Source organism: Pseudomonas sp. PB120 (genome assembly GCF_009761815.1).
Taxonomy (GTDB): domain Bacteria; phylum Pseudomonadota; class Gammaproteobacteria; order Pseudomonadales; family Pseudomonadaceae; genus Aquipseudomonas.
Genome location: NZ_RWIN01000051.1, coordinates 115344 through 228590 on the forward strand (window position 1 = coordinate 115344; position 113247 = coordinate 228590).

107 protein-coding genes, 1 tRNA gene and 1 pseudogene (1 of these 109 cut by a window edge) are annotated in these 113247 nt (G+C 57.8%); 51 read left to right on the plus strand and 58 right to left on the minus strand.

Annotated features, from left to right (window positions below):
* Window positions 1-301, minus strand: the 5' portion of a protein-coding gene (locus tag EJA72_RS11085) for an acyl-CoA dehydrogenase family protein (protein ID WP_157711498.1). The gene continues 812 nt to the left of window position 1, outside the view; 301 of the gene's 1113 nt are visible here — the first part of the coding sequence; the start codon lies at window positions 299-301; its stop codon lies off the left edge, out of view.
* Window positions 302-547: 246 nt separating this feature from the next.
* On the opposite strand from EJA72_RS11085, the gene EJA72_RS11090 reads away from it, so the two are divergent.
* Window positions 548-1360, plus strand: coding sequence for a FadR/GntR family transcriptional regulator (locus tag EJA72_RS11090; protein WP_157711499.1), 813 nt, complete (start codon window positions 548-550; stop codon window positions 1358-1360).
* Window positions 1361-1399: 39 nt separating this feature from the next.
* Here the strand turns inward: EJA72_RS11090 and EJA72_RS11095 are convergent, their stop codons facing one another.
* Window positions 1400-2179, minus strand: a complete 780-nt coding sequence (locus EJA72_RS11095) for a DUF2889 domain-containing protein (RefSeq protein WP_157711500.1) — start codon at window positions 2177-2179, stop codon at window positions 1400-1402.
* An 18-nt stretch (window positions 2180-2197) separates the two neighbouring features.
* Window positions 2198-2923: a 2-phosphosulfolactate phosphatase gene (locus EJA72_RS11100; protein WP_157711501.1), complete on the minus strand. Its 726-nt coding sequence runs from the start codon at window positions 2921-2923 to the stop codon at window positions 2198-2200.
* A 259-nt stretch (window positions 2924-3182) separates the two neighbouring features.
* Here EJA72_RS11100 and EJA72_RS11105 point away from each other — a divergent pair, with 259 nt between their 5' ends.
* Genes EJA72_RS11105 through EJA72_RS11120 form a run of 4 tightly spaced genes read left to right on the plus strand, consistent with a single transcriptional unit; the run spans window position 3183 to window position 8923 of the window.
* A complete protein-coding gene (locus tag EJA72_RS11105) occupies window positions 3183-4391 on the plus strand; it encodes an acetyl-CoA C-acetyltransferase (protein ID WP_178129273.1) in 1209 nt (402 codons plus the stop codon).
* A 39-nt stretch (window positions 4392-4430) separates the two neighbouring features.
* Complete coding sequence (locus EJA72_RS11110) at window positions 4431-6581, plus strand: 3-hydroxyacyl-CoA dehydrogenase NAD-binding domain-containing protein (RefSeq protein ID WP_157711503.1); 2151 nt, start codon at window positions 4431-4433, stop codon at window positions 6579-6581.
* Between the two features lie 35 nt (window positions 6582-6616).
* Window positions 6617-7729, plus strand: coding sequence for an acyl-CoA dehydrogenase family protein (locus tag EJA72_RS11115; RefSeq protein WP_157711504.1), 1113 nt, complete (start codon window positions 6617-6619; stop codon window positions 7727-7729).
* Between the two features lie 21 nt (window positions 7730-7750).
* Entirely contained in the window at window positions 7751-8923 is a 1173-nt protein-coding gene (locus EJA72_RS11120; RefSeq protein WP_157711505.1) for an acyl-CoA dehydrogenase family protein, read from the plus strand.
* A 573-nt stretch (window positions 8924-9496) separates the two neighbouring features.
* On the opposite strand, the gene EJA72_RS11125 is transcribed toward EJA72_RS11120, so the two are convergent.
* From EJA72_RS11125 to EJA72_RS11165, 9 genes are read right to left on the minus strand one after another with little or no spacing between them, the layout of a single operon-like run.
* Window positions 9497-10402, minus strand: a complete 906-nt coding sequence (locus tag EJA72_RS11125; protein WP_157711506.1) for an acyl-CoA thioesterase domain-containing protein — start codon at window positions 10400-10402, stop codon at window positions 9497-9499.
* The gene (locus EJA72_RS11130) at window positions 10392-11159 is read right to left on the minus strand and encodes an enoyl-CoA hydratase/isomerase family protein (RefSeq protein WP_157711507.1); all 768 of its coding nucleotides are present in this window, start codon (window positions 11157-11159) and stop codon (window positions 10392-10394) included. Before EJA72_RS11130 ends, EJA72_RS11125 begins: the two co-directional genes overlap by 11 nt.
* Window positions 11160-11184: 25 nt before the next feature.
* Window positions 11185-12333: an acetyl-CoA C-acetyltransferase gene (locus EJA72_RS11135; protein WP_178129275.1), complete on the minus strand. Its 1149-nt coding sequence runs from the start codon at window positions 12331-12333 to the stop codon at window positions 11185-11187.
* Window positions 12334-12362: 29 nt separating this feature from the next.
* A complete protein-coding gene (locus tag EJA72_RS11140) occupies window positions 12363-13535 on the minus strand; it encodes an acyl-CoA dehydrogenase family protein (RefSeq protein WP_157711508.1) in 1173 nt (390 codons plus the stop codon).
* A 54-nt stretch (window positions 13536-13589) separates the two neighbouring features.
* A complete protein-coding gene (gene fadB, locus EJA72_RS11145) occupies window positions 13590-15722 on the minus strand; it encodes a fatty acid oxidation complex subunit alpha FadB (protein WP_157711509.1) in 2133 nt (710 codons plus the stop codon).
* Between the two features lie 43 nt (window positions 15723-15765).
* Window positions 15766-16758, minus strand: coding sequence for an NAD(P)H-dependent flavin oxidoreductase (locus tag EJA72_RS11150; RefSeq protein WP_368738159.1), 993 nt, complete (start codon window positions 16756-16758; stop codon window positions 15766-15768).
* A complete protein-coding gene (locus EJA72_RS11155) occupies window positions 16755-17912 on the minus strand; it encodes an acyl-CoA dehydrogenase family protein (RefSeq protein ID WP_157711511.1) in 1158 nt (385 codons plus the stop codon). Before EJA72_RS11155 ends, EJA72_RS11150 begins: the two co-directional genes overlap by 4 nt.
* An 11-nt stretch (window positions 17913-17923) precedes the next feature.
* Window positions 17924-20080, minus strand: coding sequence for a 3-hydroxyacyl-CoA dehydrogenase NAD-binding domain-containing protein (locus EJA72_RS11160; protein WP_178129277.1), 2157 nt, complete (start codon window positions 20078-20080; stop codon window positions 17924-17926).
* Between the two features lie 17 nt (window positions 20081-20097).
* Complete coding sequence (locus EJA72_RS11165; RefSeq protein WP_178129279.1) at window positions 20098-21306, minus strand: acetyl-CoA C-acetyltransferase; 1209 nt, start codon at window positions 21304-21306, stop codon at window positions 20098-20100.
* Window positions 21307-21475: 169 nt separating this feature from the next.
* On the opposite strand from EJA72_RS11165, the gene EJA72_RS11170 reads away from it, so the two are divergent.
* The 3 genes from EJA72_RS11170 to EJA72_RS11180 are packed head-to-tail and all read left to right on the plus strand — an operon-like array spanning window position 21476 to window position 24624.
* Entirely contained in the window at window positions 21476-22558 is a 1083-nt protein-coding gene (locus tag EJA72_RS11170; RefSeq protein WP_157711513.1) for a phosphotransferase family protein, read from the plus strand.
* 23 nt (window positions 22559-22581) lie between these two features.
* A complete protein-coding gene (locus EJA72_RS11175; RefSeq protein WP_157711514.1) occupies window positions 22582-23868 on the plus strand; it encodes an acyl-CoA dehydrogenase family protein in 1287 nt (428 codons plus the stop codon).
* Between the two features lie 6 nt (window positions 23869-23874).
* A complete protein-coding gene (locus tag EJA72_RS11180; protein WP_157711515.1) occupies window positions 23875-24624 on the plus strand; it encodes an SDR family NAD(P)-dependent oxidoreductase in 750 nt (249 codons plus the stop codon).
* Between the two features lie 953 nt (window positions 24625-25577).
* Here the strand turns inward: EJA72_RS11180 and EJA72_RS11185 are convergent.
* The 9 genes and pseudogenes from EJA72_RS11185 to EJA72_RS11225 all read right to left on the minus strand — a co-directional run bounded on the left by EJA72_RS11185 (window position 25578) and on the right by EJA72_RS11225 (window position 32604).
* Window positions 25578-26270, minus strand: a complete 693-nt coding sequence (locus tag EJA72_RS11185) for a hypothetical protein (protein WP_157711516.1) — start codon at window positions 26268-26270, stop codon at window positions 25578-25580.
* A gap of 4 nt (window positions 26271-26274) precedes the next feature.
* On the minus strand, window positions 26275-27378 hold the full coding sequence (locus tag EJA72_RS11190; protein ID WP_157711517.1) for a hypothetical protein: 1104 nt from the start codon (window positions 27376-27378) through the stop codon (window positions 26275-26277).
* Window positions 27375-28361 carry a hypothetical protein gene (locus EJA72_RS11195; protein WP_218574362.1) on the minus strand — a complete coding sequence of 329 codons (987 nt, stop codon included), beginning with the start codon at window positions 28359-28361 and terminating at the stop codon, window positions 27375-27377. The genes EJA72_RS11190 and EJA72_RS11195 overlap by 4 nt, the downstream gene beginning before the upstream one ends.
* Window positions 28362-28605: 244 nt before the next feature.
* A pseudogene (locus EJA72_RS29235) lies at window positions 28606-28692 on the minus strand (response regulator); the annotation flags it as partial.
* Window positions 28693-28874: 182 nt separating this feature from the next.
* Complete coding sequence (locus EJA72_RS11205; protein WP_157711518.1) at window positions 28875-30203, minus strand: deoxyguanosinetriphosphate triphosphohydrolase; 1329 nt, start codon at window positions 30201-30203, stop codon at window positions 28875-28877.
* A gap of 69 nt (window positions 30204-30272) precedes the next feature.
* Window positions 30273-31436, minus strand: a complete 1164-nt coding sequence (locus EJA72_RS11210) for an EAL domain-containing protein (protein ID WP_178129281.1) — start codon at window positions 31434-31436, stop codon at window positions 30273-30275.
* Between the two features lie 123 nt (window positions 31437-31559).
* On the minus strand, window positions 31560-31901 hold the full coding sequence (locus EJA72_RS11215) for a hypothetical protein (RefSeq protein ID WP_157711519.1): 342 nt from the start codon (window positions 31899-31901) through the stop codon (window positions 31560-31562).
* On the minus strand, window positions 31898-32287 hold the full coding sequence (locus EJA72_RS11220; protein WP_157711520.1) for a phage holin family protein: 390 nt from the start codon (window positions 32285-32287) through the stop codon (window positions 31898-31900). Before EJA72_RS11220 ends, EJA72_RS11215 begins: the two co-directional genes overlap by 4 nt.
* Before the next feature lie 2 nt (window positions 32288-32289).
* On the minus strand, window positions 32290-32604 hold the full coding sequence (locus EJA72_RS11225; RefSeq protein ID WP_008030332.1) for a YqjD family protein: 315 nt from the start codon (window positions 32602-32604) through the stop codon (window positions 32290-32292).
* A gap of 304 nt (window positions 32605-32908) precedes the next feature.
* On the opposite strand from EJA72_RS11225, the gene EJA72_RS11230 reads away from it, so the two are divergent.
* The 4 genes from EJA72_RS11230 to EJA72_RS11245 all read left to right on the plus strand — a co-directional run bounded on the left by EJA72_RS11230 (window position 32909) and on the right by EJA72_RS11245 (window position 35864).
* Window positions 32909-34117, plus strand: a complete 1209-nt coding sequence (locus tag EJA72_RS11230) for an ammonium transporter (RefSeq protein WP_157711521.1) — start codon at window positions 32909-32911, stop codon at window positions 34115-34117.
* Between the two features lie 77 nt (window positions 34118-34194).
* Window positions 34195-34431: a glutaredoxin family protein gene (locus EJA72_RS11235; protein WP_157711522.1), complete on the plus strand. Its 237-nt coding sequence runs from the start codon at window positions 34195-34197 to the stop codon at window positions 34429-34431.
* Between the two features lie 150 nt (window positions 34432-34581).
* Window positions 34582-34902: a transcriptional regulator gene (locus tag EJA72_RS11240; protein ID WP_178129283.1), complete on the plus strand. Its 321-nt coding sequence runs from the start codon at window positions 34582-34584 to the stop codon at window positions 34900-34902.
* Between the two features lie 71 nt (window positions 34903-34973).
* The gene (locus tag EJA72_RS11245; protein WP_157711523.1) at window positions 34974-35864 is read left to right on the plus strand and encodes a pseudouridine synthase; all 891 of its coding nucleotides are present in this window, start codon (window positions 34974-34976) and stop codon (window positions 35862-35864) included.
* 76 nt (window positions 35865-35940) lie between these two features.
* On the opposite strand, the gene EJA72_RS11250 is transcribed toward EJA72_RS11245, so the two are convergent.
* Window positions 35941-36162: a YgdI/YgdR family lipoprotein gene (locus EJA72_RS11250; RefSeq protein WP_157711524.1), complete on the minus strand. Its 222-nt coding sequence runs from the start codon at window positions 36160-36162 to the stop codon at window positions 35941-35943.
* Between the two features lie 77 nt (window positions 36163-36239).
* Window positions 36240-36842: a molybdenum cofactor guanylyltransferase MobA gene (mobA, locus tag EJA72_RS11255; RefSeq protein ID WP_157711525.1), complete on the minus strand. Its 603-nt coding sequence runs from the start codon at window positions 36840-36842 to the stop codon at window positions 36240-36242.
* Window positions 36843-36923: 81 nt separating this feature from the next.
* Between mobA and moaB the strand changes: the two genes are divergently transcribed.
* Window positions 36924-37463, plus strand: a complete 540-nt coding sequence (gene moaB / locus EJA72_RS11260; protein WP_157711526.1) for a molybdenum cofactor biosynthesis protein B — start codon at window positions 36924-36926, stop codon at window positions 37461-37463.
* The gene (glp, locus tag EJA72_RS11265; protein WP_178129285.1) at window positions 37447-38673 is read left to right on the plus strand and encodes a gephyrin-like molybdotransferase Glp; all 1227 of its coding nucleotides are present in this window, start codon (window positions 37447-37449) and stop codon (window positions 38671-38673) included. The genes moaB and glp overlap by 17 nt, the downstream gene beginning before the upstream one ends.
* Before the next feature lie 64 nt (window positions 38674-38737).
* Here glp and EJA72_RS11270 read toward each other — a convergent pair whose 3' ends face one another.
* Window positions 38738-39046 carry a hypothetical protein gene (locus tag EJA72_RS11270; RefSeq protein ID WP_157711527.1) on the minus strand — a complete coding sequence of 103 codons (309 nt, stop codon included), beginning with the start codon at window positions 39044-39046 and terminating at the stop codon, window positions 38738-38740.
* A 228-nt stretch (window positions 39047-39274) separates the two neighbouring features.
* On the opposite strand from EJA72_RS11270, the gene yegS reads away from it, so the two are divergent.
* Window positions 39275-40192 (plus strand): lipid kinase YegS, encoded by a 918-nt coding sequence (gene yegS / locus EJA72_RS11275; RefSeq protein ID WP_157711528.1) that lies wholly within the window; start codon window positions 39275-39277, stop codon window positions 40190-40192.
* On the opposite strand, the gene EJA72_RS11280 is transcribed toward yegS, so the two are convergent.
* The 3 genes from EJA72_RS11280 to EJA72_RS11290 all read right to left on the minus strand — a co-directional run bounded on the left by EJA72_RS11280 (window position 40176) and on the right by EJA72_RS11290 (window position 42689).
* Window positions 40176-40832, minus strand: a complete 657-nt coding sequence (locus EJA72_RS11280) for a response regulator transcription factor (protein WP_157711529.1) — start codon at window positions 40830-40832, stop codon at window positions 40176-40178. The genes yegS and EJA72_RS11280 overlap by 17 nt on opposite strands.
* Window positions 40829-41722 carry a sensor histidine kinase gene (locus EJA72_RS11285; protein ID WP_157711658.1) on the minus strand — a complete coding sequence of 298 codons (894 nt, stop codon included), beginning with the start codon at window positions 41720-41722 and terminating at the stop codon, window positions 40829-40831. Before EJA72_RS11285 ends, EJA72_RS11280 begins: the two co-directional genes overlap by 4 nt.
* Before the next feature lie 496 nt (window positions 41723-42218).
* Window positions 42219-42689, minus strand: coding sequence for a hypothetical protein (locus tag EJA72_RS11290; protein WP_157711530.1), 471 nt, complete (start codon window positions 42687-42689; stop codon window positions 42219-42221).
* A 462-nt stretch (window positions 42690-43151) separates the two neighbouring features.
* On the opposite strand from EJA72_RS11290, the gene EJA72_RS11295 reads away from it, so the two are divergent.
* The gene (locus EJA72_RS11295) at window positions 43152-44087 is read left to right on the plus strand and encodes a chemotaxis protein CheV (RefSeq protein WP_157711531.1); all 936 of its coding nucleotides are present in this window, start codon (window positions 43152-43154) and stop codon (window positions 44085-44087) included.
* Between the two features lie 123 nt (window positions 44088-44210).
* Window positions 44211-45017 (plus strand): MOSC domain-containing protein, encoded by an 807-nt coding sequence (locus tag EJA72_RS11300; RefSeq protein ID WP_157711532.1) that lies wholly within the window; start codon window positions 44211-44213, stop codon window positions 45015-45017.
* Between the two features lie 67 nt (window positions 45018-45084).
* Here the strand turns inward: EJA72_RS11300 and EJA72_RS11305 are convergent, their stop codons facing one another.
* From EJA72_RS11305 to EJA72_RS11340, 8 genes are all read right to left on the minus strand, one after another.
* Window positions 45085-45369 (minus strand): pyrimidine/purine nucleoside phosphorylase, encoded by a 285-nt coding sequence (locus EJA72_RS11305; RefSeq protein WP_010461229.1) that lies wholly within the window; start codon window positions 45367-45369, stop codon window positions 45085-45087.
* Between the two features lie 61 nt (window positions 45370-45430).
* Complete coding sequence (locus EJA72_RS11310) at window positions 45431-45982, minus strand: exonuclease domain-containing protein (RefSeq protein ID WP_157711533.1); 552 nt, start codon at window positions 45980-45982, stop codon at window positions 45431-45433.
* 71 nt (window positions 45983-46053) lie between these two features.
* Entirely contained in the window at window positions 46054-48015 is a 1962-nt protein-coding gene (locus EJA72_RS11315) for an acetyl/propionyl/methylcrotonyl-CoA carboxylase subunit alpha (protein ID WP_157711534.1), read from the minus strand.
* 96 nt (window positions 48016-48111) lie between these two features.
* The gene (locus EJA72_RS11320) at window positions 48112-48909 is read right to left on the minus strand and encodes an enoyl-CoA hydratase/isomerase family protein (protein ID WP_157711535.1); all 798 of its coding nucleotides are present in this window, start codon (window positions 48907-48909) and stop codon (window positions 48112-48114) included.
* Window positions 48906-50063 (minus strand): citronellyl-CoA dehydrogenase, encoded by a 1158-nt coding sequence (gene atuD / locus EJA72_RS11325; protein ID WP_157711536.1) that lies wholly within the window; start codon window positions 50061-50063, stop codon window positions 48906-48908. Before atuD ends, EJA72_RS11320 begins: the two co-directional genes overlap by 4 nt.
* A 23-nt stretch (window positions 50064-50086) precedes the next feature.
* Complete coding sequence (gene atuC, locus EJA72_RS11330; protein WP_157711537.1) at window positions 50087-51703, minus strand: geranyl-CoA carboxylase subunit beta; 1617 nt, start codon at window positions 51701-51703, stop codon at window positions 50087-50089.
* A 3-nt stretch (window positions 51704-51706) separates the two neighbouring features.
* On the minus strand, window positions 51707-52582 hold the full coding sequence (locus EJA72_RS11335; RefSeq protein WP_178129287.1) for an SDR family oxidoreductase: 876 nt from the start codon (window positions 52580-52582) through the stop codon (window positions 51707-51709).
* A 12-nt stretch (window positions 52583-52594) separates the two neighbouring features.
* The gene (locus EJA72_RS11340) at window positions 52595-54385 is read right to left on the minus strand and encodes an acyclic terpene utilization AtuA family protein (RefSeq protein WP_178129313.1); all 1791 of its coding nucleotides are present in this window, start codon (window positions 54383-54385) and stop codon (window positions 52595-52597) included.
* Window positions 54386-54575: 190 nt separating this feature from the next.
* Here EJA72_RS11340 and EJA72_RS11345 point away from each other — a divergent pair, with 190 nt between their 5' ends.
* From EJA72_RS11345 to EJA72_RS11355, 3 genes are all read left to right on the plus strand, one after another.
* The gene (locus tag EJA72_RS11345; RefSeq protein WP_372240700.1) at window positions 54576-55199 is read left to right on the plus strand and encodes a TetR/AcrR family transcriptional regulator; all 624 of its coding nucleotides are present in this window, start codon (window positions 54576-54578) and stop codon (window positions 55197-55199) included.
* Window positions 55200-55292: 93 nt separating this feature from the next.
* Window positions 55293-56087 carry an ABC transporter substrate-binding protein gene (locus tag EJA72_RS11350; RefSeq protein ID WP_157711539.1) on the plus strand — a complete coding sequence of 265 codons (795 nt, stop codon included), beginning with the start codon at window positions 55293-55295 and terminating at the stop codon, window positions 56085-56087.
* Between the two features lie 100 nt (window positions 56088-56187).
* Window positions 56188-57192: a GNAT family N-acetyltransferase gene (locus EJA72_RS11355; protein WP_157711540.1), complete on the plus strand. Its 1005-nt coding sequence runs from the start codon at window positions 56188-56190 to the stop codon at window positions 57190-57192.
* 63 nt (window positions 57193-57255) lie between these two features.
* Here EJA72_RS11355 and EJA72_RS11360 read toward each other — a convergent pair whose 3' ends face one another.
* Complete coding sequence (locus EJA72_RS11360; RefSeq protein ID WP_081744012.1) at window positions 57256-57423, minus strand: DUF2897 family protein; 168 nt, start codon at window positions 57421-57423, stop codon at window positions 57256-57258.
* A 126-nt stretch (window positions 57424-57549) separates the two neighbouring features.
* Window positions 57550-58914, minus strand: a complete 1365-nt coding sequence (eat, locus tag EJA72_RS11365; protein ID WP_157711541.1) for an ethanolamine permease — start codon at window positions 58912-58914, stop codon at window positions 57550-57552.
* 541 nt (window positions 58915-59455) lie between these two features.
* Between eat and kdpF the strand changes: the two genes are divergently transcribed.
* From kdpF to EJA72_RS11395, 6 genes are all read left to right on the plus strand, one after another.
* Entirely contained in the window at window positions 59456-59545 is a 90-nt protein-coding gene (gene kdpF / locus EJA72_RS11370) for a K(+)-transporting ATPase subunit F (RefSeq protein WP_007899818.1), read from the plus strand.
* An 8-nt stretch (window positions 59546-59553) separates the two neighbouring features.
* Window positions 59554-61248, plus strand: a complete 1695-nt coding sequence (gene kdpA, locus EJA72_RS11375; RefSeq protein WP_157711542.1) for a potassium-transporting ATPase subunit KdpA — start codon at window positions 59554-59556, stop codon at window positions 61246-61248.
* Window positions 61249-61258: 10 nt separating this feature from the next.
* On the plus strand, window positions 61259-63316 hold the full coding sequence (kdpB, locus tag EJA72_RS11380; RefSeq protein ID WP_157711543.1) for a potassium-transporting ATPase subunit KdpB: 2058 nt from the start codon (window positions 61259-61261) through the stop codon (window positions 63314-63316).
* Between the two features lie 142 nt (window positions 63317-63458).
* Window positions 63459-64004, plus strand: a complete 546-nt coding sequence (gene kdpC / locus EJA72_RS11385) for a potassium-transporting ATPase subunit KdpC (RefSeq protein ID WP_157711544.1) — start codon at window positions 63459-63461, stop codon at window positions 64002-64004.
* Between the two features lie 130 nt (window positions 64005-64134).
* A complete protein-coding gene (locus EJA72_RS11390) occupies window positions 64135-66780 on the plus strand; it encodes a sensor histidine kinase KdpD (RefSeq protein ID WP_157711545.1) in 2646 nt (881 codons plus the stop codon).
* Between the two features lie 69 nt (window positions 66781-66849).
* Window positions 66850-67548, plus strand: a complete 699-nt coding sequence (locus EJA72_RS11395; RefSeq protein WP_157711661.1) for a response regulator — start codon at window positions 66850-66852, stop codon at window positions 67546-67548.
* Window positions 67549-67690: 142 nt separating this feature from the next.
* On the opposite strand, the gene EJA72_RS11400 is transcribed toward EJA72_RS11395, so the two are convergent.
* Window positions 67691-68731 (minus strand): patatin-like phospholipase family protein, encoded by a 1041-nt coding sequence (locus EJA72_RS11400; RefSeq protein WP_157711546.1) that lies wholly within the window; start codon window positions 68729-68731, stop codon window positions 67691-67693.
* A 221-nt stretch (window positions 68732-68952) separates the two neighbouring features.
* Here EJA72_RS11400 and EJA72_RS11405 point away from each other — a divergent pair, with 221 nt between their 5' ends.
* The 3 genes from EJA72_RS11405 to EJA72_RS11415 all read left to right on the plus strand — a co-directional run bounded on the left by EJA72_RS11405 (window position 68953) and on the right by EJA72_RS11415 (window position 71073).
* On the plus strand, window positions 68953-69231 hold the full coding sequence (locus EJA72_RS11405; RefSeq protein WP_157711547.1) for a hypothetical protein: 279 nt from the start codon (window positions 68953-68955) through the stop codon (window positions 69229-69231).
* A 45-nt stretch (window positions 69232-69276) separates the two neighbouring features.
* Window positions 69277-70044, plus strand: coding sequence for a CHAD domain-containing protein (locus EJA72_RS11410; RefSeq protein WP_157711548.1), 768 nt, complete (start codon window positions 69277-69279; stop codon window positions 70042-70044).
* Window positions 70045-70275: 231 nt separating this feature from the next.
* Window positions 70276-71073, plus strand: coding sequence for an acyl-CoA thioesterase II (locus EJA72_RS11415; RefSeq protein ID WP_157711549.1), 798 nt, complete (start codon window positions 70276-70278; stop codon window positions 71071-71073).
* A gap of 1 nt (window position 71074) precedes the next feature.
* Here EJA72_RS11415 and EJA72_RS11420 read toward each other — a convergent pair whose 3' ends face one another.
* Together EJA72_RS11420 and EJA72_RS11425 are read right to left on the minus strand one after the other, a co-directional pair.
* Window positions 71075-71440, minus strand: coding sequence for a terminase (locus EJA72_RS11420; RefSeq protein ID WP_157711550.1), 366 nt, complete (start codon window positions 71438-71440; stop codon window positions 71075-71077).
* 215 nt (window positions 71441-71655) lie between these two features.
* Window positions 71656-73137 (minus strand): methyl-accepting chemotaxis protein, encoded by a 1482-nt coding sequence (locus tag EJA72_RS11425; RefSeq protein WP_157711551.1) that lies wholly within the window; start codon window positions 73135-73137, stop codon window positions 71656-71658.
* Between the two features lie 177 nt (window positions 73138-73314).
* Here EJA72_RS11425 and EJA72_RS11430 point away from each other — a divergent pair, with 177 nt between their 5' ends.
* From EJA72_RS11430 to EJA72_RS11460, 7 genes are all read left to right on the plus strand, one after another.
* Window positions 73315-73845 carry a hypothetical protein gene (locus EJA72_RS11430; RefSeq protein ID WP_157711552.1) on the plus strand — a complete coding sequence of 177 codons (531 nt, stop codon included), beginning with the start codon at window positions 73315-73317 and terminating at the stop codon, window positions 73843-73845.
* 82 nt (window positions 73846-73927) lie between these two features.
* Window positions 73928-74119: a PLDc N-terminal domain-containing protein gene (locus EJA72_RS11435; RefSeq protein ID WP_008148797.1), complete on the plus strand. Its 192-nt coding sequence runs from the start codon at window positions 73928-73930 to the stop codon at window positions 74117-74119.
* A gap of 124 nt (window positions 74120-74243) precedes the next feature.
* Window positions 74244-74477, plus strand: coding sequence for a hypothetical protein (locus EJA72_RS11440; RefSeq protein WP_157711553.1), 234 nt, complete (start codon window positions 74244-74246; stop codon window positions 74475-74477).
* A 213-nt stretch (window positions 74478-74690) separates the two neighbouring features.
* Window positions 74691-75032, plus strand: a complete 342-nt coding sequence (locus tag EJA72_RS11445) for a ribonuclease E inhibitor RraB (protein WP_059404670.1) — start codon at window positions 74691-74693, stop codon at window positions 75030-75032.
* A 499-nt stretch (window positions 75033-75531) separates the two neighbouring features.
* A complete protein-coding gene (locus EJA72_RS11450; RefSeq protein ID WP_157711554.1) occupies window positions 75532-76941 on the plus strand; it encodes a circularly permuted type 2 ATP-grasp protein in 1410 nt (469 codons plus the stop codon).
* 12 nt (window positions 76942-76953) lie between these two features.
* Window positions 76954-77904: an alpha-E domain-containing protein gene (locus tag EJA72_RS11455; protein ID WP_047531601.1), complete on the plus strand. Its 951-nt coding sequence runs from the start codon at window positions 76954-76956 to the stop codon at window positions 77902-77904.
* On the plus strand, window positions 77901-78716 hold the full coding sequence (locus EJA72_RS11460; protein ID WP_157711555.1) for a transglutaminase family protein: 816 nt from the start codon (window positions 77901-77903) through the stop codon (window positions 78714-78716). The genes EJA72_RS11455 and EJA72_RS11460 overlap by 4 nt, the downstream gene beginning before the upstream one ends.
* 128 nt (window positions 78717-78844) lie before the next feature.
* On the opposite strand, the gene EJA72_RS11465 is transcribed toward EJA72_RS11460, so the two are convergent.
* Window positions 78845-79666, minus strand: a complete 822-nt coding sequence (locus EJA72_RS11465; RefSeq protein WP_157711662.1) for a cytochrome c — start codon at window positions 79664-79666, stop codon at window positions 78845-78847.
* A gap of 596 nt (window positions 79667-80262) precedes the next feature.
* Between EJA72_RS11465 and EJA72_RS11470 the strand changes: the two genes are divergently transcribed.
* From EJA72_RS11470 to EJA72_RS11480, 3 genes are all read left to right on the plus strand, one after another.
* Window positions 80263-81468, plus strand: a complete 1206-nt coding sequence (locus EJA72_RS11470; RefSeq protein ID WP_157711556.1) for an acetyl-CoA C-acetyltransferase — start codon at window positions 80263-80265, stop codon at window positions 81466-81468.
* Window positions 81469-81492: 24 nt separating this feature from the next.
* A complete protein-coding gene (locus tag EJA72_RS11475) occupies window positions 81493-83637 on the plus strand; it encodes a 3-hydroxyacyl-CoA dehydrogenase NAD-binding domain-containing protein (RefSeq protein WP_157711557.1) in 2145 nt (714 codons plus the stop codon).
* Between the two features lie 96 nt (window positions 83638-83733).
* Window positions 83734-84462, plus strand: a complete 729-nt coding sequence (locus EJA72_RS11480; protein ID WP_157711558.1) for an amidotransferase — start codon at window positions 83734-83736, stop codon at window positions 84460-84462.
* A gap of 118 nt (window positions 84463-84580) precedes the next feature.
* On the opposite strand, the gene EJA72_RS11485 is transcribed toward EJA72_RS11480, so the two are convergent.
* The 3 genes from EJA72_RS11485 to EJA72_RS11495 form a co-directional block, all read right to left on the minus strand.
* The gene (locus tag EJA72_RS11485; RefSeq protein ID WP_157711559.1) at window positions 84581-85552 is read right to left on the minus strand and encodes a magnesium and cobalt transport protein CorA; all 972 of its coding nucleotides are present in this window, start codon (window positions 85550-85552) and stop codon (window positions 84581-84583) included.
* 290 nt (window positions 85553-85842) lie between these two features.
* Window positions 85843-86565 (minus strand): 1-acyl-sn-glycerol-3-phosphate acyltransferase, encoded by a 723-nt coding sequence (locus EJA72_RS11490; RefSeq protein WP_157711560.1) that lies wholly within the window; start codon window positions 86563-86565, stop codon window positions 85843-85845.
* Between the two features lie 213 nt (window positions 86566-86778).
* Window positions 86779-87468: a crotonase/enoyl-CoA hydratase family protein gene (locus tag EJA72_RS11495; protein WP_157711561.1), complete on the minus strand. Its 690-nt coding sequence runs from the start codon at window positions 87466-87468 to the stop codon at window positions 86779-86781.
* Window positions 87469-87776: 308 nt separating this feature from the next.
* On the opposite strand from EJA72_RS11495, the gene EJA72_RS11500 reads away from it, so the two are divergent.
* From EJA72_RS11500 to EJA72_RS11510, 3 genes are all read left to right on the plus strand, one after another.
* A tRNA-Ser gene (locus EJA72_RS11500) sits at window positions 87777-87866 on the plus strand.
* A gap of 922 nt (window positions 87867-88788) precedes the next feature.
* Window positions 88789-89043, plus strand: a complete 255-nt coding sequence (locus EJA72_RS11505) for a hypothetical protein (RefSeq protein ID WP_122854656.1) — start codon at window positions 88789-88791, stop codon at window positions 89041-89043.
* 2 nt (window positions 89044-89045) lie between these two features.
* Window positions 89046-89363 carry a hypothetical protein gene (locus EJA72_RS11510; RefSeq protein ID WP_157711562.1) on the plus strand — a complete coding sequence of 106 codons (318 nt, stop codon included), beginning with the start codon at window positions 89046-89048 and terminating at the stop codon, window positions 89361-89363.
* A 54-nt stretch (window positions 89364-89417) separates the two neighbouring features.
* Here the strand turns inward: EJA72_RS11510 and EJA72_RS11515 are convergent, their stop codons facing one another.
* From EJA72_RS11515 to EJA72_RS11540, 7 genes are all read right to left on the minus strand, one after another.
* Window positions 89418-89633, minus strand: a complete 216-nt coding sequence (locus EJA72_RS11515; RefSeq protein WP_157711563.1) for a hypothetical protein — start codon at window positions 89631-89633, stop codon at window positions 89418-89420.
* Window positions 89634-89892: 259 nt separating this feature from the next.
* Entirely contained in the window at window positions 89893-90900 is a 1008-nt protein-coding gene (locus EJA72_RS11520) for a recombinase family protein (RefSeq protein ID WP_306109991.1), read from the minus strand.
* Window positions 90851-91066, minus strand: coding sequence for a hypothetical protein (locus EJA72_RS28955; RefSeq protein ID WP_178129315.1), 216 nt, complete (start codon window positions 91064-91066; stop codon window positions 90851-90853). The genes EJA72_RS11520 and EJA72_RS28955 overlap by 50 nt, the downstream gene beginning before the upstream one ends.
* 114 nt (window positions 91067-91180) lie before the next feature.
* Window positions 91181-92353 carry a response regulator gene (locus EJA72_RS11525; protein ID WP_157711564.1) on the minus strand — a complete coding sequence of 391 codons (1173 nt, stop codon included), beginning with the start codon at window positions 92351-92353 and terminating at the stop codon, window positions 91181-91183.
* A complete protein-coding gene (locus EJA72_RS11530; RefSeq protein ID WP_157711565.1) occupies window positions 92346-92795 on the minus strand; it encodes a PleD family two-component system response regulator in 450 nt (149 codons plus the stop codon). Before EJA72_RS11530 ends, EJA72_RS11525 begins: the two co-directional genes overlap by 8 nt.
* Entirely contained in the window at window positions 92770-96090 is a 3321-nt protein-coding gene (locus EJA72_RS11535; protein WP_157711566.1) for a hypothetical protein, read from the minus strand. Before EJA72_RS11535 ends, EJA72_RS11530 begins: the two co-directional genes overlap by 26 nt.
* Before the next feature lie 188 nt (window positions 96091-96278).
* Window positions 96279-96524 (minus strand): helix-turn-helix domain-containing protein, encoded by a 246-nt coding sequence (locus EJA72_RS11540; protein ID WP_157711567.1) that lies wholly within the window; start codon window positions 96522-96524, stop codon window positions 96279-96281.
* A gap of 124 nt (window positions 96525-96648) precedes the next feature.
* On the opposite strand from EJA72_RS11540, the gene EJA72_RS11545 reads away from it, so the two are divergent.
* Window positions 96649-96957 (plus strand): hypothetical protein, encoded by a 309-nt coding sequence (locus EJA72_RS11545; protein WP_157711568.1) that lies wholly within the window; start codon window positions 96649-96651, stop codon window positions 96955-96957.
* Between the two features lie 90 nt (window positions 96958-97047).
* Here EJA72_RS11545 and EJA72_RS11555 read toward each other — a convergent pair whose 3' ends face one another.
* A complete protein-coding gene (locus EJA72_RS11555; protein ID WP_157711569.1) occupies window positions 97048-98496 on the minus strand; it encodes a DEAD/DEAH box helicase in 1449 nt (482 codons plus the stop codon).
* Window positions 98497-98911: 415 nt separating this feature from the next.
* A complete protein-coding gene (locus EJA72_RS11560; RefSeq protein ID WP_157711570.1) occupies window positions 98912-100372 on the minus strand; it encodes a site-specific integrase in 1461 nt (486 codons plus the stop codon).
* 453 nt (window positions 100373-100825) lie between these two features.
* Between EJA72_RS11560 and EJA72_RS11565 the strand changes: the two genes are divergently transcribed.
* The 6 genes from EJA72_RS11565 (at window position 100826) to EJA72_RS11590 (ending at window position 103328) form a co-directional block, all read left to right on the plus strand.
* The gene (locus tag EJA72_RS11565) at window positions 100826-101008 is read left to right on the plus strand and encodes a hypothetical protein (protein WP_178129289.1); all 183 of its coding nucleotides are present in this window, start codon (window positions 100826-100828) and stop codon (window positions 101006-101008) included.
* Between the two features lie 237 nt (window positions 101009-101245).
* Window positions 101246-101434: a hypothetical protein gene (locus EJA72_RS11570; protein WP_157711572.1), complete on the plus strand. Its 189-nt coding sequence runs from the start codon at window positions 101246-101248 to the stop codon at window positions 101432-101434.
* A 311-nt stretch (window positions 101435-101745) separates the two neighbouring features.
* Window positions 101746-102117 carry a bacteriocin gene (locus EJA72_RS11575; RefSeq protein ID WP_157711573.1) on the plus strand — a complete coding sequence of 124 codons (372 nt, stop codon included), beginning with the start codon at window positions 101746-101748 and terminating at the stop codon, window positions 102115-102117.
* A 112-nt stretch (window positions 102118-102229) separates the two neighbouring features.
* Entirely contained in the window at window positions 102230-102697 is a 468-nt protein-coding gene (locus tag EJA72_RS11580) for a glycine zipper domain-containing protein (RefSeq protein WP_157711574.1), read from the plus strand.
* A 129-nt stretch (window positions 102698-102826) separates the two neighbouring features.
* A complete protein-coding gene (locus EJA72_RS11585; RefSeq protein ID WP_157711575.1) occupies window positions 102827-103009 on the plus strand; it encodes a hypothetical protein in 183 nt (60 codons plus the stop codon).
* A 106-nt stretch (window positions 103010-103115) separates the two neighbouring features.
* Window positions 103116-103328: a hypothetical protein gene (locus EJA72_RS11590; RefSeq protein WP_157711576.1), complete on the plus strand. Its 213-nt coding sequence runs from the start codon at window positions 103116-103118 to the stop codon at window positions 103326-103328.
* Between the two features lie 55 nt (window positions 103329-103383).
* Here the strand turns inward: EJA72_RS11590 and EJA72_RS11595 are convergent, their stop codons facing one another.
* Together EJA72_RS11595 and EJA72_RS29690 are read right to left on the minus strand one after the other, a co-directional pair.
* Entirely contained in the window at window positions 103384-103686 is a 303-nt protein-coding gene (locus EJA72_RS11595; protein ID WP_178129291.1) for a hypothetical protein, read from the minus strand.
* A complete protein-coding gene (locus EJA72_RS29690; RefSeq protein WP_157711577.1) occupies window positions 103683-108464 on the minus strand; it encodes an RHS repeat-associated core domain-containing protein in 4782 nt (1593 codons plus the stop codon). The genes EJA72_RS11595 and EJA72_RS29690 overlap by 4 nt, the downstream gene beginning before the upstream one ends.
* Before the next feature lie 236 nt (window positions 108465-108700).
* Here EJA72_RS29690 and EJA72_RS11605 point away from each other — a divergent pair, with 236 nt between their 5' ends.
* The gene (locus EJA72_RS11605; protein WP_157711578.1) at window positions 108701-109396 is read left to right on the plus strand and encodes an HAD-IA family hydrolase; all 696 of its coding nucleotides are present in this window, start codon (window positions 108701-108703) and stop codon (window positions 109394-109396) included.
* Between the two features lie 146 nt (window positions 109397-109542).
* Here the strand turns inward: EJA72_RS11605 and EJA72_RS11610 are convergent, their stop codons facing one another.
* A complete protein-coding gene (locus EJA72_RS11610) occupies window positions 109543-110289 on the minus strand; it encodes a 3-oxoacyl-ACP reductase family protein (RefSeq protein WP_157711579.1) in 747 nt (248 codons plus the stop codon).
* A gap of 124 nt (window positions 110290-110413) precedes the next feature.
* On the opposite strand from EJA72_RS11610, the gene EJA72_RS11615 reads away from it, so the two are divergent.
* Window positions 110414-111337 carry a LysR family transcriptional regulator gene (locus EJA72_RS11615; protein ID WP_157711580.1) on the plus strand — a complete coding sequence of 308 codons (924 nt, stop codon included), beginning with the start codon at window positions 110414-110416 and terminating at the stop codon, window positions 111335-111337.
* A gap of 116 nt (window positions 111338-111453) precedes the next feature.
* Here EJA72_RS11615 and EJA72_RS11620 read toward each other — a convergent pair whose 3' ends face one another.
* Window positions 111454-112182 carry an aspartate/glutamate racemase family protein gene (locus EJA72_RS11620; protein WP_157711581.1) on the minus strand — a complete coding sequence of 243 codons (729 nt, stop codon included), beginning with the start codon at window positions 112180-112182 and terminating at the stop codon, window positions 111454-111456.
* Window positions 112183-112488: 306 nt separating this feature from the next.
* On the minus strand, window positions 112489-113223 hold the full coding sequence (locus tag EJA72_RS11625; protein WP_157711582.1) for a phosphoadenylyl-sulfate reductase: 735 nt from the start codon (window positions 113221-113223) through the stop codon (window positions 112489-112491).
* Window positions 113224-113247: the final 24 nt, after the last annotated feature.

Sequence of the window (113247 nt, forward strand, 5' to 3'; positions counted from 1 at the left end):
TGAGCTTCAGCAGTTCTGCAGCCAGGAAAACTGTGCTCTGGAACGGAATCGGCGCCAGTGTCCGACCGAGCTCCTCAGCCAGGACACACAGTTCCAGCATGCCCAGGCCCAGCCCGCCCTGATCCTCATCAATGGCGACTGCCGGCCAGCCTAGTTCGGCAACCTGTCTCCAGAGATCCGAATTGAACGGCTGATGCGCTTGAAGCAACTGTCGCACCGTATGGAAGTCGCTGACTTCGCTCAGGAGGCGACGGGACTGGTCCCGAAGCATCCGCTGCTCATCTGAGAAATCAAAATTCATGGAAGCCCCTGCAGCGTTATTGTTTTCTAAACGTATTAATCATATACATAATAAAATCAGATTGTCCAGTGACGCGCGTGGACCTGTGCGGAACACAGAAAAGATCTTGAAACGCCCCATTATTACGCGTTGCGTACTCGCGAAGAAGCGTTATGATTTTCATGTGTTATATTTAGATCATGTTTATCATATGGCTGATTAAGCTGTTATGAAAACGACGATTCCACAGACTAAGGATTGAAGGTGATGAGCGATTTGAAAGAATTTTCGTTTTCGAACGGGAGGGTTGCGGGCGAGCGTCGGCAAGTACTCCATATTCCCAAGGCACCGCAGATCGTTGCTGGTCGAATCAAGAAGCAGATTGTGCGCGGCGAACTGAAGGAGGGGGATCTGCTTCAAGCCGAAGGCAAGCTGATGGAAGAATATGGCGTGTCACGTCCGACCATTCGCGAAGCTTTTCGTATCCTCGAGGCGGAGCATCTGATCACTGTTGCCCGAGGGGCTAAGGGTGGTGCCGTCATACATGCGCCGGATCCGGTGTTGATCGCCAATTACGCGTTGATGGTATTGCAGTTCGAAGGCACCACCGTGGCTGAGGTTTATCAGGCGCGGATGGCGTTCGAGCCCTCGGCGGTTCGTTTCGTGGTCGAGAACTCTGCAGAGCGCGCACCGGCAGTATTGCGCGAGGCGATAGAGCGCGAGCGTGCTTTTATCGAGGATCCGGCAGGCTTTGCCACTGAGGTGGCGCATTTTCACAAGGTGCTCGTGGAGCTATCCGGCAATAAGCCGCTGATCCATCTGTGGGGGGCCATGCACGAAGTGATTACCCGGCATCAAACAGCGGCCGTGGCGTTGCAGCGACGCAGCATTCCCGTAGAGACTTCTATCATGGCGGCAGTCGCTGGATTGAAGTCTCAAGAGAAGCTCATTGGTTTCATTGAGGCGCGCGACATCGATGGTGCTGAAGCTCACTGGCGCAAGCATATGGTGCGCGCGAACAAAGTCTGGGTGACTGGGTTTGAACATATGCGCATTACCGATCTGTTCCAGGTCGGTTGAGTCTCAAGAGCCACCGGATGGTGGCTCAAGATGTCTTCCCTAAGGAATCTCTCGCACATTAATTAGCATTTCCGCGGCGTTGGCCGCGTAGTCCCGGGTTGTTCCACGGCTGCGCAGGGCTTGGTGGCTGCGTTCGGGCTGAAAGCTGTAGCAAAGTGCAGGTTGGCCAAATTCAGCGGCGTTGTGGAAAAGGTCGTGATCGATCGTTCGTCCGCCAGCCACAAGGATAGCGCGTCGCAACAGAGTGGCTTGTTCGGCAGCCTCTTCGTCGAGTGACTCTGTCCACTGGCGAAAACCACGCTCCAGCGTCTGGCCAGTGAAGGGTGCGGGGCCGGTAATACTTCCGTTATCCACCTGCCAACACATCACCTCTTCGCCATCGCGTAATACGCGTGCGCGGGTCGGACCCATGGTCGGGTGAATCCCGTTCCAGGCATAGACCTCGCGATCCTCAACGGTTATCTCATAGCGACGTTCGCAATCTCCGCGCTTGATATGCGCCAGAGTCAATCCCGTTAAATCGTGAACATGTGTGCACTGTTGCCGCATGTCGATCAGCGCGCCGATATCCGAAGCGCGGTTGATCAGAGGACTGCCGACGAGTGCCTGCAAAGGGGCTTGAGCTCCGGAACAGGTCACCCAAGGGGGGCGCGGCGCCGCCATGCGGACTGCCGTTATGCACACGCCATCGTGCTCTATGGTCACGCCGAAGTGATGGAAGTCATCCTCCAGCCAGCCAACTACCTGCCCTGGGGTCACCTGGCGCAGAACTATCAGGCGGCGCAGACAACCACCCCTGCGCGGGAAAGTATCGCTCATTGTCAGTTACTCGATGGGTCACAAGCAGGTGAGGTGGTTGCCCTGGAGGTGGGGCACGATATCAAGCAGGCCAAGCCGGGCTGAATACTCGACTTCATCGAACATGTCTTCCTTGCACAGTCGAACACCTAATTGGCTTTGCATCAGGCAGTCGTGCGGCGAGTCGTAGTATTGGCCGTACACCGAGCGTGCGATGTGACAGGTGTCCGATAGGGTCCAGGTGCCGGGGCAGGTGATTTCCAGTTGCTCGACCAGGTATCCGGCCAAATACAGGTCTTCCAGATTCACTCGACCAGCCGATCCCGAGCAGACCAGCACAATCGACCGATCCTGGTGTTTCTGGAGTTGGCGGATTATGGCGGGTGCATTCAACAGGGCGGCGGCATATACATGCTTGGCGGTATCCGCCTTGCGCAGCGCGACGGTGCCGTTTGTCGTGGAAAATACAACATTGCGACCTGCCAAAGCCTCTTGCGACAAGGCAAGCGGAGAGTAGGTGACGAAGCCTGGAATTTTCTGCAGATGGTTCTCCCCGGCCAGTATGTAACTATCGGGTTCCAGGCCGTTTACTGTGTCACAGGCCATTTGCCGGTTGGCTGCCGGATATACGGCTCTGGCGCCATGGTGCAGGGCGGCGACAATAGTCGTAGTGGCGAACAATACGTCGATGACTACGGCAACCTTGTCGTATAGGAAGTCCGGATCGAGGTCCTCCTTGCGCAGAACCACATTGATTTTTGGCATTAAATGACGCTCCGGCATGCGGGAATCGAAAAATCAGCTTTTTGTCTAGAAACAGCTTAATCATACGTATCATTGCGTGCAAGACTGAATCGTCCGGTTTCGCGGCCGCGTTGGCAGTTCTGTCACGATCAAAAATGAAGGCTTTGCCAGCAAGCCTGTTGTTTATCGTCTTAAACATACATATCATTATGCTCTATGTTGTCGAGATAACAGGCGCTGGCTTGCTCGATGTTGGATGGTCAGGAAGGGGAGACAGACAGTGGCTCAAGCCTATATTTTCGATCATGTTCGCACGCCTCGTGGCCGCGGACGCCCCAATGGCGGTTTGCACGCAGTCAGCTCAACTGAGCTGGCGGCACAGGTGCTGCGTGCCTTGCGTGACCGCAATCAACTCGACAGCGCCGAAGTTGGTGAAGTCGCATTGGGCGTGGTCACGCCATTTGGCGAGCAGGGTTCCAACCTGACGCGTCCTGCGATTTTGATGGCCGGTTACGCTGAAAGCGTGCCGGGTCTGCAACTGGACCGGGCATGCTCTTCGGGGCTCGACGCGGTCAACATGATGGCTGCTCAAGTGATGGCAGGGCAGCTCGACCTGGCGATCGGCGGCGGTGTGGAGTCCATGTCGCGCGTGCCGATGGGCTCCCAAGGCAGTGCCTGGGCTCGGGATCCTGCCATTGCCTATGCCACCGCATTTGCACCTCAGGGAATCGGCGCCGATCTGATCGCCACGCGCAGTGGTTTTAGCCGTGACGATGTTGATGCCTATGCACTGGCCAGCCAGCAGCGTGCGGGGCGTGCCTGGGATGAAGGTCGCTTCAAAAACTCCGTGGTACCTGTCGTCGACGCTCTTGGTTTTCCCTTGCTTGAGCGTGATGAGCACATGCGTCCGCAAACCCGTCCAGAAGACCTGGCCAGCCTGCAACCAGCGTTCGCGCAGATGGGGACCTTGGGTGGCTATGACGCGATTGCCTTGCAAAAGTACCCGGATGTTTTCGAGATTGAGCATGTGCATACCGCCGGTAACTCTTCGGGCATCGTCGACGGTGCAGCCGGGGTACTTGTTGGTTCACTCGAGGCGGGAAAACGCCTGGGGCTAAAACCCCGCGCGCGTATCCGTAGTTTCGCGACCATCGGTACAGACCCGACCATCATGCTCACCGGCCCGGCTCCTGCATCGCTGCGCGCTTTGCAGCGAGCAGGCATGAATGTCTCTGATATCGATCTGTTTGAACTCAACGAAGCGTTCGCATCCGTAGTGTTGGAATACATGCGTGTATTGGACATCGGCCATGAGCGGATCAATGTCAATGGCGGCGCCATCGCCCTAGGTCACCCTCTGGGTGCGACAGGCGCGATGCTGCTCGGCACAGTCCTCGATGAACTTGAGCGCACGGGTGGCAGTACGGCACTGGTCAGTCTGTGCGTCGGCATCGGCATGGGCGCGGCAACCATCATCGAACGCGTCTGAATTCGATCCTCACCCCATTCTGCAAGGACGGGTCATTGCATGTTTGAAACCATTGATTTTGCGTTGGGTAAAGATGGCGTTGCCGTCGTTACCATCGACATTCCGGGACAACCGGCCAACACCATCACCGAGCGGTTTCGAGATGAGCTGGCAGAGATTGTCGAGCGAGTTTCCGCCGATGCCGATATTCGCGGTGTGGTCATTACCTCGGCGAAGAAGGATTTCGTCGCCGGCGGCGATCTGAAGGAAATCGTTCGCACGCTGTCTCGCGAACTGAGCGTGGGCGATGCCCGTGATATGGCCACTCAGATGAGTCCATTGTTGCGGCGCCTTGAGAGCAGCGGCAAACCCTATGTGGCCGCGATCAATGGCTCCGCATTGGGCGGCGGTCTGGAGATCGCTCTGGCCTGCCATCACCGTCTGGTTCTGGACAATCCACGCATTCTGCTGGGCCTGCCGGAAGCTACGCTGGGCCTTATGCCCGGTGCCGGTGGCACTCAGCGCCTGCCTCGTTTGATCGGGATTGCCAGCGCATTGCCGTTGATGATGAAAGGCACCTTGCTGGCGCCTGAAGCTGCGTTGGCTAAAGGTATTGTCGATGGGGTGCTCAGCGTCGAGCAATTGCTGCCAGCCGCTCGCGCCTGGGTTCTTGAGCACGCAGATGCCCAGCAACCCTGGGATAAAAAAGGTTATCAAGTTCCCGGCGGCGCGGGTTTTGCTGATGTTGAACTGGGTAACCTGTTTAACCTCACTGCCACTCAGATCGCTCGCGATACCGGGCGCAATCTACCGGCACCGATTGCCTTGCTCCGGGCGGTAGCCCACGGCACCTGCGTGCCAATCGACGCCGGACTGCACATTGAATCCTGCGAGTTCGCCAAGCTGGTGCTTGATCCAACCGCCTGCAATATGGTCCGCACGATGTTTGTGAACAAGGGCGAGCTGGAAAAGCTGTCCCGTCGACCTAAATCCATCGAGCCGGCGTCGATCGCCAAAGTCGGCGTGGTCGGAGCTGGCCTGATGGGTGGCGGTATTGCCCATAGTGCCGCAGTGGCCGGGTTGCAAGTGGTGTTGCTGGATGCAACGGCGGAACAGGCCCTGGCCGGCCGCCAGCGACTGGCCGACGAGTTTGCCAAGCGAGTGGCGAAGGGACGTATGGCTCAGGAAGTTGCTGATGCGATCATGGCCCGTATTCAGGCTACCAGCGATTATGCCGAGTTTGCCGAGTGTGACCTGGTCATTGAGGCGGTGTTCGAAGACTTGCAGGTCAAGACTGGAGTATTCGCCCAGGCGCAGGCGTTCATGAAGCCGGGTGCGATACTCGCTTCAAACACCTCGACCTTGCCGATTACCGACATGGCCCGGGACTTGAACACCCCTGATGGATTTATCGGTCTGCATTTCTTTTCCCCAGTGGATCGCATGCCGTTGGTGGAAGTCGTGGTCGGTCAGCAAACCAGCGATACCACTCTGGCGCATGCCCTCGATTTCATTCGCCTGTTGCGCAAGACGCCGATCGTGGTCAAGGACTCGCGAGGCTTTTTCACCTCGAGGGTGATCGCGGCGTATCTTCAAGAGTCGCTTGCGATGCTGGGCAGCGGCGTCAAACCGGCACTGATCGACAATGCTGCGCGCCTGGCCGGTTTCGCCATGGGGCCATTGGCGCTGCTGGACGACATCGGCATGGAGAACGGCTACAAATCATCACTGGCTGAGCGTGCCGCGCTGGGTGATGCCTGGAATGAACCCGCAGGCTTCAAGGTCCAGGAGATGTTCTGTGCAACCCTGAATCGGATCGGCCGTCGTTGTGGCAAGGGATTTTACGATTATCCAGAGGGCAAGCGCGCTTTGTGGTCGGGGCTGGGCGAAGTCTACCCTGCCTTGTCCGTGCAACCCGATGTCGAAGAGATCAAGAAGCGCATGCTCTACATCCAGGCGCTGGAAGCGGCGAGGTGCATGGAGGAGGGCGTGATCGGCAACGCCGCCGAAGGCGATGTTGGCTCGATTCTGGGAATTGGCTTTCCGACCTGGACTGGCGGTGTGTTCAGCTTGATCGATACCGTCGGCGGTACAGCCTTTGTCACTGCCTGCGATGAGCTGGCGGATCACTTCGGAGAGCGATTCCGGCCTTCGTCCTGGTTACGTCAGCGTGCCGAGCGTGGTGAGCGTTTCCATGTCCGCGAACAATAAGCTTTGGCCTTGTAAAGGTCTGGAGATCGATCGCCATGAACTTTGATTTTTCTGCTGATCAGGAACAGTTGCGCGATCAGGCCAAGCGCTTATTCGCTGACGGCCTGGTTCGTGCCCGGGCACTGCTGGAAAACCCGGAGACACATGATAAGTCCCTGTGGGTCCAGGTTCAGGAGTTGGGGTGGCCGGCTGCCGCTATCGCAGAGGCCGATGGTGGTCTGGGGCTTTCGGCATTGGAACTGTGTGTTCTGGCTGAAGAGGTCGGACGCACGCTGGCGCCGATTCCCTTCAGTTCTTCGGTATTGCATGCCAGCACGGCATTGCAACAACTGACGGATTGCCAGGTCGCATCCACGCTGCTGGGCGAGCTGGCGGCGGGTGAAAAAACAGCCAGCGTCGCGTTCACCGAGCGCGGCCAGGTGGCATGGACCGAACGGCCCGAAGCGCGAGTCAGTGCAGGAAAGCTGAGTGGTCGCAAGGCCATGGTCGCCGATGCGCCAGTGGCAGATGTGTTCATCGTTTCGGCGTGTGCCGATGACGATGGCCAGGATTGGAGCTGGTGGCTCGTCGACGCGCAGGCTCCGGGAGTAAGCCTGGAATCGGTCGAAGCAATCGACCGGATCCGTCGTCATGCCGACCTTCACTTCGACGATGTCAGTTGCCTGCGATTGGGCTCTGCCGGGCAGGGCAGTGTGCTCGCTGAACGAGCTCTGGACGCTGCTGCTGTACTCAGTGCTTTCGAGCAACTGGGGAGCGCCGAAGCAGCGTTGGAGTCGACCCTGGAGTATGTCAAAACACGGCAAGCATTCAACCGTGTGGTGGGTGGCTATCAGGCAGTCAAACACTCGCTGGCTGACCTATATGTGAAGAACCAGTTGGCGCGGAGCCATTGCTACTACGGTGCATGGGCCCTGACCCAGGCACCTGCGCAATTACCTCGTGCCGCCGCGGGGGCGCGTCTGGCCGCCACTGAAGCCTTGTGCCAGGCCGCTGAAACTGCGGTCGAGTTGCACGGTGGCATCGGTTTCACTTGGGAAAGCGATATTCAACTTTTCTACCGTCGTGCGCGGCTGATGGCAACCCAACTGGGTGGCCGTGCCTTTTGGGCTCGCCGTCTCAAGGCAGCCCTGCTGCGCGAAACGGCTTGATCGGATACAGGAGCGGCATCGATGGATTTTCAAGATACGCCTCAAGAAGCAACCTATCGCACGCAAGTGCGCGCCTGGCTGAGCGCTAATGCGCGCGCTTACGAAGTCCGGCCTGAGGACGGTATGGAGCATGAGCGCTTCATGACGCTGGCCCGTGGCTGGCAACGACTCAAGGCGGATGCCGGCTATGTCGGCATCATGTGGCCAAAGGACGTGGGCGGGCAGGGTGGAAGCCCGATCGAACACGTGATTTTTCACCAGGAAGAAGAGCATTACAGCCTTCCGGTCATCCCTTTCGCAGTCGGTATCGGCATGTGTTTGCCGACGTTGTTTACCCATGGTTCGGCCGAGGTGATGGACCGCTTCATGGCCAAAGGCATGCGTGGTGAGGAAATCTGGTGCCAGTTGTTTTCTGAGCCGGCCGCCGGGTCCGATCTGGCAGGCTTGAGAACCCGCGGTGTACGCGAAGGCGAGGATTGGGTGATCAACGGCCAGAAAGTCTGGACGTCCTATGCCCACGAGTCTGACTACGGCATCGTGCTGGTGCGCACAGACCCGTCTGCACCGAAGCATAAAGGCTTGACCATGTTTTATGTCGACATGCGCGCCCCAGGTGTGGAAGTGCGACCGATCCGTACGCTACTGGGCGATGCGGAGTTCAACGAAGTGTTTTTCACCGACGTGCGCATTCCTGATTCACAGCGCCTGGGCGAAGTCGGTGAAGGCTGGAAGGTTTCCCTGAGCACCCTGATGTTCGAGCGACTTGCCGTCGGTGGAAAACCTTCCGGTGCACCCGTGGCGAGCGAACTGGCAGGACTATTCGATGCTGACGCCCTGGCACGCTTTTACGTGGCTGATGAAGGCATTTCCTTGACCCGTATGCGTTCGATGACGGCGGTTTCGCGCGGTGGCGTACCCGGTCCCGAAGCCTCGATCAACAAACTGGTGATGGCCAAAAACCTTCAGGACATGAGTGCCTGCGCGTTGGAAGCGCTGGGTGCTGATGGCCTGCGCGAGTTCGACGATCTCCAGGCGCGGCGATTCAACTATTGGTACATGTGGTCAGCCGGTTTGCGTATTGCCGGCGGCACCGATGAAATCCTGCGCAACATCATCGCTGAGCGGGTACTGGGTTTGCCGCCTGAGCCGCGTAGTGATCGGGATACGCCTTTTAACCAGTTGGGCAAGGGCTGATCGGTCAAGCACCTCCTGAGTAAACAGCGCGATTAAAACATTGGATTGAGCAAGAACTGCAGGTCGACAAGCACCTAGGCCCCGGTGTGAGCGCCCCATGCCACCCACAAACCGTTGCTTGTTTGGCACTGTGGAGGGTGGCTCGGGAGAGGCGTGATCCATTGCTCTACCTTTGCGGCGCTGCAAGGCATGCCAGGTAGCATGGATGCGCCTGTGCATCGATCGAGCTTTTCGGGCGTACCGAGGCGCATTTGCTGCCGAAGCGCTAAGTGTTTTTTGAGTTTCAATGGTGTTTCAGCGTTTCGTCTACGAGCCCACCGCGCGGCAATAACTTGCCGCGTCGTTCAGCATCGACGAGATAAGCGTGAAGGAAATGGGTGAAGAATCAGCTCTTCGATATGATGCCAATGCCACGCCAGAAGGCTCGCCGCGGCTACGAAACAGCCTATGGCCAACACGTTCAGCCATCGGCGTGCTCTTTCATAATCAGTGTGGAAGGCGGCAAGTACTTCGCTCAGCACACTGACCAAGCCGAATTTTCTCAGCAGTCACGCCCGTTTTCATCTGCATGAATCAACGCAAACGATACAGGCCTTCCTGCCCCAACGTTGCCACCAGCCGTCCTTTCCGATCATGCACATGACCCAAGGTCAAACCCCGCCCCAGACTGGTCGAAGGACTGTGGGCAGAAACCAGCAACCATTCATCCGCCTGTACATCTTGCTGGTGGAACCAGATCGTGTGGTTGAGGCTGGAAACAAACAGGTCTTCCCCCAGTTTGTGCTCGCGGTGAGGCATCAGTGCGGTGATGCCGAACCAGAAGTCACTCAGGTAAGCGAGCACGGCGGGTTGCAGGCGCGTGGGCAGGTTGGGGGACTGAGTGGTGCGCATCCAGTAACGAATCCTGGCTTGATCGTCGCGGCCGAGGACAAACTGTTCCGGGTCCGCCGGGCGTATATCCACTGAACGGGTTTTGCCGATAAATACCCGTTCGATGGGATTGAGTCGTTGATGGAAGGCTTCGCGAACTTGTGCCAACCCCATCAGATTTTCCGGGTCGGGTACGGGGTCGCAGTTCTGCTGGTGCTCCATCCCGTTTTCACCGGCATGGAAGGACAGCGTGGCAATGGCGATGGAGCGGCCGTGTTGCACCAGTCTGACCAGTCGCGCGGCAAAGCGTCGGGTTTGCTGGATGCGCTCTACTTCAATCGACAGCGGAGCGTTGACATCGCCGGCAGCGAGGAAGCTGACTTGAAGCACATGGGGATGCAGATGCGCTTCAACGGTTGCGATGGCAGCCGCAACGGCCAGGCCGAGGGTTTGCCCACCGTAGATCGCAGCATTCTGATTGGCGTGGAAGCAGTTGCAGGTGAAGCGGTCCGGGCCTACTTCCAGCACGTCCAGTAGCGGCGTGACATCCACGCCATCCCAGGTAGTGGAAGTGGTGGCCAGATGTTGCACGGCGGTTTCAGAGCCCACGGAAAACTCCTGCACGCTTCTGGAAAAATGCGTCACGGCCCTCGGTAAAATCTTCGGAGCCGATCAACAGCGCCTGAGTGTCGGCTTCCCAGTCGAGCAGGGTTTCCAGGCTCAAAGGATGACGCCCCAGCAATGACTTGGTCGCTGAAAGCGGGCCAGGTGCGCTGATAGCCAACGCTTGGGCGCGCTGGAGTGCGGTCTCCAAAACCTGACCAGGCTCGGCCAGAAAGTCGACCAGGCCTAGCCGGGCTGCTTCTTCGCCGCCGAGAATTTGCTGGAACATGACCAGTTGGCGAGTCCGAGGCAGGCCAATGCGTTGTGGCAGCGTCCAGAGTGAACCCCAGTCCGGCATGACGCCCACTTTGCCGAACACGGCCCCAAAGCGGCTGTCGGCATCGGCCACGACGAAGTCGCAGGCTGCCGCCAAAGACAGCCCGGCGCCGAATGCTGCGCCTTGCACGGCGGCGATTACCGGTACCCGACCATTGACGATGGCGCGGATTACCCGATGGCCGCAACGCATGTCTTTGCGCATGACCATTGGCCGGGTATCCAGGCCATCCAGCGGCCCCCCCGCGCAGAAGTGCTGACCACCGCTGAGTACGATTACCCGGACCTGCTCATTGTCTTGCAGGTTCTCGAGCTCGTCGGCCAAGCGGCGATAAAGCTCAGGAACCAGGCTGTTGCGTTTTTCGGGCAGATTCAGGCTGACCAGGGCGACGGTATCGTGGTGGCTGACAGTGACGGCTGTGTTCATCATGTAACTCCTTGGGTCGATGGGCTCAAAGCCGCTCGATGATGGTTACGTTGGCCAAGCCACCGCCTTCGCACATGGTCTGCAAGCCATAACGACCTCCGCTGCGCTCCAGTTCATGGAGCAGGGTGGTCATCAGTTTGGTGCCGGTTGCGCCGATAGGATGGCCAAGGGCAATGGCACCGCCGTTGACATTGGTGCGTTCGCTTGGGTAATCCATTTCTTGCAGCCAGGCCATGGCGACGCTGGCGAACGCTTCGTTGATTTCCACCAGATCGATATCGGCCATGCGCAGGCCAGCCTTTTGCAGCGCCCGGCGAGTTGCGGCGATTGGCGCAGTGAGCATCCACACCGGGTCATCACCCAGTACGCTCATATGGACAATGCGTGCACGTGGTTTCAGGCCATAACGATTGACCGCGTCCTCGGAGCAGACCAATACGGCACTGGCGGCGTCGGACATCTGGCTGCTGGTGGCAGCGGTCAACTGGCCGTCTGGCAGGAGTGTCTGCAGCGTGGCCATTTTTTCCAGGCTGCTACGGCGGGCCGTTTCGTCCATACGCAGATCGCCATAGGGCACGATTTCGTGGTCGAAACGCCCTTGCTCAATGGCCGCCAGAGCACGCTCGTGAGAGCGCAGGGCATAGGCTTCCATGTCCTGGCGAGTGAAGCCCCAATGGCGGGCAATGCGTTCGGCCGCTTCGAACTGCGAGAGCTGTTGCGTACCATAGCGGGCGCGGTAGGTTTGCGCCGAGGTCCAGGGATCGGCAAAGCCAAGGTCTTTGGCAATGTACAACGCGGTATTGATCGGCACCTGACTCATGTTTTGCACTCCGCCGGCAATCACCACGTCCTGAGTACCACTCATGACCGCCTGCGCAGCGAAGTGCACGGCTTGCTGGGACGAGCCACACTGGCGGTCGATGGTGACGCCGGGAACGCTATCGGGAAGTCCGGCGCCCAGCCAGCAAAAACGCGCCAGGTTGCCGGCATTCGGGCCAATGGCATCGATGGTGCCAAAGATGACGTCGTCATAATCCTCGGCGGGAATCGCGTTGTGTTCCACCAGTGACTTGATGACATGCGCGCCCATGTCCATGGGGTGTACCTGGGACAGGCTGCCGGCTCGTTTGCCGGTCGGCGTACGCAGCGCATCAACGATATAGGCTTGCTTCACGGAAAACTCCTTGATCGAGTGGGGCGCGCTCAGCGAGCCTGAGTGTGGGGACGCAGAATGTTCTTGGCGATGCTCCAGCGGTGTACTTCCGATGGGCCGTCATAGATGCGGAAGGCGCGAACATCGGCGAAAATCCGCGCGACGATCGTTTCATGGGTGACACCCTGGCCACCGAGAATCTGCACGCTGCGGTCGACCACGCGCCAAATCGCTTCGGACGAAATGACCTTGGCGATGCTCGAGGCATGTCGCCCGAGATTGTCCTGGTCCAAAAACCAGGCGCAGTGCCAGACCGCAAGGCGGGTAATGTGCAGGTCCATTTCGTTGTCCGCCAGCTTGAAGCCGACGCCTTCGTGCTCACCCAGTGACTTGCCGAAAGCCTGGCGTTGGGCCGCGTAACGGGTCGCCACGTCATGGGCGCGACGGGCTCCGCCGAGCCAGCGCATGCAGTGGGTCAAGCGGGCAGGGGACAGGCGCACCTGAGCATATTTGAGCCCCTCACCGGGTTCACCCAATACGTCGCTGGCAGGCACCCGCAGCTTGTCGAAGCGCACCACCGCATGGCCACCGGGGAAGCACGAATCCAGTGCATCCATCGCGCGTACGATCTGAATGCCCGGACGGTCCATGTCAGCGAGGAACATGGTCGCTCGGCCATCTTCGAGCTTGGCCATGATGATGGCGAAACTTGCTCCCTCAGCCCCGGTGATGAACCATTTCTCACCAGTGATTAGGTAGTCGTCGCCGTCACGTACGGCGGTGGTAGCGAGCATGCCAGGGTCCGATCCCGAACCTGGTGACGGTTCGGTCATGCAGAAGCACGAACGAATTTCACCCAGGGCCAGGGGTTTGAGCCAACGCTCCTTCTGGGCCGCGGTCGCGATGACTTCCATCATGTGCATATTGCCCTCGTCGGGCGCAGCAATGTTCAGTGCGACAGGCCCCAGTGGCGAGTAGCCGGCTTCCTCGAAAAGAATCGCCTTGGCCCGATGGTTCAGACCAAGACCGCCCAACTCGCTGGGCATGTGCGAGGACAACAGACCGGCCTTGCGCGCTAGCGAGATCATCTCTTTGCGCAGGTCTTCAGTCGGGCCATGGGCTGTGCAGCGGGGATCTTTTTCGAGCGGGATAATGTGCTCAGCGATAAAGGCACGTGTCCGTTGTTGCAAGTCGAGCAGTTCGGGTGACAGGGTGAAGTCCATGGTTATTTCCGCTTCAAAGGGCTGATGAAGATGGTCGAAGGTGCAAACCCGAATTCATGAATAGAACTTCAGGTTGTTCGAAGCCATCTCTCGCATTTGGGGAGTGACCTGATAAAGCCCACCAAGAGCGGTGTAGTGGTCGCAACGCGCAACCAGCGCCGGCAAGCCGAGCCAATCGGCATACTTGAGGGCACCACCCACTGGCCTTGGGAAGCCAACACCCAGGATCAGTGCCATGTCGATTTCAATGGCGCTTTCGCAGATACCTTCTTCGAGCGCCCGGGCCGCTTCTATCAGCATCGGCAGCATGATGCGCTCGACGATTTCTTCGGAACTGAACTCACGACGCCCTTGTGGCTGCACGCGGGTCAACAGAGCCTGGGTGTCAGGATCAACCGACTTCACCAGTCGGCCCTTGATGTCCCGATCGTAACGATAGAAGCCCAATCCGTTTTTCTGGCCCAGGCGCTGTTCGGTGACCATGAGTTCAACCGCATGGGTGAAGCCAGGCAACATGCGATCGCCATAGCCCTGACTGATGCAGTCGATCACATGGCGCGAAGTGTCCATGCCAATAACGTCCTGCAAGTACGCTGGGCCCATTGGCCAGCCAAAGGCTTCCATGGCCTGGTCGACGGCCTGGTAGTCTGCGCCATCATGAATCAGGCGCAGAAAGGCCAGCACGTTGGCGGTCAGGATGCGATTGACCAGAAAGCCGGGGCAATCCTTGACCACGATCGGCGTTTTACCCAGTGTTGCCGCATAGCTGGCAACCGTTGCGGCCGATTGCTCGCTGGTGTGTGGACCACAGATGACTTCAACCAGCGGCATGACTGGCACCGGGTTGAAGAAGTGCATGCCCACGAAGTTTTCCGGGCGTTGCAGCGCACTGGCGATTTCAGTAATGGACAATGATGAGGTGTTGGACGTCAGTACCGTGGAAGCAGCCACCTGGGTTTCGACTGCCGCCAACACGGTTTTTTTCACGGCGAGGTTTTCCACCACCGCCTCAACCAGCACGTCGACTTTATCCATGCCTTGATAGGTTAGGGTCGGCGTAATCGACTCCAGCACTCGTTCTGCCTGGAACTGGGTCATACGGTTGTTGCTGACCTGTTTATCCAGAAGTTTGCCGGCTTCGGCCATTCCCAGATCCAGCGCTGCCTGAGAAATGTCTTTCATGATCGTCAGTACGCCGTTGGCAGCACTTGTATAGGCGATGCCGCCACCCATAATGCCAGCGCCCAATACGGCGGCGCGGGACAGCTTGCGCGACGCCTTGGCGTAATCCCGGGTTTTCTTGCGCAGGTACTGATCATTGATGAACAGTTGGACCAGTGCCTGAGCGGCCTGGGTCTGGGCGACTTGTGCGAAGGTACGGTTCTCTTCGTTCAATGCCTCAGCCAGGGATAATCCGGCACTGCGCTCGAGCAGCTCAATGGCCAACAGTGGAGCGGGCACCAATGGGTTGCGGGCAATCACGGCAGCCTTGGCATTGGCGCTCTGTTCGGTGTCCAGTGCAAAGCTCAGGCTGCGCTGGCGCCGCAACGCTTGCCAGTCACGCTGGCCGCTAACAGCTTCGGCCAACACGGCTAGCGCACATTGGCGCACGGCTTGGTCATCGACCACTTCGTCGACGGCACCGAGTTGTTTGGCCGCCGCAGAAGTTTGCGGTTTGCCGGAGGTAATCCAGTCAATACTGGCCGCTGAACCGATCAGACGTGGCAACCTGGCAGTACCCCCTAACCCGGGAATAATGCCCAGGCCGACTTCTGGCAAACCGACCTTTGCGGCGTTGCCCAATACTCGGAAGTCGGTGGCCAGGGTGACTTCGAAACCACCCCCCAACGCCAGGCCATTGATAGCGCAAACCGTTGGAAGCGGGAGCTGCGCGAGTTCGTTAAACACCCGGTTCTGGGCCAGGTTGTAAGCCGCCAGTTCGCTTTCAGGCCGTGCAAACAACTGGGTGAATTCGAAGATGTCGGCACCGACGATGAAGCTGTCCTTGGCGCTGGTCAAAACCAGGCCATGGACGTCACCGCTATCGCGAATGGTTTTGCAGGCGATGCGCAGCTCTTCGACTGTCAGGGCATCGAATTTGTTGACGGCCTCGTCCTTGCGGTCGAAGCACAGTTCGACCAGTTGATTGTCGAGGCGGGTCAGGTGCAGCGTTTGACCTTGGTACATGCGATAACCTGCTTTTTGTCGGTTTTATTTAGGCTGGACTGGATCAGGCGCTGGCCAGGCGCGTGGCAAACGCCAGGCGCTCGCGGCATTCGCGAACCATGCGCTCAAGCAGTTCGTCACAGGTTGGCAAGTCATCGATCAAGCCAATGACCATGCCCGCCGTGATGATCCCTTCGTTGATCTCGCCAGCCTCCAGCGCAGCACGGCCGCGAGCACCCGCCACCAAAGGGCGAATGTCTTCAAAGGCACAACCGCCAGGACGACGCTCGGTGGCGACGACTTCATCGGAAATGGCGTTCTTGAATACCCGGGCACTGTTCTTCATGGTGCGGAAGATCAGGTTGGTATCGCGCTCGGTGCCCTTGAGCAGGGCGGCCTTGATGTTTTCGTGAATCGGCGCTTCCTGGGTCAGGCAGAAGCGGGTGCCCATGTTGATCCCTTCGGCACCCAGGGCCAGAGCGGCGGCCATGCCGCGGCCATCGCCAATGCCACCCGAGGCAATCACAGGAATGGTCAACGCCTTGGCTGCGGCGGGGATTAGCACCAGCCCTGGAATATCTTCTTCACCTGGGTGCCCGGCACACTCGAAGCCATCAATGCTGATGGCGTCGACGCCGAGTTTTTCAGCGCTCAGGGCGTGCCTGACGGCAACGCATTTATGGATGATGCGAATACCGGCCGCTTTCATCTTCGGCATGTATTCAATCGCTTTGTTGCCGGCGGTTTCGACGATGGTCACCCCGTTGGCAATGATTGCATCGATGTACTCGTCGTAAGGCGGCGGGCTGATGGTCGGGAAAATGGTCATGTTGACGCCGAACGGGCTGTCGGTCATTTCCCGGCAGCGGCGGATTTCCTTGGCCAAGGCTTCCGGCGTTGGTTGTGTCAGGCCGGTCAGCATGCCCAGACCACCTGCGTTGGATACCGCTGATGCAAGCTCGGCGCGGCCTACCCACTGCATGCCGCCTTGAATGATCGGATAACGGATGCCAAGCATTTCGGTAATACGTGTCTTCATGGTGACTGCCTCGTTCACTTGACTTTGCGTTCATCCAGGCCGAGGGCCCGGCCAATGATTTCTTTCATGATTTCGCTGGTGCCGGCGAAGATTCGCGACACCCTCGCATCGCGGTACATGCGGGAGATTCGGTACTCCTCCATGTAACCGGCACTACCATGGAGCTGCACGCAGTCATCCATGACCCGGCCTTCGAGTTCCGAGGTCAGCAATTTGGCGGATGCAGCGGCTTCGGCACTTAACCGGCCGGCGTTGTGTTGCAGTACCAACTGGTCGACCCAGGTCTGCTGGCAATCGAGCAGGGCGCGCAGCTCAGCCAGCTTGAACCGGCTGTTTTGGAAGGTGCCGACCGGCCGGCCGAAGGCTCGACGATCCTTGACATAGTCCAGGGTCAGGTCGAAAGCGACCTGGGCGTGGGCCATTGACTGGATGGCTGAAAGCAAACGCTCTTCGGCCAGACCTTCAGCGAGGTACGTAAAGCCTTTTTGCGGATCGCTCAGACCGTTGCTCTTCGGGATGCGTACGTTGTCGAAGAAAACAATCACGGTGTCCTGGGCATCGAGGCCCATCTTCGCCAGCGGCGTACGACTTACCCCCGGCCAATCAGCTTCCACCAGAAACAGACCGATTGAATAGCGTTCACTGCCGGTGCGAGCTGCGACGACCATCAAGTCGGCATTGAGCCCATTGGAGATATACATCTTCGAACCATTGAGTAACCAATGATCGCCACAGTCCTCAGCGCGCGCTTTCATGCCGGCCAGATCCGAACCGGCATCCGGTTCGGTCATGGCGACGGCGAGGATGGTCTCGCCACTGACGCAGCCTGGCAGATAGCGCTGGCGCTGCTCTTCGGTGCCGAAGCGTTGCAGATAGGGCCCGACGATGCGTGAATGCAGGGTAAAAAACACCCCTATGTCGCCGTGACGAATCACTTCTTCGTAGACGATCTGCTCGTAGCGCAGATCGTCTACGCCGGAACCGCCGTAAGCTTCATCAGCCCACATCAGCAGCAAACCTTGGGCGCCGGCCTTGCGGAAAATTTCCCGATTACAGCGTCCGGCTTCACGCCAATGGTCGACGTGGGGGGCTATTTCCTTCTGCACGAATTTGCGAACCTGATCGCGGAACAATTCATGGTCGCTATCAAAGATCAGTCGATTCTGGAGCATGTGTTGTCCTCTCAGGCCGCGTCGTTACGTGGATGGAAGCGCTCACCACGCTCGGCACGGGCACGCAGCCAGACCGAAGGGCGGAAACGCTCGCCGAACGCATCGGCCAGCTCATCGCAACGGGTGACGAAAGCTTGGGCACCCAAGGTATCGATCAGGGAGAGCGTGCCACCGGTCCAGGAGGGGAACCCCAGGCCGAGGATGCTGCCCAGGTCGGCGTCGGCAGCGTCGTTGAGAACGCCTTCCTCGACACAGCGTGCGGTCTCCAGCGCCTGGATATAGAGCAGGCGGTCCTTGACGGTCTCGACATCCAGTTGTTGCGCGGCACGAGGAAAGTGCTCCGCAAGCCCATGCCAAAGATGCTTCTTGCCACCCTGTGGAAACTCGTAAAAACCACCGCCACTCTTGCGGCCCAGGCGGCCCAGGAAATTCATTAATTCGACGACTGGCCTTGCATGCAGGCGCAGGAATTTCTCCTCCAGGCCATCTTTGTGAGCTTGATCGATGACGCTTTTCTGCAGATCCAGCGAAACTTCATCGGTCACAGCCAGCGGGCTGGTGGCTGCACTGGCCAGGCGTGCGGCGTTTTCGATCAGGGCCGGGTTGACGCCTTCGGCCAGCATCGCCATGCCTTCATCGGTGTAAGTACTGAAGATGCGGCTGGTGTAGAAGCCTGGACTGTCATTGACCAGGATCGGGGTTTTGCGCAGTTGACCGACGAAGTCCAGGGCGCGGGCAATGGTTTGCTCACTGGTCTTCTTGCCAACGATCACTTCTACCAGCGGCATGCGCTCGACCGGTGAAAAGAAGTGCAGGCCGATGAAATGGTCCGGGCGCTCGGAGCACTCGGCCAGGCCAGTGATTGGCAGGGTTGAGGTATTACTCGCAAATACCGCATCGGGTGCGAGCACTGTTTCGGTTTTGCCGATGACGGATGCTTTGACTTCACGGTTCTCGAAAACAGCTTCAATGACCAGATCACAGCCGTCGAAGGCAGCATAGTCAGAGCAAGGTTCGATCAGTGCGAGGATCGCATCGGCCTTGTCTCGGGTCTGGGTGCCGCGTTCGATGGCTTTGTCCAGGATCCGTCGCGAGTAGTCCTTGCCCCGCGCTGCAGCGTCGGCGTTGGTATCAAGGAGCATGACCTGGACCCCGGCAGCAGCGCTGACGTAAGCGATGCCAGCGCCCATCATTCCGGCACCCACTACACCCAGCTTGTGCACCGTGCTTTTTGCCGGCCCGACCGGACGCCGGACGAGTTTGTCGGCGGCGCCCTTGTTGATGAACATCGTACGCATCAGGTTGCGTGCCACTGGGTTGGCCAGCAACGTGCCGAAGTATTTGGCTTCGACTGCCAGTGCCTTGTCCATGGGCAGTTGAGTGCCTTCAAACACCGCCGAAAGAATGGCCAGTCGTGCCGGGTAGTTCTGTGCGCCGGCGGCTTTGGCCAGCGTGGTACCAAATTGGAAGGAGCGGGTTGCGTGCGGAGCCAGGCAACCCGCACCACCAGGAATCCGATAGCCTTTCACGTCCCACGCTTGACTTGCCTGCGGGTTGTCCAGCACCCAGCGACGCGCTTGCTCCAGCAAGCCGGTAACGTCGACCAGTTCATCGACGATCCCCAACTGCAAGGCTTGCGCAGGCTTCAAGGTGTTGCCTTCAATCAACAGAGGCAAGGCCTTTTCTATACCGATCAAACGCGGCAGGCGTTGGGTGCCGCCTCCGGCAGGTAGCAAGCCGACAGTCACTTCGGGCAGACCGACAATGGCTTTTGGGTCATTGACCAACAGCCGTCGATGGCACGCCAACGCCAGCTCCAGACCACCGCCCAGCGCCAGACCATTGAGCGCGGCGACGAAGGGCTTGCCGCCGGTTTCGATGCGACGCATCACCGCGTTTTCTCGATCGAAGCGGTGCGAAGCTTGCACAGCATCGATACCTTGGTCGAAGGCGTCAACCAGATCCTTGAGGTCGGCACCTGCGATAAAGCCGGATTTTCCTGAGGTCAAGACCGCACCGCGAATGGCAACGTTGGTCAGCACTTCTTCGACCGCTGCCTGCAGATCGCTGACGAATGCAGGCGTAAATATATTCACCGGGCGGTCAGGCAGGTTGATGGTAATGAAGGCTACGCCGTCGGCGCCCAGTTCTAGTTTCAAGGTATTCATAGCGTTCGATTCCATGCTCAGATCCGCTCGATCAAGGTGGCGGTGGCCATGCCCGCAGCGGCACACAAAGTGACGAGTGCAGTGTTCAGATCCCGGCGCTCCAGTTCATCGAGCACGATGCCCACGAGCATCGCGCCGGTGGCGCCCAGTGGGTGGCCCATGGCGATTGAGCCGCCATTGACATTGACGCGTTCGGGATCGAGGTTGAAATGGCGCATGTATCGCATCACCACCGAAGCGAAGGCTTCGTTGACTTCGAACAAGTCGATGTCGGCGATGGTCATCCCGGTTCGGGCCAGCAGTTTTTCGGTGCAGGCCGCAGGGCCCGTGAGCATGATGGCCGGCTCTGAACCGATTGAGGTGTAGCTGCGAATACGGGCGCGAGGGCGCAGCCCTGTCGTGCGACCGAACTCGGCATTGCCGAGCAAAATGGCCGCCGCACCGTCAACGATCGTGCTGGAGTTACCGGCAGTGTGGACGTGACGGATGGCTTCGATATCCGGATAGCGCTGCAGCATCACAGCGTCAAAGCCATTCTGGCTGCCAGTGGCCTCGAAAGCGGGTTTGAGTCGAGCCAGATCTTCCAGGCTCGCCCCATGGCGAATGGCTTCATCTCGCTCCAGCAGTGGCTGGCCGAGCAGATCCTTGACAACGAATTGCGATTGCTGGAATCGACCTTCGGCTTCTGCAACGGCCGCTCGTTGCTGGCTGCGCAGGGCAAAGGCATCGACGTCTGCTCGACTGTAGCCATCTTGCTCTGCAATCAGGTCAGCACCGATGCCCTGGGGGATGTACCAGGTTTTCCAGATCACTTGAGGGTCGGTGTAGACGGCACCGCCATCGGAACCGATAGGCACCCTCGACATGCTCTCCACACCACCGGCAACGATGGCCCGTGCTTCGCCAGCGCGCAGTGTCGAAGCCGCAAGGTTGACTGCTTCGAGGCCAGAGGCGCAGTAGCGATTGAGCTGCAGGCCCGGCACGCTCTGGTCGTAATCGGCAGCCAGGGCGGCGACCCGGGCAATGTTGCCGCCTTGTTCACCGGCGGCCATGACGCAACCCAGCAGTACATCGTCGACCAGGCTGGTATCGAGCTGGTTGCGATCGCGCAGGGCGCTCAAGGTCTGGGCTGCCAGCGCGGTGGCACTCACTTCATGCAGTGCGCCATCCGGGCGGCCCTTGCCGCGTGGGCTGCGTACGTGGTCGTAGATAATGGCGTCATTCACGTCAAGGATCCCTCAATGTCTGCGCGGCGCCGAACTGCCGCATGAGGCTTAAAGATTATAATCATACATATAATAGAGCAAGAGGCAGGAGCATCGGATTCGTATGAAAACCGGGCGCTTGGAAAATCGCTAACGCAGATTGACAGCTGATTAAATCATATACATCATTATGACTAGTGATATTGTTTTGTCTGCTAAATCATTGCCGCAAATAAAGGAGTTCCGAATGACTCTCGAAACAACACCTTTGCCGGACCTGGCCCGTTTACGCGCATGGCTGGAAACTGAAGTGGGCGCCGTACAATCCTTGAGCGTGAGCGCAGTTCAGGGCGGTGCGAGCAACCTGATCTATAAAGTCAATGTCAATGACCGCCAGTTCGCGCTGCGTCGACCGCCCCTGGTGGCTAACGACGCCAGCTCCAACAACATCCTGCGCGAGATGAAATTGCTGCGTGCCATAGCCGAGACGCAGATACCGCATACCCGGTTGGTCGCCGGTTGCGAAGATCCCGAGGTCATTGGAGCGCCGTTTGCTTTGCTCGAATGGCATGCTGGTTTTGCCGGTAAATCACCTTTGCCGCCAGGTATAGAGGGGAACCCCGAAGCCTCGCGACAAATGGCTTTCGAGCTGGTCGATGCCCTTGCCGAATTGGCCAATACCGATTGGCAAGCAATCGGTCTGGAGGGCTTCGGCAAGCCTGAGCGGTTTCTCGAACGCCAGGTATCGCGCTGGAGTGCGCAGCTCGAGCGCTACAAGGTTCGCGATATCCCCGGGCTTGATGAGCTGGGGCAGTGGCTTGTCGCGAACACTCCGGCAATGCAGCGATCGGCACTGATCCATGGTGATTACCAGTTCATCAATGTCATGTATGACGCCAGTGAGCCGGTCAAGCTCAGTGCCATTGTCGACTGGGAGATGGCGACCATCGGTGATCCGCTTCTGGATCTTGGCTGGATGCTGGCCGGTTGGCAGGAGGTCGGTGAGGAAGCGACCTATGCGAATTACATCGACTGGCAGTGGATGCCTACCCGGCAGGAACTGGCCCGGCGTTACGCCGATAAAACCGGTCTGGATATTTCCCGGCTGAATTACTACATGGCGCTGTCGATGTTCAAACTGGCGATCATCATGGAGGGCGCGTATGCCCGCTATGTAGCCGGCAAGTCCACCCACGAGGTCCATGCCCGGATGGAACACGACGTCCCGGTCATGGTTCAGCGCGGCTTGCGTTTCACCACTCTTAATTCCTGATCAACCAGAAAAGGTCGAAAACCATGTGGGATTTCAGTACTGAACCGGCGTTTCAAGAAAAACTCGATTGGATGAGTCGCTTCGTTAAAGAAGAGATCGAGCCGCTGGATACGCTCTGGCCAGACATGAGCGCACCGTACGATACCAATAACCGTGTCGCGCGTTCGATCATCAAGCCGCTGAGTGATGAGGTACGTAAGCAAGAACTGTGGGCCTGTCACTTGGGTTCGGAGTTAGGTGGGCAGGGATATGGTCAGATCAAGCTCGCGCTAATGAATGAAATTCTTGGACGATCGAGTTGGGCGCCAACCGTGTTCGGGACGGCAGCGCCCGATACCGGCAATGCCGAGATTCTGGCCATGTTCGGTACTGCACAGCAGAAGGCTACGTATCTTCAGCCGCTGCTGGATGGAGACATCGTTTCTTGCTATTCGATGACCGAACCACAAGGTGGTGCTGACCCATCAGTGTTTACGACGACAGCCGTGCGTGATGGTGACGAATGGGTGATCAATGGGGAGAAATGGTTCTCCTCAAATGCTCGTTACGCAGCCTTTTTGATTGTGATGTGTGTCACCGACCCGGACGCACCTATTTATGCAGGTACCTCCATGCTGTTGGTACCAACAGACACCCCCGGGGTCAACATCCTGCGTAATCCAGGTGTCTATGGCGAAAACCCGGGGGAGGGAGCCCACGCCTATATCCGGTACGAAAACGTGCGGGTACCTGCCGATGCCTTGCTGGGTGAAGTCGGAAAAGGTTTTGCAGTTGCGCAGGCGCGCCTTGGTGGTGGTCGGGTGCACCATGCTATGCGCACGGTAGGTCAATGCCAGAAAGCTATCGACATGATGGCGGAGCGGGCACTGTCGCGTGTCACCAAAGGTGAGCCGCTGGCCAGCAAGCAGATCGTGCAGCAGTACTTGGCAGATTCATTTATCGAACTTCAGCAATACCGCTTACTTGTTTTGGAAACGGCATGGCGGATCGATAACGGCCATGACTACAAAGCCAACCAGATGTACATCGCCGCGATCAAAGCGGCCGCACCGAAGATTTATCACGACATCGTTCAGCGCACGATGCAAGTCCATGGATCGCTCGGCGTATCGGACGAAATGGTGCTTGGCCAAATGTGGACCTATGCCGCTTGCATGGGGTTGGTCGATGGTCCGACTGAAGTGCATAAAGTGACGGTCGCCAAGAACCTCCTCAAACGCTACCAACCGGCGCAGGGGCTATTTCCAACTGAGCATCTGGTATCGCGCCGCGCTGCGGCAATGGAGAAATTCAAGGACTACCTGGAGTAGGCGGCGATGGACAAGATCGATTATTTCAACCTCACCGGAAAGGTCGCGCTCGTGACGGGGGGCAGTCGGGGTTTGGGGAGGGAGATTGCTCTGGCCTACGCCCGTCAGGGTGCGGACGTGATCATTGCCAGCCGCAAGCTTGAAGCCTGCCAGGAGGTCGTAAGCGAGATCACCGCAATGGGCCGGCGAGCATTGCCCTTTTCTTGTCACATGGGGAAGTGGGCCGAAATTGAGACGTTGGTCCAGACCGTATATGCCGAGTTCGGTCGAATCGACATCTTGGTGAACAATGCTGGAATGTCTCCCCTGGCGCCAGCCTCCCATGAAACAGGTGAGGCCTTGTTCGACAAGGTGCTGGAGGTCAATTTCAAGGGGCCATTCCGTTTGAGCTCACTGGTGGCGTCTCGTATGGCCAGGGGAGATGGCGGTGTCGTTATTAACGTCAGCAGCACTGGGGCACTGCGGCCGTTGCCGGCAGTAGTGCCTTATTGCGGAGCCAAGGCGGCGCTGAATGCAATGACTGAGTCCATGGCCAAAGAATATGGACCTAAGGTCAGGTTCAACACGTTGTCGGCAGGACCGTTCTTGACAGATGTGGCGAAGGCTTGGCCTGTCGAGGCACGTGAAAAATTCGACAACGCCTTGGGACGACCCGGCCAACCTCATGAGGTTGTTACGGCTGCGCTTTATTTAGCAAGTCCGTTCAGTAGTTTTGTCACTGGCAGTCTTGTGAGGGTTGATGGTGGTATTAGCTGATTAAGAGCCCCTGCAACTGTATGTCAAAGTGCGTGCGCGCAGTGCCAAGGCCGGCAGCTTCGTCGACGCCGTGCGTTGGTTGGTGACATCGGGTGTAGGGGCAGGAGTGTCTCCGAACTGGAAGTTTGCGCCTTGGTGTGCGTTCTAGCATCGGCTCGACATCACGGCATACAGAGTTTCACACACGTGCCCTAACTAAACTTGAACGTTTCCATCGCGCGACAGCTGGCTGATTCCATCCTTAATGAAAAGAATTCCAATCGTAGTGAAAACTCACGTCAGTTTGCGTTCTTGGCAGAGCATATGCCGACGCTTACCAAGGGGCGCTGCGCAGTCTGATCAATAGTTTGTCAGTTTCGATCATGAATGCCACGGCGCTCCTTTTATCCATTTGGATGACTGGCGGGGAGAAAGTCTCCTGGGCTTTTCTCTGATCGCTAGCTGTAGATCTACTCGGATCGTAGGCCTAGTACTATGCAGTCCTTCATTGCCTTCCTCCATTTATCTCTACCGGCTTGACCTGACCTCGGTTCGGTCAGTCAAGCCACTTCCTTATTAGTCAGTGCCAAGTTAGTTAACTATTTCGACATAGGGGCATGCAGCATTTCGCGTAACCCCTCTGTGGCAGTTTCCATTTTAAGATCTAATGACTTCATTTTATTTTCTAATGACCACTGAAGCTAAGGTAGGTAGTAATTACAATAGGCTGTGTAAACCAAAAGTTTATAGTGACATCTATGGAAACCTTCAGGAGTATCGAGTGCCTTGTGCGCAGCGCCGGGGGACGACAGCTTTTCCAACGACGCTTGCTAATTGAGCGATACCAACTTCGGGACGAAGAGAAAGGAGCTAGTCGCTCAATCGGTTGGTTATTGGGAGTGAAAAGCATGTGGCTCGCGGAACAAAAGCCAAAATGGACTCAGCGCTTTCGGGGACTGGATCTGATATGCAGCTCAAATTGGCTTGCCATCAGACAGCGCAGCATTCAATGACCCTCTGAGAAGGCTGGCCACGTGCTCGCTAACCTCCTCAAAGCTGAGAGTGGCAGACCCTCCATTGCTCAGCACTATCGTTCCTTTCAAGGGAGGGTGTAGGCGAACTCGTATTTTTTCCAAAGTGTACTTTCGGTCACCAATTAGCTGGTCACAGGCGTCCTTGATGTCCTCTTCTCCAGAAACCAGTACCTTGGCGAATACCTTATTCCCTAGCTCCAGTCTGGAAATTTGCATCGAATCCAGGCTTCCTGCACCCCTGACCGCTTTGAGTAGGTTTTCTGCCCATACCAAAACATCAACTTGCAGCTCTTCAATGCTTACTGTGAAGTCGGTTATCTCAGAGAATCTGCTGAGCACCGCCTGCAGGCTTCGGGGAGAGTTGATAAATTCCAGGGTGGGAGGGGCTTTCGTCAGTCTGAAGGCAGACTGTCGATATTCCATGCGATCAAAGCTGGTTTCATTCCCAAATGGGTCGGTGATGGTGTCGGTATAGTTGACTTTCTCAATGTACCTAGCCTCTAGTGTGTCATCACGGACTTTATCAATAACGAAGCCATGTTGTTGGGTGCTGTTGAACTCCATAGATTTCATGCGTGCAGCCAACTGCGCGATAGATAACGGCCATTCAACGTTCAACCACTTGTAGCGCATCCAGTTAGCCCTCGGTTTCTGCGAGCAATTCGTTTTTCAGCTTCAGTGCTGTCTGCTCAATCAGAGAGAAATACCTTGCCCGTTCCTTGTCCTCTACGGGGGAGATGCCTTTGCGGTGCGAGCCTTTGTGGTACTTGAACTCGCCCTGCACCCCATACCTGAATCCTAAGCAGTTTTGTTTGTCTTCAAATCCCGCTTCGAACTGAACGATGTTAGGTGGATTCTCGATTTGCTCGGATTTCCAGGAAATGTGCGTGATATAGAACCCACGCTGGCTGAGCTCTTTATATTCCTTGGATTGAACTAAGTTCTGACCACTCAACGCCATGCTGTGTACGACTGCGAACATTTCCATGCGCGCTTCGCTCTCAGCAGTGTCAAGATCGATGTCTAGGTTTTCATCGCTTTCTTCTGATCTACGTAGAGATGAGACCTTCAGGTTCATGACATTTCGCAGCTTAAAGCCCGGTAGCTTCGAGATCAGGGACGTGAAAAACTTTGATCGCAGCTCTGGTGTAGAGAGTTCTGCCAGTTCGACTTTTTCTTGGGCTAAGGGGGCCTTTCTGCGCTGTTCCACACATTCTTTGATGGCCTCAACCACCCGTTTGGCTTTGTCCGTAGCGGGAAGTCGGACGACCGTTTTTCCGTTCTCCACTAGAAAATCGATTTTTGCCTCATTGCGTTCGCGCTGAAGAAGCTTGGCACGGTTGTGGTTGAACTCGTCGTATTCCACCTTTATGACATATCCACCTTCCCTACCGATGCGGTGTTTCACTTCCTCGTTCGGGCCAATGGTCTTCATGTAACTTTCAACGGCTTCTCTGATGTCGTCCAGAGCGATTTCTGAGTCGAACTGGATGTTCGTGGTCTTGTCTCTACGGCCCGGTGGTTCACGCTTGTCGACAATCGCTTCAATGTCGTGAAAACCGTGTGGAATCATGGATATGTAGTCACAGATATCCTCTCGTTCGTCCTTAGCGGAACAGAATATCCCCCGATCGCGCAGCAATTCCCGAAGTACTGACACGGTCATTCGCTGTTTCCCGGAAATCAGCAGATCGTAGATGTCGTTATCGTTGGCGCTAAGGTGATCCAGATATTCGTTCATGCCCAGGTACCTAAGTCGATTGAGGAGTACGTCGATTTAATTTCGATGATCGGCTCGTATCGAATAGCGAGTACGTACTCACTCAGGTCTGTGCTGCTCCCTGCTAGCCCCTCGATGTATTGTTGCTGGGACTTTTGGAACGTTGGCGATGAGTTAGGAACGGGGCTCAGCGTTTTGATGGTCACCTGTGTTCGTTCGTCCAGCAGTTCATACTTGCGAAGGATGTCAATGAGGTAGGTGAACTCGTGGGTCGTTTCTCCCTTCCTAGAGTAGAAGACCACAATTTTTCGTTCGGCCTTTCCCTTGGGATCTCGGGCTTCGAGGATGATCACAGGAGAGGTCAAGGTCTCAAGCGTTGCGCCTTTTGCTTTTTTCACCTGAAGGTTGGCTTTACGCACTAATTGCGGATGGTAGAACGAGCAGTACTCCGGCCCAGGCAGCTCCGGATTCCGTTTGCCTCTCATTCTCTGGATCTCGTGGCTGACATTGTCGAGCCAGAAAATTTCTTTGGGCCCAAGGACGAAGAGCTTTTTGCCCTTAGGCAGATGCAGGCTCTCATTGGCAACAAAGGTCAGCGTGGTGTTGAAGTCTGCATCGTATTCGCCGTCATGGTTGTAGACGAAAAGCAGTCCGCAGATCGAATAGGTCACATCGTCATGCGCGTGCTTGTCTTGCCATTCAGCGCTCTTGTCCGCACACGCGGTTTGCTTCCCCAAGCTAATCAATGCGGATTTAATGGCTGGTGACTTGATCGACCCCTTTGCGTAGCTCTTCAGGTCGCAATGCACGTAGGTACGCTTCGCTGAATAGGGCTCATCGTAGTAGTAGACAACATCACAGGGGTGCGTAGTAACACCGTGTTCCTCTGTTGCCTCACAAGGCCAATCGTGGTTCGTCGGGCCGATCCTATCCCAGAAGAACTCTGCAAAAAGCTCGCTGGCCAGGATTTCGGCTTGCCTGGCGATGTTGTCATTTTCAGCCACGTACTCAGTGTCCTTTTTAGTGTTGGCAGTGTGTTGTTACGAGTGCTTCGATGGAGTGCTAGGTACGCCGTGGTCAGGTCAGGATGACCCTCTGGAGCTGGTCAACGCATATGGTAAGCAGGTAACCCTCAAGCCCCTCTGGCACGCCCTTATCGCTTGGAGTCGCCTCCAAATAATTTTTGCCTGATATTAGCACCGGGTTCAGCTTTTAATGACTCAGGTTCAAAATCTAATGAATCTCTATGCCATAACTCTCAAGCAGGTATTGGGTCGCCCGGAGCTGAAAAGGATGATCTTCCACCAGCAAGATGCGCAGATCGTCGTTGAACATTGGATTGGTCACTCTTCGTCGGTCGATCAGGGGAAGATGACATTATTTCGTGAGAGCACCGAGCAATCGGTCAGTTTACTCAGCGTGAGGTGTAGGGGAATTCAGCGCTGGCCGAGAGTAATTGTCTGTTTGATGAGTGATCGGCCATTTCACGCTGCGTAATGGCCGATCAGCTGTTTTCATCAGTGGCTGGAACGCCCCGTCATTTCCAGTGCCATTTGACTGGCGTAACTGTCGGTCATGCCCGCGATGAAGTCGATCATCCGCAGAAATGATGTGTGCAAAGGGCCGTGAGGATCGGGCGCATTGTTTCCCAAAAGGTCGAGAATGCGACGGCTCTTGAAGGACGGTGTTCGACCGTTGTGCTGTTCCAGTGCCGCCCCGCAGAAAGCGTTCAGCAAAATTTCCAGCGTGGTGTAGGCACCGATTTCATGTAGGGTCTTGCGCTTGTCCTGGAAGATTTTTTTGCGTGCCATGTCCTTCGCATTCAATACGCAGCGCTTGGCGGGACCGTGCATGTGCTCCACCAGATCGCCGGGCAGCGTACCCGCCAGCAATGCGTCCTGTTGCTCGACGAAAGCGCGCGCTGCGGCATTGGTCAGGTGTTCGATGGCTTTGCCGCGCAAAATCGCCAGTTTGCGCCGGCGGGAATCTTCAGGTCCTAGCAGACGGTAGGTTTCCGGGAGATCGTCGCCCACCAGATCAAGCAACAGCGACTCGACTTCGGCGTACTCCAGCAACTCCATTTCCAGGCCGTCTTCCAGATCGATGAGCGCATAGCAAATGTCATCGGCGGCCTCCATCAGGTACACCAGCGGGTGGCGTGCCCATCGCTGTTCCTCAAGTTGCGGCAGACCCAGTTTCAGGGCGATCTGCTCCAGCAACGGCAGCTCACTCTGGTAGCAGCCGAACTTGTGCTTCTTGTAGCCCAGCGAGTCGGCGTGTTTGGCGGTCCACGGATACTTCAGATAAGTGCCCAAGGTGGCGTAGGTCAGCCGGGTGCCCCCGTCGAACTGGTGATATTCCAGCTGGGTGAGCACGCGAAAGCCCTGGGCATTGCCTTCAAAGTTGAGGAAGTCATTGCGTTCGGCCTCGCTCATCGCGTCCAGCCAGCCACGACCTGCAGCTTGCTGAAACCAGTGACGGATCGCGTCTTCGCCGGAGTGTCCGAACGGTGGATTGCCGATGTCATGCGCCAGGCAGGCCGATTGCACGACCATGCCCAGGTCGCTGGGTTCACACCAGTCTGGCAGTGCGCTGCGGATTGTTTCGCCGACACGCATGCCCAGTGATCGGCCGACGCAGCTGACTTCCAGCGAGTGGGTCAGGCGCGTGTGGATGTGATCGTTACTGGTGACCGGATGGACCTGGGTCTTACGCCCGAGGCGACGAAACGCGCCTGAGAAAATAATGCGGTCGTGGTCTTTGTGAAAAGGACTGCGGCCGAGCTCTTCCGGGCTGTGCACAGGCTTTCCGAGGCGTTCGCGGGTAAGCAGGGTTTGCCAATCCAAGGCTGATTCACTCCGTCAGGTGGACTAATTCCTTACTTTCCCGGTTCACGTCATGACCTGCAAGCGGAACTACAGACCGGCAGCGTCTATGTCGATGAGCAACAGGCGTTCGCCATTGTCGAAAAATTGGCCGGCAGTCAGGCAATACTGGTTGCTGGTGGCATCCCGGTACGTGTTGGAGAGTGTCAATCGGCGCTCCTCCCAGCCTTCGGCCAACAGGTGATAAAAGTACGGGCGCCATGACCAGTTGTGGCCGAGGTAGCGGTTATCGGATTCCCAGCCGTTATTGCGCCATTCGAGGTTTGGCGTCAGTTGCGTGCCGTGGCGGTCGCATTGATAGAAGCGTAACAGCCATGGAAAGGCGTCCAGCTGCGGCAAGGCGCTGAGTGGGGCGCGGGCCTGCGCCCAGGCTTGCAGGATCGACATCAGCTCGCTGAGCTGCTGGCGCATGACCATCAGGCGACCGCGCTCTGCGAGTTTTTGGTGAACGTAGCGCTGGCGCAGTTGACCGAAGCGCTCGACAAAGGCATCGGTGGCAAAAAAATCAGCCTGCGCCCTGGCAAATAGAAAGCCCTGCACGTAGCGCGAACCGCACTCGAGGGCAAAATTCAGTTGAGCGTCCGTTTCCACCCCTTCGGCAATGATCCAGCACCCGGTTTTCTCCGCCATCTGTGCCAGGGCCTTGACCACATCGCTGCTCGGTCCTCCCAAGGCGGCCGCTTGAAACAGTCGCATGTCGAGCTTGAGGATATCGGGTTGCAGCGCCAGGACACGGTCGAGCTGTGAATAACCCGCGCCGAAATCATCGATGGCAATCCGCGCACCCGCTTGCCTGTAACGCGCCACCACGTTTGCAAGACGTTGTATGTCGCCGCCCAGTTCGGTGATCTCGAAGACGATGCGCTGCGGATCGACCCCATGCATGGCCAACTGCTTGAGGCTGGGCAGTGCCTGGTCCGGGCGTAAGCGACTGATCCAGCGCGGGGACATGTTGAGGCTGAGGAACCAGTCCGCTGGCGCTTCATGGAAGCGGCTCAGGGCATGCTCGCGAATCTGGCGATCCAGACGACGCAGCGCAATGGCGGGTGTTCGCGGGTCGGCAAACAGGGGGCCCACCGAAGCCAATTGGCCATCGGCCTGACGCAGTCGCCCCAATGCCTCGACCCCGGCGATACGGCCGGTGGCGGTGTCGATGAACGGTTGAAAGCAGGCGAGCGGTTGCCCGTCGATCACGAGGCCTCCTTAGTAGATCTTGTTTTTGGATGAACCTGGTGGCCGGGTAGGCACGCAGGGTTGAACCTCTCGATAAAGAGGTTCATCCCGGTGATGTTGCAAGAATGCAGCCAGATAAGGGTGTTACGGTTTGCGCGAAGAACCTTGCAGGACCAGCTTGATCAGCGGCCCCAGCGTGGTGCCCAGGCGGACCAGTCGGGTCAGGCTGCTGACGCCACCATTCTTGGCGCCCTTGCCGGTCATGAAGCCGAGCAAGGTGACCGCCGCCATGCCCCAGAGTGGCGCATGCTTGATGCCGAAACCGTCTTGCAGGTTTTGCGTCATCCCGCGAACACGCTGCAAGGGTTGCAGCAGTTGCGCGGATTCGTGGCGGATTTCCTGGCGATGCATTTCCATGCGCAGGCGGATCAGCGCCTTGCGCATTTCTGTGCGCGAGCTGTTGTGAGGCAGTTCAGGCAGGCTCATGGCAACAGGCGCTCCCGATCATTGGCCAGTTCTTCCAGCGTGCCGTGGAAAGGCGAGGATTCATCGAAGATTGCCGCTCGCAAGCGCATCCCGCAGAAGACGCAGGCCAGGGTATAGAACACGCAGAGACTGATAATGGCCGGCAGGCGATAGGTGTCCCAAAACAGGATCAACACCAGCGTCGACAACCCCACCAGCAACAGCAAGGCAAACACCAGTGCCAGGCCTGCAAACAGCAACAGGCTCACGGTGCGGGCTTTTTGTTCCTGCAATTCAATACCGAACAGTTCGACATGACTGTGCAGCAGTCCGAGAAATGCGGCACCCAGGCGCCGCGGTGAGGAGCTTGGGCCCGTCGCGGACGAGCCGGATTCGCCGATCGCCATAATCAGCGCCGAGTCGCCAGCAGGCCAATCAGGAAACCCACGCCGGCCGCGATCCCGACCGATTGCCATGGGTTGGCCTGCACATAGTCTTCGGTGGCGGTCACGGCAGCCTTGCCGCGTTCGCGCAGAGAATCTTCGGTCAGCTTCAAGGTTTCCCGGGCCCGCAACAGGCTGTCGTGAATTTGCTCGCGCAACTCATCCGCCTGATCACCCGCCAATGTTGCGGTGTGCTCCAGCAACCGTTCAGTGTCGCTGACGAGCGTCTGAAAATCGTTCATCAGGATTTCTTGAGCAGTCTTTGCCTTGATGCTGGCCATGGGTGATCTCCGTAAGTGGCTTCTGTTGCGTTCGAGTATGTGCCTTGCGCGAAGGTTCAGTACAAATCACTGGTACAACTTTTGCTATGTCGTGGTGCGTTAGTCCGTGCCATTGCGCTGTTGCTGGGCATGATTCGGGCAAAACCTTATCTCAAATAATGAAAACTCGCGCAAAGGTTCCAACCTTGTGCGCCAAAGCGGCACGCCGGATCAAGGTCCTGGTCCGGGGCGGATGCAACTTGGTGCATGAATTGTCTGCGCGAACTGCTTTGGTGCTTTTTTAGCCTTCAGGTCTGCCAATCCCATGGAAAATCTGCAAAGCGCTGTGGACAGTCTGGTCCATAGCTCCAATACGTTGTTCATTTTGATCGGCGCAGTCATGGTACTGGCCATGCACGCCGGTTTTGCCTTCCTCGAAGTCGGCACGGTTCGGCAAAAGAACCAGGTCAACGCCTTGTCGAAGATCCTCAGCGACTTCGCCATTTCGACCTTGGCCTACTTCTTTATAGGCTATTGGATTTCCTACGGGGTGACCTTCATGCACCCGGCGGCTGTGATCAATGCCGATCATGGCTACGGGCTGGTGAAGTTTTTCTTCCTGCTGACCTTCGCGGCGGCGATCCCGGCGATCATCTCCGGCGGCATCGCCGAGCGTGCGCGATTTGTGCCTCAATTGTGCGCGACGGCATTGATCGTGGCGTTCATCTATCCTTTCTTCGAAGGCATGATCTGGAACGGCAATTTCGGCTTGCAAGCCTGGTTGCTGGAACACTTCGGTGCCAGCTTCCATGATTTCGCCGGGTCGGTTGTGGTCCACGCCATGGGCGGCTGGCTGGCGTTGGCGGCGGTGTTGCTGCTCGGGCCTCGGCAAGGTCGCTATAGGGAGGGGAGGCTGGTGGCGTTCGCACCGTCGAGCATTCCTTTCCTGGCGTTGGGGTCGTGGATCCTAATCGTTGGCTGGTTTGGCTTCAACGTGATGAGCGCGCAAACATTGCAGGGGGTCAGTGGTCTGGTGGCGGTGAACTCGTTGATGGCCATGGTCGGTGGCACCGTGTCGGCGTTGATCGTCGGGCGCAATGACCCGGGCTTTCTGCACAACGGTCCGCTGGCCGGGTTGGTGGCGATCTGTGCCGGTTCCGACCTGATGCACCCGGTGGGCGCACTGATGACCGGCGCGATTGCCGGCGCACTGTTTGTCTGGTGCTTTACTGCCGCTCAGGGCAAATGGCATATCGATGACGTGCTGGGCGTTTGGCCGTTGCATGGCCTGTGCGGTGTCTGGGGCGGTATCGCCTGTGGCATCTTTGGCCAAAGCGCGTTGGGTGGCCTGGGCGGGGTGAGTCTGATCAGCCAGTTGATTGGCACTGCGCTCGGGGTGGTGGTGGCGTTCACCGGCGGATTGGCGGTGTACGGCGTGATCAAGGCATTTCATGGCCTGCGCCTAAGCCAGGAAGAAGAGTATTACGGTGCGGACTTGTCGTTGCACAAGATCGGCGCGGTCAGCCAGGACTAGCGTGGGCCCGACCACTGGCTCGACGGCCTTTGATCCCGGGCCTAGAATGAACGCTCAATTTATCGGGTCCGGTGGTCATGCCTCCTGAATGTCAGCTGTTCGGCACCCTTGGTTGCCATCTCTGTGAAGTCGCCGAAGAAGAACTGATGCCCCTGGTGGAGCACGGTTTATTGGTTGAGCTGGTCGACATCGCTGAAAACGAAGCGTGGGTCGAAGCCTACGGTTTGCGGATTCCCGTACTGCGACGTCTTGATACCGGGGCTGAGCTCGACTGGCCGTTCGATGCGGAACAGGTCGTGGCGTTCTTGCGCTGATCCCGCCCACCCGTCGCAGTCCTTCACTCATGCATTGGCGCAAAACGGGTTAATCGGTTACTGTATGTGTATACAGTAATTCTGATTGCCTGCCACGCTTCTTGTTTTCGGGTTTTGGGCGGGCAATCCCGGACGTCAGAGGGATGAGCCGTGGTCAACGTCGAACAATTGAAGAACAGCGTGAACCGTATGTCGGCGGATGTGGTGCGCGAGGCTGTCCTCGAGTTGCGTCTGGATGGCTTGGTGACTGAAGGAAAAACCCCTTTCAACAAACTGCATTTCAATACCTGTTTTGCTGAAATAGAAGCCTTGTTCCAGCGCGCGGGCTATCACCGGCAGCTGGATGTCGTGGGTTATCAAGGGTTGTTGTACGCCCTGTACGACCCGGGTCGTTGGGAAGCGGTCGACGTGCTTCGCTGGCTCAAGGAATTCACCGAAGCGGCCGCGCGGACGCAGTCGATACGGGCTTGAAGATTCTGTTCTAGGTTCGTTCCGGCCGCTGTTGGATAATGCCGTCCTGTATTGACGGTCAGAGTTTTCGTATGTCCATTTCATCGTTTTCCGCTGCACACAACCAGGCCAGCACGCTTTATCTGCCGCCTGGTCAGTGGCAGACCGTATTCGATTGCCTGTGCGAGCACTTTAGCGCTATCGGTCGTGAACAATGGCTGGACAGAATTGCACGGGGTCGCGTTCTCGACGGCCAGGGCGTTCCAATCGACCTTGACCTGCCTTACAAGGAAGGCCTGCGGATTCACTATTTTCGGGAAGTGCCGGACGAAAAACCGATCCCCGTGACCGAGACGATTCTGTACGCGGATGAGCATCTGGTGGTGGCGGACAAGCCGCACTTTCTACCGGTGACGCCGGCGGGCGAATATGTCGAGCAGACCCTGTTGCGGCGGCTGATCCGTCGACTGGATAACCCGCATCTGGTGCCATTGCACCGCATCGACCGGCATACGGCGGGGCTGGTGCTTTTTTCTGCCAACCCGCAGAGCCGCTCGGCGTATCAGTCGTTGTTTCCTACGCGGCAGATTGAAAAACGCTACGAAGCCATTGCCCGGGCGTTGCCTGAACTGAATTTTCCATTGGTTCACAAAAGCCGTCTTGTGGATGGCGAACCGTTCTTTCGCATGCAGGAAGGGCCAGGCGTCAGCAATACCGAGACGGCCGTCGAGGTCAGGGAAAAGAATGGCGACCTGTGGCGTTATGGGTTGTATCCGGTAACGGGCAAGAAGCACCAGCTGCGCGTCCACATGACCGCCCTGGGCGCAAGCATTTGCAATGACCCGTTCTATCCAACGGTGCTCAAGGATGTAGAAGATGACTATGCCAATCCGTTGAAACTGCTGGCTCAGGGATTGAGTTTTGTGGACCCGGTCACGGGCGAGCCGAGAATCTTCGAAAGCGCCATCACCCTTCAGTGGTGAGCGGATTTACCGACTACCAGCCAAGAAAAAGCCCGCTTTAAGCGGGCTTTTTCGTATCCGGTTGTCAGCGCAAAGATTACAACTCTTTAACGGTGCGAACCTGATCCTTGTTGATGCGTGTTTGCTTGCCGTCCAATTGTTCGAACTCGTAGAAACCCGAATCCTTATCAAACTTCGGCGAGTCGACAGCCTGGATTTCTCGACCGTCATTCAAGGTGATCACTGTAGGCGAAGCGCAACCGGCGAGGGTCGCGAGGCCCAGCGCGAGCATGAAAGTGGCGAGGGTCCGTTGAGTCATGAGTGTGTCTCCGAATATGAATTCTTTTTGGTTACTGAGCTTGAGACGTATACCGCGCGTGCAAGTTCATTCTCGTGTCAGTCTGACACAGTGTAGTGGGTGCTTAGTAGTTCAGGCGTATTGAGGTTGGCCAAGCGAGGGTCATTGTCCGGGCATTGCAGGGCGGTAGAACCCAATTGACGCATCACGCGACCGGGGCTGCGTTCGCCGTCATTCCAGGCTTTTTCGAAATCGGCCAGCAGTGCCACGGGGATCACGCACAGCAAGGGTTCCCAGTGTTCGCCATGGCGCAGCATCAGCGGTTGGTCTGGGTGCCGGCTGGCGGTTTCTCGCATGCCTTGGAGCAGCGCGGCATCGATGCGCGGAACGTCACACGGCAGTACCAGCAGATGCGTATGGCGAGCGGCCCTCAACCCCGCGCGAATACCCGCCAGGGGGCCAGGAAAGTCACCTTCATCGTCATGAACCAGCTGGTCAGCATAGGGTGCGTATTTTTCCAGGTTTCTGTTGCAGGAGATGATGAGGTCATCGCTCAGCGACCGGGTTTTGCGATGCAGGTGCGCAATCAGTGGCTCGCCGTGCCATTCCAGCAGCCCTTTGTCTTGACCGCCCATTCGCTGGCCACGGCCACCCGCCAGGAGCAGTATTGAGCAGGGCGGTAGTTGCGAATTCGAAGTCATGGCCGGTCTCCATGGGGGCGGCGAAAAAAGGGGGCGCTGTGATATAACACCGGGCTGTTTCTCCTACAACTGGATGAGCCTATGAAAGCCAAGGCTGATGTACCTTTCGCCCCGCTCAACATCGCGGTGCTGACTGTCAGCGATACCCGTACCCTGGAAACCGACACGTCGGGACAAGTCTTTGTCGACCGCTTGAGTGCTGCCGGGCATAACCTGGCTGCACGGGTACTGCTCAAAGATGACCTCTACAAAATTCGCGCGCAAGTCGCTAACTGGATTGCCGACGATGTGGTGCAGGTGGTGTTGATCACCGGCGGCACCGGGTTCACCGGACGCGACAGCACACCGGAAGCGGTGAGCTGCCTGCTGGACAAGCAAGTCGACGGTTTTGGCGAGCTGTTCCGGCAGATTTCGGTAGCGGATATCGGCACTTCGACGGTTCAGTCCCGAGCCCTGGCCGGCCTTGCCAATGGCACGTTGGTCTGCTGCTTGCCGGGTTCGACCAATGCCGTGCGCACCGGTTGGGACGGGATCCTGGCCGAGCAGCTGGATTCGCGGCACCGCCCGTGCAATTTCGTCCCTCATCTGAAACAGGCGGCACCCTGTGAATCCCGCGGGTAAGCCAGGCAAGACTGGCAGCTTGATGGCTGTCGAGGTGGCACTGGCACGTTTGCTCGAAATGGCCGAAGCCTCGCCGATCCGCGAGCGTGAACGCTTGCCGTTGGCGCAGGTTGAGGGCCGTGTGCTGGCCGAAGACCTGATTTCGACGCTTGATCTGCCGCCGTGGCCCAACAGTGCCATGGACGGGTATGCCTTGCGCGTGGCCGACTGGACAGGAACGCCGTTGGTAGTCAGCCAGAAGATTTTTGCCGGGCAGGCACCAGAGCCTTTGAAGCCTGGGACCTGTGCACGAATCTTTACCGGTGCACCTGTTCCCGCGGGTGCCGATTGCGTCGAGATGCAAGAAAACGCCGAGGTGCAGGCCGATGAGCGCGTTCGCTTTACCGAAGCCATGGCTGTCGGCCAAAACATTCGCCCGCAAGGTCAGGAAACAACTGTCGGTGAGTTGATCCTGTCCGTCGGCACGCGTCTGGGGCCGATTGAACAGGGCCTGGCTGCATCGTTGGGGCGCGCCGAGCTGGAAGTGATTCGCAAGGTCCGCGTTGCGGTTCTGTCCACAGGGGACGAACTGATTGAGCCTGGCCAGGCGTTGGGGCCGGGGCAGATCTACAACAGTAATCGGGTATTGCTGTGCAGTTGGTTGCAACGCTTGGGTTATGAAGTGATCGATGCTGGTATTCTTCCGGATAACCTGGAAACCACCCGGGCTCGTCTTGGCGAGTTGAAGGATGTGGACCTGATTCTCTCGACCGGTGGCGTCTCTGTGGGCGAGGCCGACTTCCTGGGTATTGCCTTGCGCGAAGAGGGCGAGTTGACGTTGTGGAAGCTTGGCATCAAGCCCGGCAAGCCGCTGACGTTCGGGCATTTTCGCGGTGTTCCGGTGATTGGTTTGCCCGGCAACCCTGCGTCGACGCTGGTGACTTTTGCGTTGTTGGCAAGGCCTTACCTATTGCGCCGTCAGGGCGTAAAAGCAGTTGAGCCCCTGAAGTTTCAGGTGCCAGCGGGGTTTGACTGGCCCAAGCCCGGGAATCGCCGCGAATATTTGCGTGGCCGTCTGGAGAACGGTCGGGCAATCATCTACAAGAATCAAAGTTCGGGTGTGTTGCGCAGCGCTGCCTGGGCCGATGGCTTGGTAGAGGTGCTGGAAGATCGCACACTGATAGAGGGCGACTTTGTAGGCTTTATACCGCTCAGCGACGTTCTTGGCTGATTGTCGTCACGCGGCACCCTGCAAACCCGGTTGATCGAACCGGGTTTTGCGTTTAGGGCATTGCTCAATGAGCCAGCAGCGTCACGACCTGGTCGAATCGACTGTTGGCTATCCAGGCCAGAAGCGAGAGGACTACGGCTGTTCCCCCTGCTGAATACGCCAGTCGGTGTTTGATGGATTTGACGTCGCCACGGACCTCATCCATATCCCGTCGGATGTATTTGAGGTGTGTCTCCAGTTCGGTGACGCGAGGTTCCATATCAATTTCTCCCATGGGTTTTGCGCTGTTTTTGAATTCGGCCTGATGATTGGCGCGCTTTTCTGCGAACGGAGCAACCGGAATGACCGGTGACCGGATGTCATGGCTTTGCATTTCACGTCCTTGTGTAGTTTCTGCTGAATGAATGATCAACCGCACCGCCAAGTTGTACCAATCACTCGAGGCGGTCAATTGGGCCGATTCCTCATGTTTTGTAGGAAAAGTCGAAGTGCTTCGGGCGCAGGGCCGATGGACATAAAATAAATCAATTTTTTGCGACTTTTATGGGGGGCGCTGAGGTCAACATCTGCCATATGGAATCAATCAGGGGGAGTGACCACCATGAGCGAACACAAGGCGTTGTTGATTTTGCATGGCAAGCAGGCGCTCAACGAGGCAGTTCGTACGGCTGTAGAAGACAAACGCGAACAAGGTTGGGAATTGGCCGTTCGATTGACCTGGGAGGCAGGTGATGCGCGGCGCCTGGTGGACGAAGCATTGGCATCAGGTTATCGCCTGATCATCGCGGGCGGCGGTGATGGCACGTTGCGCGATATCGCCGAGGCGATGGCTGATCACTCGACCCAGGCCAGCCTGGTGCTGTTGCCCCTGGGGACCGCCAATGATTTCGCGCGCGCCGCCGGTGTGCCTCTTGAACCTGCCCAGGCACTGGATCTTCTCGATGTTGCACCGAGTGCCATCGATTTGGGCGAAGTGGGCGGGCAGGTGTTTCTGAACATGGCCACGGGCGGTTTTGGCAGCCAGGTCACGGCAAACACCTCGGAGGATTTGAAAAAAGTCCTTGGCGGGGCTGCTTACCTGTTTACCGGTCTATCCCGATTCAGTGAACTGCATGCCGCCTACGGCGAGTTGCATGGCCCTGACTTTCAGTGGAGTGGCGAGCTCCTGGCATTGGGCATCGGCAACGGACGGCAAGCTGGGGGCGGGCATGTGTTGTGCCCGCAGGCACTGGCTGACGACGGTCTTCTGGATATCAGCATTCTGCCGGCTCCGCAGGAAGTGGTCGGCACGTTGAAAAGCCTGTTGAGCGAAGGCTTTGGTATCGACAACCTGTTTGTGCGGGCGCGCTTGCCATGGGTCGAGATCAAGGTGTCGGAAGGCCTCTTCATCAACCTCGACGGTGAACCGCTGGAAGGTGACAGCCTGCGTTTCTCGGCCCGTCCGGCAGCACTGCGGGTGCATTTGCCGGAACATTCGCCTCTGTTGAGTGTTCGCGGATCGGTCAGTCGTCCAGGCTGATGATTTGCTCACGCACGGCGAACAGCACCAGGCCGGCCACGTCGTAGATCTGCAAGCGTTTCATGATCTGTGAACGATGGGTTTCGACCGTCTTGATGCTCAGGCCCAGGCCATTGGCAATTTCCCGGGTGGATTTTCCGCGAACGATCAACCGCAGGATTTCCAGTTGGCGCGCTGTCAGATTGTGAGAATCGGTTTGCGCCTGGTTTTTCTGGTTACGAGTCAGCGCCTGATTGATGACGGTATGGGCGATAGCCGGACTCAGGTAGCGTTCGTTATTGCGCAAGGCATCCAGGGCGTGTTCGAGTTCGGTGCCCGTCGTGTCCTTGAGCAAGTAGCCATGGGCGCCGGATTCCAGTGCCTGCATGATGAGGGCGGGGTCGGTGTGCATTGAAAGGATCAGCACTTTGCTTTGCGGGCGAGCCCGCTTGAGCCGCTGCAATGCATCAAGGCCGCTGGTTTCCTTCATGGAAATATCCAGCAGCACGATGTCCGGAGACAGCTGCTCGACCATTTCCAGAAGCTGCGAGCCATCGCTGGCCTCACCAATGACGGCGTACCCCGGAATATCCAGCACCAGAGCGCGTACGCCAGCCCTGATCAGCGAGTGGTCATCCACCAGAAGTAAGTTACAAGTCAATGCATAACCTTATTCGTACTGGCCCGTTCAAGCGCACGGGGCGCCCAGGGAAAGAGGGCTTCGATTTGAGTGCCTTTGCCCGGCTCGCTGGTCACACTCAGTGTGCCACCCAGTTGATCGATCCGTTCTGACATACCCGCCATTCCGCGTTGCCCCGCACGACCGGGATCGGTCTCGGGCTCAAAGCCCAAACCGTCATCGCTGATCAACAGGGTCAGGCCTCGGGGCAGGCGTTGCAGGCGAACCAGCAGATTTTTCGCTTCTGCATGGCGCAGGATATTGGTCACCGCTTCCTGGGTGATTCGAAAGGCGGCGACCGCCATTTCCTCTGGAATACCGGTCAATCGCTGATGACATTCCAGGCTCCAGTTCACCGACGTATTCGCCAGGGTCTTCAGTAGATGCGCCCGCAGGCTCGCTTCGAGTCCAAGGCTGGTCAGCTGTCGGGGATTGAGGATGGCCGACACATCACGAACTTTGGTCAGGGTCTCTTCCAGCGTGTCGCAGAGCACCGCGCATTGCTCTTGAAGCTCGTCGGGCATCCGGCGCTTGAGCCATTCACTTTGAAGTTTTGCCGCGGTCAGCAACTGGCCGATGTCGTCATGCAGTTCTCGGCTGAGGCGATGACGTTCGTTTTCCTGGACTTCCAACAGCCGGTCGGCCAGCTCTTGAGGCTGAAATTTTATCGATTTGCGCGACAGGCGATGTTGCGCCCAGACACACGCCACAGCCGCCACATTGAGCATCAGCAGCGGCAGCGGCAGGCGAGTGGAAAAGCCGTAAACCAGCAGGCTGCCGAGCGCCGAAGCAGTGCATAGCGCCAGCGTGAACCGGCGTGCGTTTTCTCGGGAGGGTGGCCAAAGGGTGATTGACTTGAGGCTGGCGTACATAGCGGATGGAGCCAATGGATGTTCGCTGCGGGCAGACCGGCCATGCTGGCTGACGGGTCTCTGTCTTGTTGTTTGATACATTGACTTCGGCGGGGCGTACGTCAGTGTTCACCCCGTCTGTAACGCCGTTGGGCTGTACGCTGCAGTCACTTTGCCATTATTTGACGTCAACTAATGGTCGGCATAATACCACTTCAGATACCGTTGGTCGCGCTCGCTAATATGTTTGTAAGCGCGCAAACACGAAGTTTTGGACGAGAGTTCCACAATGGAAAAAGTTGGGTGTTTATCGTTTTGGGATGTCGATTTTTCCTGGGTTTATTACCAGGCAAAACCCTAGGAAAGGGAAGGCTTTCTGTTGTCGACGAAAATTAGTTAATTGTCTGTTCTTGTCGTTATCAGGTATGAGTTATTCAATTGCGACATGCGCTCAAAGTTACCGTGCTTTCATGGCAGTAAAAATATCAGGCACGACAGGCATAGTTGCCTGTTGTCTTTAAGCGCGCCGTCCCGAGTAGGAAATCAGGGTGAACGGTTTGGAAGGGGCCGGAAGCTGAAACTGGCTTTGTCCGATCTGAAAGGCGAAGGCTTCGATCAGTGATGTCTGTTCACTGTCGTCGAGGCTGAGCTGGCCAGTGGTCTGATCGATGAGTTCGAGTTGCCAGGCGATCAGCGTCAGGCAGTCTTTCAATGCGTCCAGGGCCTGGTCGTGCAGGTCGATGTGGTTCTGGGCCTGATTCAACAAACCATGAATGTGCAGGGAAAATTCCGAGACGGCCGCCAACGCCAGTGCATCAGCCTTGCTGGCCAGTTTCAGGAGGGTGCTAAGCATGCAGTCGATGGCATCTTTGTCATTGCTGATCAATTGCAAATGACTCAGGCACTCCTCGGTTTTGGCCAGGAGTGTTTCAGCCTCGACGAGAAACTCCGGGATCCGATGAGCCCAATCTTTATGGTCGTACGGCATGCTTATCTCCACAACGTCATGTCAAATGAGGGAACGCCGTGTGTGTCGACGAAGACAGGAAATGTCCCGGCAGTGCCGTTTCGTCGTGAGATCGCGATTCGTTCGGCCTGCAAGCAGGCATGGGAAACCGAGAGGGTGGAGGGCCACTTACCTGCGATCGCACACAAAAGCCTGACTCCGTTCATGCAATGAGAATGGCGTCACATTAATGGCTATTGGATATTGCGAATATCAGGCTGCTCCTGATTGATGCTAGGGGAATCCCTTACACAGGGGAACCAAACGAACGAACCGAGGTCGCGTCGCTGGAAATGTTGCAGATGTAATCACCGCGCCAGTAAAGCATGATGTTAATGTGACATCAATGCCTGTGCAGGGCATTTTGTACGGGGGTCAAGGTCCGGCGAAATCTGCCGATAACTCCCTTTAATGAATTCACCCGTAAAAGCCCAGGAGTCATTGATGGCCGGCATTCTCGACACAGTAGACCAACGCACGCAATTAGTGGGTGAGAATCGCCTGGAAATTCTCATGTTCCGGTTGGCCGGGCGCCAGTTGTTTGCGATCAACGTCTTCAAAGTGCAAGAAGTGTTGCAACTGCCGAAACTGACATTGATGCCTCAGCGCCATCCGTTTGTGTGCGGCGTGGTCAACCTGCGTGGCCAGACCTTGCCTGTGATCGATTTGTCCCAGGCCATCGGCATGCGTCCGTTGGTGCCAAGCCCCACCAGCACGATCATCGTCACCGAATACAACCGGTCGGTGCAGGCGTTCCTGGTCGGTGGTGTCGACCGAATCGTCAACATGAACTGGGAAGCCATTCTGCCACCGCCGACCAGCGCTGGTCGCCAGCATTACCTGACCGCCATCAGCAAGGTCGACGACCAGTTGGTGGAAATCATCGACGTCGAGAAAGTCCTGGCCGAAATTGTCCCGTACAGCGCCAAGGTATCCCGCGAAAAACTTGAAGACCCGGTGCTGGAACGTGCTCGTGGCCGCGAAGTGCTGTTGGTCGACGACTCGAACGTAGCCCTGGCGCAATTGCGTGACACCCTGGGCCAGCTGGGCGTGAAAATGCACATTGCCAGCGATGGCTTGAAGGCGCTGAACATGCTCAAGGGCTGGGCTGACAGCGGCGTTTCCATGACCGACAAATTGCTGATGGTCTTCACCGATGCGGAAATGCCGGAGATGGATGGCTATCGCCTCACTACCGAAATCCGTAACGACCCGCGCCTGCGTGGTCTTTACGTCGTGTTGCACACATCGCTGTCCGGTAGCTTCAACGATTCGATGGTGAAGAAAGTCGGCTGCGACAACTTCCTCTCCAAATTCCAGCCGGACAAACTTGTCGACGTGGTGCGCCAGCGCCTGATGCTCGACGAAGTACCCGCCTGATAACAACACAGTCCTTGTGGGAACAGACTTGTTCCCACAAGGACTGCCGTCGCCAATTTTCAGCCTTTGATTCAATGATCAAGCTCGTATAGGGTGGCGTTTTTACCCTCCAGGGAGCTGGCCATGCTGCGTCTGAGCGCGCTTTATCGTTACCCGTTGAAATCCGGCAAGGGCGAGACCTTGCAACAGGTCGGCCTCGACAAACTGGGCCTCGACGGTGACCGACGCTGGATGCTGGTGGACGAGGCCAGCGGGCGCTTTCTGACCCAGCGTGCGGTGGCGCAGATGAGCCAGCTGTCCGCGTTGTGGAATGCACGCGGTGGCCTGACCCTGAGCGCTCCGAGCCGTTCGCCCATCGACATCGCGTTGCCTGCCGGCGACGCCGAACTGCGAGGCGTGACCATTTGGCGCGACAGCTTGCGAGTGCCGGATGCCGGTGATGAGGCCGGCGCCTGGGTCAGTGAATTCATCGGCAAACCGACGCGTCTCGTCCAGGTGCCGCTGGATCGCGCGCGCATGACGGAGGCCGGTTATGGCAAGGATGATGACCAGGTGGCGTTCGCCGATGGCTACCCGTTGTTGCTGATCGGGCAGGCGTCACTGGAAGATTTGTCGCAGAAGGTTGGCCGCGAGCTGGAAATGTTGCGTTTCCGGCCGAATCTGGTGATCGAGGGCAGTGACGCCTATGCCGAAGATAGCTGGAAGCGCATCCGCATCGGCGATGTCGAGTTCCGGGTGGTCAAGCCGTGCTCGCGCTGCATTCTGACCACCATCGACCCGCAAACCGGCCAGCGTAGCGACGATCGCGAACCTCTGGCGACCTTGCAGAAATACCGTGCCGAGGAAGACGGCGCGATGTTCGGCCAGAATCTGGTCAACGACAGCAATGGCCAACTCGAAGTCGGCATGCCTGTCACGATCCTCGAATAAACGCCCCGGAATGAAAAATGCCCGTATCGCAGGACACGGGCATTTTTTTGCTGTGAAACCCGGGGTTTTAGCCGCGGTATTCGCACAGGTAAGCCGTATCGACGGCTACTTTCAGCTGGAACTTGCTGTTGGCCGGTACGTTGAACTGGCTGCCGGCGGCGAAAGTTTCCCAGTCGGTGCTGTCTGGCAGCTTGACGGTCAGGGCGCCGGTCACCACGTGCATGATTTCACGCTGGCTGGTGCCGAATTCGTATTCGCCCGGAGCCATGACGCCAATGGTCGCAGGACCTTCAGCGGTGCCAAAGGCGATCGACTTGACGGTGCCGTCGAAGTACTCGTTGACTTTAAACATGGGCGATTCCTCGAAAAGGGCTAAAAAGGGCCGGCCAGTATGCACAAGGGCTTCTGCGTCGTCACCTGTCCAGAGGAGGGAGAATCAATGGCAGCAAGCGTGCGGTATTGCGCGCATCTTCCAGCGCCCGGTGTTGTTGTCCGGTGAATTGCATGCCGGCCAGTTGCAGCGCGCCGTTGAGCCCCAGCGGGCGTTCCAGCCGTCGAGCCTTGGCAAAGCGCTGCTTGAGGTTCATGTGGGGCACCCGGCTGAGCTGGCTGTCGAGTTGCAGGCTCTGCCATTCCTGCAGCAGCTGTTTGCGATCGTAGTCGCCCCAACTGGCCCAGCCTTCCAGGCGCGAATGATGATGGCCCAGCCAGCGCTCGAAGATCGCCCAGACCTCGATCAGAGGCTGTGCAGCGTCGATATTGGCTTGGGTGATGTGCGTCAGTTCCCGGCAAAACGGGGTCAGCAGTGGTCGGCGCAGCGGGCGTACGAAACGCTGGAAATGATCCAGTTCCCGACCCTTGCGGTCCACCAGGGTGGCGCCGATTTCGATGATTTCCATTTCCGTTACTGGCCAGCCACCCTCATCGGTGGTGGCTTCCAGATCAATGACCAGCCAATGAGGCATCGCAGGTTTCCTGGTATCCGCGTCCTGATAGCGCTTGAGCGTAGCCAAACCCGAGGGATCCGCCTAGCGCCTTATTCGACCTCCAACAAAATCTGACGATTTTTTACCTGATCGCCGACCTGTACCTGCAAGCGCTTGAGCACGCCGTCGATGCCTGACTTGAGCGGATGCTCCATTTTCATCGCTTCGAGTACCACCAATAGCTGGCCCTTGGTGACCAGGCTGCCCTCACTGACCAGGACGTCGACGATGGCCCCGTCCATCGGCGCTTTAAGCGTGCCGGAGCTGACCCCCGCCTGGGTGCTGACCAAGGCGTGTGTGCGATCCACCAGGCGCAGGCTGCCAGGGCCGGTGAACAGCCAGAGCTGCCCGGCTTCCAGGCGATAGGCATGACAGCGACGGATGCCGTCGATCATCAGGGTCGCCCGTTGACCATCGCTTTGAATGACCTGTAACTCAAGCGTCCGCGTACCGACCTGAATCCGATACGGCTCGCCCGGCACCGCGTTCAGTTCCACTGGCCAATCCTGATCCTCCCGGCCGATGCGATAGGTCAACGGCACGCTGGCGTTGTTGCGCCAACCGGCGCGGGGCGCTCGGTAAGCCTGCGCCGAGGCTTGATAAAACAGCGCTGCTGCAATGGCCAGTTCTTCTGCGCTGGGTATATGCGGGGCGAGGCAGTGATGGTCGGCGAAATGAGTGGGGATGAACCCGGTGCTGAACTCGCCGCTGATGAACTGTGGGTGTTCCAGCAAACCGGCCAGCAACGGCTGATTGCTCTGGATGCCCAGCAGAACGCTGTCCTGCACGGCTCGCAACAGCTTGCGTCGCGCTTCTTCGCGAGTGGCGCCATGCGCGATGAGCTTGCCCAGCAGCGGGTCATAGAACGGACTGATGGCCTGACCTTCGATCAAGCCATGGTCGATGCGTATGCCGGCCTGCAGCGCGGGCTCCCAGGCGCTGATGTGCCCGGTCTGGGGCAGAAAGCCCTGGGCCGGGTCTTCGGCGTACAGACGTACCTCCATGGCATGCCCGTTCAACTGCACCTGATCCTGTTGCAACGGCAGTGGTAGGCCTTCGGCGACGTGAAGCTGCCACGCCACCAGGTCAAGCCCGGTGATCAGTTCGGTCACCGGGTGCTCCACCTGCAACCGGGTGTTCATTTCCAGAAAATAGAACTGCCCGTTCGCATCCAGCAAGAACTCCACGGTCCCGGCGCCGACGTAATTCACTGCTCGTCCGGCCTTCAGCGCTGCTTCGCCCATGGCCTGGCGCAGTTCGTCGGTCATCACCGGGCACGGCGCTTCCTCGATGACTTTCTGATGACGACGCTGGATCGAGCAATCGCGCTCGCCGAGGTAGATCAGGTGACCTTGCTGGTCACCGAACAGCTGGATTTCGACGTGACGCGGATCGACCAATGCCTGTTCAAGGATCAGCTCGTCGCTGCCAAACCCATGCAAGGCTTCGGACCGTGCGGTACGAATCTGCGACAACAGATCGTTGGCCTGGTGCACCAGTCTCATGCCGCGCCCGCCACCGCCGGCGCTTGCCTTGATCATCAGCGGGTAGCCGATGCGTTCGGCTTCACGGCTCAGTGTCGCATCGTCCTGCTCAGCGCCTTGATAGCCTTTGATGCACGGCACACCGGCCTTGATCATGGCGAGTTTCGACAGGCGTTTGCTGCCCATCAGTTCGATGGCTTCGGGGCTGGGGCCGATGAAGGTGATGCCAGCGGCTTGGCAGGCCAGTGCGAATTCGGCGTTTTCCGAGAGGAATCCGTAACCCGGATGAATCGCGTCGGCGCCGGTGCGTCGGGCGGCGTCGATGATGGCCGGGATGTTCAGGTAAGACAGCTGCACCGGGGCCGGGCCGATAGCCACGGCCTCGTCGGCCATGCGCACGTGAAGGGCATCGGCGTCGGCTTCGCTGAAGACGGCCACGGTGCGATAGCCCAGCGCCTGGGCGGTGCGCTGGATGCGACAGGCGATTTCACCGCGGTTGGCGATCAGGATTTTCTTGAGGGCGGGCATGGTTTATTTCCTTGGTTTTGCGGTGAATGTGATGGCCTTATCGCGAGCAAGCTCGCTCCCACAGGGGTTAGGCGACCCGACTTGCCCGCGAGGCGTTCAAGGGGCCCAACCGGGTTTGCGCTTCTGCACGAAAGCCATCGTCCCCTCTATCCCTTCGGCCCCGGTCACCGCTTCGCTGAACCACTCGGCCGCCTCATCCAATAGCGCTCCGGAAGGCTGTCCGGCACTCGCCAGCAACAGTTTTTTAGTCACCGCATTCGCCTCCGGCGCGCAACACAGCACATGCGCCAACACCTCATCGAGCCGCTCGGCCAACGCTTGCGCGTCGTGCTCGACAAAATGCACCAGCCCCATACGCCGCGCCTGTGTGCCATCGAACCGGGCCGCAGTCAGGGCCAGTCGCCGGGCTTGAGTCAGCCCGATGCGCTGCACCACGAACGGTGCGATCTGGGCGGGCAACACGCCAAGGCTGGTTTCCGGCAGACCGAATTGCGCCTGATGATCCGCCAGGGCGACATCGCTGACGCAGGCCAGGCCCAAGCCGCCGCCGAGCACCGCGCCTTGCAGCACCGTGATCACCACTTGCGGCGCGTGCTGTACTTCTTGTAGCAGCGCGCCGAACGTTCGATTCAAATCGCGGTATGCCGAGGCACCTTGGGCGCGGGCATTGGCCATGTCCTTGATGTCGCCACCGGCGCAGAAATGCCCGCCGGCACCGCCAATGACCAGCGCGCGAATCTCGCGGTCGTCGCGCACGGCCAACAACACCGCGCGCAGTTCGGCGACCATCAGCAGGCTCATGGCATTGCGGCTTTCCGGGCGATTGAGGGTGATGTGCAGCACGCCGTTATGCGCTTCGAGCAGCAAAGTCTGGCAAACGGGCAGGGCGCTCATTTCTTTTTCCCCGGCAGGATGCCCATAAGTTTGCAGATGATTCCCAGCATGATTTCGTCGGCGCCACCGCCGATCGACACCAGCCGCACATCGCGATAGGCCCGGGCTACCGGGTTGTCCCACATGAAGCCCATGCCGCCCCAATATTGCAGGCAACTGTCACTGACTTCGCGGCCCAGGCGCCCGGCCTTGAGTTTGGCCATGGACGCCAGTCGAGTGACGTCCTGGCCTTTGACGTACTGCTCGGTGGCCTGATAGACCAGCGCCCGCAGGCATTCGATTTCGGTTTGCAGTTCGGCCAGGCGGAAATGGATGACCTGATTGTCGATCAGGGCATTGCCGAAAGTCTTGCGCTCCTTGCAGTACTCGATGGTGCTGTCGACGCAATATTCCAGGCCCTTGATCATGTTCGCCGCGCCGAACAGGCGTTCCTCCTGGAACTGCAGCATCTGCATCATGAACCCCGCGCCTTCATGGCCGATGCGATTGCGTTGCGGCACGCGCACGTTGTCGAAAAACACCTGGGCGGTTTCCGAACTGCGCATGCCGAGTTTGTCGAGGTGCGAGCTGAGGCTGATCCCGGGGGTGTTCATCGGCACCATGATCAGCGACTTGTTGATGTGCGGTTTGTCGTCCGAGGTATTGGCCAGCAAGCAGATGAAATCGGCGCAGGGCGAGTTGGTGATCCACATCTTGCTGCCATTGATCACATAATCGTCGCCCTCCTTGCGGGCGCTGGTTTTCAACCCGGCCACATCGGAACCGGCACCGACCTCGGAGACGCCGATGCACCCGACCTGTTCGCCGGTGATCGCCGGACGCAGGAACTCGTCGCGCAATTCATCGGAGCCGAAGCGCGCCAGCGCCGGGGTGCACATGTCGGTTTGCACGCCGATGGACATCGGAATCCCGCCACAATGGATGGTGCCGAACTCCTCGGCGGCGACAATCGAATAGCTGTAGTCCAGCCCCATTCCACCGAACTTTTCCGGTTTCGAAATCCCCAAGAGGCCCAGCTCGCCGGCCTTGCGAAAGATCTCATGGATCGGAAAACGCCCGGCTTTTTCCCACTCATCGACGTGCGGGTTGATCTCGTGATCGACGAACTGGCGGACGGTACGACGCAGCGCTTCATGTTCCTGGGTGAAGATCATTTTTATTGTTCTCCTGTTCGCCCTTAGAAGCGGGCTACGCCAAAACTGTTGGTGTGCAGCGGCCGCACGTCGGCCTCATGACAGATATCCAGCAAGTAGCCGAGCAAGGTCCGGGTATCGCGAGGGTCGATCAGCCCGTCGTCCCACAAACTGGCGCTGCCGTAGAGCGCGGTGGACTGGCTGTCGAGTTTCTGCGCGGTGACCTGCTCCAGCATGTCGAGCATTTTCGGGTCCGGCACCAGGCCGTCCTTGAGCTGTTTGGCTTCGGTGACGATTCGCAAGACCTTGCCGGCCTGGGCGCCGCCCATCACTGCGGTGCGGCTGTTCGGCCAGGCGAAGATGAAACGCGGGTCGAGGCCGCGGCCACACATCGCGTAGTTGCCGGCGCCATAGGAGCCGCCGACGACGATGGTCAGTTTGGGCACACGGGCATTGGCCACGGCCTGGATCATCTTGGCGCCGTGCTTGATCACGCCTTGCTGCTCCGACTCGGTGCCAACCATGAACCCCGTGGTGTTGTGAAAGAACAGCAGGGGGGTCTGGCTCTGGTCGCACAGCTGGATGAACTGCGCGGCTTTACTCGCGCCCTTGGGCGTGATCGGGCCGTTATTGCCGATGAAGCCACAGGCGCGACCCTCGATCTGCAGATGGCCACAAACCGTCTGCTGATCGAACTCGCCCTTGAACTCGAGAAAGTTCGAACCGTCGGCGATCCGCGCGATGATTTCGCGCACGTCGTAGGGTTTTTTCGGGTCGTCCGGGATCAGTCCCAGCAGCTCGTCGATGGGGTAGAGCGGTTCATCCCAATGGCGCTCGGGTAGCCACTGCAACTGATCGTTCCACGGCAGCAGGCTGACGATTTCGCGCACCTGTCGGACCCCGTCGGCATCGTTCTCGGCCAGGTACTCGGCAGTGCCGGCGGTTTGCGCATGCATCTCGGCGCCGCCCAGTTCTTCGTCGGTGGCCACTTCGCCGGTCGCGGCCTTGAGCAATGGCGGCCCGGCGAGAAACAGTTTGGCCTTGCCACGCACCACCACCACGTAATCCGACAGCCCCGGCTGATAAGCACCGCCCGCTGTGGCAGAGCCGTGGACCACGGTAATCTGCGGCAACCCCATGGCCGACATGCGCGCCTGATTGGCAAAACTGCGCGCGCCTTCGACGAAAATCTCCGCGGCATAATTGAGGTTGGCGCCCCCGCTTTCCGCGAGGGTGATCACCGGCAGTTTGTTTTCCATGGCGATCTGTTGCAGGCGCAGGGACTTTTTCAGGCCGCTGGGGGAAATCGTCCCGCCCTTGATCGCGCTGTTATTCGCCACCACCAGCACACGCACGCCGCTGACATAACCGATCCCGGCGATCAGCCCGCCACCGGCCGAGCTGCCGTCCTTGTCGTCGTGCAGTTTGTAGCCGGCCAGGCTCGAGAGCTCAAGGAACGGTGCGCCGGGGTCGAGCAACAGATTGAGCCGTTCGCGGGGTAGTAATTGCCCACGCTTTTCAAATTTGGGTTTGGCTTCGGCTGCCTTGTCCAACAGGTTTTGTTCGAGCTGACGAACTTGCTCGATGACGGCCAGCATCGCCGCGCGATTCTGGGCGAACTGTTCGCTGAACGGGTCGATGTGGGACTGGATGACCGGCATGGCTTATTCCTTGTCCTTGGACCTGAGCACTTCTGGTAAGTAAGCGCGATGGAAGCCGTTGTAGGACTCGCTGTTCGTCGCCTTGTGAATCGGCCAGGCGCGGCCGCCTAGGCTTGCGGCACCGTCGATGCGCAAGGTACTGCCGCTGACGAACGCGGCGGCGGGGCTGAGCAGGAAAACAATCGCCGCGCTGACTTCCGATTCGGTGCCGATGCGCTTCAGTGGCACATGTTCGAGCAGGGTCGGGATGACGGCCTTGAACGCGCCTTCGTACGTGTCCATGCCACTGGACGCGACCCAGCCCGGCGCCACGGCGTTGACCCGAACCCCGGCGTAACCCCATTCGAACGCGGCGGTTTTGGTCAGGTTGTCCATGCCTGAACGCGCGGCGCCGGAGTGGCCCATGCCCGGCATGCCGCCCCACATGTCGGCGAGCATGTTGACGATGGCGCCGCCGTGCTTGCTCATGGATTGATTGAACACTTCCCGGGCCATCAGGAAACCGCCCACCAGATTGGTGCGCACCACGGTTTCGAAACCCTTCTGATTGATCGAGGCCAGCGGCGACGGGTATTGCCCGCCAGCGTTGTTGACCAGCCCGTGAATCGGCCCGTGCTTGCGAATCAACTCGCCGACTAGGTGCTTGACCGCGTCTTCATCGCGAATGTCACAGGTCTTCCAGTCCGCCTGGCCGCCGTCCTCGGCAATTTCCAGGGCGACGGTTTTCAGTTTGTCCGCGTTGCGTCCCACCAGCAGCACATGGGCGCCAAGGGCCGCGAGCTCGTGGGCGGTGCAACGGCCGATGCCGCTGCCGCCACCGGTGACGATGATGTTTTGGCCCGCAAACAAATCGGCTTTGAAAATCGAATCGTAGGCCACGGCGGCAGTCCTCTAGTTGACCTGGTCGGCGATGCGCTGGGGCACCGGAATCTGTATTTCCAGCAATTGCTGGGCAAAGGCTTTGCCTTGCGGGTCAATCCGCAGGCTGGCCACACCACCGCCACCGAGGGCGTTTTCCAGCAGAAAATTCAGGCTGTGGCTGGCGGGCAAATACCAGCGTTCGACTCGTCCGTGGACCGGGTCAAGGACGTGACTCATCCAGTCGACGATCACCTCCGGCGTCAGTGCTTCGGCGATCCACGGCAGGTATTCGGGATCGCGGGCGATGACGCCCATGTTGCTGTGGTTGCCCTTGTCGCCGGAACGCGCCACCGCGAGCTTGACCAGGGCCACGCTGGCGTCGGCCGGACCGGTGGGTTTGGGCGGTTCGAACGGCACGGGCAAATCGGCGGTGTCGAGCACGTCGAGGGCGGGCAGGGCGCACGGGTGGCGCTGGCCACTGAAGTCAATTTCCAGCGTGCAGGCGGTTTTGTCGATCAGGAACGAGAACAGCCGGATCAGCGGATAAACCGTTGGCCGGCCACCGACAATACCGGTCAGCCCCGGTGCCATGCCCGTGGCGGCCTGGGCAATTTCCCGGGAGAACACAATCAGTGCCTGTTTGCTGGGATGGCGCACGGCGAGTTTGATCACCACTTCGCGGCTGTCCCGGCGCTGGCCGTGGGGACCATAAGTGGCTTCGCTGCCCAGCAGCTCGATGTTGACCTCGCTGTAGGGCGCCCATCCGCGCCGGGTGAAGATCTCCGACGTCTTGTTGATGATGGCTTCGCTGACTCGCCGGGCCTTGTCGACGGCATCGATGCCGGCGATCAGGCAACTGGCGGTGCAACGGAAACCGTCCGGGTACGTAGCGCTGACCTTGTACTGATCGGTCGGTGGCAACCCTTTTGCGCCATGCACCCGAACTGCGTTCTTGCCTTGTTGCACCAGCTTGACCTGAGTGAAATCACAGACCACGTCGGGCAGCAGATAGGCGCGCGGGTCACCGATTTCATAGAGCATCTGTTCGCCCACCGTCAGCGGCGTCACCAGCCCGCCGGAACCTTCGGGTTTGCTGACGATGAACTGGCTGTCGGTGCTGACCTCAACGATGGGAAAACCAATGTGTTCGTAGTCGGGGACGTCGCGCCAATCGGTGAAGTTGCCCCCCGTGCATTGGGCGCCACATTCGATGATGTGACCGGCGAGTGCCGCTTGGGCAAGTTTGTCGTAGTCGTGCCACGACCAGCCAAACTCGTGCACCAGCGCGGCGCTGACCACGGCGCTGTCGACGACACGCCCGGTAATCACAATGTCCGCACCCAGCCGCAGGGCTTCGACAATGCCCGGTGCACCGAGGTAGGCGTTGGTGGAGACGCACAGCGGCGGAAGCGGCGCGCCGCTGAACATTTCATGCAGGCCAAGGCCGGCCAGCCGTTTGAACTGCGGCTGCAGGTCATCGCCCAGCAGCACGGCGATTTTCAAGTCCACCCCGGCCTGGTCGCAGGCTGCTTGCAAGGCAGCGGCACAGGCTTGCGGGTTGACCCCGCCGGCGTTGCTGATCACGCGAATCTTCTGTTCGGCGAGTTGCTTAAGCAACGGACTGAGGACTTCGATGAAGTCGCCCGCATAGCCGGCCTGAGGATCTTTCATCCGTGCGCCGGCCATGATCGACAGGGTGATTTCGGCCAGATAGTCGAATACCAGATAATCCAGCCGCCCACCTTCCACCAGTTGCGCGGCGGCAGTCGACGTATCGCCCCAGAACGCGCTGGCGCAACCGATGCGGATCGTTTCAGGCACAGCCTTGTCCATAGCCACCTCCGACAGAAGTATCCCGAGACTACCAAGCAAGCGCTTGGTTTGTAAACGACAGAAATATCTTCTGCCCGAGCGCTTGCTTGGTTGCCGTTGCCAGCTTAAATTGCCCGCAAAACCCCGCTGTTTTGGCGGTGAAAGGCGCATTCGACTGATCGACTGTAGGAGAGAACGGGTGGACGAGCAAAAAGCCCTGAAGGTCATGCGCGAACTGGTCGCCAACGGCCAATTGACTGACCCGGACAGCGCCCGTGGAAAATTGCTGCAAGTAGCGGCTCACCTGTTTCGCAACAAAGGTTTCGAGCGCACCACCGTGCGCGATCTGGCCGGCGCCGTGGGCATTCAGTCGGGCAGCATTTTTCATCACTTCAAAAGCAAGGACGAGATCCTGCGGGCGGTGATGGAAGAGACCATTCGTTACAACACCGCGTTGATGCACGCATCTCTGGCCGAATCCACCAGCGTGCGCGAACGGGTGCTCGCGCTGATTCGCTGTGAATTACAGTCGATCATGGGTGGCAGCGGCGAGGCCATGGCGGTGCTGGTCTACGAATGGCGTTCGCTGTCCGAAGACGGACAGGCCAAGGTGTTGGCGTTGCGCGACATTTATGAAGACCTCTGGCTGCAGGTGCTGGGCGAGGCCAAGAGCGCCGGTTTTATCCGTGGCGATGTGTTCGTCACCCGCCGCTTTCTGACCGGTGCATTGTCCTGGACCACGACCTGGTTTCGCGCCGGTGGCAGCATGAGCCTTGAACAGTTGGCCGAAGAGGCGTTGATTCTGGTGCTGGAAGAGCGCTAATAAGCTTGTCTTGGCTGGCAGGAACTGGCTAAGTGGACGAAACGCCTGGCTTGATTGGATTGACGCGTAATTTTCGGGGAGTGGGTTGTTTTGATGTCTTCGCCAATTCGGATGGCTTCGCGGTTTTTGCTGGCAGCGCTTGCAGTGCTCTGGGTCATACCGTCCCAGGCCGCACAGCTGGTGCGGATCGGTGCTGCACATTTTCCGCCTTATACCGTGCGCCCGGAATCCGGCGCCGATACCGGTTTGCTGCCGCAGCTGGTTCAGGCACTCAATGCCTCGCAAACCACCTATCAGTTCGTGTTGGTGCCCACCTCGATTCCCCGTCGCTTCGGGGATTTCAAGCAGGGCCGGGTCGACATGGCGATTTTCGAAAACCCGGACTGGGGCTGGAAAGACATTCCCCACACCAGCGTCGACATGGGCCTGGAAGACGCCGAGATTTTTGTCGCGCAGCGCTTGCCGGGTCGCGAGCAGGGTTATTTTGCCGAACTGGCCGGCAAGCGCCTGGCGCTGTTCAGCGGCTATCACTATGAGTTCGCCAGCTTCAATGCCGACCCGACATTTCTCGCGAAGAACTACAACGCCACGCTGACGTACTCCCATGACAGTAATTTGCTGATGGTGCTGCGCGGGCGTGCAGATGTTGCGTTGGTCACGCGCTCCTACCTGAGCGATTACTTCCTGCGCAACGACAAAGTCGCCGATCAGCTGCTGGTGTCCGAGCGTGTCGATCAGGTCTATCACCACTACGCCATCCTGCGCCCGGCTGCACCGATCAGCGGCGAGGCCTTCGGGCAGTTGCTGCAAGGGTTGCGGGACAATGGCCAGATGCTGAAGATTTTCAGTCCCTACAAGATCGACCTGGTCGCGGTGCCGGGCAGCTGAGCACACGCCGTAGGTCGCGTCGTTACCCACTTCTCTTAAATTTCCGGCACTGGCTCACGTCACCTCGTTGAACCGTCGACGATTACCGTGAGCCCGACCCATGTCCAATCTGAATGACCTGACTGCCCTGGCCTTACCCACAGGCGGCTTTCTTGTAGCTGATGAAACTGAAAACCGCTTGAGCCTGAGCCTTGAAGGGCAGCCGCTGATTCAACTGCGCCTGACCCGCGAGCCCGAGTTGCAAGTGCACATGGACGGCGGCTATGGCAGCCATCCCATCTCGGTGGCGTGTTATTGGCTGTTTGCCCGGGACCCTGCCTGCCAGCGGCTGACCTGGCAGCTCGACGAAACTCCGACCGATGCGCTGCTTAGCGGATTGCTGATCGCCACCGACAGTGCCGGCCAGTATCGCTGCGAACGAACGCTGTTCTGGCAGTTGCCTCAACCTTGGCTGGGCACGTCACCGACAGCGAGTTATCCACAACAAATGGTCATCAGCAACGGCAAGCGTCATCCGTTACGGCCAGTGAAACCAAAGGGCGAGGTGTACCGGCGTTTCGATGCTCGCCTCGGCGCGTGGATTTCCCTGCGCACGCTGGAGATCGATGAAGACCTGGCCCGTTTCAACCGCTGGCAGAACAGCGCGCGGGTGGCCAGTTTCTGGCAGGAGGAGGGCAGTCTGGAACAGCATCGCGCCTACCTGGACAAACTCGAAGCTGACCCTCACACCCTGACACTCATCGGTTGTTTCGACGATCAGCCGTTTGCGTATTTCGAAGCGTATTGGGCCAAGGAAGATCGTATCGCGCCATTCTACGACGCGGGTGATTACGACCGTGGCATTCACATGCTGGTGGGGGAGGAAAGTCATCGTGGCCCGCACAAGGTCGCGAGCTGGTTATCGGCGTTGGTGCATTACCTGTTTCTGGATGATCCACGTACGCAACGGGTGGTCGCCGAGCCGCGCGCCGACAACGCGAAGATGATCGGCTACATGGAACAGCAAAGGTTCTACTGTGAGAAAGAGTTCGACTTTCCGCACAAGCGCGCAGCCTTGATGGCGCTGGGGCGCGAGCGGTTTTTTGATCGGTGTTCGCTGGCCTGAGCCGGCGCTGAAATGCAAAAAATCGTCCGACGACCGTTCAGGCCTTCGGACGATTTTTTTCAGTCAGCGGTCCTGCGCTTCCTTGGCGTCCATTTCCGCATTGCGTTCGGCGACGCGTTTACGTTGCTCTTCGGTCAGATCGACCTTGGTGGCGGTGTCACGCAACATCATCAAACCGCCAACGATCGAGCCGATTGCAACGACCAGAATCAACCAGGCATACCAGGGCATAGGGCTCTCCTTGAAGGCAGGCGATTGGCGAGGATTTCGTCAACCGATCGTGCATACCACTTTGAGCGATGGGATTTCGCAGTGGTTCCATTCTATGCCTGATATGTCAGCGCTGCCGCGCGCTGTTTACACCCCGGTCAACATCGCATCGGCTGGCGCGTCCGCGCGTAGCTGCGCGGTCAGCATGAAGTACACGAAGCCCACGGCCATGAACCCGAGGAATATCAACCCGATCAGGGCGTTGAACCACGCCATCGCCACCAGGCATACGACTGCAAGCACCAACGCGATCATCGGCACCAACGGATAGCAGGGCGCGCGGAAGGTGCGTTCCAGGTTCGGCTCGGTTTTACGCAGTTTGAACAGGCTGAGCATGCTCATGATGTACATCACGATCGCACCGAACACCGCCATGGTGATCATCGCCGCCGTCAGCGTCATGCCGCCGAGGTTGATCAGGCCGTCGCTGTAGATCGCCGCGATGCCGATCAGGCCGCCGACGATGATCGCCCGGTGCGGGGTCTGGAAGCGCGACAGTTTGGCCAGCGACTTGGGCAGGTAGCCGGCGCGGGCGAGGGCGAAGAACTGCCGGGAGTAGCCGAGGATGATCCCGTGGAAGCTCGCCACCAGGCCGAACAGGCCGATCCACACCAGCATGTGCAACCAGCCGGAACTCTCGCCGACCACGGTTTTCATGGCTTGCGGCAGCGGATCGTTGATGTTCGACAGGGTGCGCCAGTCGCCGACACCGCCGGCAAAGAACATCACGCCCATCGCCAGCAACACCAGCGTCAGGATGCCGCTGATGTACGCCTTCGGAATCGTGCGTTTCGGGTCCTTGGCTTCTTCGGCGGCCATGGCCGCGCCTTCGATGGCCAGGAAGAACCAGATCGCGAACGGAATGGCCGCAAACATCCCGGCAATCGCCGGCGCGCCGAACACATCGGAACCGGCCCAGCCATTCAGGGCGAAGTTGCTGAAACTAAACGCCGGGGCAACCACGCCCATGAACACCAGCAACTCGGCGACCGCCAGCACGCAGACGATCAGCTCGAAGGTCGCCGCCAGTTTCACCCCCAGAATGTTCAGGCCCATGAACACGATGTAGGCGCCGACTGCCGCGTGCTTTGGATCAAGGGCCGGGAATTGCACGTTGAGGTAGGCGCCGATGGCCAAGGCGATGGCGGGCGGGGCAAAGACGAATTCGATCAGGGTGGCCAACCCGGCAATCAATCCGCCTTTCTCGCCAAAGGCGCGGCGACTGTAGGCAAAGGGCCCGCCTGCGTGAGGGATGGCGGTGGTCAGCTCGGTGAAACTGAAGATGAAGCAGGTGTACATGGTGGCGACCATGAAGGACGTCACCAGAAACCCGAGTGTGCCCGCCACGCCCCAACCGTAACTCCAGCCAAAGTATTCGCCGGAAATCACCAGCCCGACCGCGATGCCCCACAGGTGCAGCGTGCCCAGCGTGGGTTTGAGTTGTGTGTTCATGTTTTTGCTCCCTGAACGGTTTGGAAAGCTCGGGGAGGGTGTTGCAGCGGGCGTGCCAGTGTTGTGATAGCAGTCGTAAAGCGTAAAAAGGCGTCGTATCGGGGATGTTCGGCGCTGGATGCAGCCTTTTTTGTGCGCCAGTTGAGGGCGTTGGCGTTTGTTACGCCGTCATCGCGAGCAGGCTCACTCCCACAGGTTCTGGATCGAGCACAAAATTTGAGTAAGACACAAATCCTGTGTGAGGCCTTTTGGTGTGGCAGTTGGCTGCAATCTCGTTTGTTACGCCGTCATCGTGAGCAGGCTCACTCCCACAGGTTCTGGATCGAGCACAAATTTTGTGTCCGACAAAAATCCTGTGGGAGTGAGCCTGCTCGCGATGACGGCAGAACAGCCACCACAAAAACCAGGCTGTAACGCCCGCATAAACCCACTCTTTACGCTTTCTTTATGCCCTGCCGCCCCCCTCGATCTCGTTCCTTTACAGCCTTCCTTCCGACAATGGCTCCACACGCGGCAATACGCCGTTACACGGAGATCTTCCATGAGCGTTCTGGACGGAGTGTCACTGCTACTGGCAGTGGGGCTGTTCATTTATCTGTTGGTTGCGCTGTTGCGCGCGGACCGGAACTAGGAGCGGCTATGCACAGTTATGACTATTGGCTGATCCTGGCCTTCTTCGCCGTGGTGCTGATTCCGGCACCGTTTCTGGGGCGCTTCTACTACAAGGTGATGGAAGGCCAGCGCACCTGGCTGACACCGATCCTCGGACCGGTCGAGCGTGGCTGCTATCGGGTGGCTGGCGTTGATCCGCAGGCCGAACAGAGCTGGCAGAAATACACCCTGGCCTTGCTCGCCTTCAACCTCGCGGGCTTTTTGCTGTTGTTTGCGATCCTGCTGTTCCAGGACCATTTGCCACTGAACCCGCAAAACCTGCCGGGCCAGGAGTGGACGCTGGCGTTCAACACCGCCGTCAGCTTCATGACCAACACTAACTGGCAGGCCTACAGCGGCGAAGCCTCGTTGAGCTACCTGAGCCAGATGGTCGGCCTCACCGTGCAGAACTTCGTCAGCGCCGCCACCGGCCTCGCCGTGCTGGTTGCCTTGTGTCGCGGTATCGGGCGCAAATCGACCAAATCCCTCGGCAACTTCTGGGTCGACATGACCCGCGCCACCCTCTACGGCTTGCTGCCACTGTGCCTGCTGCTGGCGATGTACCTGGTCTGGCAGGGCGTGCCGCAAACCTTCGCGCAGTACGTGAATGCGGTGACGATGCAAGGTGTCGATCAGGTGATCCCGCTCGGCCCGGCGGCCAGCCAGATTGCGATCAAGCAACTGGGCACCAACGGCGGCGGTTTCTTCGGCGTCAACTCGGCGCACCCGTTCGAGAACCCGACTGCCTGGTCGAACCTGTTCGAGATGGCGTCGATCATTCTGATCCCGGTGGCCCTGGTGTTCACCTTCGGCCATTACGTGAAGGACCTGCGTCAGAGCCGCGCGATTGTGGCCTGCATGTTCGCGTTGTTCCTGATCGGCGGTGCGACCTCGCTGTGGGCTGAATATCAACCCAACCCGACCCTGAACAACGTCGCCGTCGAACAAACCGCGCCGCTGGAAGGCAAGGAAGCGCGCTTTGGCACCACCGCCACCGTGCTGTGGTCGGTGACGACGACAGCGGCGTCCAACGGTTCGGTCAACGCCATGCACGACAGCCTCAACCCGCTGACCGGCATGGTCGCGCTGGTCAACATGATGGTTGGCGAAGTGATCTTCGGCGGCGTCGGTGCCGGGCTTTACGGCATGTTGCTCAACGTGTTGATCGCGGTATTTCTCGCCGGCCTGATGATCGGCCGCACCCCGGAATACCTCGGCAAAAAGCTGCAAGCGAAAGAAGTGCAATTGCTGGTGGTGACCTTGCTGGTGATGCCGGTCGGCGTGCTGGTGCTCGGTGCGATTGCCGCGAGCCTGCCCGGCCCGGTCGCGGCGGTGAGCAACCCCGGTGCCCACGGTTTCAGCCAATTGCTCTACGCCTACACCTCGGCCAGTGCCAACAACGGTTCGGCGTTTGGCGGGTTCAGCGCCAACACCCCGTTCCACAACCTGATGCTGGGTCTGGGCATGTTGATCGGCCGCTTCGGTTACATCCTCCCGGTACTGGCCCTGGCCGGCAGCCTGGCGATGAAGAAAACCGCTCCGATCGGCCAGAACAGCTTCCCGACCCACGGCCCGCTGTTCGTGACCCTGTTGACCGTGACCATTTTGCTCGTGGGTGGCTTGACCTTCCTGCCGACACTGGCGCTGGGTCCGATTGCCGAACACTTGAGCATGGCGTTCTAAGGAGCCGATGATGAATATGCCCGCAACTAAAGCCGCCGTCGTCAAGGCGCCGGAACAACCGAAAACCGCAATCTCGGCCCTGTGGCGCCCGGCGCTGGTGCAAGCCTTCGTCAAGCTCGACCCACGGCAATTGCAGCGTGCGCCGGTGATGCTGGTGGTCGAACTGACCGCCGTCCTGACCACCGTGCTGTGCTTCATTCCGGACAGCGCCGTGCCAACCTTCGTCGCCGCGCAAATCGCGCTGTGGCTGTGGTTCACCGTGCTGTTCGCCAACTTCGCCGAAGCCTTGGCCGAAGGTCGCGGCAAGGCCCGCGCCGACAGCCTCAAGGCCGGCAGCGAAGGTTTGAGTGCGCGCCGTAAAACCACCCACGGCACCTTTCAAGTGGTGCCGGCCACCAGCCTGCGCAAGGGCGACGTGGTGCGGGTCGAAGCCGGGGAAATGATCCCCGGTGACGGCGAGGTGATCGAAGGCATCGCGGCGGTCAACGAAGCGGCGATTACCGGTGAATCCGCGCCGGTGATCCGCGAGTCCGGGGGCGACCGCTCGGCCGTCACCGGCAACACTCGACTGGTCTCCGACTGGCTGCTGGTGCGCATCACCGCCAACCCCGGCGAGTCGACACTGGACCGCATGATCGCCCTGGTCGAAGGCGCCAAGCGCCAGAAAACTCCGAACGAAGTCGCGCTCGACATCCTGTTGATCGGCCTGACCCTGATCTTCCTGCTGGTGGTCGTCACCCTGCAACCGTTCGCCCACTTCGCCAATGGCAGCCTGCCGCTGGTGTTCCTGGTGGCGTTATTGGTCACGCTGATTCCGACCACCATTGGCGGCCTGTTGTCGGCCATCGGGATCGCCGGGATGGACCGTCTGGTGCGGTTGAACGTGATCGCCAAATCCGGTCGCGCCGTGGAAGCCGCGGGGGACGTGCACGTCCTGTTGCTGGACAAGACCGGCACCATCACCTTCGGCAACCGTCGTTGCACGGCCGTGCATGCCGCACCGGGCGTGAATGCCAGGGAACTGGCCGAGGGCGCCTTGTTCGCCTCGCTGGCCGATGACACGGCTGAAGGCAAGTCCATCGTCGAGTACCTGCGTGGGACCAACCCACAGCCCGAGCCGTCCGCCGAACTGCTGACAGCCGTGCCGTTCAGCGCCGAAACACGGTTGTCCGGTGTCGACTATCAGGGCCGCGTGTATCGCAAAGGCGCGGTTGATTCGTTGCTGGCCTTCGTCGGCCTCAAACGCGCTGACCTGGCCCCGGCCCTGTCCCGGGAAATCGACAAGATCGCCCAAAGCGGCGGCACGCCGTTGCTGGTCTGCGCCGACGGTAAATTGCTTGGGGCGATTCATCTCAAGGACGTGGTCAAGCCGGGCATCCGCGAGCGTTTCGCCGAGCTGCGCAAACTGGGGATTCGCACGGTCATGGTGACCGGCGACAACCCGCTGACCGCCGCCGCGATTGCGGCCGAGGCCGGCGTCGATGACGTGCTGGCCGAAGCCACGCCGGAGAAAAAACTGGCGCGCATTCGCCACGAGCAGAACGACGGTCGCCTGGTCGCCATGTGCGGCGACGGCGCCAACGACGCCCCGGCCCTGGCGCAGGCCGACGTCGGCATGGCCATGAACGATGGCACGCAAGCGGCACGCGAAGCGGCGAACATGGTCGACCTCGACAGCGACCCGACCAAGCTGCTGGACGTGGTGCAGATCGGCAAGGAATTGCTGGTGACCCGTGGTGCATTAACGACCTTTTCCATCGCCAACGACGTGGCCAAGTACTTCGCGATCCTGCCGGCGCTGTTCGCTTCGATCTACCCGCAACTGGGCGTGCTGAACGTCATGCAGTTGACCAGCCCGCAGAGCGCGATTCTCTCGGCGATTGTGTTCAACGCCTTGATCATTGTGGTGCTGATTCCGCTGGCATTGCGCGGCGTACGGGTGCAAGCGGCGAGTGCAGCGGCGTTGCTGCGGCGCAACCTGCTGATCTATGGGCTGGGTGGGATCGTGGTGCCGTTTGTGGGCATCAAGGCGATCGACATGCTGCTGACGGCGTTGCATCTGGTTTGACTGAACACGCCCTTGTAGGAGCGAGCTTGCTCGCGATGGTGGTTAACGATAACGCATGCTTCCTGACTGTACGCGGCGCTTTCAATTGCATCGCGAGCAAGCTCGCTCCTACAGGTTTATTTGCGAATTCGAGGATTTTGAAATGTCCACAATGATACGTCCGGCCTTGAGCCTGCTGGTCCTGATGACCCTGATCACCGGCGTGGCTTACCCCTTGGTGGTCACCGGCGTGGCCCAGGTTGCATTCCCCGACCAGGCCAATGGCAGCCTGGTGCGCGACGCCGAGGGCAAGGCCCGTGGTTCGTCGCTGATTGCCCAGGATTTCGTCGGTGACGCCTGGTTCCACCCACGCCCATCGGCGGGTGCTTTTGCCACCGTGTCGAGCGGCGCCAGCAACCTGTCGCCGAGCAACCCGGCCCTGGCCACTCGCGTGATCGACGATGCCAACAAACTGCTGGTGCCAGGGCAGGGGCCGGTCCCCTTGGCGTTGGTGACCACCTCCGGCAGCGGCCTCGATCCACACTTGCCACCGGCCGCGATTGCCTATCAACTGGCGCGAGTGGCGGCGGCGCGCAACCTGCCGCTGTCAACGCTGCAGAACCTGCTGGCCGCACACATCGAGCAGCCTTTGGTGGGGCCACCGGTGGTGAATGTGTTGGCGCTGAATATGGCATTGGAAAAGTTGTAAAACGGTGACACCGCCAATCGCTAGCAGGCTAGCTGCCACGTGGAATGCATACCCCCTGTGGGAGCTAGCCTGCTAGCGATGGCGATATAACAATCACCACATCAGCCGCTGAAAAAAGAGAACTTCAAACATGAGCGACTCTGGCCGCGCCGACGCGCTGTTAGCAGACCTGCCCCGCGATGGCCGTGGCCGGCTCAAGGTTTTCCTCGGCGCCGCGCCTGGTGTCGGCAAGACCTACGCCATGCTGCAAGCGGCCCATACCCAACTGCGTCAGGGCGTGAAAGTCATCGCCGGCGTGGTCGAAACCCATGGTCGCGCCGAAACTGAAGCCCTGCTCGGCGGCTTGCCGCAACAGCCGCTGGTGCGTTCGGAATATCGCGGTGTGCTGCTCGAAGAAATGGACCTCGACGGCTTGCTCGCTGCCAAGCCGAAACTGGTGCTGGTGGATGAACTGGCCCACACCAACGCCCCGGGCAGTCGTCACACCAAACGTTGGCAAGACATCCAGGAATTGCTCGCCGCCGGCATCGACGTGTTCACCACGGTCAACGTCCAGCACCTCGAAAGTCTCAACGACCAGGTGCGCGGCATTACCGGCGTGCAGGTCCGCGAAACCCTGCCGGACTGGGTGCTGCAAGAAGCCTACGAACTGCTGCTGATCGACCTGCCGCCGCGTGAACTGCTGGAGCGCCTGCGCGATGGCAAAGTCTACGTGCCGGAGCAGGCGCGAGCGGCCATCGACGCCTTCTTCACCCAGACCAACCTCACCGCCCTGCGTGAACTGGCCATGCAAACCGCTGCGGCCCAGGTCGATAACGATCTGGCCCAGGGGTATCGCCAGCTCGGCCAGGCAGCACCGGCGGTGCGCGGGCGTTTGCTGGTCGGCGTCGATGGCGATGCTCAGGCCGAGCGTCTGGTGCGTCACGCCAGTCGAGTCGCGCAGCGTCGGCATCTGCCGTGGAGCCTGGTGCACGTCGACAACGGCAGCGTGCGCGACGAACAATCGCGCCTGCGCCTGCAAAGCGCCCAGCAACTGGCGGAACGTCTCGGCGGCGAAGTGGTGTTGCTGCGCGCCGGCGAGGTGGCGAAAACCCTGATCCAGCACGCTGCCGAGCGCCGCGCCAGCCTGGTGCTGGTCGGCCAGTCCCGACAGCGTTTGCGTCGGCGTCTGTTCGGCGGCGGCCTGGCTTCACGCTTGCTGCGTGATGCGCGCGGGCTGGAAATCAACGTGCTCGACAGCGATCACGAACAGCATCAACCACGCCAGCGTTCGGCGCAGTCGCTGGTGTGGTTCGACTACGCCCTCGCCCTCGTGGCGACGGTACTCGCCAGTGCCCTGGCCTGGGCCGTGGCCAGCGTGTTGCCGCTGCCGAACATCTCGCTGGTGTTCCTCGCCGCCGTGTTGCTGGTGGCGGTGCGCAGCAGCCTCGGCCCGGCGCTGGCCTGTGCGGCGCTGTCGTTTCTGACCTATGACTTTCTGTTCATCCCGCCGAATTTCTCCTTCAGCATCCAGCGCGAAGAGGACGTGCTGACCTTGCTGTTTTTCCTGCTGATGGCCGCGCTCACCGGCAATCTCGCGGCGCGGCAGCGCCGGCAATTGCAGGCGTTGCGTGACACCCAGGAAGAGACCACCGAGCTGCTGGACCTGTCGCGCAAACTGACGGCCGCCACCGACCGTCAGGCGGTGGTCAGCGCGGCGGCCCAGCACTTGAACGGCTGGAGTGACTTGCAACTGTGCCTGCTCAATCGCGACGGGCCAGCGGGCTGGAAAGTTGAAACCGGTGGCCCGCTGGAGCTTACCGAAGCAGAACGCGCCGCCGCCGATTGGGCCTGGCAGCACGATCAACCGGCAGGTGCCGGCACCGGCACGCTGCCATTCGGGCGTTGGTGGTGGTGGCCGCTGTCGGTGGAGGATGGGCCGCTGGCGTTGCTCGGCGTGTGCGCCAAGGAAGGTCAGACCTTGAGCGGCCAACGCCGGCGCTTGCTCACGGCGTTGAGCCAGCCGCTGGCCCAGGCGCTGGCGCGGGCGCAATTGGCCGAGGACCTGGAGGCGGCGCGGCTGCATGGCGAAACCGAACAATTGCGCAGTGCCTTGCTGGCCTCGGTGTCCCACGATTTGCGCACGCCGCTGACCTCCATGCGCGGCAGCATCGACAGCCTGCTGGCCCTCGGCGAAGCGATCCCGCTTGAGGATCGTCGCGAACTGCTCGAAGGCACGCGCGACGAAGCCGAACGCCTCGACCGCTACATTCAAAACCTGCTGGACATGACCCGCCTTGGTCACGGTGCGCTGAAGCTGGCGCGGGACTGGGTCTCGCCGGCGGACATCGTCGGCAGTTCGCTCAATCGCCTGCGCGCGGTGCTGGCGCCGTTGCAGGTCAGCACCGACGTGCCGCCCGAGTTGCCGCTGCTGTTTGTCCACGCCGCGCTGATCGAGCAGGCGCTGGTCAACGTGCTGGAAAACGCCGCGCGGTTTTCACCGCTCCATGGGCGCTTGCAACTGCGCGCCGGGGTGACGGACACCGAACTGTTCTTCTCGGTGAGCGACGAGGGCCCGGGCATTCCCGAAGAGGAACGGGCGAAGATTTTCGACATGTTCTACACCGCCGCGCGAGGTGATCGTGGCGGGCAGGGCACCGGCCTGGGGCTAGCGATTTGTCAGGGGATGGTCGGCGCGCACGGCGGGCGGATCAGTGTGACCGATGGCATCGAAGGGCGCGGCACCTGCATCACGCTGCACCTGCCATTGCAGGAACAACCGGCCTTTGAAATGTGAGCGATGGAAGTGAACGCTGAATATGAAGCCTGATACCCTTTGGATCTCTCCATGCCGCGACCGGAAACCATGAGCCAGACCGCGACCATTCTGGTCATCGACGATGAACCGCAAATCCGCAAGTTCCTGCGCATCAGCCTGGTTTCACAAGGCTACAAAGTGCTGGAGGCCGGCACAGGCGCCGAAGGCCTGGCGCAAGCCGCGCTGAACAAACCGGATTTGCTGGTGCTCGACCTCGGCCTGCCGGACATGGACGGCCAGCAGGTACTGCGTGAATTTCGCGAGTGGTCGACGGTGCCGGTGCTGGTACTTTCCGTGCGCGCCAGCGAGGGGCAGAAAGTCGAAGCCCTCGACGGCGGCGCCAACGATTACGTGACCAAACCGTTCGGCATCCAGGAATTTCTCGCCCGAGTGCGCGCCTTGTTGCGTCAGGCGCCAGTGGGTGAGGCGCAGCAAGCGGCGCTGGTGTTCGGCCCGTTGACCGTGGACCTGGCCTATCGCCGGGTGCTGCTCGACGGCGCCGAAGTCGCGCTGACCCGCAAGGAATACGCGGTGCTCGCGCAACTGGCGCGGCACCCGGGGCGGGTCATCACCCAGCAACAACTGCTCAAGGATATCTGGGGGCCGACCCATACCGACGACAGCCACTATTTGCGGATTGTGGTCGGGCATTTGCGGCAGAAACTGGCGGATGACCCGACCCAGCCACGGTTTATCGTGACCGAGGCGGGGGTGGGGTATCGGCTGTTGAGTGAGGGCAGCCTCTAGGTTTTGCAGTGAATGATTCGACCGCCATCGCGGGCAAGCCCGGCTCCCACAGGTTTAGAGGTGATCACAATCTCTGTGAACGACACTCACCCTGTGGGAGCGGGCTTGCCCGCGAAGAGGCCTTTGAATTCACCTGAAAACTTCAGGAATCCCGCTCATTCTCATACCGGTCCAACGTATCCCGCGCAATCTCTCGCCCCAGCGCGATCAACTCCGGCGCCTTGTAAAACTCGAAAAACCGACACACCCGCTTCGGCACGTTGATCAAGATATCCGGCGGATAACCGGCGATCTTGTACTGCGCCAACGACGTCTGCATCACCTCGAAACTCTGGTTGATCAAATCCAGCAAGGACGCCGGCCCGACGTTATCGATGATGAACGACCCGGTCGCGGACTTCGGCGCGCCGTCGCGTTCAGGGGCGGCGGCCGGTTGTTGGGCTTCAGGTTCGGCGGACTCGACCCAAGGATTGATCTCGGCGGCCTCTGCCATCAACGCTTCCTTTTCCAGCAGCAGCAACTGTTCTGCCTGCTTGCGCCGGAATGGCATCTTCGAGCCTAGGGAATTAAGAAGACTGTTGAAACGGCTCTTGAATGCCGCGGGACGCTCGATCACCGGCATCTTGTAGTGACGCTGGTTGGTGGAGTTGAGGTTGACCGCGATGATCAAATCGCAATGGCTCGACACCACCGGCACGATCGGCAGCGGATTGAGAATACCGCCATCCACCAGCATGCGATTGCCCTGCATCACCGGGGTGAACAGGCTGGGAATCGCCGCCGAGGCGCGCATGGCCTGGTGCAGGCAACCTTCCTGGAACCAGATTTCCTGCTGGTTGGTCAGGTCGGTGGCCACCGCCGTGTAGGGGATGCGCAGGTCCTCGATATTGATCTCGCCGACAATCTTGCGGATCTGTCCGAACACTTTCTCCCCGCGAATCGCCCCCAGGCGAAAACTGACGTCTACCAGGCGCAGTACGTCGAGGTAGTCCAGGCTTTCGATCCAGTTGCGATATTCATCCAGTTTGCCGGCCGAATAAATCCCGCCGACCACCGCGCCCATCGAACACCCGGCGATGCAGGCGATGTCGTAGCCGCGCCGTTCTATTTCTTCAATGACACCGATATGGGCATAGCCCCGGGCCCCACCTGAACCCAGCACCAGTGCGACGCGCTTTTTCATGAATCGCCCTCGTCTGACAAGGTTTAACAATGCACCCATCGTGGGGCGTGCTTCAATCGTTAAGGTCGTTTCGTGAAGAGAGGACGTCGTTTTTTCGACACTCCATGGCGGCACTTGGTTATTCTCGCGAGCGCTATAGTTTCCGTAGGCGATCAAAGGCACTTTTCACGCGCCGGACCGTCATACCAGCACGACTATTGACCTGACTTGAGGTGTTATTGATGAAAGCCTGGATCTGTGTGCCGTTGATTGCCCTGGCACTCGCCGGTTGTGCCGGCAAAACTGCCTACCGCGATAGCTGCGGTAGCCAGATCGATGCCGCGTGGCATGAACTTGACCTGGCCAAGGCCGAAGGTTTTGCCGGGACCGTCAGCTACTCCAAGGCCCTGTCGCTGCTGACCGGTGCCAAGACCCAGCAGCAATTCGAAGCCTATGAAGGCTGCACCAGCAAGGCTGAAAAGGCACGTTTCTACATTCGCGAGTCACGCGCGGGCCGTTGAGGCATGATGTAGGCCATCAGCGCAACTCGACTCTGGGAGCAAGGGATGTCTGCGTTAGTTGATCGGTTAGTGGCCCATGTCCTGGGCCTTGAAATCCGTTTGCTGGCCTGCCAGGCACGCTTGAGTGCGCGCACCGACCCGGAAGCGTTGCACGATCTGCGCACCACGGTTCGCCGTTTGCGCAGCCTGCTGCGACCCTTGCGCGGTTTGCCCGGCGTCGAGCAACTGGAAGTGGCGGCGTCCCGGGTGGGCGACCTGACCACGCCGCTTCGCGATCGCGAAGTGCTGGCGGCGTACTTGCTTCAGCACGATCAACCCGAGGCCGCGCAACGGCGCATGGCGCAAATGGCCGAGGCCTATCCCGCCGTGGCCGCCAGCCCCGAGCTGGCGCAGCTGCTGATGATTTTCGACGCATTTCCGCGTTTTCTGCGGGCTTCCCAACGTCAGGGGTTGCTCAAGGGGTTGCGCCAGCGCATCGAAAAGCGTCTGACCAAACAGTGGAAAAAGCTCGACGTGGCGCTTCACGATCCGGCCCACGACCGTCATCGCCTGCGCTTGCTGATCAAGCGCGTGCGCTACGGTATTGAAGCCTATCCGGAACTTGATCGGTTACCCAAACCTGCGTTGCCACGGTTGAAGTCGGCGCAATCGGCCCTGGGTGATTGGCATGATTGTTATCAATGGCTGGCCAAGGCCGAGCACGAAGCCGATTTGCACCCGTGCGTTGCCGTCTGGCAAACCACCATGGCTGAAGCCGAAGCCCGCGCCGACCGCGTCCTCGACAAACTCAGTGCCGCCTGTTTCAAATCCTGAATCCACACCGAATCAACTGTAGGAGCGAGCTTGCTCGCGATGGACGTGAACGATGACGCGTGCTGTCTGGAAACACGCGTCATCGTTCACGTTCTTCGCGAGCAAGCTCGCTCCTACAGTTACCGGGCAACATCCGGCTTTTCTGTCAGTCAATTTGGCTGAAACAGGCACTGTGTTGTCTGGGGCGGCCGGTTAAGATCCCCTCATCTTTTTCCCGTCCTTGAGGTTTGCATGCGCTTTTCCGATCTGCTCGACGCCGTCCGCAGCCAGCCGCTGGAGCTGTCTATTCCGGCCGAATGGGCGCAGGGGCGTGCCAGCTTTGGTGGCCTGGTCGCCGCCCTGCAATACGAAGCCATGCGCGCGAAAGTCCCGGCGGATCGGCCGGTGCGTTCGTTGGCGATTACCTTTGTCGGCCCGGTCGAGCCGGAAGTGCCGGTCAGTTTTGAAGTCGACGTATTGCGCGAAGGCAAGGCCGTCAGGCAGGTGCTGGGGCGGGCCATGCAGAAGGGGCAAGTGGTGACGCTGATCCAGGGCAGTTTCGGCGCCTCGCGTCCATCCGAAGTCGCGGTCGCCGCGCTCCCGTCGCCCGAGATGAAGCACTGGGACGACTGCCAGGAACTGCCGTACATCAAAGGCGTGACCCCGGAGTTCATGCGCCATCTGGCGATGCGCTGGAGCGTGGGCGGCTTGCCGTTCACCGGCAACACCTCCCGCGAGATGGGTGGCTGGGTGCGCCTGCGGGGGGATGTGAAAGAAGAGCCGGTCACCGAGTCGCACATCCTTGCGCTGGTCGATGCCTGGCCTCCGTCCTTGCTGCCTCACCTGAAGAAACCGGCCATGGGCAGCACGCTGACCTGGACCATCGAATTCGTCCAGCCGTTGCTGGAACTGAGCACGCTGGACTGGTGCAAATACCTGGTTGAAATCGAACATGCCGCCGACGGCTACGGTCACGCCGCCGCCAAACTGTGGAGCGCGGACGGCCGGTTGATCGCGATGAGTCGGCAGACGGTGACGATTTTCGCCTGAATCAGTGACGGCGGTGGCGCTCACGCCAGGCGCGCCACCAGCCACCGCTCAGGAAAAACCGTGGAAACGTCAGAAACTGCTCGACCAGCAGGCGCGACAGCGCATCTTTGCGATCACTGAAAGGCTCGGCGGCTTCGGCTTCCAGGCTGTGACCGTGACGTTGCAGCGCCAATGCGGCGAGCAGCCCGACAACGCCAATGGCGATGTTCACGAAGCTCAGGCCGAACACCCCGGAAACAATCAGCAAAAATGCCAGGATAAACAGCGGCACGGCGATCAGGTGCAACACCAGGTTGGTCGGGTGCTGATGATTCTGCGGGTAGGCGCGCCATTGCCAGGCGGGAAGGTTGGGGTGACGTTTGCCCATGATGCTAATCCTCGATCCATGTTGAACACATGCTTGAAGAATAGGCCCGGGCCGTGCGGGCGGCGAATCGAGGTTGGCTATCGGAGTGATAGGCGGTCATGGTCAGGATTGATGCTGGCCGGGCTGGCCCCTTCGCGGGCAATCCTTGCTCCTACAAGGGAATTTCTGCGCTCACATAGCCCTGTAGGAGCGAGGCTTGCCCGCGAAAGGGGCCCTTACAGTTTCAACTGCCCGATCGCCTTGCTCAATTCCCCGGCCAACGCCGCCAGCTCATGGCTGGTCGTCGCCGAACCCACAGTCTGCTGCACGGTGTTCTCGGTCACATCACGAATGCTCACCACCGCCCGATTCATCTCTTCCGCCACCTGACTCTGCTGCTCGGCCGCCACGGCAATCTGCGTATTGCTTTCGCGCATCTGCGCCACCGCGTGGGTGATTTCCGCCAACGCAGCCCCAGCCTCCTGAGCCTGCTGCACACAGTCGTCGGCCTTGAACGAGCTTTCCTGCATGAAATCCACCGCGTCGCGGGTCCCGGCCTGCAGCGCGGACACCATCAGCGTGATCTCGTCCGTAGAAGTCTGTACGCGCTTGGCCAGGTTGCGCACCTCATCCGCGACGACCGCAAAGCCTCGTCCCATTTCACCGGCGCGGGCCGCTTCGATGGCGGCGTTCAAGGCCAGCAAATTGGTTTGCTCGGCAATGCTGTGAATCACACTGACCACGCCGTTGATCTTCTGGCTGTCCTGGGCCAGGCGCTGAATCATTTCGGCGGTCTGCTGAACGCCTGTGGATAACCCGGCAATCGACTGTTGCACCCGGCTGACCACGGCCTGCCCGCTGCCGGCCAGGGTGTCGGCGGTTTGCGAGAGGTCGCGGGTGGCGCCGGCGTGTTGGGCGATGTGATAGACCGTCGCCGTCATTTCGTTGATCGCCGTGGCCGCCTGATCGGTTTCGCTCTGTTGGCCGAGCATGCCGTGACGCACGTCGTTCATGCTCGAGGCCAGCCGGGCGGCGCCGAGGTCCAGCTGCCGCGCGGTGCTGGCGACGGTGTTGACCACCCGTTGATACCCGGCCTGCATGGCATTGAAGGCGCCGGCCATCTGCCCGACTTCATCGGTGCAAGCCAGCGGGACACGTGCCGACAGGTCGCCGGTTTTCTCGACGTGGAGCATCACGTCTTTCAGGGTGTTGAGCTGGCTGAGCAGGAAGCGGATCAACAACTGCGACGCGCCAAGCATCGCCAGCATCAGGATCAGCACCGCGACCGCATACTGGGTGAACCGTTCGCCGAACACCTGCATCAGGCTCGGGCCGTAGGCCACAACCGCGACCTGTTGTCCGTCGGCGCGGGTGATGACCTCGGCACCGATCAGCGGGCTGTCGCCCAATAAAGGCATCGGATCAATATCGACCCAGCCGTTGCTGTCAGTCAGTTCCAGCATGGGCTGCCCGTTCAATCGCGGTGCCTGTCCGCGATGGAACGTCAGCCAATGATCGGACGGGGGCAACGCTTGCCCGACGGGCCACGCGTCGAGCAATCGCGCCTGGGCTTGTGCCGACGCTTGAGACGCTTGGCTGCGGGCCTGTTGCTCGAGATGCACGGCGTACAACACCAGCAACAGCGTGGTAACGAAGGCGACGGCGTTGACCGCCCAGAATTTGTATTTCAGCGAGATGTTGCTAAGCCAGGCACCCATGGAGGTCTACTCTGATAGCGGAAACAGTTTTGGCAAGGTGCCAGCATTGTGCCGCTACTCGACGCGTTGATTCTTGATGCAGGTCAAGCGTGCGTGCCTTGCCGCACCGAGCCATTGGTGGGCGTAATGCGCTATCCTTCGCGGCTTCAAAATTCCCTCGCTACAGGATTACGCCCCATGAAAGCTGCACTCGTCGAACTCATCAGCAAAATCAGCTCCGGGTGCATGAGCGAAGACGAAATCCTCAAGGTCGCTGACGAAGCGGCCCAGGCCTACGCCGATCAAGCGGCTTTTCTGACGGCCAATCCAGACATCAACTACGACGACACCTTCCCGATTCCGCTGGGCGAGTGGGTCGTGGTCGGCAGCTTGCCGGAGACGGTGCTGTTCCAGGCCGACACCTACGTGGACCTGTTCGCCCGGATCGTCGCCTCGTTCGGCCCCGGCGTCGACTTCAATATCAAGCCCAAACAACTGGCCAAGACCGAAGCGCTGACGGCGCTGAACCGGATTCAGGTGCAAATGAGCAGCATGAACAAGGAAAACGGCGGCTACGTGCTGATGAACTTCAGCCAGTTGCTCGACGACGAATTGCAAGTGGTGCTGGTGTACGGCAACGACGTGCCACGGGTGCTGGAGCTGTGCGCCGAAGTCGGCATCGCGGCCGCACCTTCCCTGGAAGCCCTGAAGGTGGCGATTCACGTTTGACGCCTTCGAGGCGCGAATAAAACGGAACCCTCGCCATGGCCGACTATCCTAAGAGGGCACACCATTCTTAGGGAGCGTCACTATGGGTTCCACGTTCAATGGCCTGATCGGCCTGATTATTCTTGCCCTGGACATCTGGGCAATCATCAACGTGCTGAAAAGTGGCGCTGACACCGGGATGAAAATCATCTGGGTGCTGCTGATCCTGCTGCTGCCGGTCCTGGGCCTGATCATCTGGGCCATCGCCGGGCCACGGGGTAACGTCCGGATTTGAGGAGGCCCCACGCCGACATGTATTTATTTTCATGTCGGCGCGCTGTAATCGATTTGAACGATCAACCCGGGTAAAAGTCCAGATAGAAGTAAGCCCACTTGCGGGTTTGTTCGAGGAGGCACTGATGCAAAAGTGGAAAATCACTTTCGTGGATGATCACGGTGAAACAGTCGACGAAGTCTTCGAGTGCGACGAGTGCCCGGACAACGAGCACGCCGCCAAACTGATCAAGGCCCGACTCCTGCCTGTCGCCGCCGAACTGGATCTGAACGATCTGGAAGGGCGAACCCCCGATGCCAGCGTTAAAAACCTCAAGACCCAGAACAGCATTCAAATCCTCGGCATCACGCCAATCTGAACATCTCCTGTCACATTCTCAACCAGGCCTTGGCAGCGCCTCTCGCTTGAGGCTACTCTGCAAGCGAGATCAGCGAATGGATCGCTAAGGTCTGGTCTTGTCAGCTACATGCTTGTTTCCCATCGGCAACCTGGTTGCCGCCTAGCCTTCACCATTCGGTTGCGGGCGTCGGGAGTACGGAAAGTCTATCCATCAATTTGAGGAGGACGTTTCATGAGCACAGCCTATCAAGAAGACATCAGCAGTTCGGTGCTGCGCCGCATGAAAGAAGGCGGTTTCGACTTTTCACGTTTCCATCCCATCGAGTTCTACGCCATTTTCCCGGACGAGGAGCGGGCACGCAGGGCGGCAGGGCATTACTGTGGTGAATCCTTGAATGCACAAATCAGCGTGCGCGATGACGGCGCGTGGTACCTGGAACTGAGCAAAGTGATGTACGCCACCTATGACGGCATCGGCGACTTTGAGCAGGACTTCGAGGCGGTGGTCGAGCCTCTGGGCGGCATTATCGAAGGATGGGGCGTCAAGCAGGAGGTACGAGGGCTACTCGCATAACATTATGAACAGCGACAACATTCACTAACGGCTGACCTTTGGGTTGGCCGTTTTAGTTTGTGGTGCTCGCCTCCTGTAGGAGCGAGCTCGCTCGCGATGGTCGTCAACGATAACGCGTGCTTTCCGGATGAACGTTTTGTCTCAACGTTTTTCGCGAGCAAGCTCGCTCCTACAGATAGCGCCAGCCATTGAGCACAAATCCCGAAACAAAAAAAAGCCGCCTGAGCAAGGCGGCTAAAAGGGAAGTTCGGTGAGCATTTCCAGCGAATGTGCGGATTATCCGCGCCGCGTGCCGGGCAGTGAAATCAACTCTGACTATGCTGGTGATAGGCGATGACATCGCCTTGCAATGAAGCGGGGGCAATCAGGTTGGGGCGTTTGCTGCACAGGGTTGGTGCAGTGTTAACGAGGCAATTATCCAACCGATTGAAATCAAAGCGTTTCTGCCGATGGCACGGGCCTTGCGAAGCCTAGATGTCCGGGTGACAAGGAGTACGGCATGATCCGCACCTATTTTGATGAGATGTACGATGCCGGCGGCCAGGTCCGCCCGCATTATCGGGAGTTTGCCCGTTGGCTGGCCGATACGCCTGACGAGCTGTTGGCCCAACGGCGACGCGAGGCCGATCTGTTGTTTCATCGCGCCGGGATTACCTTCACGCTCTACGGGGACGACCAGGGCACAGAGCGCCTGATTCCTTTCGACACCATTCCGCGCAGCATTCCCGCGAGCGAATGGCGGATCGTCGAACGCGGCTGCATCCAGCGGGTCAAGGCGTTGAACATGTTTCTCGCCGACCTCTATCACGAGCAGCGCATCATCAAGGCCGGCATCATCCCGGCCGAGCAAGTGCTGGCCAACGAGCAATACCAGTTGGCGATGCAAGGGCTGGATCTGCACCGCGACATCTATTCGCACATCTCGGGCGTCGATTTGGTGCGCGACGGCGACGGCACCTACTACGTGCTTGAAGACAACCTGCGCACACCGAGCGGCGTGAGCTACATGCTTGAAGACCGCAAGATGATGATGCGGCTGTTCCCCGAACTGTTCGCGGCCCAGCGCATTGCGCCCATCGACCATTATCCCAACCTGTTGCTCGACACCCTGAAAAGCTCCAGCCCGATCGATAACCCCAACGTGGTGGTGTTGACGCCGGGCCGGTTCAACAGTGCGTTTTTCGAGCATGCGTTCCTGGCTCGGGAAATGGGCGTCGAACTGGTGGAGGGCGCGGATCTGTTCGTGCGTGACGACAAAGTCTTCATGCGCACCACGGATGGGCCGAAAGCCGTCGATGTGATCTACCGACGCCTCGACGATGCGTTCCTTGATCCGCTGGCGTTCAATCCGGACTCGATGCTCGGCGTTCCGGGGCTGCTGTCCTCTTACCGTACCGGCAACGTAGTGCTGGCGAATGCCATTGGCACCGGGGTCGCGGACGACAAATCGGTCTATCCATTTGTCACCGACATGATCCGTTTCTATCTGGATGAAGAACCGATCCTGAAGAACGTGCCCACGTTCCAGTGCCGTAACCCTTCTGAACTGTCCCACGTGCTGGCGAATCTTCCAGACCTGGTGGTCAAGGAAACCCAGGGCTCCGGCGGTTACGGAATGCTGGTGGGACCGGCGGCCACGGCGGCGGAAATCGAGTCATTCCGCGCCCGGATCAAGGCCAAGCCCCACGCGTACATCGCGCAACCGACGCTGTCGCTGTCGACCTGTCCGACCTTTGTCGAAAACGGCATCGCTCCACGCCACATCGACCTGCGTCCGTTTGTATTGTCTGGCCGCGAGACCCGGGTTGTGCCGGGTGGCCTGACCCGTGTCGCCCTGCGCGAAGGCTCCCTGGTGGTGAATTCCTCCCAGGGCGGCGGAACCAAGGACACCTGGGTGGTCGAGGATTGAAGGAAGCTTGCCATGTTAAGTAGAACTGCCTCGGATTTGTATTGGATGTCGCGTTACCTGGAGCGGGCGGAAAACCTCGCACGGATGCTCGATATCAGTTATTCGCTGTCACTGATGCCACAGGATGGTCGCGGTGATGGCTTGCATGAACTCGCCATGCCCTTGCTGATTACCGGCACCCTGGACGATTACCTCGAGCGCCACGGCGAGTTGCATGCCGAACGGCTGTTGCACTTTTTCGCCCTGGACGCGGCCAACCCGGCGAGCATTTACAGCTGCCTCGGCGCGGCGCGAGCCAGTGCCCATGCGGTGCGCGGGCGAATCACCGCGGACATGTGGGAAAACATCAACGCCACCTGGCTGGAAATTCGCGGGATTGCTGAACAGGGCCTCAGCCGCTACGGCATGAGCCGTTTCTGCGAGTGGATCAAGGAACGTTCCCACCTGTTCCGTGGCGCGTCCTACGGCACGATCATGCGCAACGATGCGTTCCGTTTCATTCGCCTGGGGACGTTTATCGAGCGGGCCGACAACACCTTGCGCCTGCTCGATGCGCGCTACGAAATGGCCGGCGACCAGGCCGAAGCGGTCAGCGACGGCACGGCCCATGCTTACTATCAATGGAGTGCTTTGCTGCGGGCGTTGTCGTCGTTCGAGGCCTACACCGAGATTTACCGCGACGCGCCCGGTGCCCGGCATGTGGCCGAGTTGCTATTGCTTCGGGCCGACGTGCCGCGATCCCTGCGCGCCTGCACCGAAGAAATCGACCAGATCCTCGCCCAACTGCCGGGGGCCAACGGTCGCCCCGCGCAACGTCTGGCGGCGGAGATGGACGCGCGTCTGCGCTATACCGGCATCAACGAAATTCTCGACGAAGGCCTGCACGCCTGGCTGACCGAGTTCATCCCGCTGGTGCGCCAGTTGGGCAATGCCATTCACAGTTCCTACCTGGAGGCTGCATGAGACTTTCCATAAGCCACGAGACCACCTATCACTACGAAGATCAGGTGCGGGCGAGCATCCAGTATTTGCGACTGACCCCTCATGACAGCGAGCGCCAGCATGTGCTCAGCTGGCAACTCGACCTGCCGCGCCCGGTGCGCGCGCAACTGGACCCCTTCGGCAACATCCTGCACGTGTTGACCATGGACGAGCCGCACGAAGCCATCATCATCGGTGCCCGTGGTCAGGTCGACATCGACGAGCTGCGTGAAGCCGAGCATGAGAGCCAGTCTTCGCTGCCGTTCCTGCGCTTCACCCGCCTGACCGAGCCCGACGAAGCCCTGCGTGCCTTTGCCGAAAAGGAATGCAAGAAGCGCCGGGATCGTACGGCCCTGATCGACTTGATGCATGGCCTGAACTCGCACATGACCTACACGCCGGGTTCCACCGAAGTGGACACCAGCGCGGCCCAGGCCTTTGCCGGGCGTTCGGGTGTGTGCCAGGACCACACCCACGCATTCCTCGCCTGCGCCCGCAGCCTGGGCATTCCTTCGCGTTATGTGTCGGGGTATTTGTACAGCGAGAACAGCGAGCACCTGGCCAGTCACGCGTGGGCAGAAGCCTGGCTCGATGACGCGTGGTACAGCTTTGACGTGACCAATGAACTGGCACGGCCGGAGCGGCATTTGAAGCTGGCGGTGGGCCTGGATTACCTGGACGCCTGCCCGGTCCGCGGCATGCGCCGGGGTGGTGGGTGCGAGCAGATGCATGCGAAGGTGTTTGTGTCACCGACGCCGATGCCTGCGCCAGTGGTTTCTGTCCAGCAGCAGTAAACCGGAGCACCGCAATCCCTGTAGGAGCTAGCTTGCTAGCGATGGAGTGTCAGTCGACATCGTTTTGGCTGACACACCATCGCTAGCAAGCTAGCTCCTACAGGGGTTGAGTGAGGCAAGGAATAGCGTCAGGGCTTCACCTTCCGCCCAGCCATATGCTTCAAATACCCCACCAACATCTCCAGATCCTTCTCCGGCAAAACCGCCGCCGTAAACCCCGGCATCTTCGCCTGTGGCCACTGGCGCAGACTCTGCGGATCACGGATATAGCGCTTCAAGAAGTCTGCCCCGAAATACTCGGTCGGGTTGAACGGAATATTCAGGTCCGGCCCGAATTGCGCGTCCCCGGCGCCATTCAGTCGATGGCACGCCAGGCAGTTTTTTTGAAACAACGCAAACCCCTGGTTCACCGGATCGTCCGCTTTCAACGCCGGGTCGGGCAGCAGGGCCGGGAATCGCTCGGCCACCGGCGCCATGCGCTTGATGCTCGCCAGTTCGAACGGCCATTGTTCGGGGCTGATGTTGCCCGCCTGCGGATCCGTCCAGACCAGATAGAACGGCCCGGCGCTCGGTTTGCCTTCCGACAGCGCGGGCCACGGCTTGGCCGGGTCTTCAATCGCCACCCAGGCCCGAGCGCCCTGGGCATTGAGCAGCGGCGCGGCCGCCAGTTCGGCAGCGAATCCATCCAGTGCCACGGCCTGCAGGTGATCCTCAGGCTTGATGCCGGTCAACAAAGCCGCCACGGGCACGGCGCGATAGCTCATGTCCCGTTTGTAGGAAACGTCGTTGGTGATGGTGATGGTCTGGGCTTGAGGGTGCTTGAGCAGTTCCTCGGTCTGCCAGGTGCGACTGTTCGCGCCCAGCTCCAGGTTCAGCTGTGCGGCAGAGAGGGGCGTGCTGAGCAGCAAGGCCCCGAGCAGAATGAGCGTTTTCAAATGATCGCCGTCCATGTCGTGGAAGTGCCCAAAGGTTGGCACACCCACGCTGGCCCGGGTAGCGAGCCAGTCACATTTTTAAGTGGCGATATAAAAACCCTGGCGCTGAATTTTTAGTAACCGACTAGCCGAGCACCCTCGTCAGGTTCGGCAAAATCAATAACAGCGTAGTGGCGAAAAGAATGAGCCCGGCTTGACGTACTTTCGAATGTTTGAACATGGCTGACCGCCTTTTTTGTTATTTCCTGATGCCTGCCTGCATATCTCCATGACGGCAGAGCGTTGCACTTCCTGTAGGACGAGCGCCTCGGCAAAACCCGACGACAACTTCGTACATGTTCACCTTAGGGCCCACGTCACCCGTGGCTTAGATCCATTTCATATGGAGTGCACAGTTATCGCGATAAAAAAGGCATGAGGCCTATTGCCAGCTTCTTTGGCGCCCGTTTGCTAGACCTCTCGGTGTCCGAAACGGGTCATTTGTGTAGCACGCTACCGTCCGTCTGAGCGTGTCCGTCAACGCGGGTGAGCATTGCGGTCATTGAATCGGCGGTGGCTCGGCATAAGGTGAAGGCTCTCGTTTTTACTTACTGCCCAGGCTCGAGGACGTCATGACCCAAGCTTTGATTTTCGACGCGTTACGCACCCCCCGTGGCAAAGGCAAGTCCGATGGCGCGTTGCACAGCGTCAAACCGGTGAACCTGGTGGCTGGCCTGCTCCGGGCACTGCAGCAGCGCACTTTGCTGGACACCAGCCAGGTGGATGACGTGGTGCTGGGGTGCGTGACACCGGTGGTCGATCAAGGCGCCGACATCGCCAAAACTGCCGTCCAGGTGGCTGATTGGGACGTCAGCGTGTCGGGCGTACAGATCAACCGCTTTTGCGCATCGGGGCTGGAGGCGGTGAACCTCGGGGCGATGAAAGTGCGTTCCGGTTTCGAAGACCTGGTGGTGGTCGGCGGTGTCGAGTCCATGTCCCGGGTGCCGATGGGCAGTGACGGCGGCGCCTGGGCGATGGACCCGGAAACCAATCTGCACAGCCATTTCACCCCGCAAGGTGTGGGCGCAGACCTGATCGCCACCCTCGAAGGCTTCAGCCGCCACGACGTCGATGCCTACGCGCTGCACTCCCAGCAGAAAGCCGCGCGGGCCCGGGCGAATGGTTCGTTCAACAAGTCGCTGGTGCCGGTGCAGGATCAGAACGGCATCATCCTGCTCGATCACGATGAATTCATCCGCGCCGAATCGACGCTGGAAGGCCTGGGCAAACTCAAGCCGAGCTTCGAAATGATGGGGCAAATGGGTTTCGACGCGACGGCGTTGAGGGTCTACAGCCATGTCGAGCGGATCAACCACGTGCACACGCCCGGCAACAGTTCCGGCATCGTCGATGGCGCGGCGTTGATGCTGATCGGTTCCGAAGCCAAGGGCCGGGCGCTGGGCTTGCAGCCGCGGGCGCGGATCGTCGCCACGGCGGTGACCAGCACCGACCCGACCATCATGCTCACCGGCCCCGCGCCGGCCACGCGCAAGGCGCTGGCCAAGGCCGGGCTGCGGGTTGAAGACATCGACCTGTTCGAGGTCAACGAAGCGTTTGCCTCGGTCGTACTGAAATTCATCAAGGACATGGCCATCGATCCGGACAAGGTCAACGTCAATGGCGGCTCCATCGCCATGGGCCACCCACTGGGCGCCACCGGCTGCGCGATTCTCGGCACGCTGCTGGATGAACTGGAGACGCGCCGCCTGCGCTATGGCCTCGCGACGCTGTGCGTCGGCGGCGGCATGGGCATTGCCACCATCATCGAACGTCTCTGAGCCCCGACTTCAAGGAAACCTTTCATGACCCACGCCATTCGTTACGAAAAAGGCCAGGACCAGATCGTCGTCCTGACCATCGACATGCCGGGCCAGAGCGCCAACACCATGAACGCGGTTTACCGCGAGGCCATGGCTGACTGCGTCGCTCGCCTGGTGGCTGAAAAAGACACCATCGCCGGCGTCATCATCACCTCGGCCAAGCACACCTTCTTCGCCGGCGGTGACCTCAATGAACTGATCAAGGTCGGCAAGCCGGAAGCCAAAGCGTTCTATGACATGGTACTGACCCTCAAGGGCCAGTTGCGCACCCTGGAAACCCTCGGCAAACCAGTGGTGGCCGCGATCAACGGCGCGGCGCTGGGCGGTGGTTGGGAAATCTGCCTCGCCTGCCATCACCGTGTGGCGCTGGACAATCCGTCCGTGCAATTGGGCCTGCCCGAAGTGACCCTCGGCTTGCTGCCGGGTGGCGGCGGGGTGGTGCGCATGGTGCGCATGCTCGGCTTGGAAAAAGCCCTGCCGTACCTGCTCGAAGGCAAGAAAGTCCGGCCGCAGCAAGCACTGCAGGCCGGTTTGATTGACGCGTTGGCGAACAATCGCGATGAGCTGCTGAGCAAGGCGCGGGCCTGGATTGTGGCGAATCCGACTGCGGTGCAGCGTTGGGACGTAAAGGGTTATCAGATTCCTGGCGGCACGCCGTCCAACCCGAAAGTGGCGCAGATGCTGGCCATCGCACCCTCCATTCTGCGCAGCAAAACTCAAGGCTGCATGCCCGCGCCGGAGAAAATCCTGTGCGCAGCGGTTGAAGGCGCCCAAGTCGATTTCGACACCGCGCACTTGATCGAAACCCGTTACTTCACGGAACTGACCACCGGCCAGGTCTCGAAAAACCTGATTGGCACGTTCTGGTTCCAGCTCAACGAGATCAATGCCGGCGGCTCGCGGCCGCAGGGTTACGCGCCCTATGTCACGCAGAAGGTCGGGGTGCTCGGCGCCGGGATGATGGGCGCAGGCATCGCATTTGTCAGCGCCTCGGCGGGCATTGAGGTCGTGCTCAAGGACATCAATCTGGCGGCGGCGCAGAAGGGCAAGGCCCATTCGGCCGCGCTGCTGGACAAGAAAGTCGCTCGCGGCCAAATGGATGCGCAACAACGCGAGGCGATTCTGGCGCGGATCATTCCCACGGAAAATGACGCGGACCTGGCCGGTTGCGATCTGATTATCGAAGCGGTGTTTGAAGACCGCGAGCTCAAGGCCCGCGTCTCGTCGGCAGCGCAAAATGTGGTCGGGCCGCAGGCGGTGATTGCTTCAAACACGTCGACCTTGCCGATCAGCGGTTTGGCCACGGCCGTGCCGGATCAAACCAAATTCATCGGCCTGCATTTCTTCAGTCCCGTCGAGAAAATGCCACTGGTGGAAATCATCAAGGGCGCCAACACCAGCGACGAAACCCTGGCTCGCGGGTTTGATTTCGTCCTGCAAATCAAGAAAACCCCGATTGTGGTCAACGACAGCCGCGGTTTCTTCACATCGCGGGTGTTCGGCACCTTCACCAATGAAGGCATCGCCATGTTGGGCGAGGGCGTGAACGCGTCGATGATCGAGACCGAAGCACGCAAGGCCGGCATGCCGATCGGGCCTCTGGCGATCTCCGACGAAGTTTCCCTCAGCCTCATGAGCCATATCCGCCAGCAAACGGCCAAAGACCTTCAAGCAGAAGGGAAACCGCTGATTGAGCACCCGGCATTCGCCGTGATTGACTTGCTGCTCAACGAATACAAACGACCGGGCAAAGCCGCAGGGGGCGGTTTCTATGAGTACCCGGCCGGCGGCCAGAAACATCTCTGGCCGGAACTCAAAAGCCGTTTCGAGAAAGCCGAGGGGCAGATTTCACCCAAGGATGTGCGTGATCGTCTGCTGTTCGTGCAAGCCCTCGAAACCGTGCGCTGCGTGGAGGAGGGCGTGCTGACCTCGACGGCGGACGCCAACATCGGCTCGATCTTCGGCATTGGTTTTGCCGCCTGGACCGGCGGCGCGCTGCAATTCATCAACCAGTACGGCGTGAAAGATTTTGTGGCTCGCGCCCAGTACCTGGCCGAGCAGTATGGCGAGCGGTTCGCTCCGCCCGCGTTGCTGCTGGAGAAAGCGGCCAAAGGGGAGGTATTTTAAGGGACCGGTGACGCATTCCAGGGCTTGCCTTGCCCCCCCGTTTCAAGGCAGGCTCTGGGGGTGTGCATTATTCCCATCACGTGTCAGGTATTTTTTATGTCGTTACGCATCTGCATTCTGGAAACCGACATCCTGCGTCCGGAACTGGTCGATCAATATCAGGGTTACGGGCAGATGTTCCAGCGTCTGTTTTCGCAGCAACCCATCGCTGCCGAGTTCTCCGTCTACAACGTGATGCAGGGCGACTACCCCAGCGATGACCTGACGTTCGACGCTTACCTGATCACCGGCAGCAAGGCCGATTCCTTCGGCACCGACCCGTGGATCGAAACCCTCAGGGCTTACCTGCTGACCCGCTACGAGCGTGGCGACAAGCTGCTGGGTGTGTGCTTCGGCCATCAGCTGCTGGCGCTGCTGCTGGGTGGCAAGAGCGAGCGGGCGACCCAGGGCTGGGGCGTCGGCACTCACAACTACAAACTGGCGGCCAAGGCGCCGTGGATGAGCCCGGTGCGCGAAGAGCTGACGTTGTTGATCAGCCATCAGGATCAGGTGACGTCTTTGCCGGAAAACGCCACGGTGATCGCTTCAAGCGATTTCTGCCCATTCGCCGCGTACCACATCAACGATCAGGTGCTGTGCTTCCAGGGACACCCGGAATTCATTCACGACTATTCCCGCGCGCTGCTGGATATTCGTCAGCAGGCGCTGGGCGAGCAGGTATATACGAAAGGCATGGCGAGCCTTGAACACGAGCACCACGGCGCTACGGTTGCGGAGTGGATGATGCGGTTCGTGGCGCATAAGCCAGAAACTCAAGGGATTTAACGAGCGCACACGCACCTGTGGCGAGGGGATTTATCCCCGTTGGGGCGCGGAGCGGCCCCCAGAAAATAGCTCTGCTACGCAGTCCAGCGGAAGCAAGCTTCCTCGCCACAACGGGTTGTCAAAGCCAGCCCGATTTCTTGAAGCTGGCCCACAACCCCACACACCCCACCGCAATAAACCCCAACACCGCAAAATACCCGTAGTGCCACGACAATTCAGGCATGTTCTGGAAGTTCATCCCGTAAATCCCGGCCACCGCCGTCGGGAATGCCAGAATCGCCGCCCACGCCGCAAACTTGCGCTGCACTACGCTCTGCCGTGACGCCTCCAGCAACACCCCAATCTCAATCGTCTGGCTGGCGATATCCGCCAATGTCGTCAAGTCTTCCATCTGCCGGGTCACGTGGATCTGCACATCTCGAAAATACGGGCGCATGTTCTTGTCGATGAACGGAAAACTCAGCTTCTGCAACTCTTCGCCAATCTCCACCATCGGCGCCGCGTAACGCCGCAGGCGCAACACGTCTCGGCGCAGGCCATGGAGCTTCTGGATGTCATGTTCATTCAGCGCGCTGCACAGCACGTTGCGCTCCAGCTCATCGATCTCGGCATGGATCGCTTCGCCCATCGGCTGGTAGTTTTCAATCACGAAGTCGAGGATGGCATAGAGCACGAAATCTTCCCCGTGCTCCAGCAACAGCGGACGCGCCTCACAACGTTGTCGGACAAGGGCGTAGGACGCCGAGTGGCCATTGCGCGCGGTGATGATGTAACCATTGCCAGCAAAGATATGCGTCTCGATGAACTCAAGCTTTCCTTCATGACGGATCGGCGAGTACGTGACGATAAACAGCGCATCGCCGAAGGTCTCCAGCTTCGGTCGGCTGTGCTTTTCCAGGGCGTCTTCGATGGCCAGTTCGTGCAGGTTGAACTGGCGTTGCAGGTTGGCCAGTTCCTGGGCATTGGGCTCTTCAAGGCCGATCCAGACAAAGTGGCCAGGTTTGGCGGCCCATGCCGCGCCTTCGTCCAGGGTGATATTGGAGACTTTCTTACCCGCGCTATAAACCGCAGCAGCAACAACTCGACCCATGATGGTGATTCACTTCTTATAAGTAGGCACTAAACAAAAAAAACCGTGGCAGGCTGGGTTCAGCTTAGCCTTGTCTATTGCTTCAGAGTCAGTGAAATCTGCCGAGTTCGCGGCAAAAGTTTGCAGGCAAAAGAAAACCCGCACAGGGCGTAATGCTTACTGTAGGAGCGAGCTTGCTCGCGATGGACTCAAGGGCGCCGCGTTTATTCAGTAAACACGCGGCATCGTTAACGACCATCGCGAGCAAGCTCGCTCCTACAGAGTTTTTATGCGTAGGGCGGGTTTTTTGATCAGGCGGCTTGCAGTTGCCGGTCCATGGCTTCGATGCACTCGCGCATCTGCTCGCGGCACTGCGCAATCAGCAGCGGCATGTCGTCCAGGCTCAATCCAGCCGTGGGGATGGCCGGCAAGGAACGGATCAGAATCTTCCCACTGCGCCAGCGATTCAATCGCATGTGTTTGACGTAACTGCTGACACACACCGGCACGATCGGGACGCCGGCGGCGATGGCCATCTGGAACGCACCTTTCTTGAATGGCAGCAGTTCTTCGCCGAGGTTTCGCGTACCTTCCGGGAAAACCCAGATGGAAGTGTCTTCATTTTGCAGGGTGTTGGTCGTGGTCAGCATCGACTGACGCGCCTTGTGCGCATTGCCGCGATCAATCAACACATTGCCCGCCAGCCAGAACAACTGCCCGAACAGCGGCACCCACTTCAGGCTCTTCTTGCCGATGCACACAGTCCGCCGGGGCACCACGTTGCCGAACACGAACAGGTCATAGTTGGACTGGTGATTGGCGATGATCACGCAGCTGTCGGGCTTATCCATCAACGGCCCGACCTCGGCCTTCACACGCAGGCGCAAAATGCACATCGCGGGCCACGCGTACAGGCGCGCGCACAAACGACTGTTGTCCGGATTGAACGGACGGCACAGGCCGAGAATCACCCCGAGCACGCCGGCCACAACAAAGTGAAGGCCCATCAATAACATACGCAACACAAACAGCATTTACAGGCCCCACCGGGACAAAAGGTGGCGCAGTGTACGGATGTGCACTGTTTTCGGCAATTGCCGCTATAGAGGTAGGAGATGGCCGATGTTTGAGCGCATGTTTCCGACTTATTGGTCAGATGCGTCCTAGAGCGGTTGTCGTCATTTCAACAGAGGCTGTAAGAAAAAGCCCGACGCGATGGTCGGGCTTTTCGGTACGGCGTGCCTGGGTCAGCCCAAGTGTTGCTGATCGAGGATGATCGCGTTGTCCAGGGTATCCAGCAGCGCCTTGCGAACTTTCAGCTTGGTGTTCTTGTGCGCCGTCATATTGATCTTCTTCAACTGACGGGCCACGGCCAGCGCCGCACCTTGCAGTTCTTCGGCCGCGACCACTTTGTCGAGGAAACCGGCGTCTACCGCGCTCAGCGGATCGAACATTTCACCGTTGATGACCGAGCGATGGAAGGCCGACTTGCGCAGACGATCGCGAGCGATCTCGATACCGGCGTGGTGCATGGTCATGCCGATCTGCACTTCGTTCAGGCCAATGCTGAACGGGCCCTCGACGCCAATGCGGTAATCTGCCGACAGCAGCAGGAACGCACCCTTGGCCACGGCGTGCCCAGGGCACGCCACAATCACCGGGAACGGGTGCGACAACAAACGACGGGCCAGGGTCGAACCGGCGGTTACCAAAGACACCGCTTCCTTGGGGCCTGCGGTCATCACCTTCAAATCATAACCGCCCGAGAGAATTCCCGGCTGACCGGTAATGATCACCACGGCGCGATCAGTCACCGCCTGATCCAGCGCAGCGTTAAACGCAGCAATCACGTCCGGGGAGATTGCATTGACCTTGCCATTGCTCAAGGTCAGGGTCGCGATACCGTCTTCGAGATGGTAGGAAATCAACTCACTCATGACGCTATTCCTTGTATGAAAGTTGGGCAGACGTTACCCACCGCGACAGGCCAGGTAAAGCGCCGTGACTGACCCGCCGGTCACCCTTTCTTTATCCGCCTCGCGCAACCCGCTACGTCCGCCGGGCATTCCCCTCTATATAGAAGGGGCACGCGACGCCGGAGATTGGCAGGTTTGCCATGCCCCGAAACCCGCCGGAACGGCTGAAACGCTAAGCACATGAAAATTCTGCAAAAAAAGTTTGCCATCGGAAAAGCTTTCGACTACATTAGCGCGCCTCGACAGACTGAATATGTTTGACGAGATACGGTGAAGTGTCCGAGTGGCTTAAGGAGCACGCCTGGAAAGTGTGTATACAAGAAATTGTATCGAGAGTTCGAATCTCTCCTTCACCGCCATATTCAGAAAGCCCCTGTAATTCAATGAGTTACAGGGGTTTTTCTTTTTCAGTTGTACTACTCAATTGTACTACTCATCTCCTCCCGCTTTCCGTCACTCCGATTCAGTCCCTTCGCATTCCGATTTTCTACGTTTCGCTCGCAAATCCCCTCGATAGCTACCGTTAGTCCGATTCCAAGTCTGCGGCTGCTGCATTGGCGGTCTTGGCTCATGGCTATATATAGCGAGTAGTTTCGGGGAGGGGGCTGCGCTCTGAAAAACTGACCGACCATTTTCTTTCGATCGTTGAAAAATGATGAAAAATGGTTTGGTCCAGCGGTAGTGCGACCTGTACGCCGATTCGGTCTTTCACACACAATTTACGCACAGGTTTATCCACAGGTAGTACGTTGCAACACCCCAATAAACGCATTATCTTGTGGTCGCCTCCCTAAAAACCCCTACATGTAGGGTTTTGCGTGCCGTACATCCTCAATATTTGTGAGAAAACTCTTTTGTCGGAGGGTATGGCCGCGTCTGAAATAAAGCTTTTGAGGGTGTTATTAATGGCCTGCTTAGGCCCTCAGGAGGCCCTCAGGGGCGTGTTTGCATAATTAGGAGGGGTCGATGGGCGGTCCGCCAAAGAAAGATGCTCAGAATGCATCTGGGAGGCTTGCAGCGGTAGTCGTAAGTGGATATGATGGCCACGCAAACGCAGAAACCGCCAATTAAGGCGGTCTCGGCTGAAGTTGTCTGCGGGTAGTCACGCCAAGTTTCGCGACAGTAACGTGGCTACCTGCACCCTCCAAAGCATGCATTTGTAAATGCACATATCTGGAGAAGGACGCTATTTAGCCCTCTGATGATTATTTCGTCAACAGGGAACTGATTGGTGGTCAGCTCAGATGGGTGCGACTAAATCGTACTTATTGGGTATATCTCATGGCTAAAAATATCAAGCGTTCCTCCCCGAAGGTGGCCAAGCTGGCCTCTGAAACCCTCCGCGATCCTCATGCATCTGCAATTGCCAAAAGTCTCGCTGCCTCCACGTTGGCCCAAGCCAATACTGGTAAGCAAACGAGTGCCGAAATGGAGGCGAAAGCAGGTCGGGTGCTCCAGAGCGACAAATACAGTGAGGAAACGAAAGCCCTCGCTGCGTCTGTTGTCTCCCAGTCCAACCAAGCGCGGGGGAATTAATCATGCCTTACCACGCGGTTGTAACGGTCGATTTGGATAACGGCGTCAGCTCAACAGCTCGCACGAAATTCAACGAGGAGCTGAAGAAAAAGAACTTCAGCAAGCACAAACTCACGACTCTCTGGACAGCGGTTTTTACACCAGCGACAACGAGAGAGGGCGCAGTCAAATACGCCCGCGACAGCATTGATGCTGCGGCGGCATTAGCAGGGATTTCCACCTACGAAGCCTTCGTGTCAGTCAGCGAGGCACCGCCAGTCGAGTGGAAGAAGACGGGGAAAGAGTCGCTAGTTGAAGCACTTATGCGACTCCAGAAGTAAGGCTTTGGGCCCCACTTCGGTGGGGTTTTTCACGTCTGGCCATCGGGTTTTTAGCTACTGATGATTTTGACGCAGCTTCTCTATAGCTGCGGTGATCGCGTCTGCATTCAAATCTAACGTTCCCAGTGCGGTGGTGATGTTGTCGTGAGTATCCAGAGAGCCGCGTGCCTCGATCCACAAGGCCACTTCCTCAAGTCCCGCAGCGATTGCGTGCTGGTTGAGAAGAAGCAGTTCTAAGGCATCTGCCATGGTTTCGTTGCTGTCAGTCATGAGGCGTCGTCCTTGATTGCGTCGAATGAGGATCGTAGCTCGGTTCAAGCTTGATTTCCCAGTCCCGGCGAAAATCGCGATAGCACTTCTGATTCGATTTCCCAAATTCCCGCCAAAAATAATGACCCCGAGTTTGGAAGGCACCCCCTCCATTCTGAAAACGGTCGTCATGTCCCAGGTGCTTAGCAATGCGCGAGTGGGCCAACTGGAAACTCGACAAATCTCAAAATAAGTTAAGCGGCACTGAAGCTCTACAGCCTCAGAACGAGACGTTGAAAGCGAGCATCAGGCGACGTACTGCCGTTGGTGTGAACTCGCTACCACGAGGGGTACGCAAGCCTTTGGTGTTGAGGCAATCAGCTACTGACTGAAGCGTATTCACTTTGTTGTAAAGGCAGGCGAGCAGGTGGGGTTGGATGGTCGCGTGATGCGCGTTCACGTTCTTCATGCGTTGATCATTGGCGACTGTAATGTCAGCGACTGCACGTCCCTTGGCGAGTGCGTCAGACCTGTTTTGAACCTTCTGTATAGCAACTACATCACCATCGTCAGCACGCTTCTGAAGCGATGCCAGAGCCTCACGGGTACGGCTGGCAATGAACTCGCGTTCCTGTTGTGCCAGTGCTGCGAATAGGTGGAGTTCGAAGGTCTTTGCTTGCGGCATGGTGGCGACCTTGAATTCTGTCTGCTCCATCAATCGTGCAATGTGGTGGACCGAGCGTGAGAGTCGATCCAGCTTGGCAACTACCAGTTGTGCGTTCTCTTGCTTGCACAGAGTCAGAGCCTTTGCACCTTCAGGACGATCCTCAATAGCCAGCTTGCCCGATACCACGTCGATGAACTCGCCAACAATCTCCCAGCCATACTGATCAGCAGCACGAGTGATGTAGTCGCGTTGTGCATCCAAGCCCAGACCTGAATCACCTTGGCCCTTCGTTGACACTCGAATGTAAGTGACGACTTTCATTTGCTGATCCTTGGTGGACTGGCTGCCTGTGGGTCTATTGTCAAGCTGAGCGCCGCATTTTGTCAATTTGTAGAACGACCATTCTTGCAAATGATAAATTGTAGCTGCTCGAACTTCTTTGATGTCAAGGGGTGAAAGGTGCTGGTGCTCAACATCGGTTAACTCAAGGTCATCAAGCTGGAATCGGTTGAGCTCAACTGTAACGCCGTCGATGTAAGCCTTTGTCGACAGTGAGAGCCTAAAGTGATGGTTATTGCCGGAGCTTGAGAATTCCAGCGGTGATGGCAGACGCGTTTGCATCGAGAGTTTCCAATGCGGTGACGGCGTTCTCATGAGTTTCGATTGAGCCACCGGCTTTAGCCCATAGGGCCACTTCTTCGATTGCAGCGGCTAATGCGTGTTGATTGTATAGTAATAGCGTCAGCACGTCCGCAGTTGACACGAATGCATCGTTGTCGCTTGTCATTGTTACGATCCTTAGTGGTGAGTCGATGGCTGTTAAAACCTTGTTGTTCTTTGAAAGCATCGCCCAACTCGATCAGGCGTTATTTTTTCTAGATCAAAGCTCAGTTCGATCTGGTTATAATTTGAGAAAATAAAATAAACCAAAGCACAGAGGTGCAAAATATACGACAGGCTTTATCAGGCTCAGAATTTTAACCGTTAAATCCAGAAGGTCTTCACCTACGAAATTTTCTCGGCAGTCAGAGTGTATTGGTTCTGCGTCCGTTGTGAGCAGAGGCACCCAGTATTTTTCATAGAATGTTGGATGTTCGGACTCAACAAAGTAAAGTGAATGTCCTCCGGGGTGATATCGATTTATAAAGTCTCGCCCATTCTCTCTAGAAAATCCGACACGTCCCGCATCTCCCATCCCAATCAATAACGAGCGAGCAACTATTAAAACGCAGTCTGATGTACCGCATTCGTTAATAGTTACGTCGGATTTATTTACAATGTGATCAATGTTAGCTCCATGCTGAAGTGGGCTCCCGCACAGAATAATCCTCCGTATTTTTCCGTCAAACTCATTCATAGAGAGTGCTCGGGATAAAATGTAGGTTCCATAGCTATGAGCCACAATGTAAATGCTTTTTTCTGGGTTTTTATTGAGGACACCAATTAGTCTTCTAGCTATTTTGTCCGCTTTTCTGTCTCTTAAGTATGGTATGGAAAATGATATTAAGTCAAAAAAACCGTATTTCATTTCAACAGGTTCAAACTCTCTTGAGTACTTGTTGATCGCCTCTTTAAGTGTTTGTTGCCATTTCCCATAGGTTCTAATTCCATGGATTGTGATTAATAATTTATCTGTGCTGCTACTGATTATTTTTTGTTCTTGTCCGAGCACGCTATCAACGCAAACCATAATTTTTGTTAGCCAGTCGATGGAGTTCATCGAGGCTGGAATAACTACAGCAAAACGATGTTCAAATTTTTCTTTGTACTCCCCGATGTCCTTTAATTCTGCAGTCAACCCTATGGTCAAGTTTGGCTTTAAATATCGCTTATTTGGATTGTATATGTCCTCTAGGAGTTTGAGGCTGTGTATTGCCTGAGGGACGCCATCACTCTTTTTAGGTAGGAGTACATCCAGAATCATTAAGTCATAAAGCGCATGTAGTTCGAGCCTTGCAGCGTCGGCAGAATCACATACTGTCACAGAGACGCGACTCAAGCCTCTGGTCTCTATTTCTTTACAAATTAACTGCGTTCTCTTGATGTTGTCATCAACGATGAGGATTTTAATCATTCGGTAGATTCTCGATCACGGAAATTAACTCCTCCTTCCAAACAGAACTCGCAGAGTCAAAAAATATGGTTCCTTTGTAGTCGTTGCCGAACATTGCTAACAAGTCATTAATTTGAGAAAGGCTAAGTTTGTCTCTGCCATCGCTGAAATTTGAATAGCCGGTCAACACAACAAAGGGGGAAAGCTTGTTTTGTTTTTTTAATCGCGTAGCAATTTCTTTTCCTCCTAGAACTCTGAATCTACCACCATTCTCAGCCTCTGTTCTGTCAAATGTGGGCATGCTCATATCAAGAATAATCAAATCAAATTTGTCTGACGCCGCCAACGTCAATCCCATGTTGTACGACGCTGCTTCAAGTACAGTCATGTTTGAAAACTGCTTAACAAATTCGATTATTTTTTCACGTTTAAAGTGATTATCTTCCACTAACAAAATCTTCATGATTCAGCCTCACGATAACTGAGAAACGCCCTTGTTCATAAGCGATGTCAAATTCGAACCCTTTAGATGAGTTGCACAATAAGTTGTGAATTTTATATAATCCGGAGCCTCCTTCTTTTCGGCTTAGGCTAGAGTTGTCATCATTCCATTTTTTTCGTTGCTCTCGAATAAACTCTTCAGGGTTGGTGAACTTTGATGCGTCGGCGTAGTTGATAACAGTAATTGTGTCAGTATGGTCGTTTCGTGTCATCGATACACTTATTGATCTGGATTCGAAGTTGTATCTATAAGCGTTTTCTAATGCAGTAAATAATGCAACGAATAAAGCTCTAGCCTCGCGATAGCTCAACTGTAAATCCGATACATCCTGAGACAGCACAAGCTCAATATTTTTATGCTTGTAGAAAGAGTCAACCGACCTTACAACTGCTTCGATTATCACTTCTAGTGGTTCAAAACTTGTTCCTTCTTCTGCCCCCACGAATCTGAACCAGTTCAGTACAACTTCGACGCCGTTATTGAACAACGAGCGAGCGTCTCTAATCTCCTGCATCAGTTCATTCATGGGGATGTTACCTTTTGCTAGTATTATTTTTTGCTCTAAAAGGTCAAGCTCCCGCAATATCGTAACTTTAAGGTCATTATCAATTAGCGCCTGAGCTTCTTTAGCATGCTCATTGGTGACCTCCCACATAAAACTAATGAGGCTAGAAAAAAAATCATCAAAACTATTGTTCGATTCGACTATTTTTGAAATTTCGACAACGTAATTATAGTATGGGGAAAAATCAAATATATACTCGCCAGACTTTTTGAAGTCTATTCCGACTCTGAATCTATTGTTGATTTGTTTCAGCTTATTATCGGCGGCGTAAGAAAACTCTTTGAAAGCTTCATCTATCTTGTCCAAGGGGCCTGGCAATACATAGCTATAGCGGGCACGCCAAAACTCGTTGGATGAATACAGTCCGCCCTCGATCATCGTTATTAATTTGGTTCGCTCAAAGCAAGAGCGTAGCTGTTCTTCGAAAACAACATGTCGGATTTCGGCGCTCAGATATTTATCTAGTCCATAGTTCTCATTGAGTGAGAAGTCTTTAGCGATCTGTATAAATATTTTTGCCAGAATATCAGTTTTCTCGCTGGAGGGCGCAACTAATGGCACCCCGCCATCTGTCTTTTTATCAAGATCGAATATGTCTTTTGACGATCCTGCTGCGAGAATATCATCAAAGTCATCAAGAATGATTCCACCCTCAATCGATTTGATATGATCAAACATCGATCTATAAACACTTTTTCTATGAGTCTCTAACGCCTGAATATCTACGAATAGCTTGCCAGTCTCGATTTTCGTTCTGAACTGATCTGCGAATAGGTTTTCGATAATGCGAATTTTTTCTCGAATCAAATCACTACTTGAGTCATTGTTTCTCGAAATCAGTATGTTCAATATTTTAACGCGTTCGTGTATGACCTCAAGATTGCTATTGTAAGTTGCTATATTGTCCAGTTGGTTGGGAGTGCAAATGTTCCCTAGAAAATATTCATCAACGGCATTCAGCTCCAAACTTTCAAAAATCTCGGAAGGGCGATGTGTTTCGTGTATATCAAGCCACTCTTCAAATAGTTCCGTTTTATATTCGTCATACGCACTATTGATCTCGCGACCATAAATATCCAAAACTACAATTTCAGATATATAAGAGCCGTTGAAACCATTCGCTGAAAGATTCTCGATCTCGCTGCATAGCCGATTTATGGGCAAAAAGAAAAATGACACTTTATTAGCCAAATACTCTCGAATAGAAAAGTCTATAAGCTCTCCCCAAGAGTTGTTGCTGATATATGCTTTTGATTGCTGTTGGATGTAGTCAGATAATATCGGAAATTTATTCCGATCAAGTTCAAGTGCTGCCTGGCTTTCAAGATCGTATTTTATTGCTCGATGGTATGGGATTTCTTGTAAAGCGATGTCTTTGTTAAGCTCAAGCGTATAGTTTTTGATTTTTGCTTTTGGAGTGTTTTTTTCACCTAGACTTTGAATTACCTTCCGGCTCAGCTCTATACTTGCTGCCGGATGAACTTCACTCAAAATGGAAATCAGATGAAAACTCACGGACTTGCACCACGACTCGCTTCGAAATTTTATCAGTAAGCGGTTGAGGTAATCTATTTTCTCTCGGCTGGCAATATCAACAGAAACGATGTCTGAAAAAGCATTTGCAATTAGGCCAAATAACGTTAATCCAAAATCAAGCTTTATGTACTTTCCAGCTCTTGCATAAATTTCAAGAAGCCCGAATATATCAGGTGAACGCTGCTCTAACGCTTCATTAATAAACTCAATTACCTCATGATAGCTTCCCTTGGTATAAGCAGACACTACAGCTCCCACCAGCTTGCTTTCACTGAAGTCTTTGCAGTCACTCAGCAAACAGATCAACTCTTGGTCGTCTACCTCTACTACAATTTGTTTCACAATTGGCGCAATTTTATCCGGGATCGTTTTACCTTTTGCGTACATTTCGATAAGAACGTTTTTGAATAAAACGTACTGATCAAATATTGACTCATTTCTATAGTGATGCAGTACAGACAAATCTAATTCGCGTTCGGGGTCATAGCTAATGGGTAATGTCAGTGTCGATATACATGAAGCCCAATTGCCAGCCTGATCTTCTCCAGAATTACGGAACTCTGAAAGTCGTTCTAAAATGTGTTCAATAAAAAAATCAACAGAGTTGCTTTCTGACAAAAGAAGAAGATCATTAAGTTTGTTTTTGATCTCTTTTTGAGTGAAGTATTTTTCTATTTTTTTTAAATACTCTTTTGTGTCGCTTTTATCTACCTCCTTCAAAAGGTGAGCTCTATTCTCCATAGACCACCAACTAAGTGACATCGCATCCACTGAATCTAGAATACCGTTGGCGCTTACACTGTCGCTAGCTAGCAAGTGAACATTAAAAAATTCTCGCAAACGAACAAATTCATGGAGTTCTTTAATGCGATTTTTAAATATCCCTAACGTCCAATAGATGCTATTGCACTTGTCGATATATCGAGTTGTCGAATAAGAACTGTAGTAGTTGGTTTTGCTGTAGATTGGCAAAAGCGTTTTAGGAAGCATTTTATTGGATGCCAAACTCATGATTAGGTCTAATCGTTTGGCTTTATTGAGTTCTCCCAGTTTTCTCAATATATTAAAAGCTGGATTAGTTTTGTGGCTTGTGAGATATATTTTGGGGTCTATGGATTCAAGGTTTTTTTTCGCAGAGCTTTTCTTTGTCGCCATAAATTACACTCCTGTCCTACCCCAGTTCATCCTAAAAAATTATTATCAAATCAGAGCTGGCTTTTTACAAATATCCACCACGATTTTGCCACTCTCAAATTGTAAGTTCCAGCACTCTTCGGGGATTTATTTTCCGTCAACGCTCACAGCGTCGCTCCTTAAAAAGGAATCTAGTCAATACCAAAATTTCAGTCCGATAACAATTTTTCAAATTCTTCGATCAGGCTTTTCAAGTCGATTCCCAAGACTTTGCACAAATCGCGAAGCTGCACGATATCCAACCGACGTGTCCCACTTTCTACGTCACTCATGAAGGACTGTGGACGCCCCAACGCCGTTGAGCACTGGACCTGAGTCAGACCAGCCGCTTTTCTGAATTTCTTCAACAGCACCAATAGCACAGCGTGTTCGGGTCTATAGATCGTCTTGGACATGGCTGACTGGCTACGAGTGGAAAGCCTTCCAACCTATATCTGGTTTTCAGATATCTGAATTTGGGATAAATTCATTTCTCAAGGAACCCCATCCAAACCACCATCCATGTCGCAAGGATGAACCATGAACGAAAAGCTGTTTGTGCTGACCAGCCAGAAGAAGAACACGAACCACGTCTTACACCTCATCATCACCATTCTGACTGGAGGTCTATGGTTGATCGTTTGGCTGATCGTCACGTCAAACAAAAATAGCCACAACAAGAAGCTCGACAAGCAAATCAACCATGTCTTGAAATACAAGGAGCAGGGGCTGAGCGACGCCGACACCTACAAACAGGTCAAGGTGGACAAGGCGAATTCTGATGTAATCCAAGGGCGAGTGATTTTTGTCGTGCTGGTTGTCGTTTTCCTCTACTTCTACCTGCGGTAGCTATTTCGGTGCGATGCACGATCGATGCACGATGAGTGGGGGGACCATTCCTAAGAAGCCTTTTAGGATTGCTCCCCCTTGAGCGGTGTCTCAAGCTGCAATTGAGTCCCTTTTCCAATTTCTGATGGCCTTTGGGCTAACAGTTAGTCTGCGTGCAATCACCTTATCCGGAACGCCTTCTTTAACAAGGGCTAGTGCTGCTTGCTTTTGAGGGTGCTCCTTTCTCCTACCATCGAGTTTGACTGGAATCTTCTTGCTCAGAGACCAATCAATCACAGCATGAAGCAGATAGGTTTCCATCAGATACTGTGCAACTCGCTCGTCCTGTACATAAAACCGGACTGGACTTGTGCTGTCCATACGGCGGATGGCCGTTCGGGTCACCGCTTGCAGGGACGGCTCCAGTAGCCTGGTGGTGACGAATGCGGCCTGCATCACCTGCATATCTTGCTCATATTTTCTGCTCAGGTACTCCAGCCCCTTCATGTCTGAAGGACTAGGATTGCCACCAAATAGCAGGATGGCTTCCGTCGCGGAGTCGTATCCGTTCAAACCGCGACAATCCATGGGCACTTGCTGCACTCGCCCTTTCTCTTTGTGCCTGACCCATTTGTTTGCAAAGAGGAGCGGCTTGCTGCTGGTTTCCATGAGAATTGTGTCCAGTGCAAGGTCGTAGAGCTTGTTGTTCTCCTGATCGGCGTTCATCTTCGCTTTGCTGAAAATCTGACCCTTCGGCATGATCGGGTAGATAGTCACTGGGCTAGTGTAGTGTCCGCTCTCAGGTGCAAAAATCGACTCTTTGAAGGTAAACCCGTGGAGTCGGGCAAATAGCTCAAACTCGCCACCAGTGATGTTCGCAGCCAGTACATGCACTTCCTCTGCCAAGGACAAGACGTGCCACCAATCGAGACATTCCTCAACTGCACGTACGTGGCGAACGCCGTCCTTCTGAGGCTGGTCGATGAACACCGGCACTTCACACAGAAGCAGTCGGAAAATGTGGGCTGCTGAGGTACTTAAGGTGGAGCAGCCAATCCCCGCCGAATCTGCACGATTGGTATTCACTTGGTCGCTGACGATCTGCTTTGACTCATCCTTGATCCACAGTTGACCGTTTGTTTCTTCGGTGTAATCGAGCACGCGACTCAACTCTGTCGGATTCAGGGCGAAATCAGGGTAATCAATTACCTTGGGTACTTCGTCGATAACGAGAGTCCATCCACGCAGCAGCGAATGCTGCACTCGCCGAACGGCCTCCTGAGTGCAGATGATGAACGAATCACACTTATCTCGAAGGGCGGACTCCAGTTCAGGAGCAACCAGTTCACCACCCCGGTTATCGACTATGCGATAAGGGATACCGACACTTGAGGCGCGTTGTGCAATGTGGTCAATCAGGACAAGAGTCGGAAGGGCTAGGAGGACGTGTCTGCCTGCTTCCTGAATGGCTGGAAGGCTAGATAGCAGAGCTTCAGTTTTGCCTGCTCCGGGGGCAGCGATAGCGGTATAGATCGGTTTGATATGGGTGATGCAAGACATTCAATGTTCTCCTTTTCAAGTTCATTCCATTGGCGTTACCTCTGGTATTGCCGGTTAGTGTTGGTAAATGACGCCCACAAAAAAGCCTCTTCTAAAACGCTGTCGTAACAGTGTTCGTGAGAGGCTATTCGAGGTGTCGGTCTGTCCGTCGAGACAGGCGATCATCATACACTTTTTAGGTGAAAAGTCAATCCGCTCTATTGACTTTCTAAGTTTTTAAATTTTTCTAAAACCGGTTTCCAGGGAGGGAGAGCGCCTCCTGCTTAGTCCAGACAGCTATTCAAGCCCGTAAACACTTGTCGGAACGGAAGTGGGTGGTTGGAGCATGACGAAAGTGATGCAGTTTTGATGGGTTTATCGATGGTTTCTGTGACTGTGTAATTCAGCCTCAAAACCAAGCGGTTGATGCTTCCCCTCAAGAAAGTATGGGGAGTTTTGAGATTGCCGCCAACTTCTGTGCCGCACTCGCACCTTTTGAATATACGTCGTATGTCACTGAGCCAGTTTCGTGCCCAACCAGCTCTTTTGCCAAAGCGTCTGGTACGTCAGCCCTGATCAGTTCAGTAACTACTGTGTGACGGAAGCTGTGGAAGACGTGGAGCTTGCTGAAGCCTGCTGCTGTTCGCAATCTACCAAACGCCTTGGATATTGCGTGTGATCGTTTGCCGTACTTGTCGGCTGATTCTGCGGGGATGAGGAACGTATCCGTTGCGTCTTTACTGAGTCTATCTACAGTGGGCAACAGGCTTGGATGAATCGGCACTACTCGTTTGCTCGCCTTGCTCTTGCTTCGTGGGAATTCGAAGCACCGAACGCCATCAACAGTGATAACGCTGCCTTTGTTTAGTTGGCAAAGCTCTTCGATCCTCGCCCCGGTGTACCAACCGAGTGCGATGAGGTCTGCAAGCGGTTTGTCCCTGTTATCCAGTGCGGCTTGATGCAGCATGAGGGTATCGGCACGCGTGTACATTTCCCTTTCTTGGCCTGCTATCTCAGAGCCTCCGCCCTTTGGCAAATCGTGGCCTACGAACGGGTTTACCTTGTCCTTATATTCTTCACGCCAAGCCGCATCGTACTTCATAGCCCACTTCCAGAACGCAGTGCCTGCCATTAGGTACTGACTGAGGGTATTGGGTGCTCGGTTCAAGGACTTCAGCCAGCTATCAACAGTGTCAAAGCTGAGAGGCAGTTCCTCTTTCTTGAGGAAGTCTGACAGCCGCTCCATCTTCCCCACTTGCTGATCGACGTGCTTCGCCGCACCACCACGACTCTCCCTGAACTCTCGGTAGGTCTTCAGGCGAGCTTTGGTAATTGGTGATGCTGGTTTGTAGCTGGACGGGCTGCCTGTCAAGGCGTCCAGTTCTGTGCGTTGCAATGCAGTCAACTGATAGCTCTTTACGAGCTGGGCAGGAACCAGCCGTTTGAACAGGTGGGCAAGCTTTTCCTCGAACTGGATTTGGCCTGCCAGACCATTTTTCATTTTGTCGGTAACCAGTTTGGTGGCGAGCGCGACCACGTTAGGATCAGCCGCCATTTTCGCCAGCATTTCAGGATCAGCCTGTGGAAGCTCTGGCACTGTCTCCCCAATCAGTTTGCGTTTCTGTTGAAGTGCGATCTGGTCGAACTGCTCCAACTGAAAAATGACACCTTCTTGCCAGTCTTCGGGGAGTGCTCGTTTCTCGCGTGCTGCTGCAATCGCTGCTTTCCAGCCAGCCAGAATGCTCAGGCGTCGGGTCATGGCCTCAGACCGTAGTCCGGTCTTTAGTGACTGAATAAGAACGGACTTCCCACCCATAGCTTTTTGCACATCAGCAGGCACTGCCAGTCGCACATACCAAGTGGATTCGCCTTTCTTCTGAATCAGATTGTCTGCCATTGGAGCGCCGTGAAGTGGGGGAGTGGTACAGCGAATTGTACTACTCAATTGTACTACTATGCATGCTAAAAGCCCCGGAATACGGCGGTTGATGGTCGAAAGGGGTGTTGAATTAGAATCTCTCCTTCACCGCCAAATTCGATGTAACCAAAACCCCTGATTTCGAAAGAAGTCAGGGGTTTTGTGGTTTCTGGGGTCTGAGTTTCGTTCTACAGCTGCCACTGCCCACCGAATTACCTAAGACGTGTCTGAAGTTGGTGTGGGAAAAGTAACAGGCGTGTGGGACGTGATGCTGGAAAGCGGGCTGGCCGGGTGCTTTCATTGGTCCGGGCACAACACGAGCCGTTTTCGGTGGGGTATTCGGCGTGGCCCTCAAGGCACAGAATGAATGCAGGGACAGCGCACACAGCGGCCCGTTATCTGGAATGGATTCACGTTATGCAGGAATTCACTTTGAAACAGGCCGAGCTGGAAAAGGTTCATGTCGAAATCGTCAAGCTGATAGCCGAGCAGCGCAAACTGAACGCCGAAGCAGGCAAGATGACCCGTGAAACGTTTTGGTATCCGGTGGCTGTTGCCACTGGACTCATCGGCACTGTGGCCACCGTGACAGCCTTGTTGATCAAGCTTTTATAATCCCCCAATCCCAAGACTTGCTGTCACGTTGCCGGCGTTTGACGCTGTAGCTCAATATTTATCGAGGCAGCCTTAAGGCCGGTTGAAATCAATCAGCCAGCGGGCCATTCGTCGGGCATGCGGAAAACTGAATTACAAGTCCGGTAATGACCGGCTAGTCTCGAAAGCTTGGTGGTCGATATTTTTCGGGCAAATAGGGCTTGCCTGAGTCGATCCCGCTTTTGAGAGGGGTGAAATATGGCTGATCCGTATATCGAGGACGACGGCGCAGAATTTCCGATCAACAATTGCGTGCAGTGTGGCCAGACGCATTATGACGTGGGCTTTGGCGACGATCAGGCCAAGCTCGGGAAGATGAAAACCATGGTGCGCCAAGGGCCGAAGGCAAAATTCTTGCCCAAGGTCGCGGCCCCCACCAGGAAGTAATCACCACCAGACTAACCCCGCCATCGAGTGGGGTTTTTCATGCCTGAAGGGATAGTGTGACCGCGTGTGTTGGTCGTGTAGGTTTTCACAAAGTTTTCACAAGATCCTACGTAGTCTCAACTCATCCGTTAGAAAGCAACACCTGGCCCGTTCCCCAGCGGGCTTTTTTTTGCCTGTCGTAAAACCTTTTCCATAAAAACTGTCCAACCGACGCCAATAACGAGGCAGCGGAGGATTTTGTGTGGACGTTGCCTCTTCTAAAGCATTTAATCCCCGGCCTTTCGGTTTCTCTATTTTTTGAGGTTTTCGTCATGCGTTTAACACTGCCCGCTCTGGTTCTGGGTCTTTTGGTTGCTCAGGGTGCAATGGCTGCTGGCGATGGCACTGCCGCGCTGGGTGGCGGTCTGGGTGGCGCGCTGGGTAATGTGGTCGGCCAGAAAATGGGCGGCAGCACCGGTGCAGCGATCGGTGCCGGCGTCGCAGGCGCAGCGGGCAGCGCAGTTGCCGCACGTAAAGGCAGTCGCACCAAAGCCGCCATTGGCGGTGGTGTCGGCGCGGCCGGTGGTTCGGTGATCGGCAACAGCCTGGGCGGCAAGAACGGCGCGACTATCGGCGCTGGTTTGGGCGGCGCATTGGGCGGCGGCGTAGGCAGCAACCTGGCCAAAGGTCACAAGAGCCACTGATCCTTTGATCAGCTAAAAAAGCCCGGCACAGTGCCGGGCTTTTTGCTTTATGAACGTTTCTTCATCTAGAGCCTCAAATCCAACATATCCCCCGAACAATACGAGGCGTGCCATGACACCGGATACCAGCGGCAAGACAGTTGGATGCACAAGTACTCGACGTTTGACGTTGTCCGCGTTTGTTGTTGGATTGATGTTCGCTCAGGGCGCGATGGCGGCTGGCGACGGTACCGCAGCAGTGGGCGGTGGTCTCGGCGGTGCGCTTGGTAACGTCGTCGGCGGGCAAATGGGCGGCAGCACGGGCGCAGCGATTGGTGCCGGCGTGGGTGGCGCTGCCGGGAGCGCGGTCGGAGCGAAAAAAGGCAGTCGCACAGAAGCGGCGATTGGCGGTGGATTGGGCTCGGCGGGTGGTTCTGTAGTCGGCAATAGCCTGGGCGGTTCAACCGGTTCGACCATTGGCGCAGGTCTGGGCGGCGCGGCGGGTGGCGCGGTCGGGAACAATTTGGGTAGTGATAACGGCAGTTCCCATTCCGGTGGCGGCCACAAGCACAAAAACAAACACAGAAATAAACACCGCTGATTCGACTTTCAGCGACAGAAGAAACCCGGCCCAGTGCCGGGTTTTTCGTATCTGTGCGTAGGAGGTCGGAACGTTTGGCGGCGCGTCGCCTCGAACTTCATACACACCTTGAATGTTGAGAGGCACGCCATGACTCCCGAAACCGAAGGCAAGGAACAAAAAGGCCCGAGTGGGCTTCCGTTTATCAACGATCCGGGCAACGAAGATCCGGGTTCCCTGATGGATGACGCGACGGTGCCGCTCAATGATTCGGATGACGCCGGCGATGTGGGCAATCTTGAATATGAAGAAGAGGATGAGGACGAAGACTGATTGGGTTCGTGGCACGGTCGACCGATCGTCTCTTCGATAGAACGCGCGATAACGACGCCCCTCAAAATGTCAGGGCCTATTTTGCAGGCCTTCTGAGAGGTGCTTTATGAACGCTGATCCGAAAGACTCCGACATCGACGATACCCCTGAATATCCGCTGCCTTCGCCGACCGATTCGTTGAGTCGGGATCAACGTCCGCCGGATGATGACATGGCAGTTGAGCAGGTGCCGGCGGATGATGTGAAGCGGGGGGATGTTGAGGCGGACCCCGGTGATTCGGATATGGCTGGGGAGGATGGGTCGGGGGAGGCGAGTTGAAACTTAAGTAACCTGTCCCATCCGGCATGGCGAGCGTGATGTCGATCAGTTCGATCTAGGCTTCCTTGCTAATGATTTTTTGCGCCTCGACGATTTCTTCGATGAGTGAGTCAATTGTTTTGGCTTTCGAATAAAATATCGGCTCTTCCCAGTGGTGATTCTTGATCACTCTAATTTGGAAGGCACCGTTAATGTTGAATGATGGATACCAGCCAACATCTAGCAACAGCCTTGCGCAATACTCCACTTGCAGCATGTCTTCTTTTAGAAAATCAATCTGATCAGAAGGCGAGATGCCTTTGAGTGAGGAAAGATCATCATGAGTGATGTTTCCGCTGATAAACGTCAGGTCAATCACTTATTAAGTCTCCTGAACTCAGTTTCCGAAATGGGATGTCCATGGATCGTTCTAGCGCTTAGTTCGATACGTATCCAACGACTGGGTTTCCCTTCGCTTGCTCCAATGTCTGTGTCGTACTCTCTGACTTTCCAGGGTTTGCCATTGGCAGCAGGGTATCCATTTGCATATGCCTCTCTCTCCAAGCTCTCCACGTCGATACCTTGCTTGTATTTGGCGGGGCCCGACTTTGTTGAGTTTATTGTTTCTTTCCAAGTCATGTTTTTTGAGGCGCTATGTTTATAGTTGTGCGGGGTCCAGTCTACTTTTTCTGGGAACGGAAGTTTGGGCTCCCCCTCATCAACCCCAACCTTCCGCGCCGGATCCCCATCCAATTCCCCCTTACACCCACCCACCCCCGGACATTCACTCAACCCCAACGGATCAATCCACCCCGTCGGGTTCAGCGCATACCGGTACCCATTCAACCCACCCGCAAGCTTTAACGGGTCTTGCGTCAGATACCGCCCAACTTCCGGGTTGTAGTAACGATGCCGGTTGTAATGCAGACCTGTCTCCGCATCGAAATACTGCCCCTGAAAGCGCAGCGGTTGATCGAGCACCTGATGGGTGTCGCGGTTGAGACGGGTGAGGCGGCCGTAGGCGGTGTATTGCGCGGCCCAGATGATGTCGCCGCTGTAGTCGGTGAGTTCCTGTGGTGTGCCGAGGTGGTCGAGTTGGTAGTAGAACGGGCAGGCTTTGCGCGGTCCTTTGCCGTCGAGCATGGCCAGCGGGCGGAAGGTGCCGGGTTCGTAGACGTAGCTGCGGTAATGCTCGCGGCTGCTTTCGGCGACGAGGCGGTCGCCTTGCCAGAAGAATTCGGTGGTTTTGCCGTCGACGGTTTTGGCGATGCGACGGCCGAAGGCGTCGTAGCGGTAATTGGCACTGCGGCCATCCGGCATCGTGACGCCGGTTAGCCGGTGCTGGCAGTCGTAGCGGTATTCGGTGACGAGTTTTTGCGCGGTGCCGCGCCGCTCGCGAATCAGGTTGCCGAAGGCGTCGTAGTCGTAGTGCCGGTCGCCTTGCATCAGCAGCCGATTGCCGTAGACGGTGGTCGGGCCCGGACGGTCCTGCATCAGCAGGTTAGCGGTCGAGTCGTGGGCGAAGGATTCCGGTTGGTGGTCGCGGGAATGGCGGACGCGGATCAGGCGGCCGAGAGGGTCGTATTGGTAGTTGCGTTGGCCGAGGCGTGTGTCGGCAATGTGCTCGAGATTGCCGTTGGCGCTGTAGGCATAGTCGCGTCGATACAGCGATTGTCGGTTTTGTCTGACGGTGTGGGCTTTCAGACGACCTTGTTCGTCGTGCTGGTAGTCGCTGATCAACAGGCCCTGTTCGCGGCTCTGTTCGCGGCCGGCGAGAGCGGTATGTGATGTCAGTCGGGCGCCATTCAGGTCGATGGCGATGAGCGCGTCGCCCTTGGCGTGTCGGTAGTCGAGTTTGCTGTTGTCCGGCAAGCGCACATGGTTGAGCCGGCCGCAGGCATCGTAGCGATAGCGAAGCGTGCCCCAGCCCTGGTGCTCGGTGATCAGGCGGTCCTGGGTGTCGTATTCGAATTCCAGTGGGTGGTCGTGACCATCGTCGACGTTGACCAGTCGACCGAGGCTGTCGTAGCAGTACTGGACCTTGATGCCGTCGGGCAGCGTCTTGATCAACAGGCGCCCGGCCGAGTCGCGCTCGTAACCCGTTACCTGCTGCGAGCCGTCATCACCGAACTCGATTTTTTCCAGCAGGTGGCCATTGAGGTCGTAGGCATACGCGGTGCGTCGACCGTCGAAACCGGTTTCCTGTCGGATCAGTCCATTTGGCGTGTAGTCCAGCAGGTACCGTTCGCCGGCTTCGTTTTCGATCTCGGTGAGCAGCAGTTGCGCATGGTCGTAGCGGTAACGCAGTTGCGTGCCATCGGGATTGAGCCGGCGGCTGACCCGATGCAGGTCATCGGCGTATTCAAAACGGGTGATGCGCCCGAGTTCATCGCGCTCGGCGGTGACCTTGCCGTAGGCGTTGTAACTGAATGTGCGACTTGCACCGGTGGGCGAAATTGTCTGGATCAGCCGCCCAACGCCATCCCATTGGTACCGAGTGACGGCGCCGTGTGGGTCCTGGCGAGCAGTCTGCCGTCCCAACACATCGTAGGAAAAATGCCATTGGCCACCGTCTGGCAACGTTTCTTCGACCAGTTGGCCCAACCCGTTCCAGGCAAAGGTATGGCGGCCGTTGTCCGGGTAGCGGATCGACAGCAACCGACCTTGTTTATCGTGGTGGTAATGGGTGACATGCCCGTGGGGATCAATCGCTTCGGTGACATCGCCCTGAGCATTTCGCTGGTACTTCCAGACCGCGGTGCCGCGATGTCGCGCATGCAGGAAACCGTGGCGATACTCGTAGGAAGTCGGTTCACCTTCGGATGGAATCAGCGCCGCCAGCCGTCCGACTTCGTCGTAGCGGTACCGGGTGATCGCCCCGAGCGGGTTCTGATCGGCTATCAACCGGCCCTTGTCGTCATAGATCTTGCGGTGTTCTGCGCCATTGGGCTCGACCCGGCGTACCAATCGCGCCTGATCGTCGTGCTGGTAGACCTCTTCGCTGCCATCGGCGTTTTTGACGACGACGCAACCCTTGTCATCCCAGGCGTAGGCGGTGTCCATCTGCGAAAACGACGCCCAGTGCCGAATGCACCGCGCAGCTTTGCCAGAGCGTTCCCACTCCCAATAGAAACTGGCCCCACCGGCCAATTGCCGCTGAAGAATCACGTGCAGATGGTCGTAGTCGTAGCGCTCGCTCTCGCCGACCGCATTGGTCGCTTCGATCAGGCGATGGCGGGCGTCATAGCGGTAGGTAACCAGCGTTTGCTCGGTACGCCAGCAGGCTTCCAGCGTGTCGGCGGGCTGAAAACGCTGATACTCGACGGCAACGATCTGCCGACGCTCATAGCGCAAACGCAGTGAACGCCCGGCGCCGTTGTCGAGGCGCTGAATCCTGTCAGCGTTATCCCTGTGCACCGTCAGTCGATTGCCATAGGCATCGCTGATTGCCGTCAGTCGGCCTGTGTGAAAGTGGTAAAACCGCGCAGCCTCACCCGTCATGGAGAGGATCAGTTCCTCGGGCGTATCCCCCAGATATATCGCTGCCCGTGACAGGCTGTTGTGAATCGCCGGTCGCTCGGCGCTCGGCAGCGGAAAGGTCGTTCGGCGGTTTTCGTGATCAATCCACAGGACGCTGTCGCCATGGATTTCCAGCCGATGGGCGAGGGAATGGCTCCAGCCGAACCCCAGCCCGCAATCAATCTCCACAGCGCTGGTGCGATATAGGCGGGTGAAGTCGAAGGGCAGGATTCCGTCCAGTGAGCCGTCGGTCAGGGTCAGCAGTTCTTCACCCGTGACCATCGATACCGGGCAGCCTTTGGTGCAGGTCAAGGCTGCGCAATCGGCACTGTCGCCACTAGGGTTTTTTGCTTGTTGCGAAGCGTCGTCGCGGTGTTCCTGCCGGCTCAGGCGGGTCTGGGATTCGGACTTGTTGCGAGCAATGGCGACGGGATGTTTCACCTGCACAGCGGGTGATTTATCGACGCTGATCTGTAGCGGAACGACCGGGGCAGGATTGAGGGGGGCATGCCGCGCGTTGACCATCAGTGGCTTTAGCGAACCGGCGTGATCCGTCAGGTCAGTCCTGGCCGTGAGTTCGGCCAGGCGCGTTCCCGCCCGGGCCAGCCATTCGCGGGCGCGGGCGGACTTGATTTTGCCCAGCACCTTAACGCTCATCCCGAGCTTCAAACCTGCAGGCCCGGTGAGGCAGGCCAACAGGAAACCGATGAGGATTTCTGTGCGAATCTCGGCGACGACTTCGGCGATGTATTGCGGCGGCAACATCCTCAGCCAACTGGTGAAGGCGGCGAGATGAATGAACATCAAGGGCTCGTCGCTCAGCACCAGCAACACGTTGGCGATGGCTTCAGCCGAGGCATTCAGCAATGACTCAAGTTCTGCCGCCGTCAGGTACTCGAGGAGTTTTTCGCTGTTGGCTTGCAGGTCCGACACCAGGGCGTAAACCTGATTTACGTCATCCCACACACCGTGCAGCGATTTCTCGAAGCCGCGCCAGTCGGCCCGCTGCAGCATGCCGTAGCGCTGAGTGAACCCGGCCTCACCGAACTCCACCCACAACGGCTGAAACTCGGTCGCCCATTCGTTGCGCAGCCAGCCTTCGAGGTGGCTGATGACGTCCTGGTAGGAGGCGTAGAGCGCCTTGACGTGATCAGTGGAAACATCGGGAAAGAACGTGATGCGATAACGCAGGCCGCGTTCGCAATCAGGGATTTCGAGGATGCCGCTGGGGCCGATCTGGTGAAGAACCGGCTTGCCGAATGTCAGCTCGCCCGCGACATCGGAAATCAAGGGTTCGAGCAACACCGGCGTATCGCCAATCGGTACAAAACGCACCGCCTCGAACATGTGCACCAGCGTCAACGGGCCGCTGGCCGGACAGGCGGTCACGGTCGAGCTGACGGGGGTGGCAGACGTTTTTGGTGTGACAAGCCGGACTTCATCGCCGACCTTGAACACCTGCTCGATATCCAGCGCGGTGCCGGACCAGAAGCTTTCAGCCCAGGCGTCGTAGTCATTGAGGCAAAGCCGAAAATCACCGAGCAGGGCTTCGACGTCCGGCCGCCCGGGGTTCATGGCGGCAACCACCAGGAGTCCGATGGCATTGTTCAAGGCCAGGACCTTGTCGGGATCGAACATTCGCAGCCCCTCGCGCGGATCAATTAAGAGCGCGGGACTGTGCGGGGGATCAGCGGGGAAAGAAGTCGGGCAAAGAGGTGTTTGGTGTAGGACGAGTCGCTAAATCATGGCGAGTCTTGGGCTTTGGTCGTTGCCCTGGGGTTACCGTGCTCGCTATGCTGCTGAAACCTTTAATCGAACATCGACCCGGCGGCGCCTGAACCGCCCGGGATGTCATTAAAAACGGATCAGATGTGATGAATGCACCGCTCAAAGAGTTCGGCCCGATCAAAGCCGTGATTTTCGATATGGATGGCTTGCTGCTCGACACCGAGGGCATTTACACCGAGGTCACGTCCATCATCGCCCAGCGTTACGGTCGGACGTTCGACTGGAGCGTCAAACAGAACATCATCGGCCGTGGCGCGGGCGATCTGGCGCGTTACGTGGTCCAGGCGCTGGACTTGCCGATTACCGCCGAAGAGTTTCTGGTGATTCGCGAACCCCTGATGCGTGAGCGCTTTCCCACCGCGCAGGCCATGCCAGGCGCCGAGGAACTGGTTCGGCATTTGAAGGCCAACAATATTCCGATTGCCGTGGGCACCAGTTCGTCGAGTCAGTCGTTCGGCCAGAAAACCACGTTGCACCGCGACTGGTTTGCGTTGTTCGACTTTATTGTCACCGCTGATGATCCGGAAGTCGGCGCGGCCAAGCCGGCGCCTGACATCTTCCTCACGGCGGCACGGCGCCTGGGTGTTGCACCCGAGGATTGCCTGGTGTTTGAGGACTCACCGTTCGGTGTCACGGCGGCGAAAGCGGCGGGGATGACGGCCATTGCGATTCCCGATGCGGCGATGGCGGACGCAAAGTACGCACACGCTGACGGCATTCTTCGTACGCTGAAGGGCTTCACGCCCGGCGCTTACGGCTTGCCTGCGCTTGAATGGGCCTAAGCGAGCACTCACAAATAAATCCTGTAGGAGCGAGCTTGCTCGCGATGGACTTGAGGGCGACGGGTTTACTCAGGTAACCCGCGTCATCGTTGACGTCCATCGCGAGCGAGCTCGCTCCTACAGGGTTTGTTGCGTTGTTTGAGGTATCAGGCGCCGAAACCACCGTCGATGGTCAGGCTGGCACCGGTGATGTATCCCGCTTCAGGACCGACCAGGTAGGCCACAAAACTGGCGATCTCTTCGGCTTTACCGTACCGACCCACGGCCATCAACGGGATCAGGCTGTCGGCGAAGTCGCCATCGGCCGGGTTCATGTCGGTGTCGACCGGGCCCGGTTGCACGTTGTTGATGGTGATGCCGCGCGGGCCGAGGTCGCGGGCCAGGCCTTTGGTCAGGCCGACCAGCGCCGCTTTGCTCATGGCGTACGGGCCGCCACCGGCGAAGGGCATGCGGTCGGCGTTGGTGCTGCCGATGTTGATGACACGGCCGCCTTCGGTCATGTGCTTGGCGGCGGCCTGGGTGGCGATGAACACGCTGCGCACGTTGATGGCGAGGGTCTGATCGAAGTCTTCCAGCTTGAAATCTTCCAGCGGTGCAACAGCCAGCACGCCGGCGTTGTTGACCAGGATGTCCAGTCGACCGAAAGCTTCGACCGTGGCGGTCACTGCGTTGCGGATGGCCTCGGCGTCGGCGCTGTCAGCCTTGATGGCGAGGGCCTTGCCACCCTTTGCGGTGATGCTGTTCTGCAATGCTTCGGCTTTGGCCGTGGAACTGACGTAGGTGAAGGCAACGGTTGCGCCTTCAGCAGCCAGGCGATTGACGATGGCGGCACCAATGCCACGAGAACCGCCTTGAATCAAAGCCACTTTGCCGCTGAGGTTCTGAGTAGTCATAACGATCTCCAAAGTCCGAGGCGAGATGTCTCGGTTGATGGAGCCTAGTATCGATTTTGAATTACCCACTGTGTAGCCAGTCATTACGATAGTCTGTGTAAACCAAAAGTTTATAGTGGCGCTTATGGAAACCTTCAGCAGTATCGAATGCTTCGTGCGCAGTGCCGAAGTGGGCAGCTTCGCCGAAGCCGCCCGGCGTCTGAGCCTGACCCCGGCAGCGGTGGGCAAAAGCGTCGCCAAACTTGAAGCGAGGCTGGGCGTGCGTTTGTTCCAGCGCAGCACCCGCAGCCTGACGTTGACCGAGGCGGGCCAGTTGTTTCTGGGGGAGGTCAGCGCCAGCCTGCACACGATCCAGAATGCCGTGGCCAATCTGGCCAGCGCCGAAGGCCGTCCGGCCGGCACACTGAAAGTCAGCATGGGCACGGTGTTCGGGCGCTTGTACATCGTGCCGTTGCTCGGGGAGTTTCTGCGGCGTTTTCCGGCGATCAACCCGGACTGGCATTTCGATAACCGGCAAGTGGATCTGATCGCCCAAGGTTTTGATGCGGCGATTGGCGGCGGTTTCGAATTGCCCCAAGGAGTGGTCGCACGCAAATTGACGCCCGCGCATCGGGTGTTGGTGGCCTCGGCCGAGTACCTGGCGAGTCGTGAGGCCATCGTTGAACCTGACGATCTCAAGCATCACGACGGGATTCTGATTCGCTCACCGCAAACCGGCCGCGTGCGCTCCTGGCAGTTGACCAGTCGCACTCAGCAACACAGCCCGTTGACGCTGAAGGCGCGGATGACCATGAGCGATTCAGAAGCGGCTTGCGCCACCGCGACCCAGGGACTGGGCATTGCGTTGGTCAGCATGCCGTTTGCTTCGGGGTATTTGCAGGCGGGAACGTTACAGCGGGTGTTGCCGGACTGGTATGTCGATGATGGCAATATTTCCATTTACTACGCCGAGCACAAATTGTTGCCGGGTAAGACTCGGGCGTTTGTGGATTTCATTATTGAGCAGTTTGCGGAGCAGGGGTTGGGGCGGCGGTTTAGTGCGGTTTGAGCCAAGCTTGGGACCGAGGTGTCACCATCGCGAGCAGGCTCACTCCCACATTGGATTTGTGAACGACGAAGATCACATGTGGGAGTGAGCCTGCTCGCGATGAACGATAACGTGGTCTACCTGCCAAACCGCCCCGGCCAACCCAGGATCTTCTTCGGCCGCGGCGTCGCATACGTGCGCACTTTAGACGTCGACAACCCCAACCGCACCAGCGATTCGGCGATTGTCACCGCCGCCGTCACGCCATCCACCACCGGCACGCCGGTGCGCTGGCGGATCTGCTCATCCAGCCCGGCCATGCCGCCGCAGCCCAGGCAGATCACCTCGGCCTTGTCCTCAAGCACCGCCCATTCCGCCTGACGCACAATCGCCTCCAGCGCTCGCTCGGGATCGGACTCCAGTTCCAGCACCGCCAGACCACTGGCCCGCACCGACGCGCAGCGATCCCACAACCCCGACAGCTTCAGCCGACCCTCAATCAGCGGCACGGTGCGGTCCAGGGTGGTGACCACCGAATAGGCATGGCCGAGGAACATCGCCGTGCTGGCCGCCGCCTCGGTGATGTCCACCACCGGCACATTGAGCAACTCCTGCAAGCCTTCGCGACCGTGCTCGCCGTAACCGGCCTGGATCACCGCGTCGAAAGGCTGGTCGTAAGCCATCACCCGGTCCATGACCCCAATGGCCGCCAGGTAGCTTTCGAAATTGCCTTCGACGGAGTCGGCACCGAAGTAGGGCGTCAGCCCGATGATTTCAGTGCCGGGCGCGGCCACGGCTTGCGCCGAACGAGCGATGGCCTCGGTGATGGATTCGGTGGTGTTGACGTTGACCACGAGAATTCGCATGGGGAGTCCTTATCACGGGGTGACCCAATTTATTGTATGCAAAAGTTGTATGCAATAAAATCAGGCTCAGCCGATTCGGGATCCAGGCGATTTCGGAAGGGATATAACTTTTCAGGAGGCAGAAACGAAAAGTGCACACGAATGGCACCCAGGGTGACATTCGTGTGTGCACATTTCTGTAGGAGCGAGCTCGCTCGCGAAAGTCGTCAATGATAACGATGGTTCCCTGATACCCCGCGGCGCGCTCTGGCGCATCGTCGGAACGCCGCCCGGAGCAACCTCGCTCCTACAGGGGGAGGGGTGGCGTTATGACTTGCTAATAATGTTCCCCGCATGCAACCCGCATTCTTTCTGCGTGGCTTCTTCCCACCACCAGCGACCTTCACGCTCATGCTGGTTCGGCAGCACCGGGCGGGTGCAGGGCTCGCAGCCGATGCTGATGAAACCGCGTTCATGCAGGCTGTTGTACGGCAGTTCGAGCATGCGGATGTAACCCCAGATCTCTTCGCTGGTCATTTGCGCCAGCGGGTTGAATTTGTACAGGGTACGTTCCGGGGTGGAGAACGCGGTGTCGACTTCCATTACCGCGACCGCGCTGCGAGTGCCAGGGCTCTGGTCCCGGCGCTGGCCGGTGGCCCAGGCTGTCACGCCGGACAATTTGCGACGCAGCGGCTCGATCTTGCGGATGCCACAGCATTCACCGTGACCGTCCTTGTAAAAGCTGAACAGGCCTTTTTCCTTCACGAACGGTTCAAGTTTCGTGTAGTCCGGCGACACCAGTTCGATGTCGATCTTGTAGTGCTCGCGCACCTGATCGATGAAGCGGTAGGTCTCGGGGTGCAGGCGGCCGGTGTCGAGGCTGAACACCTTGACGTTTTTGTTCAGCTTCCAGGCCATGTCCACCAGCACCACGTCTTCGGCGCCGCTGAAAGATATCCACAGGTCATCGCCAAACTCGGCGAACGCGAGTTTCAGGATGTCCTGGGCGGATTTGTTGGCATAGGTCGTGGCGAGTTCCACGACATCGAACGATGGGCTCATCAGGGCGGCTTCCTACAGGTCGGT

Bases quoted from the DNA above. Each gene is read 5' to 3' on its own strand.
- EJA72_RS11090 (WP_157711499.1), top strand. From the start codon at position 548: ATGAGCGATTTGAAAGAATTTTCGTTTTCGAACGGGAGGGTTGCGGGC.
- EJA72_RS11095 (WP_157711500.1), bottom strand. From the start codon at position 2,179: ATGAGCGATACTTTCCCGCGCAGGGGTGGTTGTCTGCGCCGCCTGATA.
- EJA72_RS11100 (WP_157711501.1), bottom strand. From the start codon at position 2,923: ATGCCAAAAATCAATGTGGTTCTGCGCAAGGAGGACCTCGATCCGGAC.
- EJA72_RS11110 (WP_157711503.1), top strand. From the start codon at position 4,431: ATGTTTGAAACCATTGATTTTGCGTTGGGTAAAGATGGCGTTGCCGTC.
- EJA72_RS11115 (WP_157711504.1), top strand. From the start codon at position 6,617: ATGAACTTTGATTTTTCTGCTGATCAGGAACAGTTGCGCGATCAGGCC.
- EJA72_RS11120 (WP_157711505.1), top strand. From the start codon at position 7,751: ATGGATTTTCAAGATACGCCTCAAGAAGCAACCTATCGCACGCAAGTG.
- EJA72_RS11130 (WP_157711507.1), bottom strand. From the start codon at position 11,159: ATGAACACAGCCGTCACTGTCAGCCACCACGATACCGTCGCCCTGGTC.
- EJA72_RS11140 (WP_157711508.1), bottom strand. From the start codon at position 13,535: ATGGACTTCACCCTGTCACCCGAACTGCTCGACTTGCAACAACGGACA.
- fadB (WP_157711509.1), bottom strand. From the start codon at position 15,722: ATGTACCAAGGTCAAACGCTGCACCTGACCCGCCTCGACAATCAACTG.
- EJA72_RS11155 (WP_157711511.1), bottom strand. From the start codon at position 17,912: ATGCTCCAGAATCGACTGATCTTTGATAGCGACCATGAATTGTTCCGC.
- EJA72_RS11160 (WP_178129277.1), bottom strand. From the start codon at position 20,080: ATGAATACCTTGAAACTAGAACTGGGCGCCGACGGCGTAGCCTTCATT.
- EJA72_RS11170 (WP_157711513.1), top strand. From the start codon at position 21,476: ATGACTAGTGATATTGTTTTGTCTGCTAAATCATTGCCGCAAATAAAG.
- EJA72_RS11175 (WP_157711514.1), top strand. From the start codon at position 22,582: ATGTGGGATTTCAGTACTGAACCGGCGTTTCAAGAAAAACTCGATTGG.
- EJA72_RS11180 (WP_157711515.1), top strand. From the start codon at position 23,875: ATGGACAAGATCGATTATTTCAACCTCACCGGAAAGGTCGCGCTCGTG.
- EJA72_RS11185 (WP_157711516.1), bottom strand. From the start codon at position 26,270: ATGCGCTACAAGTGGTTGAACGTTGAATGGCCGTTATCTATCGCGCAG.
- EJA72_RS11190 (WP_157711517.1), bottom strand. From the start codon at position 27,378: ATGAACGAATATCTGGATCACCTTAGCGCCAACGATAACGACATCTAC.
- EJA72_RS11215 (WP_157711519.1), bottom strand. From the start codon at position 31,901: ATGAGCCTGCCTGAACTGCCTCACAACAGCTCGCGCACAGAAATGCGC.
- EJA72_RS11220 (WP_157711520.1), bottom strand. From the start codon at position 32,287: ATGGCGATCGGCGAATCCGGCTCGTCCGCGACGGGCCCAAGCTCCTCA.
- EJA72_RS11225 (WP_008030332.1), bottom strand. From the start codon at position 32,604: ATGGCCAGCATCAAGGCAAAGACTGCTCAAGAAATCCTGATGAACGAT.
- EJA72_RS11230 (WP_157711521.1), top strand. From the start codon at position 32,909: ATGGAAAATCTGCAAAGCGCTGTGGACAGTCTGGTCCATAGCTCCAAT.
- EJA72_RS11235 (WP_157711522.1), top strand. From the start codon at position 34,195: ATGCCTCCTGAATGTCAGCTGTTCGGCACCCTTGGTTGCCATCTCTGT.
- EJA72_RS11245 (WP_157711523.1), top strand. From the start codon at position 34,974: ATGTCCATTTCATCGTTTTCCGCTGCACACAACCAGGCCAGCACGCTT.
- EJA72_RS11250 (WP_157711524.1), bottom strand. From the start codon at position 36,162: ATGACTCAACGGACCCTCGCCACTTTCATGCTCGCGCTGGGCCTCGCG.
- mobA (WP_157711525.1), bottom strand. From the start codon at position 36,842: ATGACTTCGAATTCGCAACTACCGCCCTGCTCAATACTGCTCCTGGCG.
- moaB (WP_157711526.1), top strand. From the start codon at position 36,924: ATGAAAGCCAAGGCTGATGTACCTTTCGCCCCGCTCAACATCGCGGTG.
- EJA72_RS11270 (WP_157711527.1), bottom strand. From the start codon at position 39,046: ATGCAAAGCCATGACATCCGGTCACCGGTCATTCCGGTTGCTCCGTTC.
- yegS (WP_157711528.1), top strand. From the start codon at position 39,275: ATGAGCGAACACAAGGCGTTGTTGATTTTGCATGGCAAGCAGGCGCTC.
- EJA72_RS11285 (WP_157711658.1), bottom strand. From the start codon at position 41,722: ATGTACGCCAGCCTCAAGTCAATCACCCTTTGGCCACCCTCCCGAGAA.
- EJA72_RS11290 (WP_157711530.1), bottom strand. From the start codon at position 42,689: ATGCCGTACGACCATAAAGATTGGGCTCATCGGATCCCGGAGTTTCTC.
- EJA72_RS11295 (WP_157711531.1), top strand. From the start codon at position 43,152: ATGGCCGGCATTCTCGACACAGTAGACCAACGCACGCAATTAGTGGGT.
- EJA72_RS11300 (WP_157711532.1), top strand. From the start codon at position 44,211: ATGCTGCGTCTGAGCGCGCTTTATCGTTACCCGTTGAAATCCGGCAAG.
- EJA72_RS11305 (WP_010461229.1), bottom strand. From the start codon at position 45,369: ATGTTTAAAGTCAACGAGTACTTCGACGGCACCGTCAAGTCGATCGCC.
- EJA72_RS11310 (WP_157711533.1), bottom strand. From the start codon at position 45,982: ATGCCTCATTGGCTGGTCATTGATCTGGAAGCCACCACCGATGAGGGT.
- EJA72_RS11315 (WP_157711534.1), bottom strand. From the start codon at position 48,015: ATGCCCGCCCTCAAGAAAATCCTGATCGCCAACCGCGGTGAAATCGCC.
- EJA72_RS11320 (WP_157711535.1), bottom strand. From the start codon at position 48,909: ATGAGCGCCCTGCCCGTTTGCCAGACTTTGCTGCTCGAAGCGCATAAC.
- atuD (WP_157711536.1), bottom strand. From the start codon at position 50,063: ATGATCTTCACCCAGGAACATGAAGCGCTGCGTCGTACCGTCCGCCAG.
- atuC (WP_157711537.1), bottom strand. From the start codon at position 51,703: ATGCCGGTCATCCAGTCCCACATCGACCCGTTCAGCGAACAGTTCGCC.
- EJA72_RS11350 (WP_157711539.1), top strand. From the start codon at position 55,293: ATGTCTTCGCCAATTCGGATGGCTTCGCGGTTTTTGCTGGCAGCGCTT.
- EJA72_RS11355 (WP_157711540.1), top strand. From the start codon at position 56,188: ATGTCCAATCTGAATGACCTGACTGCCCTGGCCTTACCCACAGGCGGC.
- EJA72_RS11360 (WP_081744012.1), bottom strand. From the start codon at position 57,423: ATGCCCTGGTATGCCTGGTTGATTCTGGTCGTTGCAATCGGCTCGATC.
- eat (WP_157711541.1), bottom strand. From the start codon at position 58,914: ATGAACACACAACTCAAACCCACGCTGGGCACGCTGCACCTGTGGGGC.
- kdpF (WP_007899818.1), top strand. From the start codon at position 59,456: ATGAGCGTTCTGGACGGAGTGTCACTGCTACTGGCAGTGGGGCTGTTC.
- kdpA (WP_157711542.1), top strand. From the start codon at position 59,554: ATGCACAGTTATGACTATTGGCTGATCCTGGCCTTCTTCGCCGTGGTG.
- kdpB (WP_157711543.1), top strand. From the start codon at position 61,259: ATGAATATGCCCGCAACTAAAGCCGCCGTCGTCAAGGCGCCGGAACAA.
- kdpC (WP_157711544.1), top strand. From the start codon at position 63,459: ATGTCCACAATGATACGTCCGGCCTTGAGCCTGCTGGTCCTGATGACC.
- EJA72_RS11390 (WP_157711545.1), top strand. From the start codon at position 64,135: ATGAGCGACTCTGGCCGCGCCGACGCGCTGTTAGCAGACCTGCCCCGC.
- EJA72_RS11395 (WP_157711661.1), top strand. From the start codon at position 66,850: ATGAGCCAGACCGCGACCATTCTGGTCATCGACGATGAACCGCAAATC.
- EJA72_RS11400 (WP_157711546.1), bottom strand. From the start codon at position 68,731: ATGAAAAAGCGCGTCGCACTGGTGCTGGGTTCAGGTGGGGCCCGGGGC.
- EJA72_RS11405 (WP_157711547.1), top strand. From the start codon at position 68,953: ATGAAAGCCTGGATCTGTGTGCCGTTGATTGCCCTGGCACTCGCCGGT.
- EJA72_RS11410 (WP_157711548.1), top strand. From the start codon at position 69,277: ATGTCTGCGTTAGTTGATCGGTTAGTGGCCCATGTCCTGGGCCTTGAA.
- EJA72_RS11415 (WP_157711549.1), top strand. From the start codon at position 70,276: ATGCGCTTTTCCGATCTGCTCGACGCCGTCCGCAGCCAGCCGCTGGAG.
- EJA72_RS11420 (WP_157711550.1), bottom strand. From the start codon at position 71,440: ATGGGCAAACGTCACCCCAACCTTCCCGCCTGGCAATGGCGCGCCTAC.
- EJA72_RS11425 (WP_157711551.1), bottom strand. From the start codon at position 73,137: ATGGGTGCCTGGCTTAGCAACATCTCGCTGAAATACAAATTCTGGGCG.
- EJA72_RS11430 (WP_157711552.1), top strand. From the start codon at position 73,315: ATGAAAGCTGCACTCGTCGAACTCATCAGCAAAATCAGCTCCGGGTGC.
- EJA72_RS11435 (WP_008148797.1), top strand. From the start codon at position 73,928: ATGGGTTCCACGTTCAATGGCCTGATCGGCCTGATTATTCTTGCCCTG.
- EJA72_RS11440 (WP_157711553.1), top strand. From the start codon at position 74,244: ATGCAAAAGTGGAAAATCACTTTCGTGGATGATCACGGTGAAACAGTC.
- EJA72_RS11445 (WP_059404670.1), top strand. From the start codon at position 74,691: ATGAGCACAGCCTATCAAGAAGACATCAGCAGTTCGGTGCTGCGCCGC.
- EJA72_RS11450 (WP_157711554.1), top strand. From the start codon at position 75,532: ATGATCCGCACCTATTTTGATGAGATGTACGATGCCGGCGGCCAGGTC.
- EJA72_RS11455 (WP_047531601.1), top strand. From the start codon at position 76,954: ATGTTAAGTAGAACTGCCTCGGATTTGTATTGGATGTCGCGTTACCTG.
- EJA72_RS11460 (WP_157711555.1), top strand. From the start codon at position 77,901: ATGAGACTTTCCATAAGCCACGAGACCACCTATCACTACGAAGATCAG.
- EJA72_RS11465 (WP_157711662.1), bottom strand. From the start codon at position 79,666: ATGGACGGCGATCATTTGAAAACGCTCATTCTGCTCGGGGCCTTGCTG.
- EJA72_RS11470 (WP_157711556.1), top strand. From the start codon at position 80,263: ATGACCCAAGCTTTGATTTTCGACGCGTTACGCACCCCCCGTGGCAAA.
- EJA72_RS11475 (WP_157711557.1), top strand. From the start codon at position 81,493: ATGACCCACGCCATTCGTTACGAAAAAGGCCAGGACCAGATCGTCGTC.
- EJA72_RS11480 (WP_157711558.1), top strand. From the start codon at position 83,734: ATGTCGTTACGCATCTGCATTCTGGAAACCGACATCCTGCGTCCGGAA.
- EJA72_RS11485 (WP_157711559.1), bottom strand. From the start codon at position 85,552: ATGGGTCGAGTTGTTGCTGCTGCGGTTTATAGCGCGGGTAAGAAAGTC.
- EJA72_RS11490 (WP_157711560.1), bottom strand. From the start codon at position 86,565: ATGCTGTTTGTGTTGCGTATGTTATTGATGGGCCTTCACTTTGTTGTG.
- EJA72_RS11495 (WP_157711561.1), bottom strand. From the start codon at position 87,468: ATGAGTGAGTTGATTTCCTACCATCTCGAAGACGGTATCGCGACCCTG.
- EJA72_RS11505 (WP_122854656.1), top strand. From the start codon at position 88,789: ATGGCTAAAAATATCAAGCGTTCCTCCCCGAAGGTGGCCAAGCTGGCC.
- EJA72_RS11510 (WP_157711562.1), top strand. From the start codon at position 89,046: ATGCCTTACCACGCGGTTGTAACGGTCGATTTGGATAACGGCGTCAGC.
- EJA72_RS11515 (WP_157711563.1), bottom strand. From the start codon at position 89,633: ATGACTGACAGCAACGAAACCATGGCAGATGCCTTAGAACTGCTTCTT.
- EJA72_RS11520 (WP_306109991.1), bottom strand. From the start codon at position 90,900: ATGCAAACGCGTCTGCCATCACCGCTGGAATTCTCAAGCTCCGGCAAT.
- EJA72_RS28955 (WP_178129315.1), bottom strand. From the start codon at position 91,066: ATGACAAGCGACAACGATGCATTCGTGTCAACTGCGGACGTGCTGACG.
- EJA72_RS11525 (WP_157711564.1), bottom strand. From the start codon at position 92,353: ATGATTAAAATCCTCATCGTTGATGACAACATCAAGAGAACGCAGTTA.
- EJA72_RS11530 (WP_157711565.1), bottom strand. From the start codon at position 92,795: ATGAAGATTTTGTTAGTGGAAGATAATCACTTTAAACGTGAAAAAATA.
- EJA72_RS11535 (WP_157711566.1), bottom strand. From the start codon at position 96,090: ATGGCGACAAAGAAAAGCTCTGCGAAAAAAAACCTTGAATCCATAGAC.
- EJA72_RS11540 (WP_157711567.1), bottom strand. From the start codon at position 96,524: ATGTCCAAGACGATCTATAGACCCGAACACGCTGTGCTATTGGTGCTG.
- EJA72_RS11545 (WP_157711568.1), top strand. From the start codon at position 96,649: ATGAACGAAAAGCTGTTTGTGCTGACCAGCCAGAAGAAGAACACGAAC.
- EJA72_RS11555 (WP_157711569.1), bottom strand. From the start codon at position 98,496: ATGTCTTGCATCACCCATATCAAACCGATCTATACCGCTATCGCTGCC.
- EJA72_RS11560 (WP_157711570.1), bottom strand. From the start codon at position 100,372: ATGGCAGACAATCTGATTCAGAAGAAAGGCGAATCCACTTGGTATGTG.
- EJA72_RS11570 (WP_157711572.1), top strand. From the start codon at position 101,246: ATGGCTGATCCGTATATCGAGGACGACGGCGCAGAATTTCCGATCAAC.
- EJA72_RS11575 (WP_157711573.1), top strand. From the start codon at position 101,746: ATGCGTTTAACACTGCCCGCTCTGGTTCTGGGTCTTTTGGTTGCTCAG.
- EJA72_RS11580 (WP_157711574.1), top strand. From the start codon at position 102,230: ATGACACCGGATACCAGCGGCAAGACAGTTGGATGCACAAGTACTCGA.
- EJA72_RS11585 (WP_157711575.1), top strand. From the start codon at position 102,827: ATGACTCCCGAAACCGAAGGCAAGGAACAAAAAGGCCCGAGTGGGCTT.
- EJA72_RS11590 (WP_157711576.1), top strand. From the start codon at position 103,116: ATGAACGCTGATCCGAAAGACTCCGACATCGACGATACCCCTGAATAT.
- EJA72_RS29690 (WP_157711577.1), bottom strand. From the start codon at position 108,464: ATGTTCGATCCCGACAAGGTCCTGGCCTTGAACAATGCCATCGGACTC.
- EJA72_RS11605 (WP_157711578.1), top strand. From the start codon at position 108,701: ATGAATGCACCGCTCAAAGAGTTCGGCCCGATCAAAGCCGTGATTTTC.
- EJA72_RS11610 (WP_157711579.1), bottom strand. From the start codon at position 110,289: ATGACTACTCAGAACCTCAGCGGCAAAGTGGCTTTGATTCAAGGCGGT.
- EJA72_RS11615 (WP_157711580.1), top strand. From the start codon at position 110,414: ATGGAAACCTTCAGCAGTATCGAATGCTTCGTGCGCAGTGCCGAAGTG.
- EJA72_RS11620 (WP_157711581.1), bottom strand. From the start codon at position 112,182: ATGCGAATTCTCGTGGTCAACGTCAACACCACCGAATCCATCACCGAG.
- EJA72_RS11625 (WP_157711582.1), bottom strand. From the start codon at position 113,223: ATGAGCCCATCGTTCGATGTCGTGGAACTCGCCACGACCTATGCCAAC.